Below are 115,343 nucleotides of genomic sequence, written 5' to 3'. Positions count from 1 at the left end.
GCATAGCGCGATTTGATCGGGCGGGACAATGGACGGGAGCAACGCCTGCCGCGCCGCTGTATCTCCCTCGCCCCGTCCTTACGGAGAGAGGGAGAAGAAATCACCGATGCGGATCGGGATAGACCAGGCTGCGCCAGCCGCTGCGATCAAAAGGCTGCCACACGCCTTCCTTCAGGGCGAGCCGGTCGGCCACCGCATAGACCGCGGCGGGGTGATGCCCCATGCCGCAATGACTGCTCTCGACCTCGATGCTCTCGGTCTCGGCGCCGGTCTTCTCCATGCAGCCCTGCCAGGCGCAGACGCCGTCGGTGCGGCTGAAGATCGCCGTGGTCGGGACGGGCGGTGGAACGGCGAGTTCGCCGCCGAACTGCGGATCGACCTCGTCGGACTTCCGCCCGCTCGCCCATTCATAGACACGCCAGGCATTGGTCGAATGGGGATCGCCCGCAAAGGGGCTGCCAAGCGTAATCACCTGACGGACGCGCTCCGGCATCATCTTGGCGAGCTGGCGGGCATAGAGGCCACCGAGGCTCCAGCCGACGAGGCTGATCTTGCGGCCATGGGTGTCGTTGAGCTCTCGGACCAGATCGACCATCGCATGCTGCACGCCCTGACGCAGGCCGTAGTTGCGGCCCTGGCGCCAGCCGCTCACCGCATAGCCCTTGGACGTGAGGAACGCGCGCAGCGGCCGCGTGGACGCGTCGGATGCCACCAAGCCCGGCAGCACCAGCACCGGGTGTCCATCGCCGCGCGGCGCGAGGCTCAAGAGCGGCAGCGCGCCGAGGAATGCACCGAGCTCATGGATCGCGCGCCCCTCCAGAAACATCAGGGTACGGGACGGCGGACGCAGCGTCTGGGCAGTAGCGGTCATCAATGTTTCCCCTGAGAAGGTGCCGGGCGCGATGCCGGCAAATGGGCATGAATTCCAATACGCCGGCTTCTTGAATGTTCCGCAGCGCAACATGAATCAGCTAGGCGGCCGGTTCCCGATATTCAAGCCGGTGGAGCACCGGGCCACAATAGGCCCAGGCATTAATGCTAACGGCCGTGACGCAAAAGTCACAACAAACGAAGCAGGAATTCTACGGAGTAAAGCGCGAGACCGGCGAGACCGCCGATCAGCGAGCCGTTGAAACGGATGTATTGCAGGTCGCGGCCGATGTTGATTTCGATCAGCGAAATCAGCTGCGTCATATTCCACGATTTCACCTGGTCGGAGATGAAGGTGGAAACGCCGCTCTTCTGGTCGGCGACGAAGCTGCGCAGCACCGTCACCAGACCCTTGTTGATCTCGCCGCGCAGCTCGGCATCGCCGGCGAGCGCTTCGCCGGCGGCAACGCACATGCCGGCAAGATGATGCTGCAACACCTGCGTCTCGCCGCTTGCGCTGCGCTCGATAAAGGACCGCGCGTTGGCCCAGACAGTGCGGGCGAGATCGGCAAGCTCGGGCCGCGCCAGGAGATCGCGCTTCAGCCCGTCGATGCGATCGATGTAAGCCTGGTCGGAGCCGAGCCGGTCGACGAAGGTCAGCAGCATGCGGTCGAACTCACCGCGGAACGGATGTTTTGGATCGCCGCGCACTTCATCGAAGAAGGCGGTGGCAGACGCCACGATCTTGTTCACCAGGAACTTGTCGGCGCGGTAGAGCCTGAGAAGGGTCGGCAATTCCGCGCGCACCTTCTCGCGGATCATCGCCATGGTTTCCTTCTGATTCAGCGTCTCGTGCATCACGCGCAGGAGATCGTCGAACAGGATCTGGTGCCGCCCCTCGGCCACGAAACCGCGCAGCGTGCCGGCGGCGAGCGGCGCAAGATCGATCGCCTGGAGCTGCGAGGACATGCGGCGGATGATGAAAGTCATCAGACCGGAGTTTTCCGTCGCCGAGAACGCCTCAGGCAATAAGCGCAGCGCAAAGCGCGCGAGATCATCGCTGCGTTTGCGGTCGCGCAGCCAGTCGGCGACGAAGGAGCCGAAATCGATCTCATTCAGCTTGGCCTCGACAGGACCTGCCTCGAGGAAGTGCACCTGGATGAATTCGCCAAGCTTGTCGGCGATGCGGGCCTGGTTGCTCTGGATAATCGCGGTATGCGGGATCGGCAGGCCGAGCGGCCGCTTGAACAGCGCGACCACGGCATACCAATCCGCGAGCCCGCCGATGGTCGCGGCTTCCGCGAAGGCGGCGATGAAGCCGAACACGGGGTGCACGTTCAGCAGCAACTTCGCGACGACGAACAGTGCGAGCGTCGAAGCCAGCACCAGCGTCGCCAGCGCTTTCACGCGGCGCAACTCGGCCGCGCGTTCGGCGTCACCGGGAGTGTCGAAGGAGAAGCTGGCGGGTGGAGTCATGACTGCATCACAATACTCCGTCATTGCAAGCGAAGCGAAGCAATCCAGACCGCCTCCGCGGAAAGACCCTGGATCGCTTCGCGCGCAATGATGGACGCAGCGCAAAAAACAAGGCCCGCCGAAGCGGGCCTTAAAATTCAGTTTTTCACTCAAGCGCCGGATCAGGCGGTCTTGGTGTAGACCTTGGCAAAGTTGTCCTGAGCGGACTTCGCACCGTTGGCGGCGAGCTTGCCGAGATAGTCGGTGGTCGCCTTGGCACGCGAGACGAAGGCTTCGCCGCGAGCGCGGAGCAGGCCGGACTGGATCTCGACGGCTTCGCTGAACGACTTGGCGGACGCGAGCTTGTCGATGCTCGAGAAGAATGCCTCGGCGTCCTCATAGATCGCCTGCTGGATGTTGCGGCTGATCTTGCCGGCCTCGGCGACGGATTCGGTCACCGCGCTCTCGACGGCGGCGGTCACCCGCTCGGAGCCGGCGAAAGCCTCGGCAGCGCGGTCCTTGGCGGTGCTGGCGGACTTCTTGACGAACTCGCGAGCAGCCTCGGGAACTTCCAGGTTCTGGATGTTCTTGAACGCGTCCTTGAAGCCTTCGAAAGCGGTGTTGGTTTCGGTGGTCATTGGGGTCTCTCCATCCTCATTGGGTTGAGCTATGGGCTCACCCCGTCCTGTTTGGCCCGGGGCACGACTTATATGGCATAGTTAATTGTGCGATGCAATATTCATATTGCACTGCGATATCACGAGGCCGTGAATAGCCTTAATGGAAGGCAATATGGCGCCTCCCTAGCCATTAAAGTTCCCGGAGGTCTTCAATGCTGGCCGGCGCTTCTCTAATGCTGGACGGCACTCTTAGTGCTGGACGGCGCCTGGCAGCCCGTAGGCCTCCATCTGGGCCTGGACCTGCGCGATGTTGTGGCCGAGCACGACGATGTCGTGGGTCTTGCCGCCGACGTCCCGGACATGATCCCGCAGCAGCGCCTCAGCCTTGAAGCCAAGGCTCTCGAACAGGGCGATCGCCGCCTGCTGATCGACTGTCATCTGCACGGAGAGCTTCTCGAGGCCCGCCCCCAGTGCGAGCGCAAAGGTCTCCTGCGACAGCGCCTTCCCTACCCCCTTTCCGCGGACGTCGGGCGAGACCACCATGCGGATCTCGCCGACATGGGGCGACCAGGAATGCGGATCGCGCACCAGCGTGCCGCAGCCGACCACCTTGCCATCCCTCACCGCGAGCAGGCTCGTGATCGCGCCGCGCTCGATCTCCTTGACCCAGGCGGAGAGCACCTTTGGCTCGCTGATGTTGCGCGGCAGGAACAACAGGTCGTGGGTCGGCAGGCCCTTGCCGAAGACCAGCACCGCGGCTTCGTCGGCAGGCGACATCAGGCGGATCTCAATGTCGCCGGCTTCGGTCTTGACGTGACGCGGATAGGCACGCTGTTCACTCATGTCGATCTTGTCCCCAGCCAGGAATCCAGTTTCGGCCACAGCCGCTTCACCGCGTTGGCACCGGCGACCAGCGAGACGTGACCGCCCTTGAGCATCACCTCTTCCTTGTCGACAGACCCGATCTTCGTGATCAGATGCTTTGCGGCCTCATAGGGCACGATGTGATCGTGCTCGGCGACCGCGTGCAGGAATGGCACCTTGATGTTCTCGAGCTTCGCCGCACGGCCGCCGACCGACATGGTGTCGTTGTAGAGCTTGTTGTCCCACATCAGATCCTTGGTGATGGTGCGGAAATACTCGCCGGCCAGCGGCAGCGTGTCGGTCGCCCAGCGGTCGAACATCCGGTACGACTTCACGAACTCGTCGTTCCAGATGTTCTCCCAGAGCTGGATCTGGCTCACCGTGCGCGAGGCCGGGCGCAGCATCTCGAAGGACGACAGGATCATTTCCGGCGGCACGTTGCCGACGCTGTCGACCAGACGGTCGACGTCGAAATAGCGCCGGTCCGAGAAGTTGGAGAACAGCTTCATCTCGCGGAAATCGACCGGCGTGGTGAAGCAGATCAAATTCTTCATCGGACCATCCGGGAAGATCGAGCCATAGAGCAGCGACAGCACGCCGCCGAAGCAATAGCCGATGACGGAGACGTCCTGCTCGCCGGAATCCTGCTGCACGCGACGGACGCAATCGGGGATGAAGTCGAGGACATAGTCCTCCATCCGCAGGCTCTTCTCCTCCGGCCGCGGCGCGCTCCAGTCGAGCATATAGACGTCGTAGCCGCGCTTGAGCAGGAACTCGATGAAGCTCTGGCCGGGCACGAGATCGAGGATATAGCCGCGGTTGGTGGTCGCCATCACGACCAGGACCGGCACGCGATAGATCTCGTCGGACATCGGCCGGTAGTGATAGAGGCTCATCGTGCCGCGCGAGTGCAGCACGTCCTTCGGCGTCGAGCCGAGCGTCGGACCGGAGGTCGAGAAATATTCGACGCCCTTGATGCTGCGCTGGATGGCGCGCTGCACCTCCGACTGGATGCGCTCCGGGATGGCCGCGAAATCAAGTCCCGTCGGCGCGTTCATTTTTGCTCTCCGCCTTCGGAGGGCGGACGTTTTGTGCGCGGCGGCCGCGGCGCGGCACCGATCTGCGCACCGCCCGAGTTGGCCGACATCTGGCTCAGCATCGACTTGATCTCGCCGATCTGGCCTTCCATCGCTTGCAGCCGCTCGGCGATGCCGGTCATCTGCTCGCGGCTCGGCAGGTTCATGGAGAGCAGGTATTTCTCCATGAGATCGCCGAACTGCTTCTGAGCACCCGCAGCAACGCCACCGGCGCGGTTCACGGCCTGCGAGAATTCGGGCGTCTCCATGGCTTTGGTGGCAAAGGAGTTGAAGCCCTTCTCCATTTCGCCAACCATCTTCTGCCACAAGGCGACCGGATCAGTGATCTTGTCGGTCATCAGCGTCCTCCCAATGTGGAGGGCTTGTGCCCTTCTTTTCCGCCATACCACACCGTTGCGAGGTGCCGGTCAACCGGTGTCGCGCAGACGGCTTCTTCGCGGAACAAAACCGTGCAATACAGCAGATCAAAGAATTCGAGGGAACGGGCCCGTGAACACCTCCGCCCATCAGCCGCCCCAGACTGTCCGCGCCAACGGCATCGACATTTGCTACGAGATCTTCGGCAACGATAATGCCGAGCCTCTGCTGCTGATCATGGGGCTCGCGGCGCAGATGATCCACTGGGACGATGGGTTCTGCGAGCAACTCGCTGCGCGCGGCTTTCGCGTGATCCGCTTCGACAATCGCGATATCGGCAAGTCCAGCCATCTGACCGGCGGCAAGCGCCTAACGCCGCTCGAGCTGTTGAAGCTGCGGTTTCTGAAGATCCCGGTCGCGGCGACCTACAAGCTGATCGACATGGCGAAAGACACGGTCAGCCTGATGGACGCGCTCGGCATCAAGTCCGCACACCTCGTCGGCGCGTCCATGGGCGGCATGATCGCGCAGGAAGTAACCCTGTCGTTTCCACAGCGCGTGCGTTCGCTGACCTCGATCATGTCGACAACGGGCAATCCCCGCCTGCCGCCGCCGAGCCGAGAAGCGGTCGCGGTGCTGATGGCGCCGCCGCCGCGCAGCAAGGAAGAGTACATCGCACGCTTCTGCCGAAACTGGACGGTGCTGCGCGCCGGCTCTTTCCCCGAAGAGGAAGCACTCGATCCCGGCCGGGCCGAACGCACATTTGCGCGCGGCCTCAATCCGGCCGGCGTCGGCCGCCAGATGCGCGCTGTGCTCGCGTCCGGCAGCCGCAAGGAACGGCTGCACGCCGTCAAGACACCGTCACTCGTGATCCACGGCACCGTCGATCCACTGGTACCGCCCGAAGGCGGTAAGGACACGGCCGCCTCGATCCCGGGCGCAAAGCTCTTGATGATTGACGGCATGGGCCACGCACTGCCAGCACGGTTCTGGCCTCAAATCATCGACGCCATCGACAAGCATGCGCATGGCGCGGCGGCAAAGGCGGCGTAGCGCGAGGCGACTGGTTTCCTCGCGGTGACCATGTGAGCTGCCCGTTACTATCTTACGGCCGGCCGGCGCGGACGCTATATCAACGCTCCGCAATCACAAGCAGGCTATGGCCTCTCGGAGTAATCATGGATTTCATCTTCCGGTCGGGCGCGATGATCGCCGCCTCGGCTCTTTTTGTGCTCTCCGCTCACGTCAGCGCCAGTGCCGGCGACACGCAAGAGGAGGCCAACCGCAAGACCGTGCTTGCCTTCTACGAAAAGGGCCTCAATCAGAAGGATGCCGACGCAGCGCTCGCCTATGTCGGCGATCGCTATGTTCAGCACAACCCGAACGCACCCGATGGTCCCGACGGCTTTCGTAAATTCATCGGCTTTCTCCGTGAAAAATTTCCGAACTCGCACAGCGAGATCAAGCGCTCTTTCGTGGACGGCGACTATGTCATTCTCCACGTTCACGCGGTTCGCGAAGCCGGTACAAAAGGCAGTGCGATCGTCGACATCTTCAAGCTGGAGAACGGCAAGATCGTCGAGCACTGGGACGTGGTCCAGCCGATCACCGACAATCCGGCGAACAACAACACGATGTTCTAGCGCGTAGGGTGGGCAAAGGCGCGCTCTTCGCGCGCCGTGCCCACCATCCATCCGCAACGATGATGAAAAGGGTGGGCACGCTTCGCTTTGCCCACCCTACAAGTCCGATCCTGTGGAGCGCAGCGCAGAAACGCCGCCTAACTCTTCCTCGCCATCCAGATCACATGGCGCGCGCCACCGCCTCTTCCGGTGGCGCGGATATTGACTTCGTTGACCTCGAAGCCCGCGGTACGAAGATGTCGTGAGAATTTCGGATGCGGCCCGGACGACCAGACCGCGAGCACGCCGCCTCGCCGCAGCGCAGTGTGAGCTATCCTTAAGCCCGCAGCATCGTACAAGGCGTCGTTGGCCTTGCGGGTGAGTCCTTCCGGACCATTATCGACATCAAGCAGGATGGCATCAAACCTGAGCGGATGTCTCTCGATCAACTGCGCGACATCCATCTCGCGGATCTCGACTCGGGGGTCATTGAGACTGTCGCCGAAAATTTCAGCCATCGGACCTCGTGCCCACGCCACCACGGCCGGGACCAGTTCCGCCACAACGATCTCGGCCTTGTCTCCGAGCACGGCCAGCGCCGCACGCAGCGTGAAGCCCATGCCCAACCCGCCGATGAGGACGACCGGCTTCTTGACCTTCTCGATCTGCTTCGCCGCGAGCGTTGCGAGCGCGGCTTCCGAACCCGACAGACGGTTGTTCATCAGCTCGTTGGTGCCGAGCTTGATGGAGAACTCCTTGCCGCGCCGCATCAGGCGGAGTTCCTCGTCGGAGCCGGGGATTTTGGCGGTGTCGATCTTTTCCCAGGGAATCATCCGAGAGCTTTAGCACGATTGGGCCGGCGGTCACCCGCCCGCCCAGACGTCGAGCACATAGCGATTCTTCGCGCCCAACTCCTCGATCCACCGCGCGCCGGCGGCCGCATCGCTGCCGCTCTTGTCGCGATGGATTGCGACGAGTGCGGCCTTCACGTCGGGCTCCATCTTGCCGCCATCGCCGCAGACATAAATGATGGCACCCTGCTCGATCAGCGGCCAGACCTTGTCCTTCTGCGCGGCAAGGAGGTGCTGCACATAGGTCTTCGGTCCATCCGCGCGCGAGAACGCGGTGAAGAGTTCGGTGATGCCGCTGGCGGCCAACGCCTTCAACTCATCCGCATAGAGATAGTCCTGGTCGGGATGGCGGCAGCCGAAGAACAACATGGCCGGACCGAGGGCCGCACCCTTCGCCTTGCGCGCTGCGCGCTCCTGGAGGAAGCCGCGGAATGGCGCGAGCCCTGTGCCCGGCCCAATCATGATGATCGGCACGGATGAATCGTCCGGCAGGCGGAAGCCAGCCTTGGTCTCGCGCACGGTGGCGTAGACCGTATCGCCCGCACGGCGATCGCTGAGATAGTTCGAACAGATGCCCTTGTAGAGGCCACGACCGGATGCGGCCGGCCCGCCAACCACGCCGACGGTGACGCTGCAACGCCCGGGGTCCACCGACGGCGAAGACGAGATCGAGTAATAGCGCGGCGCGAGCAGCGAGAGCATTTCCAGATAGACGTGGAACGGCAGCTCGCAGGCAGGATGTTCCGACAGCAGATCGAACACCGATTTGCGCTTGGCCAGGATCTCGACGCGGTAGCGCTCCCCTGCCTCGGCATCGTCACCGACGAAGGCCAGCAGCTTCGGCTTGGTCACCGGGCAGCGCGTATGCTCCGCCATGATCTGGATCTGCTTTCGCGTCGTGACCTGCTGAAGCTCGACGAAATCGGTCAGCAACTGGCCGACCGAGACGCTATCGCCGACCGGCAGTTGCGCGCGACGCCCCTCGGCGACCTGCAATCTGATCTGGTCGGCCGGCAGGAAGCCGAAGCGGCGCGCGACGGCGTCGACCAGCGCCGGATCGTTGCGCGGCACCACGCTGAGATGGTCGCCGACGCGGTAGCTCGCGCCTTGCGGCAACTGCACCTCGATGTGCCGTGTAGAGCGCTCGGATGGATTTGGCCCGCTCTTGGTCTGAAGCTCGTCGTTGACGAGCACCTTCATCGCGACGGCGCCACCGAGCGCCGCGATCGCATTGACCGCGCCCGGCGCCACCGGCTCGACCTTGTAGAGCGGCTGGTCGTCGGTGCTGCGGCTGAAGTCCGAGGTGAGGCCCCACTCCTTCATGGCCGCAGGGGCGGCGGCCGCGAACCATTTCTCGAACTGGCCGTCGAGATCGCTCCGCGCATCACCCTCGCCGCGCGCATAGAGGCTGCGCGCGCCGCGGGCCGCAAGCTGCTCATCGACGAAGCGCGGCACGGACTGATAGGTCGCGGCCCAGTCGCTGTTGCCGCATCCGAACACGGCGTAGCGCACCTTGGCGAGCCCGTCCTTCGATACATCGCCATGGAGCCATTTGACGAATTCCGTGGCGTTGTCCGGCGGCGCACCATTGTAGGAGGCGCAGAAAATCAGCACGCCGCCCTCTTCCGGCAGCTTGCCGGCATAGTCATCGAGCGGCGCGAGCTTGGTGGCAAAGCCATTCACTTCCGCAAGATCTGCAACGCGGGTTGCCAGCTCTTCCGCCGTGCCGAGATTGGAACCGTAGAGCACGAGCAGCGGGGTGTTGTGTCCGGGCCGCGTGGTGGCGCGCGGCGCGGTGGTGACGGCAGTCGTTGCCGCCACCGCAGGCCCGCCATAGGCACCCCGTTCGCGATCGGCGCGCGGACGAACCTTGATCCTAAAGCCTTCCGGCTTCATCGTCAGCGTCTCCTTCAGATGCATCTGGTAGCGCTGATGGTCGATCAGCCTGAAGCGCTGAAGGATCATGCCGAGCGCGAGCGCCGCCTCGTGCATGGCGAAGCCACGGCCAATGCAGGCGCGCTGGCCGTTGCCGAACGGCTTCCAGGCATTGACCGGCCGCTTGGCCTCCGCCTCGCGGCTGAAATTCTCGGGATCGAAGGCGTCCGGATTCGGCCCCCAGACGCTGGGGTCGCGATGCAGCGCCGTCACCAGGATCGTGATGAAGGTGCCCTTCCTGAGCTTGTACTTGCCGCCGCCGATAGTTTCGTCCTTGAGCGGCGAGATACCGTAGGCCGGCGCCGGCGGCCACAGCCGCAGCGCCTCTTTCAGGATCTGCGTGATGTAGGTGAGCTGCGTCACCTGCTGATAGGTCGGCCTGACATCGACGTCGGGGCCGAATACACGGTCGACCTCGTCATAGGCCTTTTTCAAGATATCCGGGTGCTTGAGCAGCGCACAGAGCGTGGTGGACAAAAGGCCACTGGTGGTCTCGTGGCCGGCAATCAGGAAGGTGTTGATCTGGTAGCGGATGTTGACGTCGTCGAGCTGCTCGCCGGTCGAGCGATCGACGCCGGTCATCATCGCGGCGAGCATATCCTTCTTGTCGTCGACGGCCTCCACGCCCTTGCGGCGCTCGGCGATGATCTCGTCGACCATCCTGTTCATGAAGTCGACGTCCTCGCCCATAGTCTTGCGCCGCTTCTGCATCCAGAGTTGCTCGAACGGCAGGCCGCGGGTCATCATGATGGTTTCGAGCGAGCGCACCAGCGACTCGACGAAAGGATGGTAGTCGCGGCGGTAGAACGAGTTGAAGCGATAGTCGAAGCCGCACAGGCCGATCGTATCAAGCGTCAGCGCCGTCATATCGTGGACGACGTCGATCTCGTCGTCGGCATTGAGGCGATCCCATTTCTTGACGAGCTGCTCGGCGATGTCGACCATGCTCGGGTGGTAGGATTGCATGGCGCGGTTGCCGAAGGGCTGGAGCAGGATGTTGTGCGCCTTGCTCCAGTTCGGCTCGCGGGTATCGGCCGTGAACAGGCCATCGCCGCCGACCGCGCGCACACGCCGCAACGCGCCGCGCACGGCCTTGTCGAAACGCTTCTCGTCGGAGAGCTCGTCAACGAGGTCGTGGCCGGAGACGACCACGATCGGCGAGCCCATCATGTCGAGCCAGAAGATCGGGCCGAGCTCCTTGGCAAGCCGCGTCAGGTGCTGAACGGGAGCCGCCGAATCCAGCGACAGCATGTTGCCGACCACCGGCTTGGTCGGCGGCTGCGGAATCGGGTCCAGTCGGTTCTTGGATGACATTTAAAAGCGCTTCCCCCTGCCTTGGTCGTTAACGCTAGCCAAACCGCCTTCTACGCCATTCGATCAGCTTGGCGCTGACCTCTTCCGGCTTCTCCTGCTGCGTCCAATGGCCGCTGTCCTTCACCAGGTACTTCTCCAGATCGGCTATGAGCTTCTCCATGCCGTCGGCCGCCGACGGCGGCAGCACCGCGTCGTTCTCTGCCATGATCATCAGCGACGGCACATGGATGTGGTGGTCCAGCCCCTTCGACCGTTCCCAGTTGCGGGTGAAGTTGCGATACCAATTGATGCCGCCGGTGAAGCCGGTTGTCGTAAAGGTATCGACAAAGACCTTCTTCTCGTCGGCCGACAGGATCGGCGTGCGCGGATCGTGTCTTGCATCATAGGCGGCGACCATCTGCGGGAAAGCCAGGTTCGTCTTCGACGAGGCACCGACGCCCGCAACCGGCGGCTCAGTGGTCTTCGCCTCCGGCCGGGCAAGCGGCTTGCGCATGAAAGCGTCAAAGGTCTGCTCGACGCGGCTGCCAAAAATTCTGTCGGGTTCGCGCGCGGGATTCTGAAACTGGACGATATACATCTGGTCGCCGAAGCGCTGGCGGAACAGCGCGATCGGATCCATCGGCGCGCGGTCCCAATGCGGTGTGTTGACCCCGACCACGCCGGCAACGCGCGTGGGATGGCGCAGCGGCATCTGCCAGACGACGAATCCGCCCCAGTCGTGGCCGACGAAGATCGCCTTGTCGATGTTCAGATGATCGAGCAGACCGACGAGATCGCCGGTCAAATGTTCCATGTCATAGGCCTCGACCGGCTCGGGCCGATCGGTCGCGCCATAGCCGCGCTGGTCCGGCGCGATCACCCGGATGCCGGCTTCGCTCAGAGCCTTGATCTGGTGGCGCCAGGAGAAGGCCAGCTCGGGCCAGCCGTGACACAGCACGATCGGCGGCTTGTCGGTGACCGGGCCCGCCTCGTAATAGCCCATGCGGATTCCGTTCGTCTGCGCGAACTTGAGCGGCGGCATTTCAATCATCATAAAATCCTACTCGGCGGCGCCCTTGATGTCGGCCGCCGGTGGCGTATAGGCCGCCTCCAACGCGGCAAACTCCGCCGGCAGCATGTCGCACATCACCTGCACATGCGGAATGACGTTGGCGCCGACGATGAAGCCGAAATCGAGCTGGTCGCGATAGCTCTGCACGGTGATATTGAGCGCCTGCCCATGCGTCGCGATCGACACCGGGAAGATGTGCAGCAGCTCCGCGCCGGCGGCGTAGAGCGTCTGCCGCGGCCCCGGCACGTTCGACACCGTGATGTTCGCAGCCGGCGGCAGCACGTCCGACAGGTCGGAGCGGCTGTAGAGCAGCGCCAGGATCTGGACGATGATCGGCGTACCCAGCATCGAGATGTTGGAAACCTGCGGCATCAGCGCCCGCAGCGGATGCGACATCTCCTTGGACTTGGTCGATTGCGCGATGATGGCTTCGAGCCGCGCCTTGGGGTCCTCGATGTTGGTCGCGATCGAGCAGATCATCCCGAACACCTGGTTGTTGGCCTCGGTGTTGCCCTCCTCGCGCAGCGAGATCGGCACGGCAGCGGTCAGCGATTTTGCCGGCAGCGTACTGTATTGCTTGAGATAGCGCCGGACCACACCGGAGGCGAGCGCCAGCACCACGTCGTTGAGCTTGCCGCCGGCCTGCTTGGCCAGCGCCTTGGATCGCGACAGCGAGATCGACACGCCGGCAAAGCTGCGCTCCGAGGAAATCGACTTGTTGAGCATGGTCGGCGGCGACATCATGCTGGCGAGGCTCTCGCGCGACTTCGGATCGGAAATCTTGCCGAGCACGTCGGAGACGCTTTTGACCATGGTCGGGATATTGCCGGCAAAGCGGACCGCGCTCTCGATCTGGTACATCGCATTGTCGAACAGAATCGAGCCGATGTCGCTCTTGCCGGTTCGCGGCAGTTGCAGGTTCTTGGCGGCGGCCGACGCATCGAGCGGCTGGGTGAAGAGCTGCTGGTATGAATCGAGCAGGGTCGCGGCGATATCGCGCGGCTCCTGTCCGGGCTTCACGCCGCCCGTCGGCGGATCGACCTTCCGCGGGACCGGCGAGATGTCGTAGATCATGTTGGTCAAGGCAGCACCGGCGCCGCCGTCGATGGCGGCATGGTGCATCTTGGAATAGAGACCGACCTCGTTGTCCTTCATGCCTTCGAACACGTAGAACTCCCAGAGCGGGCGAGCGCGGTTCAGAAGCTTGGCGTGCATCCAGCCGACGATGCGCTCGAGCGTAGCGCGGTCGCGCGGTGCCGGCAGGCTGGCGCGGAAGATGTGGCGGTCAATGTCGAATTGGTCGTCTTCGACCCAGGAGGGATGGTCGATGTCGAGCGGCGCTTTCTCCAGGCGTGCTTTCAGGATCGGCGCGATATGCAGGCGCGAGACGATCATCGCCTTGAAGTCTTCGAAGAAGTCACCCTTGTAGTCGTCGGGCAGGCGGAAGATCGCCATGCTCCCGACATGCATCGGCATTTCCGGCGTTTCCAGATAGAGAAATGATGCGTCCAGCGACGACAGCTTCTTACCGTCAGCCATAGTTCCCTCCCGAATATTTGACGGGCGCCTTGGTTGGCGCTTCTCGTCAGGTCGATATTGCCCGTTCCGGCGGGGCATATGCAATGGCAAACGGCCCTGCCCGGTCAAATGGCCAGAACTCCCCCTCCGGTTGTGCCAGGCGATCCGCCACGGCCCACAACGCAGCCGGGTTCACCCCGAGCCCGATATGGCTCGCCAGGTGCACCTCGATGTTCTCGGCACGATCCGAGGGGCGCAGCAGGCAGGTCCGCCAGTTCACGACGCCGTCGGTGCGCGAATAGATCGACGTCGCCGGCACTGGAAGATCGCCGGCGATCGCTTCACGCGCTTCCGCAAAATCCTCGACGCGCTCGCCGGACAACATCTCGTAGAGCGCGGTCGCATTGGTTGCCCGCACATCGTTGGCGAAGGGGCTGCCGAGCGTAACGACATTGCGGACCATGTCGGGCGCCTGAAGCGCGAGATCGCGCGCATAGACACCGCCGAGGCTCCATCCGACCAGACTGACCTTGCGTCCGCTCGCGGCATGGATTTCCGTGAGACGGGCGCGCAGGGCTTCCCGCATCCGGCCCAGCCCACCGAGATTGCGGCCCATCCGCCAGGCTTGCGCCTCATAGCCGAGTGCGCCGAGATAGCGTCGCATCGGCGCCATCGAGAGGTCGCTGGCGAGAAAGCCCGGCAGCGCCAGCACCGGATGGCCGTCGCCTTTGGGCGCGCGCATCAGGACAGGCGACAGCAAAAGGCTGGCGTTGAATTCGAACACGCTGCGCGCTTCCGCAAGCAGCAGACCAAGGCCCGGCGGACGTAGCCGGCCTGACGCCTGCGACCCGTCCGGCTCGGACGGCATTATTTCTTCTTGTCGGCGCCGCGCGGGCTGCCGAGCCCCGCCATGGTGACGAACATGTCCTGAAACCGCTCGGCGAGCTTTGGATCGAAGGTGAACCAGCTTTGGATCAGCGATTCCGGCGAGACCTTGTCGATGTTGCTCAACACCTGCTGCTGTAGCTTGTCCATCACCGCCGTCTGCATCGGAGCCAGGTCGGGCAATCCGATGAACTGGCGGGCCTCAAGGGGGGTGCAGTCGATTTCGATGTTAACTTTCATGTCCCCTCCAGATGAGATTCGAGCGGCGCGGCACAGTATCGCCGCGACATGGTATGCGACGCAAGCGACCTGAGACGGACGGCCGGACAATGGCTCCTGCAATCGCCGGATATGGTCAATCAAATCGCGCCCACGAACACGCTCGCCTGGCGGCCGGTGAGGCAATTTCCGCTCCTGTTCCGGAATCTCGCAGGTCGAAAGTCGAATGGCGCCCACGCGCCTCTCGTCCCACAAATTGTTGGTCAGCATTGCTGCACAGCGGTGCAACTTGGCGCGTTCCTTGCTGGAATGGCGCTTGCACGGGTCGAGAACTCTGGGCAACATGGATCGATCGGCCCCGCCGAACAATAAAAATGACGGTGCGGGCGAGTGAAGAGGGTCAAGAATGTCAGTCGGACGAAGTCTGTTTGCGGCGACGCTCGCCGGTGTGCTTGCGATGGCGGTCTCGCCGGCGTCGAGCCAGACGCTGCGCTACGCCAACCAGGGTGAGCTGAAGTCGCTCGACCCCTACACACTGAACGAGTCGACCACCAGTGCGCATCTCGGTCATGTCTATGAGGGCTTGGTCGCCCGCGACAAGGACCTGAAGATCATCCCGGGGCTTGCCGAGAGCTGGGAGACACCGGAGCCGACACGTTGGCGCTTTCACCTGCGCAAGGACGTGAAATTCCACAATGGCGACCCCTTCACCGCTGACGACGTCGTGTTCTCGGCCGAGCGCGTGCGGGCGAAAGGCTCGAATTTCCAGAGCCGCGTTCCCGCCGACGCCAAGGCGGTCAAGATCGACGATTACACCGTCGATTTCGTCCTGACCTCGCCCAATCCCATCCTGACGGCGCTCTGGGCGACCTGGTACATCATGGACAAGAAATGGGCAGAGGCGAACGATGCGGTGGCGCCGACACCGGCCGCCGCCACGACCCCGAGCTACGCCTCGCTCCATGAAAACGGCACCGGCCCCTTCATGATCGAGAGCCATCAGCCGGGCGTGAAGACCGTCTTCAAGGCCAATCCGAACTGGTGGCGCAAGCCGGAACATAATCTGAAGGAGATCATCTTCACGCCGATCGCATCCCCGGCCACGCGTGTCGCGGCCCTGCTGTCGGGCGAGGTCGACGTGATCGAGCCGGTTCCGGTCCAGGATATTCAACGTGTCAATTCGAGCCCCAATGCCACCGTGCTGACGGGACCCGAACTCCGCACCATCTTCGTCGGCATGGATCAGCAGCGCGACGAGCTGTTGTACTCCAACGTCAAGGGCAAGAACCCATTCAAGGACGTTCGCGTCCGCGAGGCCGTCTACCGGGCGATCGACATCGAGCTGATCAAGAACCGCGTCATGCGCGGCCTCTCGACACCGTCCGCGCTGATGGTTGCGCCGGAGCTCTATTCGCTGTCGAAGGACTTCACCCGGCCGAAGTTCGACCCCGACGCCGCCAAGAAGCTCCTGGCGGACGCCGGCTATCCCGAGGGTTTCGAAGTCACGATGGACTGCCCGAACGATCGCTACGTCAATGACGCCGCGATCTGTCAGGCCGTCGTCGGAATGCTCGCCCGTATCGGCATCAAAGTGGAGCTGCTGGCGCAACCCAAGGCGCTGTATTTCGCCAAGGTGCTGAAGCCCGGCGGCTACAAAACTTCGCTGTTCATGCTCGGCTGGACCCCGGATACACTCGACGCCCATAACGTGCTGCACGACATCATGGGCTGCCGGGACGATCCCAAGGATCCGAACCGCGGCGAGGCCAATCTCGCCGGCTATTGCAACAAGCAGTTCGACGAGATCGCCGACAAGGTCCTCGTGGAATCCGATCCGGCCAAGCGCGATCAGCTGATCAAGCAGGCCTGGGACATCTCGATCAAGGACTGGGCCTATGTCCCGCTGCATCAGCAAGCGCTCGCTTGGGGCGTGTCGAAGAAGGTGAAACTGACTCAGCGCGCGGACAACCAGGTCCTGCTCTATTGGGCGACCAAGCAGGACGAGTAGGTGTCGACGAGTTGTGAAGTCCCGGAAGCCTCGGCTTCCGGGACTTGCTGTTTAAGGATTTGCCGTTTCGGGCGAACGCGATGATGCGCGCCCCTGAAGATATGTGAAAGGAACAGATGCTCGCTTTCACACTGCGCCGGGCCATCCAGGCCATCGGTGTCATGATCGCCGTCGGAATCATCTCGTTCTCGATGTTCCGCTTCGCCGGCGATCCAGTGAACCAGATGGTCGGGATGGATACGTCGGGCGCCGAACGCGCCGCAATCCGCAAGTCGCTCGGCCTCGACGATCCCGTGATCGTGCAGTTCGGCCACTACCTCGGCAACGCCGCGCAGTTCAAGTTCGGCATCTCCTACCAGTTCCGTCTGCCCGTCAGCAATCTCCTGATGGAGCGGATGCCGGCAACGCTGGAGCTCGCCATCTGCGCCACCATCTTCGCGATGGTCAGCGGCATCCTGATGGGGGTCTATTCGGCGCTTCGCCGTGACAGCTGGCTCGCGCATGTATTCCAGGCCGTCTCGCTGATCGGCATCTCGCTGCCGACCTTCCTGATCGGGATCCTCATGATCTACCTGTTCTCGGTGACACTCGGCTGGCTGCCCTCGTTCGGGCGGGGCGATGTGGTGCATATCGGCTGGTGGACGACTGGGCTCCTGACTTGGTCAGGGTTGAAAGCGCTGATCATGCCCTCGATCACGCTCGGCCTGTTCCAGATGACTCTGATCATGCGGCTCGTCCGCGCGGAGATGCTCGAGGTCATGCGGACCGACTATATCCGCTTCGCCCGCGCCCGCGGGCTCACCACACGGGCGATCCATTTCGGCCACGCGCTGCGCAACACGCTGGTTCCCGTGATTACTGTGGCGGGCCTGCAATTTGGCTCGGTCATTGCTTTCGCAATCATCACCGAGACCGTATTCCAGTGGCCGGGCATGGGGCTGCTGTTCGTGCAGGCCGTTCAGAACGTCGATATCCCGATCATGGCGGCCTATCTGATGATGGTGTCCCTGATCTTCGTCACCATCAATCTCGTGGTTGATATCCTCTACACCATCGTCGATCCGCGGCTGCGCTCGACGGTCAGCGGGGCGCACTGAGATGAGCGAAGCCGTCGTCCCGCACAAGGTCGAAGACCGCGGCTCGCGCGCCGCTCCACCGGGCTGGTTCAAACGCGCGCTCGACAGCGACCTGTTCTATTCCTTCCGCCGCTCCAAAATCACCATGATCGCGGCTGCGGTGACGCTGCTGTTCTTCCTGATCGCGATCTTCGCCTCGGTGTTGTCGGTACAAAATCCGTTCGATCCGGCGCAGCTCCAGCTGATGAATTCGCGCATCTCCCCGCTCTGGACCGCCGACGGCCAGAGCCCGTTTCTGCTCGGCACCGACGAGCAGGGCCGCGACGTGCTGTCGGCTATCCTCTACGGCCTGCGCATCTCGCTGCTTGTCGGCGTCCTCGGCGTCGTCTTGTCTGGCGCGCTCGGCATCATGCTTGGGTTGACGGCCGGCTATTTCGGCGGCGCCGTCGACGGGCTGATCATGCGTATCGCCGACGTGCAGCTTTCCTTTCCAGCCATCCTGATTGCGCTCTTGATCAACGGCATCGCCAAATCGGTCTTCGGCAACAAGCTCGACGAGATGAGCATGTTGGCGGTCCTGGTCTTCGCCATCGGGCTGAGTTTTTGGGTGCAGTACGCGCGCACGGTGCGTGGTTCGGTGCTGGTCGAGAAGAACAAGGATTACGTCGCAGCCGCGCAATTGATCGGCCTGCCCGCCCCCGTGATCATGCTGCGCCACGTGCTGCCGAACACGATGGGGCCAATCCTCGTGATCGCTACCATCAACCTCGCGCTCGCGATCATCACCGAGGCGACGCTATCCTTCCTCGGCTCGGGCATGCCCGAGACCATGCCCTCGCTCGGCACGCTGATCCGCATCGGCAACGGCTATCTGTTCGCAGGCGAATGGTGGATCGTCGCATTCCCCGGAATCGCGCTCGCGGCCCTGATCCTGTCGATCAACCTGCTTGGCGATTGGCTGCGCGACGCGCTCAACCCGAAACTCCGATGAGTATCCAGCGTTCATGACCGAACCCGTTCTCTCCGTCCGCAATCTTCAGGTCGAGTTCGCCTCGCGCCGCGGCACACTGCGCGCCATCGACGGCGTCTCCTTCGACATCGCCAAGGGCGAGGTGCTCGGCGTAGTCGGTGAATCCGGCGCCGGCAAATCCGTCACCGGGCTCGCGGTGATCGGCCTGATCGATCCGCCCGGCCGCATCTCCGGCGGCGAGATCCGCCTGTCGGGTCTGCGCATCGACAATCTGCCGCCGGAGGAGATGCGCCGCGTCCGCGGCAAGCGCATCGGCATGATCTTCCAGGATCCCCTCACCTCGCTCAATCCGCTGTACAAGATCGGTGACCAGATCGTGGAGACGATCAGAACCCACCTGAACCTCTCCGAAACCGCCGCGCGCCGCCGCGCCATCGACCTTCTTGCCGAAGTCGGCATCCCCGCGCCCGAAAAGCGCATCGACGGCTATCCCCACGAATTCTCCGGCGGCATGCGCCAGCGCGTGGTGATTGCGCTGGCGATCTGCGCCGAGCCCGAGCTGATCATCGCGGACGAGCCGACCACCGCGCTCGACGTCTCCGTGCAGGCGCAGATCATCACGCTGATCAAGCGGCTCGGCCGCGACCACGGCACTGCAGTGATGCTGGTGACCCACGACATGGGCGTGATCGCCGAGACCTCCGACCGCGTCGCGGTGATGTATGCCGGCCGCGTCGCCGAGATCGGACCGGTGCAGGACGTCGTCAAGAACCCGCTGCACCCCTATGCGAAGGGATTAATGGGCGCCATCCCAACGCTTGCAGGTGAGGACAAGCGGCTGGTGCAAATCCCGGGCTCCATGCCGCGCCTGTCGGCAATCCCGCGCGGCTGCTCGTTCAATCCGCGCTGTGCCTCCGCGTTCGATCGTTGCCGTGTCGACCGGCCCGAGCCGCAGCCGCGCGGCGCGCAATCGGTCGCCTGCCATCTCTATGACGGCGTGCCGGCGGAGAGCGCGGCATGAGCGCGCCCTTCGTCGAGGCCAAGAACCTGCGCCGCGTCTTCGACGTCTCGAAGCCATGGCTCAACCGCGTGCTCGAAGGCGGCCAGCTCGAATACCTCAAGGCGGTCGACACCGTCACCTTCGACATCAGGAAGGGCGAGACTTTTGCGCTGGTCGGCGAATCCGGTTCGGGCAAGACCACAGTGGCGCGGATGGTCGTCGGCCTGCTGCCGCCAAGCTCCGGCAGCGTATTGATTGACGGCGTTTCGATGACCGACCCGCGGCAGGCCCAAGCGCGCCGAAAACTACGCCGCCGCATCCAGATGATCTTCCAGGATCCCTATGCGAGCCTGAACCCGCATTTCCGCGTCGACGCCATCATCGCCGAGCCGATCCGTGCCTTCGACCTGATCCAGGGCGAGCGCGACATCCGGGCCCGCGTCGGCGAACTGCTCAGCCTCGTCGGCCTGCATCCCGACGACCGGTTGAAGTTTCCGCATGAATTCTCCGGCGGCCAGCGCCAGCGCATCGCGATTGCGCGGGCGCTTGCCTCCGACGCCGAATTCATCGTCTGCGACGAGCCGACCTCGGCGCTCGACGTCTCCGTGCAGGCGCAGATCCTCAATCTGATGCGCGACCTCCAGGACAAGTTCGGCCTGACCTACATGTTCATCAGCCACAACCTCGCCGTGGTCCGCCACATGGCGAGCCGTGTCGGCGTGATGTATCTCGGCCGCATTGTCGAGATCGCGGAAGGACGCGAGCTGTTCTCCCATCCGCGTATGCCCTACACCAAGATGCTGCTAGGCGCCGTGCCAGATCTGGCCATGAGTGGCCGCCAGCGCATTCCGGTGAAGGGCGAGATTCCGAACCCGATCAACCCACCGCCCGGCTGCGCCTTCAATCCGCGTTGCCCGCTGGCGTTCGATCTCTGCCGCAAGGAGGCTCCGGAACTGATTGACGGCGTCGCCTGCCACGCGGTTAACACCGCGCCGGTCCCGGCGTGACGCGCGCGTGCCATGCGGCCCACGCATTGGCAGCCAGGCATTGCCTGTGATCAATTGCGCGCGCGACAAATAAGGTAGCGAATTTCCATGGCCAGCAAAGTCAATCCCGATCCCTTCACGACGCGCCCCGAAATCGAAGGCACGTTCGGCGTGGTCGCCACCACGCACTGGATCGCGACCGCCGTCGGCATGGCCACGCTGGAAAAAGGCGGCAATGCCTTCGACGCCGGCGTCGCCACCGCCTTCACGCTCCAGGTGGTCGAGCCGCACCTCAACGGCCCCGGCGGCGATGTTCCCATCATCGTCCATGACGTCAAGCGCGGTCGCACCGAGGTGATCTGCGGCCAGGGCCCGGCGCCGGCGCGCGCCACCATCGCCCACTACAGGAGCGAAGGCCTCGACATGGTGCCCGGCACCGGCCTGCTCGCGGCCTGCGTCCCTGGTACATTCGAATCCTGGATGATGCTGCTGCGCGACTACGGTACGCTGCGCCTGCGCGACGTGCTGGAGCCCGCGATCTCCTATGCGCGCGACGGCCATCCGCTGGTCGAGCGTGCCTGCGCGACGATCCAGACCGTCGAGCAACTGTTCCGCAAGCACTGGCCGACCTCGGCCGCAGTCTACCTGCCGAATGGCGAAGTGCCGCGGCCCGGCACGCTCTTCACCAACAAGACGCTGGCGGCGACCTACGCTCGTATCCTGAGCGAGGCCGAGAGCGGCGGCGGCGGCCGCGATGCCGAGATCGAGCGCGCGCGGAAGGCCTGGTCGCACGGTTTCGTCGCCGAAGCGATCGACAAGTTCTGCCGCACTCAGGAGGTGATGGACGTCAGCGGCTCGCCGCATCGCGGCGTGCTCTCTGCCGACGACATGGCGCGCTGGCAACCGACCATCGAAGCGCCGCTCACCTACGATTATGGCCGCTACACCGTCTGCAAGGCGGGCGTCTGGAGCCAGGGCCCGGTGACGTTGCAGCAGCTCGCTTTGCTGAAGGGCTTTGCGCTCGACGGGCTCGACCCGACCGGGCCTGAGTTCATCCATCTCCAGATCGAATGCGCCAAGCTCGCCTTCGCCGATCGCGAGAAATTCTACGGCGATCCCAAATTCAGCGAGATCCCGATCGCGACGTTGCTGTCGGATGCTTACAACGACGAACGCCGCAAGCTCGTCACCGACAAGGCCTCGCTCGATCTCCGGCCCGGCGCGATCGAGGGCTTTGGCGGCGTGGTCAAGCTGCGCCGCGCCGAAGGCCAGCGCGAGGCCGTTGGCGCGCTCGGTGCCGGTGAACCGACGGTGGGCCGCTTCGGCGAAGTACGCGGCGACACCGTGCATTTCGACATCATCGACAAGGCCGGCAACATGATCTCGTCGACACCGTCCGGCGGCTGGTTGCAATCCTCGCCTGTCATTCCCGAGCTCGGCTTCTGCCTCGGCAGCCGCGCGCAGATGTTCGATCTGGAGGAGAACCAACCGAGCTCGCTCGCGCCCGGCAAGCGGCCGCGCACCACGCTGTCGCCGACCATGGCGCTGCGCGACGGCGAGCCGTACCTCGCCTGGGGTTCGCCCGGCGGCGACCAGCAGGATCAGTGGATCACGCAATTCTTCCTGCGCCACGTCCACTGCAACCTCAATCTCCAGGAGGCGATCGACGCGCCGGCCTGGCATTCCGAGCATTTCCCGATCTCGTTCTGGCCGCGCACCTCGCGCCCCGGCGTGCTCGTGATCGAGAACCGCGTGCCGGAGGCGACGATCGAGAACCTTCGCGAGCGCGGGCATATCGTCGAGGTCGGACCGGACTGGTCCGAAGGCCGCCTCACCGCGGCCTCGCGTGTCGGCGTGCGCCGCCGTGCCGCCGCCAATCCGCGCGGCATGCAGGGCTACGCCGCGGGGCGCTGATGGACAACATATGACCTGGTCGATCATCGCCCGCGATCCTGCCACCGGCCAGTTCGGCATCGCCGTTGCGACCCGCTTCTTCGCCGTCGGAGCACGCGTGCCTTACATCGCCGCTGGCCTCGGCGCGATCGCCACGCAAGCCTTCGTCAATCCCTATTACGGCATCGACGGCATCAAGCTGTTGCGCGAGGGCCTCAACGCGCACGACGTGCTCGCCACACTGCTCGCGACCGACGACGGGCGCGAAAACCGGCAGATCCACATCATGGATGCAAATGGCGCGATCGCAGCGCATACGGGCCGCGATTGCGTCGACTGGTGCGGGCACATCGCAGGCAGCGGCTTCTCGATCGCCGGCAATATGCTCGCAGGCTCGGACGTCCTCGACGAGACGGCAAAGACCTACCTCGCCAATGACAGCCTGCCCTTCCCGCGCCGCCTGCTCGCGGCCATGCGCGCCGGCGAAGCCGCCGGCGGCGACAAGCGCGGCAAGCAGTCGGCGGCGCTCCTGATCCACGGCGAGGAGGAGTGGCCCGCGCTGGACGTTCGCGCCGATGATCATCCCGATCCGCTCGGCGAACTCGAGCGGCTCGAGCGGGTCAGTCACGAGCTCTGGGTGCACTTCCGCGGCTCGCTTCCGACGCGGCGCAATCCCGCCGGCAATACCGATCGCGGCGTCATCGACGCCAGCATCGCCGCGGCGCGTGCAAGGCAGTCATGAGCGCTAGCCCCCTCATCGAGATCAGGGATCTCCGCATTCGCTTCCACGGCGATGACGGCCGCATCACGCATGCGGTCGACAGCGTCGATCTCAGCGTCGCCAATGGCGCAACGCTCGGGCTCGTTGGCGAATCCGGTTGCGGCAAGAGCGTGACGTCACTCGCGATCATGGGATTGCTGCCGAAGCAGAGCGCGGAAATATCCGGCGCAATCCGCTTCGACGGTTTCGACCTGTTGAAGACGTCGGACCAGACGCTGCGCGACTTGCGCGGCAACCGCCTGGCAATGATCTTCCAGGAACCGATGACGTCGCTCAATCCGAGCCTCACCATCGGCGACCAGATCACCGAGACGATCCTGCGTCACCGCGGCGGCTCCCGGCGCAGCGCGCGGGACCGTGCGATCGACCTGCTGCGCCGCGTTCACATTCCCTCGCCCGAGCGGCGGATCGACGAATATCCGCACAAGCTCTCCGGCGGCATGCGCCAGCGTGTGATGATCGCGATGGCGCTCGCCTGCGACCCACGCCTCCTGATCGCCGACGAACCGACCACCGCGCTCGACGTCACCTTGCAGGCGCAGATACTGGAGCTGATGCGGGAATTGAAGGCGGCGAGCGGTGCCGCCATCATCCTGATCACCCACGATCTCGGCGTGGTTGCCGAGGTCTGCGACGAAGTCGCTGTGATGTACGCGGGCGAAATCGTCGAGCGCGCGCCTGTGGATGAATTGTTCTCCATGCCGCAGCATCCCTATACGGTCGGCCTGCTCGGATCGATCCCACGGCTCGACCATCGCGCCGATCAGCTCGCGACGATCGAGGGCATGGTCCCGAACATGATGCAGCCGCCCGCCGGCTGCCGCTTCGCCGCGCGCTGCCCGTTCGTGCTGGACGCCTGCACCAAGGCGCCGCCGCCGCTCGTGGAAGTCAGCCCCGGCCACCTCTCGCGCTGCATCCGCGCGCCGCTCGAACTTCTGGTGTCGTGATGGCGCTGCTCGAGGTCGAAGGCCTAGTCAAGCATTTCGTCGCCGAGCGCTCGATCTTCGGTCGCGCGCTCGCACATGTCAAAGCAGTCGATGGCGTCTCCTTCTCGCTCGACGCCGGCAAGACGCTGGCGCTGGTCGGCGAATCCGGCTGCGGCAAATCCACCGTCAGCCGCCTGGTGCTACGGTTGATCGAGCCGGATGCAGGCGCAATCCGCTTCGAAGGCCGCGACCTTCTCGCTCTCGACGCCGCCGCGCTGCGCGGCTTCCGCCGCGAGGCGCAGATTATCTTCCAGGATCCCTACGCTTCGCTCAATCCGCGCATGACCGTCGGCCAGATCCTGACCGAGCCGCTGGCGCTGCACAATCTCGTGCCGCCTGCCCGGCGACGCGAGCGCGTCGAGGAGATATTGCGGCTGGTTGGGCTGGAGCCGCGGCTGGCGCGGCGCTATCCGCACGAATTCTCCGGCGGCCAGCGCCAGCGCATCGCAATTGCCCGCGCGCTCGCGGTCGAGCCGAAGCTGATTATCTGCGACGAGCCGGTCTCCGCGCTCGACGTCTCGATCCGCTCGCAAATCCTCAACCTGCTGCGCGAGCTTCAGGACCGGCTCGGCCTCGCCTACATTTTCGTCTCGCATGATCTGGCCGTGGTCAAGCACATCGCCGACCACGTCGCGGTGATGAATCTCGGCCAGATCGTCGAGACGGCGGAAGCGGATGCGCTTTTCGCCGCCCCGCGCCACCCCTATAGCCGCGCGCTGCTGTCCGCGATCCCGGTGCCTAAACCACGGGCAAAGCGCAGCCGGATTGTGCTTCAGGGCGAGATCCCCAGCGCGCTGAACCCGCCGCCGGGATGCCGCTTCCACACCCGCTGCCCCTACGTCGTCGACCGCTGCCGCAGCGAAATGCCACAGCTCGTGCCGGATGGCATCGGACATGCAACGGCCTGCCACCGAACATCGGAACTGCCGTCGTCCGAGGCGATCGTCCCAATGGACGGCGGCTTCTCGCCGGTCCTTGAAAAATTGGTCGCCGCCTTCAGCGGCAGCCTGGAAGCAGCGAGCGGCGGCGGGGTTAGTTCATTGAGGCCCGACCCGGTCTAGCCGTCAAACAGAGGTTGAGAACGATGAGTTTTGTGCGTTTGGCATTTCTGGCGTCGGCATTGCTGACGTCGCTCGCGGGCACAGCCCAAGCCCAGACCACGCTACGCATCGGCATCGCCGAGGACCCAGACATCCTCGATCCCAGCATCGGCCGCACCTATGTCGGCCGCATCGTGTTCTCCGCCTTCTGCGACAAGCTGTTCGACATCGACGAGAAGCTCAACGTCGTGCCGCAGCTCGCGCTGTCCTACCAGACCTCGGCCGACGGCAAGGAGATGACGATCAAGCTGCGGCCGAACGTCAAATTCCATGACGGCGAACCACTGGATGCGGAGGCCGCAAAATTCTCGATCGAGCGTCACATGACGCTGCCGACCTCGTTCCGGAAGTCGGAGCTCGCCAGCGTCGATCATGTCGAGGTTGTCGATCCCCTGACCATCAAGCTGGTGCTGAAGACGCCCTACTCGCCGCTGATCGCCCAGCTTACCGACCGCTCCGGCATGATGGTGTCGCCGAAGGCCGCCAAGGAAGCCGGCGACAAGTTCGGCCTCCATCCGGTCTGCGCCGGCCCGTATAAATTCGTCGAGCGCATCCAGCAGGACCGCATGGTCTTCGAGAAATTCGCCGATTACTGGAACAAGGACAACGTCCATATCGACCGCGTCGTGTTCCTGCCGATCGTTGACTCGACGGTGCGACTGGCGAATCTCAAGTCCGGCGGCCTCGACCTGATCGAGCGCGTGCTCGCCACCGACATCAAGGACGTCCGCGCCGATCCCAAGCTGGTGCTGTCGACAGCCCCCGAGCTCGGCTATCTCGGCCTGACCATCAACATCGGCAACGACAAGGCCAAGGGGCCGCTGAGCCAGTCGGCGAAGGTGCGCCAGGCGCTTGACCTCTCCATCGATCGCGAAGCCATCAACCAGGTCGTGTTCAACGGCGAGTTCACGGCCGGCAATCAGTGGGTCAGCCCGACGCATCCCTATTATCAGAAGTCCTTCCCCGTTCAGGGTCGCGACATCGCCAAGGCCAAGGCGCTTTTGAAGGAAGCCGGCGTCAGCCTTCCCGTGACCGTCGACTACATGGTCCCGAAGGGCACCGAGTACGAGGCCGTCGCCCAGGTCGTGCAGTCCATGGCCGCGGAGGCCGGCTTCGACATCAAGATTCGCGCCGTCGAATTCGCGACTACCTTCAAGCAGTCCCAGGCCGGCGAGTTCCAGGTGTTCCAGATCAACTGGAGCGGCCGCATCGATCCCGACGGCAATTCCTACATCTTCATGCGCAGCAAGGCGCCGCAGAACGATGGCGGCTACGCGAACCCGGAAGCCGACAAGCTGATGGAAGAAGCGAGGGCGGTCGCGGGCTTTGATGAGCGCAAGGCGATCTACGAAAAGCTGACCAAGATCCTGCTCGCCGACCTGCCGATCATCTACATCTATCACCGCACGCTGCTGATCGCGCACACGACCAAGCTGGAGGGCTACAAGCAGATGCCCGACGGGCTGGTGCGCGTGGTCGGGTTGAAGTTCAAGTGATCGCGGCTGCGCCCAGGACGCGAGCTGCGCCATGCTGAACTTCCTCGCTCGCCGCATCGCGCAGATCATACCGACGCTGTTCTTCGTGTCGGTGCTGATCTTTTCGCTCCAGCAATTGCTGCCGGGAGATCCCGCGCTGGTCATGGCCGGAGAGGAACGCGATCCCGCCGTGATCGAACAGATCCGTCAGCAGTACAAGCTCGATCAGCCGATCCCCGTGCAATACGTCTATTGGCTCAAGGGGGTCCTGACCGGCAATTTCGGGGAGTCACTGCGCAGCAAGATGCCGGTGCGCGAGCTGATCGCACAGAAGCTGCCGGTGACGCTCCAGCTCGGCTCGATGGCGATCCTGATCGCCTTCCTGATCGGCATTCCCGCCGGCATCGTTTCCGCGGTGAAGAGGGGCACGGTCTGGGACTATGGCGCTAATCTGTTCGCGCTATGGGGCATCTCGACGCCGAACTTCTGGCTCGGGATCCTGATGATCTTCCTGTTCTCGATCGAGCTCGGCTGGCTGCCGGCCTCAGGCTATGTGCCGCTCAGCGAGAACTGGCGCGCGAGCCTGGCTGCCACCATCATGCCGGCCTTCGTGCTCGGCAACGCGATTTCCGCGATCCTGATGCGGCATACGCGCAGCGCCATGCTGCAAGTGCTGGAGAGCGATTACGTCCGCACGGCGCGCGCGAAGGGCCTCTCCGAGCGTTCCGTGATCCTCAAGCATGCCATGCGCAATGCGCTGACACCCATCATCACGCTCGGCGCGCTCGAGCTCGGCACGCTGCTGTCGGGCGCGGTGCTGACCGAGCAGATCTTCTCCATTCCCGGCTTCGGCAAGCTGATCGTGGACGCCGTCTTCAACCGCGACTACGCGGTCGTGCAAGGCGTCGTGCTGGTGACCGCCACCGTCTACATCACCCTGAATCTCGTTGCAGACGTCGCCTATATCCTCGTCAATCCGCGACTGCGGGGGTAGCGCCATGACCGACGCCGCGCTACCCGTAAGCCCCGTCACGCAAGCCTACGAGCTCGACAGCCCGGCACGCCGCGCGCGGCGGCGGTTGTTCAAGCGCAAGGCTGCTGTGTTCGGCCTTGTCGCAATCACGACGTTCATCGCTCTTGCGCTGCTGGCCCCGCTCATCGTGCCCTACGACCCCATTGCGACGAGCTGGAGCCTGGTGCGCAAGCCGCCAACCATGTCGCACTGGTTCGGCACCGACGAGCTCGGCCGCGACATCCTCAGCCGCGTCATCTACGGCGCTCGGGCCTCGCTGCTTGCGGGCCTGATCTCGGTCGCGATCGCGCTCGGCATCGGCGTGCCGCTCGGCCTGCTCGCCGGCTATCGCGGCGGATTCACCGACGCGCTGATCAGCCGGATCACCGATGCGATGCTGGCCTGCCCGTTCCTGATCCTGGCGATTGCACTGGCGGCGTTCCTCGGCCCGAGCCTTACCAACGCGATGATCGCGATCGGCATCTCGGCCACGCCGATCTTCATTCGCCTGACCCGCGGCCAGGTGCTGAACGTCAAGTCCGAAGACTATGTCGAGGCCGCGCGCGCGCTTGGCAACCCCGGCTGGCGGATCGCGTTTTCGCACATCCTGCCGAACATCATGCCCGCGCTGCTGGTGCAGGCCACGCTGTCGATTGCGGCCGCCATCATCGCCGAAGCCGCGCTGTCGTTCCTCGGCCTCGGCCAGCAGCCGCCGGCGCCGTCCTGGGGCAGCATGCTCAACGCGGCGCAACGCTTCCTGACCCAGGCGCCGTGGATGGCGATCTGGCCGGGGCTCGCGATCTTCCTCGTCGTGCTCTCGTTGAACCTGCTCGGCGACGGCCTGCGCGACGCCCTCGACCCGCGCCAGCGCTAGAGCCGCGTTCCGGGGCTCTAATTCCTTTTTTGACGCGTTTTCTTGACGCGAACCGGTACCCACTTCGCTTGAAAACGCTTTAGATCACCGTCTCGCGCATCACGCGGCGGCAATCCATCTCATATTCGAGATCGACCACCGGCGGCCGCGCAAAGTGCCAGGTCAGGCCGGAGCGTAGCGCGCCGTGACGAACCAGCTCTTCGACAAGCGCATGGTGGAAATCGTGCACGGAATAGGCCTGCACGCCCGTGGTGTCCTTCCAGCCGAAGCCGAAAGCGGTCATCCGGTTCTCCATCTGGGACGTCGTCGTGAAGCGCACCTTCTCGCGCAGGCCCTCCGGACTGAGGTCGCGGTAGCGCACGGTGCGCTCGACATAGGTGCCGCTACCCTCGCGCGCCTCGGCGCCGCCCGCGATCACGAAGCTTGGCGTCTTCGATCCCGTCGGGCGTGTGAACGAGAAGGCGTAGAACGACGGCTCGGACGGCGGATCGAGCTCGGGACAGACATTGCTGCGCGCCACCGGATTGGTGGTGCCGTCGAAGATGCTCCATTCCGACAGCGTCTTGACATAGTGCAGATTGAAGGCGCGAAAGCCTTCTTCGCTGAAGGCCGCCGGCGAGCGCAGCTCGCAAGCGCAGAACGCCGTCAGCGGGCGCCCGGCCTCCTTGATGTACTTCGCCGCGAGTGCAAAGCCTTCGGCGAGCGGCACGAGCCGGTCGAACCGGACGCGCTCGATCTCATAGCCGGCATCTGCCGCTGCACCGGCCGAATACTGGAACACGGACGGAATGAAACGATAATTTCCGGCGGCGAATTCACGCGTCATGTCAAACTCCTATTCCAGTTGCATGCGGATGCCCTTGGCACCGTTGAGCAGGCGCTTCAGGTGAAAGCCGGCCAGGGGATCGTCGGCATGCATGCCGATCAGCGCGGCGAAGGCCGGCATGGCGGCGACGTCGCCGGTTTCCATCTTGGCGAAAGCCTCGGAATATTGCGCCGTCTCCGGCGCTTCGAATCTGACCTGCGGCAGCGGCTCGTACGCGCGCAGGGGCTCACTGCGTCCACGCAGCATCAGCTCACCCACAGGGCGGCCCTGAAAATTCTCAGCTCCGTCCGCAATGCTGGCACTGACACAGATGCGCGTGCCGAGATGCTTGTTGGCCGCCTCCAACCGCGCCGCGATGTTGATGCTGTCGCCATAGGCGGTGTAGTCGAAGAAGCGATTGCCGCCGAAATTGCCGACCAGTGCCGGCCCGGCATGGGCGCCGATGCGGGTGGCGCCGAAGCTCACACCCCTCGCCTTCCAGCGCGCGCAAAAATCCTGCGCCCAGGCGTCGAGATCGTGGACGCAAGCGACCGCACGCGTCGCATAGTCCGGCTGGTCGCCGGGCGCGTTGAAGAGCACCTGGATCGCGTCGCCGATGATCTTGGCAACGGTGCCTTCATGCTCGAAGACGATCTCGGTCATGCCGCCGACATATTCGTTGAGGAGCTCGCCGAGCGTCTCCGGCGCCGCGCTCTCCACCAAGGACGTGAAGCCGGTGATATCCGTGAAGATGGTGGCGACGTTCCGCCACTGCACCTCCATGCCGTTGCCCTCGGCATCCACGGCCAAGCGCCTCGCGATCTCCGGCGAAAAATAGCGCGACAGCGAGGCATGGGCCCGCTCGGCCTCTAGCTGGCGACGCCGCACCTCGCGCAGCATCTCGATGTGACGGATGGTCTTCTGGATGGTGGTTTCCAGGTCGACGAAGTCGATCGGCTTGGTCAGAAAGTCGAACGCGCCGCGGTTCATGGCGGTTCGGATGTTGCTCATATCACCATAGGCCGAGACGATGATGGTCGACTTCTTGTCCTCGGCCTCCTGGAGCTTCGCAAGCAGCGACAGCCCGTCCATCCGCGGCATGTTGATATCCGCGACGACAAGGTCGACGTGCGGATGCCGCTCGATCGATTCCAGCGCGTCGAGGCCGTCGCGCGCGAACATGATGTTCACCAGCCCGTCGCGGATCTGCTTGCGGAACTTCTGCAAGATCAGCGCTTCCAGATCCGGCTCGTCGTCGACGAAGAGGATGGTCGGGGTCGTCATGCCGCCTGCTCGAGCCTGGTATCGATCTCCTGGCGCAATTGCGCAAAGTCGATCGGCTTGGTGAGGAGCCCCGTGGCGCCGCGCTCGATCGCGGTCCGGCGCGTCTCGGCGTCACCATAGGCCGTGATCATGATGACGGGAACGTGCGGGTAATCGGCGCGCACCTTGGGCAGCATGTCGAGCCCGCTCATGCCGGGCATGTTGATGTCTGACAGAATCATCATCAGCGAGGGATCGCGAACCTCCGCCGCGCGCCTGAGCGCATCGGGCGCGGAGGGCGCAAACTCCATCTGGAAGCGGCCGGCACGCAGGTCGCGCCGGAACTGCTGCCGGAACAGCGCCTCGACGTCGGGCTCGTCATCGACGACCAGGATATAAACGCTCAAGTCCTGCCTCCGGATGTGCGCCCCGCTGCCATCGTGCGCGGCAGCGTGATGATGAATTCGGTGAATACACCGGGCTCGGTGTTCACGTCGATCGTGCCGCCATGCTGTTTCACGACGATGTCATGGCTCATGGACAGGCCAAGCCCGGTCCCCTCGCCGGCCGGCTTGGTGGTGAAGAAGGGATTGAACATCTTCTCCTTCACCTCCGGCGGAATCCCGGTGCCGTTGTCGCGGATCCGGATTTCGACCCTGCTGCCGAGACTCTTCGTCGCTGCGCTCAGGGTCGGCTCGAAACCGTCAGCCGCACTTTCCTTGCGCTTGGCAGCCGCGTAGAAGCCGTTCGAAATCAAATTGAGGAAGACGCGCGCAATCTCCTGCGGATAGATGTCGGCCATGCCGGCCGCTGCATCGAAGTCGCGCTCAAGCGTGACATTGAATCCGGGCCGCTCGGCGCGGGCGCCGTGATAGGCCAGATTGAGACCTTCCTCCACGATCGCGTTGATATCGGCAGCGCGATGCTCGCCGGAGCCTTCACGCGAGTGCAGCAGCATGTTCCTGACAATGGAATCGGCGCGCTTGCCGTGCTGTACCACCTTATCGAGATTTCCCCTGAGCATGCCGGTCAGCTCGTCGACCTCTTCCCTCGTCTTGTCGCCGAGCGAAGCCGATTTCAGGACATCGTTGAGCTCGTCGATCAGCTCTGTCGACACCGACGAGAAATTGTTGATGAAGTTGAGCGGGTTCTTGATCTCATGGGCGATGCCCGCCGTGAGCTGGCCAAGCGAGGCGAGCTTCTCGGTCTGGACCAGGCGATCCTGCGCAGTGCGCAATTCGTCAAGCGACTGCGAGAGCTCCATCGTACGCTTGCGCAACTCATTCAGCAGCCGCGTGTTCTCGATGGCGATGACGGCTTGCTTGGTGAAATTCTCGACCACCCCAATCTGCTTGTCGGTGAACGGCCGGACTTCCTTGCGATAGACTGCGATCGTGCCGATCAGATCGCCTTCCCTCAGCATCGGCACGATGACGATCGTGCGGGCGCCGGCGACGTCGGAGATTCCTCGAATGGATGAACCTCCAGCAAGATAGGCGGGCGTGTTTTGCACATCGTGAACGTGAACAACCTGACGTGTCCCGACGACGGCGGCGAGCGCACTCTCCGGATGAGGACGGATCGCCACATCTCTACGTGAAGCGGCGAACGCAGGCGGTACGTTGTAGTCAGCCGCAATGGTGAAACCTTCACCGTCCCACAGATTCATGATTCCGAAACTCGCGCCACAGACTCGCGTGGCATTCTCGAGCATCTTGTGGAACACGGGCGTGAGTTCGCCCGGAGACGAACTAGTGACCTGCAGCACCTCCGAAGTCGCTGTCTGCTGCTCCAGCGACTCGCTCAATTCAGCCGTTCGCACCTCGACCTTCTTTTCCAAATCCGCGTAGGATTCCTGCAACCGCGCGCCCATGTCGTTGAACTGGTCGGCGAGCCCTTCGAGCTCGTCGCCGGTCCTGATTGAGATACGCTGGGAGAAATCGCCGCCGCCGATGCGCTCGGCGCCGCTGCGCAGCGCCTGGATCGGACCGACCATCCGCCGCGCCAGGAAGATTCCCGCAAGCACCGCGAAGATCGACGCGGCGAGCAGTACGATTGCGAGCCGCTGCAGCGACGCATAGAGCGCGGCATAAGCCTCCTCCACTGGCAGCTCCACGAACATGGTCCAGCCGAGCGGCGCGATCGGTGCCGATGCTGTCAGGACCTTCTGTCCCTGGATATTGGTCGCCTCCTGCAATGCATCGGGCATCGTTCCGCCGCTGGCTTGCACGGCCTTCACCTGCGCCAACCCCGACATGTCGGTGTTGCGCAGCACCAGGCTGATGTCGGGATGCGCGATCAGGCGCCCCTGCTGACCGACCACATAGGCGTGTCCATGCTCGCCGACCTTGATCTGGGAGACCACGTCCCAGATCAGCTTGAGGTTCACCTCAGCTATGCTGACGCCGGCATCCTTGCGTGTGCCGGCCAGCGCCAGCGTCATGTAGGGCTCGGATTCCCGGCGGAAATAGACCGGCCCATAATAGACCTTGTGCGCGACGGCTTCGGTGAATTTCGGATCGCTCGACAGGTCGATGCCGCTGTCTATCGCGTCCATGGCCAGCCGCGAGACGCGCAAGCGCTCCTTGCCGGTCGAATCCACCTGGGCGAGCTCGGTGATCGCCGGCACCTGACGCAGCAGCCGCAACGCGTCAAACCGGCGCTGCTCGATTGAGCCCGCCGTCCATGGCAGTTGCGTGGTCCAGCCGAGCTGGCTCTCGATCTCTTTGACGAACTGGCTGATCTTGGCGGCCGCTGCCTCGGCCTGCTCATGCTGGACCCGGATCAGCGAGGCCTTATGTTCGCGATAATAGAAAAAGACCTCGAATAGGCCGTTGGCCAGCAGTGCTACGGCGACGACGGCGACGAACAGCGCGACATATTTGGTGAACAGCCGGGTCCTGATCCCGCGCCCCGCCTCGCCGGACGCGACGCCATCCCCGGTCGCACGCGGCAGGGTCCTGGTTTGCGGGGTGTCGGGATGGACGGAAATGCTCATTCCGCGAAACCTAGCAAGAAGGCCGGAGGTTGTCTCTCACCGCAGCGCACAGGGTTACTCGATGACCTCATCGGCAAGTGCCAGCAGGGTGGGCGGAATTTCAAGTCCGGTTGCCTTGGCCGTCTTGAGATTGATCACCAGGGGATAGCGGGTCGGCAGCTCGAACGGCAGATCACCGGGGTTTGCCCCGTTGAAGATGCGGGCGACCAGTGCGGCTGCCCGCTCGAAGGATTCCGAGGAGTCGGCGCCATAAGACATCAGACCGCCGTCGCGGGCGAATTGGTCAAATTCGTAGATCGCCGGCAGCTTCCGGGTGGCGGCGAACTCGAAGACGCGCTCGCGGTTGAGAATGGTGAGCGCGTCCGCCACCATCAGGATGCCGTCGGGCAAATCGTCATTCATTGCCGAAAAAGCTTCGTTGAAATCGTCGGGTTCGCGGACGCCCAACGCCTGCACGGTCAGTCCAAGCGCCTGGGCAGCCTTCGCCGACGCCTGATAGCGCGTCGTCATGCCGAGGTCGTCCTTGTTCCAGAGCATCGCGACCTTGGTCAGTTTCGGCGACATCTCCTTGAGCAGCGACAGCCGCTTGGCGCTGAGGGTCGCTGCGACGTCCGAAATCCCGGTGATCTTGCCGCCCGGATGCGCCAGGCTCTCGATCAACCTGGTTTCGACGGGATCACCGATGCCGCTGGCCGCGACGGTGGCAATGCCGGCCGCTTTGGCGGCCATTGCCGTCGGGTAGCCAATGATCACGATGGCATCGACGTTCTTGGCCTTCAGCTCCGCGATCAGCGCGGGAAGCATCGTAACATCGCCCAGCGCGCCCCGCGCTTCAAAGGTCAAGTTCTGACCAAGCTTGAAACCACGCTCGTCGAGCACCTTGGTCAGGATCTTGCCGCCTCGACTCTCCGCCGTAATCGGCGCGATCGGCGTTAGCGTGCCCAGATGATAGACCTTGCCGCTCTGAGCCACGGCAGAGCACGGCACCAACAACGAAGCACAGCCGAGCCCGCCCAGGAATTCGCGCCGCCTCATCATACTTTCCCTGCCCTGATACTTTCCCTGCCTTGGCGCAACGCACGCCGAGCAAGTCTAGCACGGGACAAGAAAAAAGCGGCAATGGCGATGGCCATTGCCGCTTTGCACTCTTCGATCGAACGGCCTCAGGTCGGCCGCAGCGCTTTGGAATCGAGGTCGAGCTCGTTGACCTGCTTGTTCCGCTCAGAATCGGCTGCCGCGCGATGGTCGGTCGCCAGCACGACATAAACCGCCGGCAGGACAAACAGCGTGAACAGCGTGCCGATCGACATGCCGGCCACGACCACGAGGCCAATCGAGAAGCGGCTGGCCGCGCCCGCACCGGTCGCGGTCAGGAGCGGGATCAGGCCGGTGACCATCGCGGCCGTGGTCATCAGGATCGGTCGCAGGCGGATACGGGCCGACATCTCGATGGCCGAGCGGCGGTCGAGCCGTTCGTTGACCTGAAGCTCGTTGGCGAACTCCACCATCAGGATGCCGTGCTTGGTGATCAGCCCGACCAGCGTCAGCAGACCGACCTGGGTGTAGATGTTCATCGTGGCAAGGCCGAAGAACAGCGGGATCAGCGCGCCGACGATCGCCATCGGCACCGAGATCATGATGACAAACGGGTCACGCAAGCTCTCGAATTGCGCTGCCAGCACCAGGAAGATGATGACCAGCGCGAAGCCGAACGTGATCGCGAGCTGGTTGCCTTCCTGCACATACTGCCGGGAGTCCGCGAGATAGTCGTGGCTGAAGCCCTGCGGCAAATTCTTGGCCTCGCCTTCGAGGAAGTCGACCGCCGCACCGACGGTCACGCCGGGCATCGGCACGGCGGAGAACGTCGCCGAATTGAGCTGATTGTAGTGGGTTAGCGAATTCGGGTCGGTCCTGGTCTGGATCGACACTACCGTCGACAGCGGAAGCTGCTGACCGGAGTTGGTCGTAACGTAGTAGCTGCCGAGCGATTCCGGCGAGAGCCGCTGGCTGCGCGGCACCTGCGGAATCACCTGGTAGGACCGGCCCTCGAGATTGAAGCGGTTGATGTAGTTTCCGCCTAGTAGTACCGCGAGCGAACTGCCGAGATTCTGCATGTTGACGCCGAGATCCTGCGCCTTGCTGCGATCAATCTTCACCGTCACCGTCGGCTGGTTATAAGCAAGATCGCTGTCGGAGACGATGAACATGCCACTCTTGCGCGCAGCGGCCTTCAACTTCTCCATCTGCTCATAGACAGCCTGGAAGCCCGCGGTCGAGTTGATCACCATCTGCACCGGCAGGCCGCCCGGCCCGCCCGGCAGCGGCGGCAGGTTGAATGCAAAGGCCTGCACGCCCTCGATCTTGGAGAGCTCGGCCTGGACCAGCGGCTTCAGAGCGATCGACGAGCGCTTGCGCTCATCCCACGACTTCAGCAGCATGCCGGCGATGCCGCCCTGCGGGCCGTTGATGCCGTTCAGGACGAAACGCAGATCAGTCTCGGAGAATTTCTGGAATTCCTTGTCGAGCTTGTCACCATAGAAATCGACATAGTCGATGTTGGCGTATTTTGGCGCCTTGGTCACCGCGAAGACGATGCCCTGGTCTTCTTCCGGCGCCAGTTCCTTCGACGTGTGCATGTAGAGGAAGCCGACGAGCCCGAGGATCGTCACCGCGAACAGGCCGGTGATGGCCTTGTAGTCAAGCGAGCGGTCGAGCCTGCGGCCGTACCAGCGCGTCAAGGCGCCAAACACCCCGTTCACCAGCTTTGCAAACCGGCCCTCCTCGGTGTTCTTCAGCAACACCGAGCACATCATCGGCGACAGCGTCAGCGCGATCACGCCGGACACGATCACTGAGCCCGCGAGCGTGAAGGCGAATTCGCGAAATAGTGAGCCGGTGAGGCCGCCGAGGAAGCCGATCGGGGCGTACACGGCGGCGAGTGTAATCGTCATCGAGACGACGGGACCGACGATTTCCCGCGCGCCCTCCAATGAGGCCTGTACCGGTGTCTTCCCTTCTTCCAGATGCCGATGGATGTTCTCCACCACCACGATAGCGTCGTCGACCACGAGGCCGATTGCGAGCACCATCGCGAGCAGTGTCAGCAGGTTAAAGCTGAAGCCCAACATCAGCATCAGCGTGCAGACGCCGATCATCGACAGCGGAATGGTGACAACCGGAATGATGACGGAGCGGAACGAGGCCAGGAACAGGAAGATCACCACGATGACGATCACGATGGCTTCGCCCAGCGTCTTCTCGACCTCGTCGATCGACGACTGAATGAACTTGGTCGAATCGTAGGCGACCTTCATCTTCATCGACGGTGGCAAATTACGCTCGAGCTCAGGGAACAGCGCACGCACGCCTTTCACCAGCGTCAGCGGGTTGCCCTGCGGTGTCGCGTTCACGCCGATGAAGATCGCGTGCTCGCCGTTGAAGGCGACGCTCGCATCCGTGCTCTGCGCGGCAAGCTCGACGCTCGCGATGTCCTCCATCCGCACGAAGCCGCCGTCCTTGGCCTTGACGATCATCTTCTTGAACTGTTCGACGTTACCGAGGTCGGTATTCGTCGAGATATTCGAGACGATCAAATAACCCTTGGTCTGGCCCGCCGCGGACTGGAAGTTGTTGGCGGCGATCGCTGAGGCGACGTCGGCCGGCGAGATGTTGCGGCCTGCCATTTTCACGGGATCAAGCCACAGCCGCATCGCAAAGTTCTGGGCACCGAGGATGTCGGCGGATGCGACGCCATCGACGGTCGACAGCACCGGCTGCACCACGCGCGTGAGATAGTCCGAGATCGCCGAACCCGACAACTCCTCGGACGAGAATCCGAGATACATTACGGCCGTGGTCTGGCCAGTCGTCTTGGTGACGATCGGGTCGTTGGATTCCTTCGGAATCAGATATTTGACCGAGTTCGTCTTGGCCAACACTTCGGTGAGCGCCTGGTTCGGATCGAAGTTCAGCTTGATGTAGACCTGGATCGTCGAGGTGCCGAGCACCGAGGACGAGGTCATGTAGTCGACGCCTTCGGCGGAAGCGACCGCCTGCTCGATCGGCGTGGTGATGAAGCCCTGGATCAGTTCCGCGGACGCGCCGGGATAGACGGTCGTGATGTTGATGACCGTGTTCGACAGTTTTGGATATTGCCGGATCGGCAGTGTCGTCGCCGCGCGAAGGCCGATCAAAAGGATCAGCAGGCTGACGACGACCGACAGGACCGGGCGTTTGATGAAAATATCGGTAAAGCGCATCGCGGCGATCTCGATTCGATCTCGATTTCTTGGGCTTATGAAGCATGATCCGGCATTGCCGGATCATGCGAGCGCATTGTCAGTAGCGTGGCGGCTGCGCCGGAATTGTCGGAGCCGGGTCCGTTGAAATCGACACGGCAGAGCCCGATTGCAGCTTGAGCTGGCCGACGGCAACAACCTTGTCGCCCGGCTTCAAGCCCTTGATGATTTCAGCACGGCCATCGACCCGGTTGCCGGTCTGCACGAATGTGCGCACCGCGCTCAGGCTGGTCTTGCCGTCCTCTTCCTTCTTCTCGGTGATCACGAACACAGAGTCGCCGTACAGCGTGTAGTCGACCGAGGTCTCTGGCACGGTGACCACCGCCGGCTTGTCCGGCAGCACCACCGTGGTGGTCACGAACATGCCGGGCTTCAGGATCTTTTCCGGGTTGGAGACGGTTGCCTGCACGCGGATATTGCGGGTGTCGGTCGCGATCTGCGGCTCGATCGTGGTGACCTTGGCGTCGAAGGTGCGGCCAGGATAGGCGTCGACCTTCAGCCGGACCGACTGGCCAACCTTGAGGTTGCCCGAGTCCTTTTCCGTCACCGTGAAGTTCGCCCACAGCTCCGATAGATCAGTCAGCGAGACAATGGCCGTGCCGGCAGTGAGATACTGGCCGACCTCGACCTTGCGGACGCCGAGATCGCCGGAGAACGGCGCGCGGACCAGCTTCTGCGAGATCAGCGCTTCGGTCTTGGCAATGCCGGCCAGCGCCTGATCGTAGGCGGCCTGCGCGGAATCGACGGTCGACTGCGGACCGAACTGGCGCGACGCCAGCTGCTTGGCGCGGTCGAGCGAAAGCTGCCCGACGGTTGCCTGCGCCTTGAAGCTCGCGAGGTCGCCCTGCTCCGGCGCGTCGAACAATTGCACCAGCGGCATACCGGCCTCGACGTGCGCGCCGGGTTCGAACTTGATCTCGGTGACGCGGCCGTTGACGTCGGCAGTGACGTCGACCTGGTGCACGGCAGCGAGGCCGCCGACCGCGGTCAACAGGTTCGGGATCACCTCGGACTTCGCCTCGGCCGCACTGACCGCGGTCGGCGGCGGCTTGTTGTTGGCGAAGAACTGCTTGATCATCTGGCCGCGGAAATAATTGAACCAGACCAGGCCACCGACGAGCGCGCCCAGCAGCGTGCCAACGATGATGAACCAGAGCACCGGCCGGACCGGTCGCTTGGGAGCCTTGCTGTCGATCGGTTCGCCCGAAATCTTGTGTTCGGTTACGATGTTCATGTCATGCGCTTTCTGCAATCGCCGTCTTGCCGGCATCCGCGGCCTGATCGCGGCCCAAATGCGAAGCAATTGCGGCGTCGTTAAGTCCGATACCCCTCAGAAGAAACTCACACAGCTGCCGTTCCAGATCGATCGCCTTGCCGTAAGCGAGGCAGGGCACGGCCGGCAGCCTGGTCAGCGCAGCGGTCATCACCGTGTGATGCGCAAACCAGAACAGGTTGAGCGGTTCGCTGCTGCTTGGCCGCGCATCGCCGGCGGCGACCGCGCGTTCGAGCGAGGCGACGAAGACTGCTCCGATCAGCATCTCGATCTTGGCATATAGCAGACGGGCGAATTCGCCATCATCCAAATGGCTCGTGGCCATCAGTCGCAGGCGCTGCGCCTCCTCCTGATCGGGGCCGTCGGCGATCTGGAGGAAGTGCTGGACCATGCCACGCATCAATTCGACCAGGGTCGCCGTCGACGGCTCTCGCTCCAGAAGATCCATCAGCGCCGGATCGGCTTCGCATTCATCGCTGAGAATTTCAGCGTAGAGCGCCGCCTTGGAGGGGAAATGCTTGAACAGCAGCGCCTCGGAAATGGCAGCGGCGGCCGCCACGCTCTTGGTCGTGGTGCCGTTATAGCCGTGCCGGGCAAAGCAGCGTTTCGCGGCTCCGAGGATCAATTGACGCCTCAGGTCGCTCGTCATGCGCAATGAGCTCATGGCTAGTGAGTAAGCACTCACCCACGCAAAAGTCAAGCCAAATGGTGCGCCGCAACCTAAATGGGTGCAGATTCAGGGCAATTTTGCCACGTATCAGGGTCAGATCGGCTGGAACCCGAGATCACCGCGGATCCGGTTGACGATGTAAGTTCCGTCCCGGCTCGGCAGGATCCGCTCCACGTTGGCGCTGTCGATCTTCACATTGGCAAATCGCGGGCCTGCCGAGACGTCGTGGACGGCCTTGGCGAAGGCCTCGACCTCGGCCATGGTCGAGATCGCGCAGGCGTCCCCGATGCCGCAGGCCCTGGCGACACCGACGAGGTCGGCGGTGGCCGAGGTGTGACTGGTCTGGCCGCCGGTCTCGCCATAGGCCTCGTTGTCGAGCACGACGATCGAGAGGTTGGACGGCTTCTGAAGCCCGATGGTGGCGAGGCTGCCCATGCCCATCAGCATCTCGCCGTCGCCGGTGATGACCAGCACCGGCAACTTTGGCTGCGCCAGCGCCAAGCCCAGCCCGATCATCGCCGCACCGCCCATGCCGCCCCAGAGATAGAAATTGCGGGCGTGGTCGCCGGCGGCGGTGATGTCGTTGGTCGATGCACCGAGGCCGCCGATCGCAACGACGTCCTTCCGGTTCGCAAGCAGCGCGGACACCACCTGGCGGCGATCGAGGAGATTGGCCTTGCTCATTTGGTGAAAACCTTGGCGCCGATCAGGCGCTGCGACAACAGGACGGCGGTGGGTGTGAGCGCATTATAGGCCTGCCCGGCAGCCGCCTCTAACACCGCCGGCACCTCGGCTGCGTTCGAGGCGCGCAGCACCTTGATGCCGGAAAGCTCGAACACGCCTTGCGTGGTCGATCCCATCGGCACCTGCCACGGATTGAACTCGCCCCACTCGCCACGCATGGTCACGAGCGTCAGGAACGGAAAGCGCAGGATCGGGATCAGCGAGAGCATGTTGATGCAATTGCCGACCCCGCTCGACTGCATCAGAAGCACGCCGCGCTGCCCACCGGTCCAGGCGCCGGCGAGAAGCGCCACGCCCTCCTCCTCCGTCGTGAGCGGAATGCCGCGCATCGTGGATGAGCCCAGCACGTGCTGGATCAGCCTCGAATGACCGGCGTCCGGCACGTAAGGCACCTGCCGGACGTCGAAGCGTTGCAATGTCGCGAAAATATCGTCGGGCCAATTCGGGGCCGTGTCGGCAGCATCAGCGCGGGCGTGCATTTTCCTGTCCGGTCGGCTAGCTAATCACGGCACGACTGTAGACGGTGATCCGCATCGCTCGATAGAGCGAAAACGGCATATCGGTCTCAACCGGCGAGTATGGCGGCAATGAACGCAGATGCGAAAGAACTGGCGGCCAGGTTCGATCTGGAGAAGCTGACGGGCGAATTCTACGCCGATCCCTATCCGACTTATCGTGCACTGCGGGAGAACGAACCTGTCAAGCGCCTGCCGAACGGCACCGTGTTCCTGACCCGCTACGACGACCTCGTCACCACCTACAAGAACACAAAATCGTTCAGCTCGGACAAGAAGCGCGAGTTCGCGCCGAAATACGGCGACACCCCGCTTTACGAGCACCACACCACGAGCCTCGTGTTCAACGATCCGCCGGCGCATACCCGCGTGCGGCGGCTGATCATGGGCGCGCTGTCGCCGCGCGCGATCGCCGGCATGGAGGGCGACCTCATCAAGCTGATCGACGGCCTGCTCGACGCCATCGCCGCCAAAGGCGATTGCGAACTGATCGAAGATTTCGCCGCCTCCATTCCCATCGAGGTGATCGGCAATTTGCTCGACGTTCCCCATGACGAGCGTGGGCCATTGCGCGACTGGTCGCTGGCGATCCTCGGTGCACTCGAGCCCGTGGTATCGACTGAAGTCGCTGCGCGCGGCAACAAGGCGGTGACGGACTTTCTCGCCTATCTCTCGACGCTAGTGGCGCGCCGGCGCCAAAAGCCTGGCAATCCCGAGCGCGACGTGCTGACGCGCTTGATCCAGGGTGAGGAGAGCGGCGAGCGGCTGACCGAGAAGGAGTTGCTGCACAATTGCATCTTCCTGCTCAATGCCGGCCACGAGACCACCACCAATCTGATCGGCAATGGCCTCGTCACGCTCAACCGAAATCCGGACCAGAAGCAGCGGCTGATCGACAACCCGGACCTGATCAAGACTGCCGTGGAAGAGATGCTGCGCTACGAAAGCTCGAACCAGCTCGGCAACCGCATGACCACGGAAAAGGTCGAGCTCCGCGGAATCATGCTCGATGCCGGCACGTCGATCACGCTGTGCATCGGTGCTGCCAACCGCGATCCCGCGCAGTTTCCCGATCCCGAAGCCTTCGACGTCGCACGCGCGCCGAACCGGCATCTCGCTTTCGCCACTGGCGCGCATCAATGCGCCGGCATGGCGCTGGCGCGGCTGGAAGGTGCCATCGCGATCTCGCGCTTCCTGGCGCGCTTCCCGAACTATGCCGTGAGCGGCGAGCCGGTGCGCGGCGGCCGGGTGCGCTTCCGCGGCTTCCTGAGCGTGCCCTGCTCCATCGGCCGATGAGGATTTCATGAACATCAACGAGATCCGCGAGCGCTGGGCCGATCCGCTCCTGACCGGGCTAACCGCCTTGCTCATGATCATGATGTTCGTGGTCTCCCCGCTCCAGGCGCTGGGGATCTTTGCCTTTCAGGCCTCAGAGCTGGTGCTGGCGCTGCTGCTCGTCGTCGGCATCTTCGTGATCTCGGGCAGCCCGGTCGCGGTCGTGGCGATGCTGATCGCGCTCGGCATGATCACGGTCGGCGCGATCCTGCGGATCAGGTCGCCCTCCATCCTCGATCTCAATCTCTTTGCCGGCTCCTGGTTCATCGTCGGCACCACAATGGCCTGGGCGGTGGCCCGCGCGACCTTCGCGCCGGGGCGCGTGACCTATCATCGCGTGATCGGTGCGGTGCTGTTGTATATGACGATCGCGGTGATCTTCTCGGCGCTCTACACCTTCATGGGCTCGCTGGTGCCGACCGCGTTCGCCGGCATGAAGGTCGAGGACAGTCCGGCGCTGGCGAGCCAGGTGATCTATTTCAGCTTCGCGACGCTGACGACGACCGGTTATGGCGATGTCGCGCCGGTGCATCCGATCGTGCGCAGCCTGTGCAACATCGAGGCGGTGTTTGGCCAGCTTTACCCTGCGACGCTGCTCGCACGCTTGGTCACGCTGGAGATCGCGCATCGCGATCAGGACTCCTGAAAAGCACCGGCCAAACAAAAATGTCGAAAACAACCCCATGCACAGTAGGAGACGGGCCCGCCGAAAATGCCCGGTGGATGCGCAGAACCATTTGACACGCCGGAGCAAATCGGCAGCATCGCGCACGTCCCAGGCTGCCCAATGGGAGTGACGAAAAATGAGCGCGTCGGTCATTGATCTCCTCGCAACGGAAGCACGCTTTGGTGCCAACAATTACGCGCCGATCGGGGTCGTGCTGTCGCGCGGCGAAGGTGTCTGGGTCTGGGATACCGAAGGCAACCGTTACCTCGATTGCCTCTCCGCCTATTCCGCGGTCAGCCAGGGCCACTGCCACCCCAAGATCCTGGCGGCGATGGTGGAACAGGCCCACCGGCTGACGCTCACCTCGCGCGCCTTCCACAACGACCAGCTCGCCTTGTTCTATGAAGAGATCGCGGCGCTGACCGGCTCCCACAAGGTGCTGCCGATGAACAGCGGCGCCGAGGCGGTCGAAAGCGCGATCAAGTCGGTGCGCAAATGGGGCTATGAGGTGAAAGGCGTGCCGGACGGCGAAGCCGAGATCATCGTCTCCGCCGACAATTTCCATGGACGCACGCTGGGCGTCGTCGGCTTTTCAACGGACGCTGAGACACGCGGACACTTCGGGCCGTTCGCGCCGGGCTTCAGGATCATCCCGTTCGGCGACGCGGCGGCGCTGGAAGCAGCGATCACGCAAAACACCGTCGCCTTCCTGGTCGAGCCGATCCAGGGCGAAGCCGGTGTCATCATTCCTCCAGTCGGCTATTTCACCAAAGTGCGCGAGCTCTGCACCGCCCACAACGTGATGCTGGTGCTCGACGAGATCCAGACCGGGCTCGGCCGCACCGGCAAGCTGCTCGCCGAACAGCACGAGGGCATCGAGGCGGACGTGACGCTGCTCGGCAAGGCCTTGTCCGGCGGCTTCTATCCGGTGTCGGCCGTGCTCTCGAACAACGACGTGCTCGGGACATTGCGACCCGGGCAGCATGGCTCGACCTTCGGCGGCAACCCGCTGGCCTGCGCGGTGGCGCGCGCGGCGATGCGCGTGCTGGTCGAGGAAGGCATGATCGAGAACGCGGCCGCGCAGGGCGCGCGCTTTCTCGAAGGCTTGAAGGACATCCGTGCCAACACGATCCGCGAGGTGCGCGGGCGCGGCCTGATGCTGGCGGTCGAGCTGCATCCCGAGGCCGGCCGCGCCCGCCGCTACTGCGAGGCGCTCCAGGGCAAGGGCATCCTCGCCAAGGACACCCATGAGCACACGATCCGCATCGCCCCGCCGCTGGTGATCACCAGCGACCAGGTCGACTGGGCACTGGAGCAGTTCGCGACGGTCCTGACGCAGGATTTTTCTTGATGCTGCAGCCTCATTCGATCACCTCGTCGGCGCGTGCGATCAACGCCGCCGGCACCTCAAGTCCAAGCGTCTTGGCAGCCTTGAGATTGATGACCAATTCCAATTTGCTCGGCAGCTCGACCGGGATCTCAGCTGGAGCCGTCCCGTTGAGTATCCTATCGACCAGATCGGCCGCGTGGCGCCAGTTGGCAAGCAGGTCGATCCCGTAGCTGATCAAACCTCCGACTTCGGCGTGTTCGCGTAGGCCGTACACAGCTGGCAAGCGCAACGCTGCCAGGAGGGCAGCGATCCGTTGGCGCTCGGTCAAGAAAAGTGGATCGGTAGGTATAATCGCAATATCGATCTCGTTGCGTGCAAGCTGTCGAATTGCCGGCTCGACTTGATCCTTTGTCGCGACATCGATGACCACGAGTTCTAAGCGCAGGGCGGCGGCGACCCTCTCGGCGTCCGGCCGTTGAACTGCACTGGAAGCCGAATGAGCATTAACGAGTAAGCCGGCCTTCTTGGCACCAGGAAGCAACTCAGTTGCAATCTGGAGCGGCTTGCCCAGCAGCGTGTCGAGCGAGATCAATATTCCCGTCAAGTTTCCGCCCGGATGGGCGTGGCTTGCGACTAACCCTCTCTCTATGGGCTCAATCAAGGCTATCGAAACAATCGGGATGGTTGAGGTTGCCTTCTTCGCGGCGACGGCAGCTGTGGTGTTTGCGGCGACGACGATATCTGGCTTAAGGCCCACGACTTCGCTCGCTAGTCCTGGAAAGCGATCTAAATCGCCGTCCGCAAACCGTACCGCAGTATCGTAGTCCCGACCTTCGACGCGCCCGAGGGCTTCCATCTGCTGCGCGAACCCCTTGAGAAATGGCGATGCGCCCACCGGCGAGATTCCCACCAGGATGGCGATCAGCGGGCGTGACGCACGTGATTGGGGCCACGCGGAAAACGGCCATGTTACCGTTCCGCCAAGGAGCACCATGAAAGCACGTCGTCGCATCTGGCCTCACCGGAAAGCCCTGCGTGCAAGCGAACGACTATAGCAGACTCAGAGCGTCACGCGAGCGGCAACGCGCTGCAACAGCTCGTAGGATGGGTTGAGCTCTTGCGAAACCCATCAAACTTCATCCTCGCAGTTGGATCGGACAAGAGGGACTAGACACTACGTTGGTTGTCAGGGCGATGGGTTTCGCAAGAGCTCAACCCATCCTACGGGCCTGCGAGGCGCTAAGGGGCAAGGGCATCCTCGCCAAGGACACCCATGAGCACACCATCCGCATCGCCCCGCCGCTGGTGATCACCAGCGACCAGGTCGACTGGGCGCTGGAGCAGTTCGCGACGATACTGACGCAGGATTTCTCGTGAGGGGGCCTGTGTCGGAAGATCGCGATGCTGGCCGCGGCCAATACGAGCCCGTCCGTCACCTGTGCGTTGAGAGTTGTGGGCAATTGCCAGGCCGGCGCGTACTAATAAACCGAGCTTGATTGCTGCAGGCTTGCCCAATCTCCGTTATGCCCCGGTAGCGATCAAATTCCGCATAGCCGCGAAACGACGCGATGGGCCACTTGAATACATCGGGGCAGGCTCTGGGTCACCGTCTCTAAAAGCAAGGAAGGATCATCACCCAGAGAGGCATTGAGCAAAACAGGCTCCACATCCCGATGACGACTACGAACACCGAGTTCAAAGGAAAGGTGTAAGCGGAAGGTTTGCTTTGGTAATCCCAACCCTTCGACGCTAGAAAGCGCTTATAGCTATCCGCGCCGCTATCGTAGATTTTTCGGGTGAAGCCCTTCCATCGCAGGACAATGAAGCAAAGCCAGATCGTGGGAAAGCCTGTAAAGAAGCCCACCATCACCCACAACGAAGTAGCCCCACCGTTCTTGTCGTAGATGGTCCAGGCCGGACATTGGCTACCAGGATGGACTAGAGCGAGAATGCAAATAGCGATCCCCAACCATGCTAAGCAGATGACTGCTCCCCACTTAGCAATCTTGCGGCAAAAGTCGGAATCGAAATCAAGAAGAGGCTGGCTCTCGTTCATAAAATGCATTTTTTCAATGGCTCACCGGCCGAGTCAACGCCTATGTCGGTTGCGGCAGCAGGTCGAATTGTTAGGGAGCCAATGACGGCTCCGGGCCATTCGCAACCGGCTCGCAGGCCATGAGGGCCGTGCTTGTGGGACCTACACCACCGTCCTATGCCGCTCGCAGGATGGGAGCTCTTGCGAAACCCATCAAACTTCATCCTAGCAGTTGATCGAACAAGAGGGACTGTTGGCCTGACGCGCTCTGAAATCATCGCCCCACCAATATGCAGTCGATGTTCCCGCCCGCGTAACATATTCGCGCTCAGCTTCGCTCAACAATCGATAAGGTCGCCCTGTCTTGCGCGATAGCCACGCCACGTATTCTTTGGCGTCATCCCAACGAATATTTATGACTGGTTGTTTTCCGCGCCCCCAATTTTGATCGGAGGGTCGATAGCTGCAACCCTTTGCAGCTGTGCAAGCGTCCCATTCATCGAATGTCACCGCGAAGCGACCTGCGGCGAACGTTTTTGCGAAAATGACCAGATGCTGTGGTCTTTCATCTGGTGTGCTCCCGACCTCGTTCTCGCTCGCTCCCATCCTGAACTGTCCCAAGGGAACGACGATCATCTCCGGACAGGATTCGCATTCCTTGAAATGGTCCATTGGTCTCAGAGAATTATTTTCGTTGTGCGACAGCGGTTGCGGAAAACGTGCTTCCAGCAACAGGCTGTCCCTCGTACCTGGAGCTGGTGGCAACGATGGTTGAGCACTCGGGCCACTCTGGCCATTTTCGGCAAGCCCAACTTGAACAAGCGTCAAGACAGCTATCGTCCCAATCGCCGAAATCGCTCCAAACCTGACCATCCGGAAACGATGCGCGCCATAAGCCGCAAAGCACAGCGACTTGATGTTGCACATGGGTCAATCTCGTCGCTTTGCCATTCAGCCGGTGACTTCCAGTTCGCGCCGGAATCCAGACTGTCGCTGCGCCAACTGACACGATGGGCCACAACCCGACTCTCTCCCCGTAGTAGAGGCTACTGAAACGGCCCCGGGAAAGTAGCGCGGCGCCGCAGACTTGCGCAAGAAAGGCACCCACGCTGACCTATGTTGAGCTTGTCATCCGACGTCACCCTCGCTGAACCTTTGCGGGATTTCCGGGACCAACCTCTATAGGCTGCGAGAATGACGGCTTTTTGCCGTGAACCGGCCCGAACATATTGAAGTCTGATTTTATTGGCGCTGCATTTGCGCAAGAGGGGTCCGTTATGGGCCGCACAGCTGGCAAGAAAGTCAGTTGCCATGCCATCCAGCGTCATTCGCCAGGATGGCGCCACTGTCGCGTTCTCGTTGTTGCGATGCTCTGTACCACATGCGCTCTCCTGTTTGCGAGCGAAGCCAGAGCTCAATGCACGGCGCGAAATGTCCTGCAGAACCAGCTAAGGCTCAAGAAAGGTCCGTCAGTTGACAGGCCGCAAATTCTGATCAAATCCGCCGTCGATGTTCCCGTGTGGAAGACGATCACAATCGGGACCTTTGCAAATTTCTTTGCCCTCAGTAACGCATTGGATGCGGCAGGTTGCGGCATTGGAAACTCGGCTGGCGAGATTCTCGCACGGCCGATCTTTACCCTTCGCGACACGAAAACAGACATAGAGCTATTCACGGTGTCGGCGGCCGAACTCGGCTTTCAGACCGATACTGCGTTGCTGGCGGACATTTATGCGCGCGCCAAACAGCTGGGTTTCGGACTTGCGGCGGCAGAAGTCGGGCCACAGCTGAGGCTTCAATATTTTGACCAGCCGATCGGTGAATTTCTTATCGTCGGAATGGAGCCAATCAGGACGTGGAAGGGCGCCCCCGTCATCCTGAATGTAGCTAATGGCGGAGCGGGACTAATTCTCATCGGCCAAGATGGCGGCGCCGACACACAGATCTCCGTGGCATCCCGTTTTGTATTTATGCGGACCAACGAAGCCGCGCCTGCCGAAGCGCCGGAGGCCGTAGCACTTGTCGGCCGCTGAATTTCCAAGTGTACGCGGCGGCACAGCCAGGATCGTGCGTTGTTCCTCGACGGCAGATCGAAATCGACCGCTCAGAGTCATTCGCGGCCGGGGCGAGCCAGCTGCGAACCGACCAATCACCGTTCTGCCGCAGAAAGCGGACGTCAATTCAGAGGGACCATGCTGACGGCCGCCAAGCTGGTTGAACCTGCCCTGGACCAGTTCCATGCCACGCTGAGCAGCGAGCAGAAGGCGACTTCAACACTCCGACCAGGTCGCAAGCCTGTGAGCTCGTAGGACGGGTAAAGCGCCGCGAAACCCATCAAACTTCATCCTAGCAGTTGGGTCGAACAAGAGGGACTAGACACTGCATTGGCTGTCAGGAGGATGGGTTTCGCAAGAGCTCAACCCATCCTACGGGCTGCGAGTGCTATGGAGCCATGAAAGCTCCAGAAGCGAGTGAATTAGCCAGTTGCAATTCAGATGAAGCCGCCTGGTAGCGGCGACCATCGAGCATGCGATCATAGAATTGAGGCAACCAACTCAATCGCTTTTCAATACCCGTCGTCAACGGTTCGCCCGCAAAATGGCCTGAGCTAAGCGGCCAACTGTCGGTAGCGACTATTTCCAGTTCGGCGCGAACCAACTTTGAGCCCGGACCGAAACGCTCTGCAAGATTGTGAGGATGGACTCGCTCCACCGTCTTCGGATCATTCATATCGCGAAATCGAACCAGCATCGGCAAACTGTCCAATTGCAGCTCGCGCTTTCCCGACAGTTGCCGAATTCTCCTAAATCCGTCTTCGACAGAACCTTGCGGGAATATGCCACCGGGAAACCCAAATGCCCTGAATACGATGGTTTCGGGGGCCGACCGGATATCGTCGCCGGCTACTAAGAGCGCAAACAGCGTCCCGCGCTCGCCGAGTTCAACAGCAACCGCTTCGCCTCGATGGCCGAAAACAAGGTTGCGGCCGCTCCCCACTTCGGGCTGCTCGTTGTATGTGACCTCAACGACGCTCGTGCCCATCTTGGGTTGGTCATCGACCTCAGCCACGAGGGTCAGGCGATAGCGCAGTGTTAGGCTAGGATAGGCCACATGATACGCAAGAATCACCACCCCAATGCAGATGGTGGTCACCGCGACAGCGATTCCAAGCCGTTTCATAGGGTTATAACACCGCCTGATTGACTTGTGCCATCAACACAATCGAAGGTTAAGCCTAAGTTTCGCAAGCCCACGAGGTCAGCCCGTAGGATGGGTAGAGCGAAAGCGAAACCCATCAACTTCATCCTTGCAGGTGGTCGAACAAGACGGACTAGACACTGCGTTGGTTGTCTGCGCGATGGGTTTCGCAAGAGCTCAACCCATCCTGCGGGCTAAGAGCCTCATGTTGAGAATGCTCTCTCCGACAATTTCATACGAACGGCGCGAAGATATCGTGCCGCTTGGGTAGAAGCCGCCGAAAATAGCGCCGTCCTTCTTCCGAAACGGTATTGCTGCCGACAAGGAAATCGTCGGGCATATGGCGTGTTTTGCCAGCCACGCGATCGAGCGGCACAAGCCGAGGTTCGATACACTCGCCGTCATAATGCAGCACCACCGAGCCGCTGCCGGTCAAGGCGCTTTGCGCGGCAAATGCGCCGGCGTCGAAAGCCTCCTTGCGGTCGGTTTCGTCGATCACGCCGATATATCCGCGCGGCAGATAGCCCAGTGTGTCGACACGCGCCCTGGCCTTGGGAAAACGCGATTTCAGCGCTTTCTGGATCTCGATGCCGAGATCACCGCCGGTCAATTGCAGATTGCCATGGGCGTCGCGCTCGATCGCCTCGCCCGCCAGCGCCTCGGCGAGGGGCCGGCCGGCTTCGTCCTGCACGCCCTCGGACATCGAGACGATGCAGCGGCCGAGCCGCGTGTAAACCGCATCGACGTCGTCGAGGAACTGGACAACCGAGAACGGCTTTTCCGGCGTGTAGATCAGATGCGGAGCATCGTCGGGCGATTGCTGCCAGCCCGCAGCCGCAGCGGAGAGAAAACCGGCATGGCGGCCCATGACGATGGCCACATAGATGCCGGGCATGGCGCGAAAATCGAGATCGACGCTGACAAGGGCATTGGCGACGAAGGCGGCTGCCGAGATGAAGCCGGGGACGTGGTCGTTCTCCATCAGGTCGTTATCGATGGTCTTGGGGGCATGCACGAAATGGCAGGGACCACTCGACTGTTGCCGCAGCAGTTCGAGCGTTCCGGCGGTGTCGTTGCCGCCAATATAAACAAAGGCGCGGGCGCCGAGCCGGTCCAGAGCCGCGAGGATATCAGAGCATGCGCCAGCATCTGGTTTGTCGCGGGTCGAGCCGAGCGCCGAATTGGGCGTGTTGCCGAGGCGGTGGAGTTCGGCCTCGGGCATGGTGGTCAGGTCGACGATGTTCCCCGCCGTGAGGCCTCGTACGCCATAGCGCGCGCCCAGAATGCGCGCGGACGGATCATGCCTGCGCGCGGCAAGGATGGCGCCACACAGGGTCTGGTTGATCACGGCGGTGGGGCCGCCGCCCTGGGCGATGACGATTGATGCCATGGATCCTCTATGACTTTGTTTCCGGCTATGCCGCCCGTGGACCGTGAGAGACGATTGAAGCGAAGATTGGCCAATGCTGCAACAGCTCGCAAGCCCGAGAGGGCCGTGCTCGCGGTCCCTACACCACCGTCCGGTGCCGCGCGATGCAGGTGCGCAGCACCTCGTCCATCGGCTTGCCCCACCAGTCATTGGAGAAGATCTCGATCTCCGAATAGCCGGCAAAACCCTCCGCTTCGACCGCTTTGCGCACGGATTTGATGTCGATGACGCCGTCGCCCATCATGCCGCGGTCGTTGAGGATGTCTTTGGTCGGCACCAGCCAGTCGCAGACATGGAAGGCGAGCAGGCGGTCTTTGCCGGCGCGCGCGATCTGGTCCATCAGATCCGGGTCCCACCAGATGTGATAGACGTCGAGCGCGACGCCGAGCAAGCCGGTGCGGCTGGGGTCGAGCCGGTCGCAGATGTCGAGCGCTTGTTTTGTCGTGTTCACGCAGGCGCGGTCCGCCGCATAGGCCGGATGCAGCGGCTCGATCGCCAGCGGCAGGTTTGCCTGTTTGGCGTAGTCGAGCATCTCGGCCAGGGCTTCCTCGACCTGCGTCCGTGCGCCGGCGATGTCCTTCGAGGCCTCGCTGCCCGGCCGTGAATATTGCGGCAAGCCGCCGACCACGAGCACGATACAGGGCGCGCCCAAGGCCTTGGCTTCGTCCACGCAGCGCCGGTTGTCGTCACGGACCTCGCCTCGGCGCGACGCATCGGACGTGAACATGCCGCCGCGGCAATAGCCGGAGAGATCAAGGCCGGCGTCGCGCACGGCGCGCACGGCGCGGTCGAGACCGACGGCGGCGACCTGGTCGCGCCAGGGATCGATGGCGCGGATGCCGTGCCTGGCGCAGGCCTCAATGATCTCGACGAGGTCACCCTGCTTGCGGACCGTCGCCGTGTTCAGCGACAGCCAGCGATGATCGGACGAAAAATCACGCATCAGGAGTCGATCCCGTGCGAGGCCAGCACGGTCTTCATCCGCCGCGTCGCGAGCTCTGGATTGGCGAGCAGTCCGGCCTGATCGGCCAAGCGGAACAGCTCGGCCAGATGCAGCATCGAGCGTGTGCTCTCCTGGCCGCCCACCATGGTGAAATGATCCTGGTGGCCGTTGAGGTAAGCCATGAACACCACGCCGGTCTTGTAGAAGCGCGTCGGCGCCTTGAAGATATGGCGCGACAGCGGCACCGTCGGCCCCAACACATCGTGGAAGCCGGCCTCGTCACCGGCAGCTAGCCGCGACAGCGCGTAGGACGCCGCCGGCGCGATGGCATCGAAGATGCCGAGCAGCGCGTGCGAAAAGCCCTGTTCGTCGCCGGCGATCAGCTCCGCATAGTTGAAGTCGTCGCCGGTGTACATCTTGATGCGCTTGTCCAGGCGGCGGCGCATGTCGATCTCGCGCTGCTTGTCGAGCAGCGAGACCTTGACGCCGTCGACCTTGGCAGCGTTGCCGTTGATGATGGCTACCGCCGTGTCCATCGCCTTGTCGAGATCCTTGGTGCCCCAATAGCCCGTCAAGGCCGGGTCGAACATGTCCCCGAGCCAGTGAATGATAACGGGTTCGCGGACCTGCGACAGCACGCGGTCATAAACCTTGGCGTAGTCGTCGGCGTTGCGGCCAAGCTTGGCCAGCGCACGCGACGCCATCAGGATGATGCGGCCACCAACCTTCTCGACCGCCGAGATCTGCTCCTCATAGGCGCGGATCACGTCGTCGAGACTCTTGGCATCCTCCACGGCGAGATGGTCGGTGCCAGCCCCTGAGAACACCAGCGCATTGCGCCGTTTGGCGGCAGCGACCGAGCGCGTGATCAATTCCAGCGAGGTCGGCCAGTCCAGCCCCATGCCGCGTTGCGCCGTGTCCATGGCTTCGGCAACGCCGAGCCCGAGGTCCCAGACGTGTTCGCGGAAGGCGATGGTCTTGTCCCAGTCGACGGCGGCGGCGAGCCAGGGATCGTTGTCGGCGAAGGGATCGACGACGGTGTGCACGGCCGAGAACGCGATGCGGCTGAGCGTGCCTTCAAGTTTGGCCGGAAAAATTCGCGACGCCGCGAGCCGGTAGGTCTCGATCAAGCGATCGGCCTTCGGCAGTTTTAGCGACAATGACGACATCTGCAGGACGGGCTTGTTCATGTGTCCCTCCTCAGACCTTGATCGGGGCGACGTCGATCCAGCGCCGCTCCTTCCAGCTCTTCAGCGCGCATTCGGCGAGCTGCACGCCCTTGACGCCTTCGAGCAGCGTGAACTTGTAGGGTGCATCCTCGTAGACGTGACGGATGAACATCTCCCATTGCTCCCTAAAGCCGTTGTCGTAGGTGACGTTATCCGGCAGTTTCTGCCAGTCGCCGTAGAAATCGTGCAGCCGCTTCTCGTCGGGATTCCACACCGGCCGGGGCGTCGCCTGCCGGGCCTGGATCATGCAGTCGGACAGGCCGGCGACCGCCGAGCCGAGCGTGCCGTCGACCTGGAAGGTGACGAGATCGTCGCGATAGACGCGCGTCACCCAGGACATGTTGATGTGCGCGATGGCGCCGCCCTTGAGCTGGAACGTCGCGTAAGCCGAGTCATCGGCGGTCGCTTTGTACTTCTTGCCCTGCTCGTCGTAGCGCTCGGGAATGTCGGTGTTGCCGATGCAGACCACGCTCTCGACTTCGCCGAAGAGATTGTCGAGCACGTAGCGCCAGTGGCAGACCATGTCGAGAATGATGCCGCCGCCGTCCTCGTCGCGATAATTCCAGGACGGCCGCTGCGCCTCCTGCCAGCCACCTTCGAACACCCAATAGCCGAACTCACCGCGCACCGAGAGGATGCGGCCGAAGAAGCCGGAATCGCGCAGGAAGGCGATCTTCTTCAGGCCGGGCAGGAACAGCTTGTCCTGCACCGTGCCGTGCTTGACGCCCTTGGCATTCGCAAGCTTGACGACCTCCAGCGCTTCTTCAAAATTCGTCGCAATCGGCTTCTCGCAATAGACGTGCTTGCCGGCGTTGATGGCCTGGGTCAGCAGGCCGGGCCGGGCCTGCGTGGTCGCGGCGTCGAAGAACATCGTGTCGTTCTTGTCGGCGAGCGCGGCGTCGAGATCGGTGGTCCAGCGCGTGATGTTGTACTGTTTCGCAAGCCCCTCCACCTTCTCGGCGCTGCGGCCCACCAGAATCGGATCGGGCATCACGCGGTCGCCGTTCTTCAAGCGAACGCCGCCCTGGTCGCGGATCGCGACGATCGAGCGGATCAGATGCTGGTTGAGCCCCATGCGGCCGGTGACGCCGTTCATGATGAGGCCGAGGCGTTGGGTGGTCATGCCAATTGCTCCTGAAGTGGTTTTGGCTGTTCGAGCGGGGCCAGCGCCGACCAGTCCGGATGGACCGACGTCGCAAAGCCCGTTGCGTTGAGCGATCCCGTCAGGAGATCGCCGTTGTGGATTTTGAGCCGAATGCCATGGCCGGCATCGGCGTAGAGATCGGGATGCGCCGCCGCGAAGGCTTGCGCTTCAGCGGCGGGCGTCTCGCCAAAACCATCGACATAGTGATGGCCGTTGCGCTCGGCATGGGTGATACCGATGAAGGCGCCGAGCGCGAGATCCTGCTGCACGGCAAGGCCAGCCTGGCACGTCAGATCCTCGCCCGTCACAAAGAACCTCGCTCCGCCTGCGCTCCATTTCGCAGCGCGCGTCGCGTTGACGATGGACTTGTAGAGCCCCTTGCATGATTTCGACGAAATGCCGCAATAGCCGAGCGCTCGCGCCGACGGGAACGCATCGTAGGAATCATCGGCTTCATCGATGATGAAGCCATGTGCGGCCAGGGAGCCGAGCGGAGATTGCCGGGTGATGTCGCGCGGCATCGGTTGCTCGACATAGAGCAGGCGCGACGAGATCGGTCTCAAAGCGGAGTCATGATCGAGCCGATCCATCAGCGCACGCAGCACGGCAAGATCGGCGTACTGCTCGTTCGCATCGAGCGTGACCTTGTAGTCCCGTCCGAGCGTATCGAGCTCCTTGCCGATGCGCGCCAGCCGCGCCGCATCCGCCGTGGAGTCGCCGGACAGCTTCAGCTTGAAATAGCGTGCGCTGGCATTCTCGCTGATATCGGCAACGCCGCCTTCGCCTTCAACCGTGTCGTCAAGACCAACGGTATGCCTGATCGCGACGCGCGGCAGCGGCTTTCGGCTTGCGAGAAATTGCGCGATGTCAGTGGCTTTCAGATCGGGCGAAAGCCGCGCATCGATGCCGGGGATGTTGCCGGCCATCCCGTCGAAGAAATTGGTCTCGACGGCACGCAGCACCGCATCGAGCACCGCCTTGTCGATCTCCGCCGGGCCGTAGGCCGCAGCCAGCGCCGGCATGTTCTTTTTCGCGCAGGTTGCGACCTGGGCACCGATGCACGACGCGTGCAGATCGAACGCCGTCAGGAATTCAGTCCGCGCCAAATAGAGCCCGCGCGCGATTACGAGCGAGCGGCGCAACTCGTCGACCGTCTGCGCCGGCGACAGCTCCGCCCGCTTGTCGAACCATTTTGGCACCAGCAGCTCGGCGCTGGCACCGACGGCGGTTCCCCTGCCCTCGAGCTCGATCTCGACCCGCACGAACAGCTGCGGCGTCGCTTTGATCGTGATCGCGCCAAAGCGGAACGGCCGCGCGAACTGCACGGGACGTTCGAAGAACGCGATGTCTCGCAGTTTCAGGCGCGGTGCCATGGTCGTTAGTCCAGTGAACCCTGCGAGAAGAAATGCTTGCGGATGCGCTGCACGAGCTCGGTGAAGACCGGATCGGCCATCACGTCGAGCGAGCGCGGGCGCGGCAGCGGCACGTCGTAGATCGCGGCGATCGCACCGGGACGCTCGGTCATGACCAGCACGCGGTCAGCGAGGAACACGGCCTCCGGAATCGAATGCGTGATCAGGAGCACGGTCTTCCTGGTCTCGCGCTGGATCCGCATCAGCTCGACATTCATGCGCTCGCGCGTCAGCGCATCGAGCGCACCGAACGGCTCGTCCATCAGCATGATCTTGGGATCATGCACCAGCGCGCGGCAGATCGAGGCGCGCTGCTGCATGCCGCCGGAGAGCTGCCAGGGCAGCTTACTCTCAAAACCCTCCAGCCCGACCATCTTCAACAGCGCCTTGGCGCGTTCGAGATATTTTTGCCGCGGCAGCCGCTTCATGTCGATCGGCAGCATCACGTTGGAGAGGATGTTGCGCCAGGGCAGCAGCAGTGCGTTCTGAAAGACGATGCCGACATTGCCGTGCGGCGTCGTCACCTTCTCGCCCTCGACCAGGATCTCGCCGGATGTCGGCGGCAGCAATCCCGAGATCAGCTTGAGCAGCGTGGACTTGCCGCAGCCGCTTGGCCCGACCACGACGAAGAACTCACCGTCGTTGATGTGGAAATCCAGCGGCCGCAGCGACGGCACATCGCCGTCGCGCGTCCGGTAGGTCTTCGACACGCCGGCCAGCTTGATGCCCGACGCATCGTTGCCGGCCCGGTCGCTCACCAGTCTCAGATGCGCGGCCGGTTGCACGGCGTTGTCAGGTCTTGCAGGTTGGTTCACGAGTCGCCCTTCGGCAGATAGTCGTTGGTGTAGAACGCCTTCGGGTTGTCCTTGGCCTTGGCATCGAGCCCGCCATATTCGACCATCAGATTGACGCTGTCGGTCATGTTCTGGTCGGTGACCTGGAACGGCCGCTTGCTCTTGGTCTCGGGCGTCCGGTAGAGCGGAATGGTCAGCTCAAAGCCTTGCGTCAACGTATCGATCTTGCCGCCCTTCGGGTTGGCATCGAGGATCGACTGTGCCGCCGCCTTCGGCTCCTTCTCGGCGGCTTCGACCGCCTTGGTCGTCGCAGCCATGAAGCGGCGAACGAGATCGGCATTGGCCTTCACATAGTCGGAGTTGGCGATGATGCCGGATGAGACCATGTTGATGCCGTAGTCGGCGAACTTGATCGGATAGACGTCCTTGCCGGTGGCGTCCTTGATCTTCATCGACTGGTCCATGACGTAGCCGAGCAGGAGATCCGCCTGGCCGTTGATGACGGCGTTGAGCTTGGTCTGGCCGTCGCCGGCAACGGTGGTGAAGTCACTCTCCTTCAGGCCGGTCTTCTTCAGGAACAGCGGCCAGATCTGGGTCATGGAATCGGCCGGCGTGATCGCGACCGTCTTGCCTTTGATATCTTCGGGCTTCTTGATGTTCTTGTCGGCAAAACCCATGGCGGACATCGGGCTGGTCTGGAGCAGCACACCGGTCGCGATGACAGGCGCGCCCTTGATCGCGGCGCGCATCATGGTGGGCACGTCGACATAGCCGAAATCGGCGGTCTTGGCCGCAACGGCCTGCGTGGTCGCAGCCGAGCCGCGGCCTTCCTGGATCTCGAGATCGATGCCCTCGGCCGCATAGATGCCCTTGGCCTTGCCGTAATAGAACGGCGCATGCTCACCATAGACGTACCAGTTCAGCATCAGCACGACCTTGTCGGCCGCCTGCGCCGGTGCGACCGCGAACATCATCAGCGCCGTCGAGACAGCCCCTATCCACCGCTTCATTGTCACTCTCCCTTGTCGTTATGTTTCGGCCGTTGGTGGCCGTTGCTTAAACTAAGAGGCGAAAATCACGTCCTCGCGCTGGCTGACATGCCAGGGAATGACCAGCTTCTCGATCCGGTCGACGATCCAGAACAGGATCACGCCGAGCAGCGCCAGGATCACCAGCGCTGCGAACATCGTCGGCAAATCGAATGTGCCGATCGAGCGCTGCATCACATAACCGATGCCGGAGTTGGAGCCGACGAACTCGCCGACGACGGCACCGACCACGGCGAGCGTCACTGACACCTTGAGGCCGGAGAAGATCGCCGGCAGCGCATGCGGCAGGTTCACCGCGCAAAACACCTGGAAGCGGCTGCCCTGCATGGCGCGGGCGAGATCCACCATATCGGGGTCGACCGACTTGAAGCCCTGCACGGCGGAGACCACCACCGGGAAAAATCCGAGCAGGAAGGCCGAGATCACTTTTGGAATGATGCCGAAGCCGAACCAGACCACGAACAGCGGCGCAATCGCGATCTTCGGCACGGATTGGGAGAACACCAGCAGCGGATAGACGTAGCTCTCGACCGTCTTCGAGCCCGCGATCAGCATCGCCACGGGAATGCCGAACAGCGCCGACAGCGCGAAGCCGCAGACGGTCGCATAGGTGGTCGGCCATGACTGGCGCAGCAATTCCGGCCAGTCGGTCCACAGGACCGCGACGACATCGGCCGGCGACGGAATCTGGTAGGCGGGAATCCTGAACAGCCGGATCGCGAGATCCCAGGCCACGACGATGAAGACCAGGAACAAAAACGGCCGGATCCAGGCCGCATTCAGCATCTTGGACACCGCACTCTGCGGCTTCAACTCAGCCACGTCTCACTCCCGGTCGTCTTCTTCGTTCGGGGGAGAAATTAACCCGTTGGATAAATACTGTCCAGTGGTTTCCCTGTGACGTTTTGCGCGCGGTTCCGACGCTCGTGGGGGTCGTGCACCTCTTAAGCGACCAGCCAATCGCGCGGCACCCTCGGTGTCATTCCCCGCGAAAGCGGGGAATCCAGTACGCCGCGGCTTCTCCGGATCCCCTCACCGCCTCTGGAATACTGGATCGTCCGCTTTCGCGGGCGATGACAGCTGAGGTTGAGGAAACAGCAGACGATACGTCCGCCCTTCACGAGTACGCGGGCTTCGCCGCTAAACCGTCTGCGCCACCTTGGCCCGCGACTTCGGCGCCTTGACGATCTCCAGCAGCTCCGCCGACTGCCCGGTCAGCGCCGCCAGCACCAGGCCGGCCATATGCGCCAGCCGTTCGTCCTTGGCTTTCTTGTCCAGCAGATCGCGGCCGAAGATCACGCTCAGCGTCGCCGAGTTCGACAGATAGAAAAAGCTCAGCGCCGCGATCGAGATGTAGAGCTGCACCGGATCGACCGCGACCTGGAAATCGCCAGAGTCCACGCCGCGCCGCACCACGGTGCGGATCATCTCGACGAAGGGCGAGTGCATCGACTTGACCTTGGCCGAGCGCTTCAAATGTTTTGCGCGCGCGAGGTTCTCGGTCTGAAGCAGCGACAGGAATTCGGGATTGCGCAGAAAATAATTCCAGGTGAACTCGATCAGCCGCCTGATGGCCTGGGGCGGATCGAGATGTTCGAGATCGAGCCCGCGCTCCTCGCTGCGGATCTTGTCATAGGCGCCTTCCAGTACCGCGAGATAGAGCTCGTCCTTGTTTCCGACGTGGTAGTAGAGCATGCGCTTGTTGGCGCCGGCCTTGGCCGCGATGCGATCGACGCGCGCGCCGGCGAGCCCGTGGGTCGAAAACTCCTGCTTGGCGGCTTCGAGAATCCGCAGCCGCATCCCTTCGGGGTCGCGCTGCCATCTCAGAGTTTGCTTTGCCTTCGCCAAACCGGTGCTCGCTGGGTACTCTCGGTATGCCATGTACCACGCGCCCAGCCCGCCGCATAGTTTCGCAACAGTGAAAGCCAAGCAAGCCGGTTTCGTAGGGTGGGCAAAGGCGCCCTTGCGCCGTGCCCACGTCTTCGCATCAATTGGGCAAAGACGTGGGCACGCTTCGCTTTGCCCACCCTACGGGAGTCTTCGAAAAGAGAGAGCCGACCTCAATCCACCGGCTTCGGCGAGCGCTCCAGCAGCACCGTCTGGATGCCGCAGGTGCCGTTCCGCACCGTCATGATCCGCGTGCCCGGCTTGCGGCCGTTGCGCACTTCGGTGACGTCGAGGCCGGCGGCGAGCAGGCGGGCGCGCGTGGCGTCGATGTCGGCGACCCGCCAGCTCAAGCCCCAGAGACGGTCGTGCAGGGAGTCGCCGCCCGCCACGGGACGGCGCACCACCTCGACGATGAGATCGCCGCAGCGGAAGAACATCAGCTGGCCCCAATCCTGGTGCGAACGATCCAGCGCCAGGTCGAGCCCGAGCCGTGCGCCATAGAGCGCCGCGGCGCGGTCGGAATCCTCGGTGGTGATCACGACGTGGTCGAGTGCGTCGATCGGCGCGATGTCGGTCGCAGCCGACAGTGGACGCTCCTCGGCGAGTTCGAGAAAGAACATGCGCACGCCACGGGTGAGTTCGGTCGCGGCCCGCGTGCGCTTCCAGTGCAGGACCGCGCTCGTCGCGACGTCGCTGCTTGCGACCTCGGCGACCGGATCCGGCTTGAGCGCTACCCGGTCGAGCCGCCGGTGCATCTTGCCCATGTCTGCGACGCGAAAGCACAGGCTGGCGAGCACGCCCTCGCGGTCGTCGAGCAGTGCGCGCATCCGGTCGGCGGTCAAGCTGAACCCGCTCGGCGCCATCAGCTCGATGGTCATGTTCGCAAGCGTGAACAGCACCCGGTCGGCGCCCTCGCCGGAATTCTGCCAGGCCGGCGCCCGCCCCAACAACGTCTGATAGGCCGCCTTTGCCGCACCGATATCCTGGACCAGAGCGACGACGTGATCGAGGCCGGTGATCATATTCCCCCCTTTTTTATGGACCGGGAACAACCGGCCGAGACACGGCATTTGTCCGGGCTTGGCATGGCCCTGTCATGGTCGTATTCCGGCCCCGTGCCGACCTCAAGCGCCTATGGCCATGGCATTGCGAATAATTTTGGCGTTTCTCCCGCGGAAGCGGTGCTAAGGTAAGCAGGCCGGCCGGGACCACCCAGCGCATCACGGACAACCAATGCAGGCTCTCTTTATCGGACAGACTTATATCGACGTCGTCTTCATCACCGACCACATGCCGACCGGCGACGAGAAGCACGTGGCGACGGACTACGCGGTCTCTTTCGGCGGCAACGCGGTCACGGCGGCGTTCTGCTGCGCCAAGCTCGGCATCGTGCCTGATCTCATCGCCACCGCGGCCAATGACTGGCTCGGCCGCATGTTCATGGACATGTGCGCGAAGTACGGAATCTCGCTGCATGGGCGGAAGGTGAATCAGTCCTCGCTGTCCTTCATCATGCCGAAGGACGGCAAGCGCGCCATCGTCCGCTGCCGCGACGACGATCACATCCACCCCTTCCCGATGCTCAACCTCGGCGGCTGCCGCGTGCTGCATGTCGACGGCCATCAACCGGACGCCGCGCTGCACTACGCTAAAGTCTGCCGCGAGGCCGGCATCCTGACCTCGCTCGACGGCGGCGGCCTGCGCACCAACACGCATGAGCTCCTGGAATTCATCGACGTCGCGATCGTGGCCGAGCGCCTGTGCGAACAGATGGACCTGACGCCGGAGAAGATGCTCGATTATCTCAAGGGCCGCGGCTGCAAGATCGGCGGCATCACCATGGGTGAGAAGGGACTGCTCTGGTACAACGAGACCGGCGCCGTCGAGACCATGCCGGCGATGCCGATCCCGCGCGAGCGCGTGATCGACACCAACGGCGCCGGCGACGTGTTCCACGGCGCCTATGTCTATTCTTATCTGGCCCATCCCGGCAAAAGCTGGCGTGAGCATTTTGATTTTGCCCGGGCGGCCTCGACCTACAAGATCCAGCGTCTCGGCAACGAGGCGGGACTTCCGACCCTTGTCGACATCGCCAAAGTCAGGCACGAGTTCGAAGTCAGGGTTTAGGCTTCGAAAGGGTTGTTTATGGGACGCGTCTTCGTCGCCGGCAGCATCAACATGGATGTGGTGGCGACTGCCGATCGCCACCCGAAGGTCGGCGAGACCGTCGCCGGCCGACAGGTGCTGTATTTTCCGGGCGGCAAGGGTGCGAACCAGGCGGTCGCGGCGTCACGGCTTGGCGTGCGGACCACGCTGATCGGGCGGTTGGGCAAGGATTCCTTCGGTGACGAGCTGAAGGCTTTTCTCGGCGCACAGGGCATCGATCTCGGCTCGCTCAGGGAGACGGCGGAGGCACACACCGGCACCGCCATCATCACGGTCGCGGCCTCCGACAACACCATCGTCGTCATTCCCGGCACCAATGCGCTGGTCAGCGCTGATGATGTCGCGGCCGTCCCGCTGGCGAAGGGTGACGTCGCCGTCAGTCAGTTCGAAATCCCGCTGCCGACCATTGCCGCATTCTTTCAACGCGCTCGCGCAGCTGGCGCCACGACGCTGCTCAACCCGGCACCGGCGCAGAAGATGTCGCGCGAGATGCTCGCGCTGGTCGACATCCTCGTGCTGAACGAGACTGAGCTCGGCTTCCTCGCCGGCGCAGAACTGTCAGACAACGACGAGGCCGCGCGGATCATCACTGTGGCGCGCGGGCTTCAGGCGCGCGCGGACCAGACCATCTGCGTCACGCTCGGCAAGCGCGGCGTGCTCGCGCTCGCCGGCCGCGAGGAATTTTCGGTGCAGGGACGCACGGTGAAGGCCGTCGACACTACCGGCGCCGGCGATTGTTTTGTCGGCGCGCTCGCCGCGCAATTGGCGGAAGGCGTGGCCTTGCGCGCAGCCCTCGCCTTCGCCAACGCCGCAGCGTCGATCAGCGTGCAGCGCATGGGCGCGGGGCCGTCGATGCCGACGGCCGCGGAGGTTGCCGCAGTTCTCAACGCCGGCTGATGCCGTTCTTACCTCGCCCCGCTTGCGGGGAGAGGTCGGATTGCGAAGCAATCCGGGTGAGGGGGTACAGGTCTCGCGATCATCTCATCTGTGGAGAGAGGCCCCTCACCCCAACCCTCTCCCCGTAAGAACGGGGAGAGGGAGAAGACTCAAGCCAGCGCGCCCTTCAGATCAAAGCTTTCATCCACGGCTTGCTCCGGCGTGATCGAGCGGTCCATGCCGAACAGGCGGCGGCCGAACATATGATCGCCCGCGCGGTTGATCGACTCGATGCCGAGCAGCTTGTCGCCCTTATAGCAGAACGCCGAGAACGCCTTCCTGGCGGGATCGCCACGCAGCACGACGCGGTCGTAGCCGGTGGTGAGGCCTGCGATCTGGAGCTTGTCGTCGCCCTGATCGCTCCAGAACCAGGGATGGCTGTCATAGACCTTGCTGTCGCCGGTCAGCCGCGCCGCCAGGCAACGGGCGTGATCGGTAGCGTTCTGCACCGACTCCACCCGCAACGATCCGCCGAAACGCGGGCTTGCGAACAGCGCGCAATCGCCGATCGCCGAAATGTAGGGATCAGCGGTCGAGAGATATTCGTCGACGATGATGCCGGCGGCGACCGGCAGCCCTGCCTCCGCCGCGAGCTCGATGTTCGGCAGCACGCCGACGCCGACCACGACGAGGTCGGCGGGCAGATGCCGGCCGTCGCTGAGGCTGACGCCGGTGACCTTGCCGCCCTCGGCCTCGATGGAAGTGGCCTGCACACCGAGATGAATGCGGATGCCGGCCTCGCGATGCCGCGCCTGAAAATACTCCGAGACCTCCGCCGTCACCGCGCGCGCCATCACGCGCGGGGCGAGCTCGAGCACGTCGACCTCGAGGCCCTTGATCCGCGCCGTCGCCGCGAACTCCAGGCCGATGAAGCCGGCGCCGATGATCACGGCGCGCTTCTTCGAGGGAATAATCGCGCGCAGCGCCTCGCTCTCGTCGAGGATGCGCAGATATTTCACGTCAGGCAGATTCGCGTTGGGCAGATCGAGCAGCCGGTTGCGCGCGCCCGTCGCCAGCACGAGGTGGCCGTAGGCAAGCGTCTCGCCCGAGGCGAGCAGCACCTTGCGCCCGGCGCGATCGATCGACACGGCGCGGCCCGCGATCAGCTCGATGGTCTGGTCCTGGTAAAATTTCTCCGGCCGGAACATCAGGCTGTCCGGCCCGGCGGAACCCTTGATGTAGGCTTTTGACAAAGGCGGCCGCTGATACGGCAGATGCGCCTCGTCATTGATCAGGCAGATGCGCCCGGCAAAGCCCGCCTGACGCAGGGATGCCGCGACCTGGTAGCCGCCATGGCCGGCACCGACAATGATCACCGGACCATCCATCATTGGAACAGCCCGACTTTCTGGACACCGACCTTCTGGACACAGGTATACCCCACGTCGTCCCCTCTCTTGCTGATTTGGCTTGTCAGCCTCGTCGATTGAGGAGCCGGCGCTCGTGTCCGTCCCTAAACGATGGCAGGCCCATTTGAGCCTATCGTTCCGGCTTTCGCAAGGGTGGTCCACGGGGCACTGGCGGCCGGGGATTGTCACCCCTCGCCTTCTGCGATTTAGTTGCAGCAACCACCTCCTGCCGGGGATTTCTCAGATGCCAGCTCCCGTCTCCCATCCCGACGATCCCGCGCTGCTGCGGATCGACGGCCCGATCGCGACCATCACGCTGAACCGCCCCACGGCGTTCAACTCGATCAACCTCGCAATCGCGCAAAAGCTCGAACAGCTCGCGGCCACTATCGAAGGCGACGACACCATCAGGGTTTTGGTGATCGAGGGCGAAGGCCGCGCCTTCTCGGCCGGCGGCGATTTGCAGACGATCGGCGCTGCGGCTGAAGCCAACACCGTGACGCCGGTCGTAGGCCAACTGCTGAAGCACTATCATTCCTTCATCGAGATCATCCGGCGCATGCCGAAGATCTCGCTGTCGAGCGTCCACGGGTCGGCCGCAGGTGCCGGAATGGGGCTCGCCTTCGTCACCGATCTCTGCATCGCCGCGGAGGACGCCAAATTCACGCCGGCCTATGCCAAGATCGGCGTCTCGCCGGATGGCGGCTCTACGGTCGGCATCGTCGGCACGGTCGGCTCCCGCCGCGCGCTTCAGATATTCCTGTCCGAAGACAATTTTACCGCGCAGCAGGCCCATGAATGGGGACTGGTCGCGAAGATCGTTCCCGCGACCGAGCTGAAGGCGGCCACGCGGCAGCTTGCCGAGCGGCTCGCGCAAAATCCGCCCGCCGCGATCGCCGGCACAAAGTCGCTGGTCTACCAGGCTGCCGCCACGCCGGTGAAGCAGCAGCTCGACGCCGAGGAGCACAAGATCATCATGGCGATGAACACGGACGATTTTCGCGTCGCCGTGAAGAAGTTCACGAGCAAGGGCAAGTGAGCGGGCCTACACCATCACGTTCGTTCTGCAGCCTGCGTCACGGCGCGACCGATTGGAATCGGCAGGGACTTTTTCAGGGACGAACGGATAATCCGCTGAACGAGGATGGTCTGCGGCAAGCGCACGAGGCCGCCGATCTGTTGCGCGGTGTCGGCGTCAGCCGCATCGTCGCAAGCCCGCTGGTGCGCGCGGCAAAAACCGCCGAGATCATCGCCGACGCGATCGCGGTGCCGCTCACGATCGATGACGGCATCATCGAATTCGATTTCGGAAGTTTTGAGGGCCTCCCCGTCCGCGACCTCATGATCAAGCATGGCGTCAACTCGGCGACGGGCCTCGTCTCGATCCTGCCCGCCGACGGCGAGAACTGGGACGCCATGACCGAGCGCGCGCTGCGCTGCGTTTCCACGTGGCTCGACCGCTGTCCCGGCGACCATCTGCTGTTCGTCTGCCATGACGCGGTGATGCAGGGCATGGCAAAATCGCTCTCGGGCAGCTACTTCAAGAACAGCCACGGCACGCCGTTTCGCTATGTCCGCGACGATTCCGGCTGGCGCATCGAGCAGATCGTCACTTAGGACAGATATAGCCCGTCCCTGCCGGCGACTTGAAGCAGCCGACCGATTCCGGCAGCACGTGCTGCGGCAGCCACAGCACTACGCTCGGGAAGTAGATCACGAACGCAATGGTGGCGAAGAACACGACATAGATCGGCAATGCCGCGCGCAGCGCTTTTGCAAAACTGACGCCAACGAATTTTGAAGCCATCAACAGCACCAACCCATAAGGCGGCGTGATCAGGCCGAAGGCGAGCGTGGCGATCAGCACCACGCCCATGTGGACGCCGTTGATGTCGCCCGCCTCGGTGAGCGTGTTCACCAGCGGCATGAAGATGATGATGGTCGGGACCGGCTCGATGAAGTCGCCGACCACGGTGAACAGCAGCACCATCAGCAGCATGATCAAATGCGGATCGTTGCCGGCGATCGAGGTGATCATGTCGGCGATGTAGCTCGCGCCGCGCAAGTAAGCGAGCATCCAGCCGAAAGCGTTGGCGGCACCGATCGTGATCAGCGGCAGCGAGAAGATCAGGCCCGCGAGACAGAAGTCGTAAGGGATCTTCCTGATATGCCCACGGTTGAGTGCGGGGATCACGACCAGGATGATCCAGACCACGGCGACAACACCCGCTTCCGTCGGCGTGAACCAGCCGGTCAAAATGCCGCCGAGCAGGATGACAGGGATCATCAGCGGCAACGCCGCGTCACCGGCCGCGAACATCACCTGCCGCAATGGCGCGCGCGGCTTGCGCAGGCCGGAGGGGCCGAAGAAATAGCAATAGATCATCAGCCCGAAGCCGATCATCAGGCCGGGCACCACGCCCGCCATGAACAGGCCGGCGATCGAGACGTTGCCGACCGCGCCATAAACCACGGCCGTGATGCTCGGCGGCACCAGGGCCGCGATGGTCGAGGCAGACGCGATGATCGCGGCGATGAAGGCGGGCTCGTAGCCCTCGCGTTTCATCGGGCCGCCCAGCGCGCGGCTCATCACCGCGACGTCGGCGGTGGTCGAGCCCGACATTTCCGAGAAGAACATGCTGAAGACGACCACGACCTGCGACAGCCCGCCCCTGATATGCCCGACCAGCGACACCGAGAGATTTGCTATTCGCACCACCACGTTGGCCGAGCTCATGAGCTCGCCGACCAGCAGGAAGAACGGGATAGCCAGCAGCGCCTCGGAATCCATCCCGTCAAAGATCTTCTGGATGATGGCCGCGAGCGAGACATCCGACAGGATCGCGCCGATGAAGACGCCCGCCATCAGCGAGAACGGCACGGGCACGCCGAGATAGCCGAAGGACAGGAAGCAGATCGACATCAACGCCAGGACAACAGGTGCGCTCACAGTTGCGCCCTCGTCGGTGCGTCGGTGACGACGGGCGCAACATCCTCGTCCGGCGGCTCGGGATGGTCAAAACCGTTGCGCAGGCCGTTGACGAGCTGCTCGATGGTGAACAGTCCGATCAGGACGCCCGACAATGGGATGATCGCATAGAGCGAGGCGATCGGGGTGCCTGACGGCAGGCGGAAACTCCCGAAGCCGCGGAGATAGTTCTGGTAGCCGTACCAGATCAGGCAGAAGGCGACGCCGAGCACGACGAGGCGGATGATGATCTCGACGATGATCCGCGGCACGCCATGCATCGCTTCGGAGATCGCGGTGAGATAGAGGTGGTCGTTGCGCCGGGTCGCGGCCGCGGCGCCAACGAAGATCGCATAGATGAACAGCGTCGAGGTGACCTCCTGCAACCACAGCCAGGGATGGCCGATGGTGCGGGTGACGATGTCGGCGGTGACCGACAGCGAGAAGCCGAAGCACAGCAGGCCACAGAGGATCATCAGCGCGAGCTCGAGCCAGTCGAGCCAGCGCCACTTCAGGTGACGCTGGCGTTGCAACACGAGCTTGTCGGCGATGGCCATTACTGTTCCCGGCGAAGGCCGGGACCCATAGCCCCAAGCCGTTGTGATGAAAGCAAGCTGACAGCCACCGTGCCCCAAGCACCGCTGCGGAGTATGGGTCCCGGCCTTCGCCGGGACGACTCGCGGGGGTGACGGAAATCGCGGCCTTAATTGATCGACCGGATCAGGTCCTTGATCTTCACGGCGTGCGGGCCGAGCTCCTTGGCGAGCTTGTCGAGATAGGGGTCGGCGATCGCCGCAAAGCTCTTCTTGTCGACGTTGTCGACGATCTTGACGCCCATCTTCTTCAGCTTCTCGGCTGCGGCCCGCTCGAGATCGAACGCCTTCGCCGGCTCTTTCGAGCTGATCTCGTTGGCCGCGGTCTGCACCCACCCCTTCTGTTCCGCCGACAGGCTCTGCCAGAGCTTGTCCGAGATGAACACCAACGCGTTGTTGGCTTCGTGCTCGGTGATGTTCAACACCGGCGCGACCTCGTAGTGCTTGTTGACGAGGTAGACGTTGATGCTGTTCTCGGCGACGTCCATCACGCCGGTTTGCAAGCTTGTGTAGACGCTGCCGAACGGCATGTGCACGGTCTGGGCGCCGTAGGCCGGGAACATGGTGTCCTCGGTTGCGGTCGCCTGCACGCGGATCTTCAGGCCCTTGATGTCGCCGACGTTGTGAATCTCCCTCTTGGAGTACATGTGGCGGACGCCCTGCGAACCGGTCGCGATCACATGCAGGCCCTGCGTGGTCTCGTCGATCATGGTCTTGAGGGCTTCGAATACGCGGGGATCGGCGAGCCCCTTGACCACGTGGTTCTCGTCACGGAACAAATAATGCAGCGACATCACGCCCGCTTGCGGCGAGATCGTCGCGGTGTTGGCCGAGGAGATGATCGAGAACTCAATATCCCCGGCCTTGACGAGCTGAAGAACCTGCGGCTCCTGGCCGAGCTGCGCACCGGGATACTGATCGATGATCATGGTGCCCTTGCTCAATTCCTTGAGCTTGTCGGCAAAGAGGTCGCCCGCAATCGAATAGCCGGTGTTGCGTGGCTGGTCATAGGCGAAGCGATAATGCTTCACCTCCTGCGCCGATGCGCCCGTGACGACGAGAACAGCGGCCGTTGCTGCCAGCCGATATAAGAATCTTGGCATGGATCGTGCGATCATCGTCTCCCCCTGTTTTATCGCTCGCCGCTTGTGCGGTCTGAGCGTTCGTTCGAGTGGTTGTCAGCCCTTTTCAGTCTTTGGTCCAGTCCTCTGCATGAAATCGAAGTCGCAGCCTTCGTCGGCCTGCATGATAGTCTCGTTGAACAGCCAGGCGTAACCGCGCCGCGCCTCGTCCGGCGCAGCTGCCGGCTTCAAGGCGGCGCGCCGGCGCTCCAGCTCGGCAGCATCGACCAGCAGCTCGATGCTGCGTTTTGCAACATTCAGCTGGATCATATCGCCGTTCTTGACCAGCGCCAGCGGGCCGCCGACGGCGGATTCCGGCGTGATGTGCAGCACGATGGTGCCGAACGCCGTGCCGCTCATGCGCGCGTCTGAAATGCGCACCATGTCCTTGGTACCATTGCGCGCAAGCTTCTTCGGGATCGGGAGGTAACCCGCCTCGGGCATGCCGGGCGCGCCCTTGGGGCCGGCATTGCGCAGCACCAGCACGTCGTCGGCGGTGACATCGAGATCGGGATCATCGACCCGCAGGGTCATGTCCTCGACGGATTCGAACACCACCGCGCGCCCGGTGTGCTGCAACAGTTTTGCGCTCGCGGCCGATTGTTTGATCACCGCGCCGCGGGGCGCAAGATTGCCGTGCAGGACGGCGAGGCCGCCTTCCTTCTTGATCGGATTGCTGCGCGGGCGGATTGCGTCCTGGCCGGGCACGTCTTCCGCATTCGCGACGACATCGCGCAGGCTCTCGCCCGTGATCGTCTTCGCATCGAGATCGACGAGATCGCCAAGCTGCGCCAGCAATTTCGGCACGCCGCCCGCGTGATGGAAATGCTCCATGTAATGCTCGCCGGACGGCTTGAGATCGACCAGCACCGGCACCTCGCGGCCGATCTGGTCGAACACTTCGAGATCGAGCCGGTGCGGCGAGCGATGCGCCATCGCCGTCAGATGGATCAGGCCATTGGTCGAACCGCCGATCGCTTGCAGCACGACCTGCGCATTCCTGAAGGAGGCCAGCGTCAGAAATTCACTCGGCTTCGGCCCCTTGGTCTTGGCCATCTCCGCCGCAACCCGGCCGCTGGCTTCCGCAAGACGAAAGCGCTCGGCATGCGGCGCCGGGATCGTCGCGCTCATCGGCAGCGAAAGACCCATCGCTTCAATCATGCAGGCCATGGTCGAGGCCGTGCCCATCACCATGCAGGTGCCGACCGACGGCGCCAGGCGGCCGTTTACTGCCTCGATCTCGACATCGTCAATCTCGCCGGCGCGATACTTGCCCCACAGCCTACGGCAGTCGGTGCAGGCGCCCAGCACCTCGCCCTTGTGATGGCCGACAACCATGGGACCCACGGGAATGACCACGGTCGGCAGGTCGGCGCTGATCGCGGCCATGACCTGCGCCGGCAGCGTCTTGTCGCAGCCGCCGATCACGATCACCGAATCCATCGGCTGGGCCCGGATCATCTCCTCGGTGTCCATCGCCATCAGGTTGCGCAGATACATCGAGGTCGGATGCGCGAAGCTCTCGGCGATCGAGATGGTGGGGAACACGAACGGCATCGCGCCCGACAGCATCACGCCGCGCTTCACGGCCTCGATGATCTGCGGGACGTTGCCGTGACAGGGATTGTAGTCGCTATAGGTGTTGGTGATGCCGACGATCGGGCGCTCCAGCGCGTCGTCGGAATAGCCCATGGCCTTGATGAACGCCTTGCGCAGGAACAGCGAGAAGCCGGCATCGCCATAGCTCGTCAGACCCTTGCGCAACCCACTCGTCATCATGCCGCTCCTTCCAAGCTGCCATTGTGGTACAGCCTGCCCCCCGATTGTCAATAACGTAGCTGCTCACGGGGCTCATTTCTGGCCCCTGGCGCCGCTGGCGACACAAATTATTGACAATCCGGGCCGTCCCTGCTTCACAGAACAGACCGGCCGGAGCCTGAGGCTGAGGGGATGTCCGACATTCACACCGCAGACAGCATGACGGTCCGGCGCGACGATCCGGACGACGTCGTCGCGCGGCTCGAAGAGGACATCATCTTCGGCCGCCTCGCGCCGGGCGCGCGCCTGACCGAGGACGCGCTGATGTCGGCTTACGGCACCTCGCGGCACTTCGTGCGTCAGGCGCTGGTGGATGCCGAGCGCCGCGGCATCGTCCGCCGCGAGAAGAATGTCGGCGCCACCGTGCGGTTCTATTCGGCCGAGGAGGTCCGGCAGATCTATGAGGTCCGGGAAATGCTGACGCGGCAGGCCGCGCTGATGATCCCCCTGCCCGCACCGCAGGCCCTGATCGACGAGTTGACCGCATTGCAAAGGCAATATTGCGCGAAGGCCGATGTGCGGGACCTCCGCGGCATTCACGAAGCCAACGACGCCTTTCACGTCGCGCTGTTCGCGGCCTGCGGCAATCCCTATCTGGTGCGCTCGCTCCAGGACTACATGAGCCTGACGCTACCGATGCGCGCCAAGAACCTCGCCGACCGCGAGGGGCTCGCGCAATCGCGGCGCCAGCACGAGCTGATGATCGAGCTGTTGAAGGGCCGTGATAGTTGGGCACTGGCGCAGTTGTGTGTGGATCACATGCAGTTCAGCAAGTCGGATTATCTGGCAAGGATTGCGGGGGAGGAGGCTGAGCGCTAGCGTGTGCGTGCCAGGACACACGCACGTTCAGTACCGTCTCAAAACGCCGCGATCCACGCTGGCATCGCCGTAATTGGCACAGGCGCCTTTCGGGTCTCTGATCAGGTCCGTCCGGACGCGCCTGAACGTTTTGCCGGCCGCGTCGGACACCTCGGGACGGAATTTAGCTGGATCGTAGTTCTCGCCATCGCGGGCCTTGATGGCTGCAGCATAGGCGTCGATCATGGCCATCGCCGCATTGGTGCTGCCGAGAAGCCGGGCGCCGAGCTGGACGCCGCCGGCTCCGTCGACCTCGTAACCGTCGCATCGTTGCTCAAGCACTACCGATGCGGTAACGATCTGGTCGAGGAACGTCGCCTCGGCGTCGCTGAGCGTTGCGGCTCTCGCCGGTTCTGACACGATCATCGCGAGCATTGCGACGACTGACAATTTGATTTTCATTGTCTTGGCTCTCGCCGCCCCTTGGGCTGTGATCGGAGCAACGGTTGCTGAATTGCGATCGTAGAGATCGAGAGCCACGATGTCCGGAGGGACGTTGACCTAGATCAATGGGAAAGCTCCGCGAGTCATGTGCTCGCTGGCGAGTGATGCTCCCTCAAGGCGTCATTGCGAGCGCAGCGAAGCAATCCAGAGTCTTTCCGCGGAAGGATTCTGGATTGCTTCGCCACGCTCGCAATGACGGGCGGCGAGTGGTTGCGGGCTCAAACCACCATTTCGTCCCTGCGGAGACTCCCCCTCACCCCAACCCTCTCCCCGCAAGCGGGGCGAGGGAGCGCACCTACGCTGGGGCGAAGGCTTGAGCTACACGCATCAACCACTACCGCTTATTCCAATCGATGATCCGGCTCGTGTCGCCATCGAACTCCACGCTGGCAAACGCGCCACCCTGGTAGTGATCGCCGATCGGATCGGGCTTCAGCTTGGCCTGCTCGGCCATCGCGTGCGCCACGTGATCTTCCGAGCGGCCGGTGGGGCGATAGCCGAATTCGTAGGCGCGGTGGTTGTCCCACCAGGTACGCTCGTTCAGCGACACGCCGTAGAACACCTCGAAATGAATGTCGGGATGATCGAGCCCGATCTGGCAGAGCTGCACCAGGTCTTCCGGCTTCAGCCACATCGCGATCCGGCGATGATCGAGCGGCCGCTCGTCGCAATTGCCGATCCGGATGCAGGTGACCTTCAGCCCGTGCTTGTCGGCGTAGAGCGAGCCCACGGCTTCGCCGAACACCTTGCTGACGCCGTAGCGCCCGTCGGGGCGCACGGTGACGTCGGTGCCGATCTTGTGGTGGCGCGGATAGAAGCCGACCGTGTGGTTGGACGAAGCGAACACCACGCGCTTGACGCCCTTCCGGTACGCCGCCTCGAACAGATTGTAGCCGCCGATGATGTTGGCCTGGAGGATATCGTCCCAGGGGCCTTCGACCGAGTAGCCGCCGAAATGGATGATGCCGTCGACGCCCTCGCAGATCGCCTCGACCTGAGCCATGTCGGACAGGTCCGCCGCCTTGAACTGCTCGTTCGCCCCGAGGTCGGCCGGCGGACGGATGTCGGAGAGCAGCAGGTCCGGATAGATCGGCGGCAGCAGTTTCCGCAGGCGCGTTCCGATCCCGCCCGAAGCTCCCGTCATCAAGATGCGCGGCATTTCTTCCCTCGTATTTGGCGACCGATTTGCGGTCATAGGTCTCTAATGATAGCAGACTTGGTGAGAGGGAACGCAACAACGAGAATTGCACATGAACGATGCATCGTCCCAATACCAAGAACGGCCTAAAGGCTGGCAGCCGGCGACCTATTACCCCGATCCGGCAATAAAAGCACTGGACCCCCGCTTCGAAAAATACTGGCTAAAACTTTCAGCCGTGGAGCGGCTGGCGACCGGCCTGCGCTGGGCCGAGGGTCCGGTCTGGTTCGGCGACGGTCGTTATCTCCTGTGCAGCGACATCCCGAACCAGCGCATCATCAAATGGGAGGAAGAGACCGGCGCGGTCTCGGTTTTCCGAAAACCCTCCAATTTCGCCAATGGCAACACCCGCGACCGCCAGGGCCGGCTCGTTACCTGCGAGCATGGCGGCCGTCGCGTCACCCGCACCGAATATGACGGCACCATCACCGTGCTGATGGATTCCTTCGGCAGCAAGAAGCTCAACTCGCCGAACGACGTCGTGGTGAAATCCGACGGCGCGGTCTGGTTCACCGATCCGACCTTCGGCCTGCTCGGCAATTACGAGGGCTACAAGGCCGAGCCCGAAATCGAACCCAACGTCTACCGGCTCGATCCCGCAACCGGCAAGGCGACCATCGTCGCCGAGGGCGTGCTCGGTCCGAACGGGCTGTGCTTCTCGCCGGACGAGAAGATCCTCTACGTGGTGGAATCGCGCGGCGTACCGAACCGCAAGATCCTCGCCTATGACGTGTCGGCCGACGGCACCACGATCTCCAACAAGCGCATCTTCATCGATGCAGGTCCCGGCACGCCGGACGGCATGCGCTGCGACATCGACGGCAATCTCTGGTGCGGCTGGGGCATGGGCGATCCCGAGCTCGACGGCGTCGTGGTGTTCGCGCCCGACGGCGTCATGATCGGCCGCATCGCACTGCCCGAGCGCTGCGCCAATCTCTGCTTCGGCGGCGTCAAGCGCAACCGCCTGTTCATGGCGGCGAGCCAGTCGATCTACGCACTGTATGTGAACACGCAGGGCGCGGTCGGGGGATAGTGTTGCGCTCGTAGGGTGGGCAAAGCGAAGCGTGCCCACCATCGCTCGTTCGTCGTGGAATGGTGGGCACGTCGCTACGCGCCTTTGCCCACCCTACGGCGCCTCGCATTGCCGAGACGCTTCAGCAAAACAAAAACGCCGGAGCGGTTTCCCGCTCCGGCGTCGTATTGGTTCAGGCGCTAACGCTTACGCCGCGTTGAAGCCGGCGACGGCCTTCACTTCGAGGAAGTCCTCGAGGCCGTATTTGCCCCACTCACGGCCGTTGCCCGACTGCTTGTAGCCGCCGAACGGCGCGGTGCGGTCGTTGGGCACGCCCTGGAGGTTGACGTTGCCGGCGCGGATCTGGCGACCGACGCGCTTGGCGTTCTCGACCGTGTCGGCCGTGACGTAACCGGCCAGCCCATAGGGCGTGTCGTTGGCGATGTGCACGGCTTCGGCTTCGTCCTTGGCACCGATGATGGTCAGCACCGGTCCGAAGATTTCTTCGCGGGCGATCGTCATGTCAGGGGTGACGTCGGCGAAGATGGTCGGGCGGACATAGAAGCCCTTGTTGACGCCTTCGGGCAGGCCCGGGCCGCCGGAGACGAGCGTTGCGCCCTCGTCGATGCCCTTCTTGATCAGGCCCTGTATCTTGTCCCACTGGCCACGGTTGACGACCGGGCCGATGGTGGTGCCTTCGGCGCGGGGATCACCGGCCTTGGTCTTGTCGGCGACAGCCTTCGCGATCGCGGCGACTTCCTTCATCTTCGACAGCGGCACGATCATGCGCGAGGGCGCGTTGCAGGACTGGCCGGAGTTGTTGAACATGTGCATCACGCCGCCGGTCACCGCCTTCTGGAGGTCGGCACCTTCGAGGATAACGTTTGGCGACTTGCCGCCGAGCTCCTGGCTGACGCGCTTCACGGTCGGCGCTGCTCGCTTGGCCACGTCGATGCCGGCGCGGGTCGAGCCGGTGAAGGAGATCATGTCGATGTCGGGGTGCTCGCTCATGACGGCGCCGACCTCGGGGCCGAGACCGTTGACGAGGTTGAACACGCCCTTCGGCACGCCGGCTTCATGGAGAATTTCCGCGAAGATCAGCGCCGAAGTCGGGGTGAACTCCGACGGCTTCAGGATCATGGTACAGCCAGCAGCAAGCGCAGGCGCGACCTTGCAGGCGATCTGGTTGAGCGGCCAGTTCCAGGGCGTGATCATGCCGACCACACCGACCGGCTCGCGCAGCACCATGGCGGTGCCGATCGGCTCTTCGAAGTGGTAGTTCTTGAGCACGTCGAGCGTGGTCATGAGATGGCCGAGCCCGGCGCCGGCCTGGAGCTTTTCGGCCATCGGGAGGGGCGCGCCCATCTCGTCGGAGACGGAGGCACCGATCTCCTTGAGACGGCCCTTGTAGACCTCGATGACTTTCGTGAGCAGCGCGACGCGCTCATCGCGGCTGGTCTGGGAGAAAGTTGCAAAGGCGCGCTTGGCAGCAGTGACGGCCTTGTCCACGTCAGCCTTGGAGCCCAGCGCAACCTCGTACATCGCCTCTTCCGTCGCCGGATTGACGACCGGGGTGGACTTCTTGACGGCGGGATCGACCCAGGCGCCGTCGATGTAGAATTGCATGCGATTGACCATCGTTAACCTCTTTTTGGGGCTTGGAGGGGGCGTTTCGGCAGGCATCCTTGCACGAAAGCGCCGGCAATTGAACCCGCCATATGCGGGGCCAGCGTTGCGGCAGACGGGGAGTATATGAGCGGACAGCAGTGGGGTGGCAAGGTCTCAATTGCCGTCGTCCTGGCGAAGGCCAGGACCCATTACCACCGGGTTCAGTTGGTTTGCTCAGGCGTCTACCGTCTGTCTCCTACAACAACCGCCGCGGAGTATGGGTCCTGGCTTTCGCCAGGACGACGACGGAGATTTACACCGCCATCTTGCGATGGAGCACCGGGGCGCCGGTGGTGAGGCTTTCGGCCGCATCGATGATGGCGTTGGCATCAAGGCCGTAGTGGCGATAGAGGTCGGCGAGCGTGCCGGTCTGACCGAACTGCTCGACGCCGAGCGCCTCGACGCGATGGCCGCGCACGCTGCCGAGCCAGCCGAGTGCTGCCGGATGACCGTCGATCACGGTCACGATGCCGCAGTCGCGCGGCAGCGGCGCCAACAGTTTTTCGATGTGGCTGAGATGCTGGACGCCGCGGCGATCACGGCGCAATTTCCGTGCAGCGGTCCAACCGGCATGGAGACGGTCCGCCGAGGTGATCGCGAGCAGGCCGATGTCGCGGCGGCTCTCGCCCATGAGACCGGTCGCCTCGATTGCTTCGGGCGCGATCGCGCCGGTATAGGCGATCACGACTTCGGCATTGGGCCCTGGCTTGCGCAGCCAATAGGCGCCGTCGGTGATGCCCTTCTCCAGTTCCGGCGTCATGATCCGCTGCGCCTGCTCGATGCTGCGCGTCGAGAGTCGCAGATAGACGGAACCGCCCTCGCCCGGATCGCGCTGCATGTGGTCAAAGCCCCAGCCCATGATCACGGCGAGCTCGTCGACGAAGGCGGGCTCGAACGAGGCGAGCCCGTCCTGCGCCATGCCGATCAGCGGCGTCGCGATCGACTGATGCGCGCCACCTTCGGGCGCAAGGGTAATGCCGGACGGCGTCGCCGCCACCATGAAACGCGCATCCTGGTAGCAGGCATAGTTCAGCGCATCGAGGCCGCGCTCGATGAAGGGATCGTAGAGCGTGCCGACCGGCAAAAGCCGCTCGCCATTGATCTGGTGCGACAGACCGAGCGCCGAGAGCATGATGAACAGGTTCATCTCGGCAATGCCGAGCTCGAGGTGCTGGCCTTTTGGCGAGGCGTCCCAATTGAACGTGGACGGAATTTTCTCGCTGCGGAATAAGTCCGCCTTCTCGGCATTCGCAAACAGGCCGCGCCGGTTCACCCATGGTCCGAGATTGGTCGAGACCGTGACATCAGGAGATGTCGTCACGATGCGTTTTGCAAGCTCGCTGTCGCTGCGCGCGATCTCGTTCAGCACGAGGCCAAAGCCCTGCTGGGTCGACATTTGCGGCGATGGCTTGAACGCGAGCGGCTGGGGCACCTCGACGACGGGCGCTGTCAGCCGGCGGCCGTCCTGGTTGAACGGCACGCGCGCGAGGAAGGCGTCGAGCTCGGCGGCGCCTTGCGCGAGGCCCTCGTACTTGTCCCATTCGTGGCCCGGGCGGATGTCCTGGCTCTCGCGATATTTCTCCATCTGCGCGACGGTCATCAGGCCGGCATGGTTGTCCTTGTGGCCCTGGAACGGCAGGCCGACGCCCTTGATGGTGTAGGCGATGAAGCAGACCGGGCGATCGTGATCGATGGATTCGAAGGCGTCCAGCATGCTCGCCATGTCGTGACCGCCGAGATTCGACATCAGCGCCAGCAACTCGTCATCGCTGCGGCGATCGATCAGCTTGGTGATCGGCCCCTGGTCGCCGATCTCGTCATGCAGATGCTTGCGGAAGGCCGCGCCACCCTGGAAGCACAGCGCCGCATAGAGCGCGTTCGGGCAATTGTCGATCCAGCGCTTCAGCGCCTCGCCGCCGGGCTCGGCAAACGCCTCGCGCATCAGCCGGCCGTATTTCACGATCACCACGTCCCAGCCGAAATTGCGGAACACGGTCTCGAACTTTTCCCACAAACCTTCGCGCACGACGGCGTCGAGCGACTGGCGGTTATAGTCGACCACCCACCAGGTGTTGCGCAGGCCGTGCTTCCAGCCCTCCGCCAGCGCCTCGAAGATGTTGCCCTCGTCCATCTCGGCATCGCCGACCAGCGCGATCATCCGCCCTTCGCGGCGATCCTTCATCCAGCCATGCGCCTTGACGTAATCCTGCACCAGCGAGGCGAACAGCGTCTGCGCGACGCCGAGGCCGACCGAGCCGGTCGAGAAATCGACGTCGTCGACATCCTTGGTCCGCGAGGGATAGGACTGCGCACCCTTGAAGCCGCGGAAGTTCTCCAGCTTCTCGCGGCTCTGCCGGCCGAACAGATACTGGATGGCGTGGAACACCGGGCTCGCATGCGGCTTCACCGCGACGCGATCCTCAGGCCGCAGCACCGAGAAATACAGCGCCGACATGATGGTCGCGAGCGAGGCGGACGAGGCCTGATGGCCGCCGACCTTCAGGCCGTCCGTGCTGGATCGGATATGGTTGGCGTGATGGATGGTCCATGACGACAGCCACAGCGCCTTGCGGGCAAGTGCGGTCAGGGTTTCGAGGCGAGCGGAATCGGCGGGCATGGCGATGCTCCGGAAAATAACGCCGATCATACCCCTGCCGGCGCCGCCAGATTTCTCAATTTTTCGCGTCATACCCATCAATATTGGGATACCATACCAATGACTGGCCATAAAATGCAGGTTTCATCCCAATGCCCGAGCTCGACGCCATTGACCGAAAAATCCTCAGCTCTCTCCAGAACGACAGCCGGCTGACCATGCAGGAACTCGCCGACAAGGTCGGGCTCTCGGTCTCGCCCTGCCATCGCCGGGTCAAGCTCCTGGAGGAGCGCGGCGTCATCTCGCGCTACATCGCGACCGTCGACCAGAAGGCGCTGGGGCTGCATGTCAGCGTGTTCATCTCGATCAAGCTGGCGCGGCAGAAGGAGGAGGACCTCAATCGCTTTGCCCGGGCAATCTCGAAATGGGACGAGGTGCTGGAATGTTATCTGATGACCGGCAATCGCGACTATCTGCTGCGCGTCGTCGCGGCCGACCTCGCCTCCTACGAGACCTTCCTGAAGACCAAGCTGACCCGGCTCGACGGCATCGCCTCGATCGAGTCGAGCTTCGCGCTGAGCCAGGTGAAATATTCGATCGCGCTGCCGGTGTGACGGCTTCGGCAAGCCATTTCGGAACCGCCGGGGCGCCGGTGTCACATGGGCGCAATAAACCCCGTCGATGGTCGGGAACGACAGGCATCCCCGCCGAGTGAGAGACCCATGACCGCATCCGACCGCACTCCTGAAATGGCCAAGCGCGAACGCATCATCCGGGAAATGACCGACGATCTCGACGAGGAGCTGGAACTCGAGCTCGACGACTCCAGGCTCGACGAGCTCCTGGACGAGACTGGCACGCTGCACACGGCAGTGGATCGCAGGCTCTATTTCAGGGAACTGCTCCGGCTCCAGGGCGAGTTGGTCAAGCTCCAGGACTGGGTGCAGAGCGAGCGGAAGAAGGTCGTCGTGCTGTTCGAGGGCCGCGACTCCGCCGGCAAGGGCGGCGTCATCAAGCGCATCACCCAGCGCCTCAATCCCCGCATCTGCCGGGTCGCCGCGTTGCCGGCGCCGAGCGAGCGCGAGCGTACCCAATGGTATTTCCAGCGCTATGTGTCGCATCTGCCCGCCGGCGGCGAGATGGTGCTGTTCGACCGCAGCTGGTACAATCGCGCCGGCGTCGAGCGCGTGATGGGCTTCTGCACCGACGAGCAATACCAGGAGTTCTTCCAGTCGGTGCCGGAATTCGAGCGGATGCTGATCCGCTCGGGAACCATTCTGATCAAGTACTGGTTCTCCATCACCGACGATGAGCAGCAGTTCCGCTTCACCATGCGGATCAAGGATCCGTTGAAGCAGTGGAAGCTGAGCCCGATGGATGTCGAGGCGCGCAGCCGCTGGGAGGCGTACACCAAGGCCAAGGAGACCATGCTGGAGCACACCCATCTGCCGGACTCGCCGTGGTGGATCGTCGACGCCGTCGACAAGAAGCGCGCGCGGCTCAATTGCATCGCGCATCTGCTGAGCCAGATGCCGTACCAGGAGGTGGCGCACGCCCCTGTCATGCTGCCGCCGCGCGTTCGCAACCCCGACTATCACCGCGGCCCGATTCCGCCGGAGATGTACGTGCCGGCGAAATACTGACGGCGCCCGCCGTGTCTTCCGGCGGGCCAGCTTGCCGATGAGGAAAGCGAGATGCCCGTGCCGAGCGATCTCAGCGTGACCAGGGACACAACGTCTCGCCGCCGCTACCGCTTCGGCCCGTGGCTCGCGCTGGCAAGCCTGCTCTCGATGCTGACGGTCGCGCTGGCGCTCGCCCATTGGTTCTGGCAGCCGGCGACGCTGCGCATCGCCGTCGGGCCGGGTGGAAGCGACGACCAGACGCTCGTGCTGGCAATCGCGAAGGCGTTCGACACCAAAAGCGGCGCGGTGCGGCTCGTGCCGGTCGAGAGCGACGGCACGTTGCAGAGCCTCAATCTGCTCGGCGCCGGCAAGGCCGACCTCGCGGTCGCGCGCGGCGACCTCGCTATGCCGCCCGACGCGAATTCGGTCGCGATCCTGCGCCGGAATTTCGTGGTGCTGTGGGCGCCGACGGGCCGCAAGGGCGCGCCCAGATCGAAGGTGACGGACATCGCCTCGCTCAGCGGGCGCCGGATCGGCATCGTCGGCCTCGGCGATGCCAATCCCAATCTGCTGCGCGTCGTCCTCGGCGAGTCAGGCGTCAATCCGCAGAAGGTGACGATCACCCAGTTCGGCATCGACCACATCGCCGAGATGACTCAGGACACCACGCTCGACGCCTTCATGATGGTGGGCGCACTCGACGACAAGGTCATCGCGGAGACGATTGCCACGACCACGCGCCTGCGCGGCGATCCGAAATTCCTGCCCGTCGATGTCTCCGAGGCCATCGCCGAGCGGCACCCGCTGTACGAATCCGAGGAAATTCTGGCCGGCGCATTTGCCGCCACGCCGCAGCGGCCCGACGACAAGATCGAGACCATCGCCGTCAATCATTTGATCGTCGCGCCCAGCTCGCTGTCCGAGGACGCGGTTGCGGCCTTCACGCGCGAGTTGTTCGCGGTCCGGCCATCGCTGGTGAAGGATTTACCCGGCGCCAGCCACATCCAGAAGCCCGATACCGACAAGGATGCCGCGCTGCCGGCCCATCCCGGTGCTGCCGCCTATATCGACGGCAACGAGCGCAGCTTCATGGACAAGTACAGCGACTACATCTGGGGCGTGGTGCTGCTGCTCTCCGGCCTCGGCTCGGTCGCCGCGTGGCTGCGGCACTATCTGCGCCGCGAGGAGCGCAGCCAGAATGCGCTGCATCGCGACCGCCTGCTCACCGCGATTACCAGCGTGCGCGAAGCGACGTCGCTCGACGATCTCGCTTCCATGCAGAGCGCGGCTGACGACATCCTGCGCGAGACGCTGGCCTGTCACGAAGACGGCGCCATCGAGGACGGCGACCTCGCCGCCTTCGGCCTGGTGCTGGCGCAATTCCACCAGGCGATCGTCGACCGCCGGGCGGTGATGGCCCAGACGGCTGAGGTCGACGTGTCCGCGAAGCCGAACGGCGCGGCCCTTCAACCCGTCGTTATCTCCACGGCTGCACGATAATCTTGGTGTGCGCCTCGGGATTGGCGAGATCGGCGAAGGCTTTTGCAACGCCGTCGATGCCGACTTCCGCAGTGACCATCGCGGCGGCATCCACCTGCCCTTCCGCGATCAGGCGCAGTGACGCCGCGAACTCTTCCGGCGTGTAGCCGAGCACATACTGAACGTTGAGCTCCTTCATGATGCCGAGCATGGGTTCGCTTTTGTCGGTCTCCATGCAGACGCCAACCACGACGATCCTCGCATCGCGCGGCGCGCCCTCGAACACCTGCTGCAACAGGCCGGGCACGCCGACGCATTCGAAGATGATCGCGGGCTTCAGTGCCGGCAGCATCGCCTGCAACGGCGGCCGCGCCGCCTTCTCGGCCTCCGACATCTGTGCGTGCTCGGCCCAGGTCGCATAGGGTTGCGACACCTTCGGATCGACCACGATGTCGGCGCCGAGTTTTGCTGCGAGCGCACGCCGCGTCGGTGAATAATCCGCTGCGACGATCGGATGCAGGCCCTTGATCTTCAGCGCGGCAATGACCGCGAGCCCGACCGGGCCGCAGCCGATCACGAGCGGCACCTCGCCGCCACGAATATTGGCCTTGGCCACGGCGTGAACGCCGACAGCGAGCGGCTCGGTGAGCGCGGCGTGTTCGGGCGCGAGACCATTCGGCACCTCGAGCAGCAGCGGCTCGCTCAGCAGCATCGCTTCCGCATAGCCGCCGATATTCTCGTTGGAATAACCGATCCCCTCGATGCCTTGCGGCGTCAGCAACGCCGGCAGCGAGCAGACATGCGTACCTGGCTTAAGCTTGCGCGCAGTGCCGGGACCGTAGTCGACAATCTCGCAGCAGAATTCGTGGCCGAACACGACATCGCGAGTGAGGTCCATCGGCTTGCGTCCGACCTTCCGCGACATCTCCACCATGCGGTGGGCATGCTGGCGTGCGTGCAGGTCGGAGCCGCAAATGCCGCAGGCGAGCGTCTTGACCAGGACCTGGCCGGGGCCCGGCTTCGGCTCGAGCATCCGGTCGACGACAATCTCACCATTCCTGAAAATCGCAGCGCGCATCCGGCTCCTCCCATATTGTTGGAGCCATAGATAGCACGACGCGGGACGCGAATATTGCGTCAGGGGTTCGGGGAACGCTCTGCCTGCACCAGAAGCTGGGCGCGGCGGACACGCTCGCGATGGGCGATGTAGAGACCGCTGGCGACGATGAAGGCCGCGCCGACGATGGTCCACAGATCCGGCAGCTCGCCGAACAGGAAGAAGCCCAAAATGCTGACCCACAGCAATTGCGTGTAGGAGAACGGCGCCAACACCGAGGCATCGCCATAGCGATAGGCCAGCACGACGATCCATTGGCCGACGGTGGAGGCAACGCCGATCACGATGCCAAGCCCGATCGCGGTCCAGCTCGGCGTCACCCAGACGAACGGCACCATCACCGTGAGGATCGCAAGACCGGTGAGCGCAGAATAGGCCATCGTCGTGACGACCGCTTCCCGCCCGCTGATCATGCGGGTCAGGATCAGCGCAGCGGCCCAGCAGAACGCCGAGACGATCGGGAAAAATGCGGCGACATGAAACGCGCTCGAGCCCGGCCGCAGGATGATCATCACACCCACCAAGCCGATCGCGGTCGCGATCCAGCGGCGCATGCCGACCTTCTCGCTCAGGAAGATGATCGACAATGCGGTGACGAACAGCGGCGAGACGAAGCCGGTGGCGGAGGCTTCCGCAATCGGCAGAAAGCGCAGGCTGGTGATGAAGAACAGCGACGAGCCGAGCAGCGCAGCGCCGCGCATCAGTTGCAAACCGAGGCGCTCGGTGCGCATCGCATAAAGCGGCGAGACCGGCAGCATCACCGGCGTGAACATCAGCGCGAAGGTGACGAAGCGGATCCAGGTGATCTCGATCGAGGGCAGGCTCGTCGACAGATATTTCGCGGTAACGTCGGAGCAGCCGAGAAACACCGTCGACAGCAGCACCAGTGCAATGCCCTTGAAGGGATGATCGACGCGCGCAGGCGCGCGGCGCGCCTGCTGCTTCTTTTCCGGCATGTGCATGGGAATACTGTCGAGCCTTGCGGCTGCGGCGGGCGGCGGAGTCACGGCTGAAACCTGGAAAAATACGATTCGGGATGACTCTAAAAACGACAAATGCGCCGCTTTCACAACTTCCGAAAACAGGATGCCGATATGCGCTGAGGTCCGCGCGCGTCAATGCTTCATTAAGAATGCGAACAAAGCGCGTTTGCTGCACTACAGCATAGGAAGACCGCGCGGCTTCGGACCGCGTGGAAACGCCGCATCCAGCGCCGAAATCTCGTCCTTCGTCAGCATGAGATCGCCTGCTGCCGCATTTTCGCCGGCATGTTCCGCGGACGACGCCTTCGGGATCGCGAATACCGTAGTCGCACGGGTGAGGAAGCTCAGTGCGACCTGACGCGGTGTCGCGCGACGCGCCTCTGCGATGCGCGCAAGCACGGCACCGCCCCTGCTGTTGCTTGCGGGAAAATCGTCGTGGCCGAACGGCGAGTAAGCGACGACAGCGACGCCGTGCTGCTCGCACCACGGGATCACCGCATGCTCGATCGCGCGCTCCTTGAGATGATAGAGAACCTGATTGCAGGCGATCCTGCCTTCATCTGCGACGTCCAAGATTTCGTCGAGATCGTCGGCATCGAAATTAGAAACGCCCCAGGATTTGATCTTGCCGGCCTTCACCAGCTCTTCGAATGCAGCGACGGTGTCTCCCAGCGGATAGGAGCCGCGCCAGTGCAGCAGATAGCAATCGAGACGATCGGTCTTCAGCCGCTTCAGCGAGCGCTCGCAGGCCGTGATGGTGCCGCGGCGCGACGCGTTGCTCGGCAGCACCTTTGAGACCAGGAACACCTCATCGCGCCGACCTGCGATCGCATCCGCAATGACAAGCTCAGCATCGCCATACATCTCCGCGGTGTCGACATGAGTCATGCCGAGATCGAGCCCGCGCTGAAGAGCGGCAATCGCACGTTTGCGATCGCTGTGGTCGAGATACCAGGTGCCCTGCCCGATGACGGAGACGTTGACGCCGGTCTGGCCGAAGAAGTTTTTATTCATGTCGTGCTCCGATGTCGTCCTGGCGAAAGCCAGGATCCATTACCACAGGGAGATGTTGTTGCAGTAGATGGTGGACGCGGTGCAATTCGACAACACTGACCGGGGTCATGCGCTCGCAATGACGATGGAGAGAACCCGTAGCCCGGATGGAGCGAAGCGAAATCCGGGGTTCGTGCCAAGCGGCGCGGACGTCCCGGATTTCGCTTCGCTCCATCCGGGCTACAAGAGAGCTGACCTACCCCGCCGCGCCCGCGAGCTTCGCTTGCTTCGCCGGGGCCACCTCGGTCGTCGCAATCAGCCGCTTCAGCTCGGGGATGCAGGAGCCGCAGTTGGTGCCGGCCTTGAGCTTTGCGCCGATCTCGGCCGCGGTGCAGGCGCCGCTCGCGATGGTGTCGCAGATGGTGCCGCGGCCGATGCCGAAGCAGCCGCAGACGATGGGGCCGGTCGCGGCGGCGCCTTCGCTGGACTTGCCGGACAGGAGCATCCGGCGCTGATCGTCGCTGACGTGATCGGCAGCGAACACGCTCTTCACCACTTCCCAATCACCGGCATCATGCGCGGGGCCGACGAACAGGCAGGCCTCGATGCGATCGCCGGCGAACGAGGCCGCGCGATAGACGCCGCCGCCAAAATCGCGGTACTCGGCGACATCCTCGCCAGCGAGGCCGTCGAGCCAGGCCGGCCAGCGTGCGAGGTCGGCATTGTCGGCGAAGAGATAACCGAAGCCGCCGGCGACGGTCGCGCGGGTCCACAACAGGTTTGGCGGCAGATCGAGCTGCTTGCGCGACAGCACAAAGCCGCGAAAGACGTATTCATACGGCGCGATCGCGGCCGGCGTGGCCTTCATCTCCGGCTGTCCCGAGAACGGATCGGTGAACGGTGCGGACAGTGCGCCGACGCGACCGTGCGAAGCATTCATCGCACTCCAGTGGATCGGCGCGAACAGCATCCCGCGCTGCTGCCGATCGCTGACGACGACCTTCAGGATGCACTGGCCGTAATCGGTGGTGAGGCGGGCGAAGCCGTCATGGGCGATGCTGTATTTGTTGGCGTCGTCGGGATGGATCTCGACGAACGGCTCGGGCAGATGCGCACCCAGCCGCTTGCTGAGGCCCGTGCGCGTCATGGTGTGCCACTGGTCGCGGATGCGCCCGGTGTTGAGCCGCAGCGGTCGCGACGGACCGGTCTCGCCGCGCAGCGCCGGCACCTCCGGCGCGACGAAGCGGCCCTTGCCATCATTGGTGAAGAAACCGCCTTCCGCGAAGAAACGCTCGCCCGGCGCCTCGCCCTCACGCGCCGGCCACTGCACGGGCTTCAAGGCATCGAAGGCTTCGTCGGACAGCGAAGTGAGCGCGCCGATGTCGAAATCGCGGCTGCCATTGTTCTCGAAGGCCGAGAGCGCGGCATGCTCGCGGAAAATATCGGCGGCGGATTTGTAGTTGAAGCTGGCACCGAAGCCCAGACGCTTGGCGGTCTCGCTCAGGATCCACCAGTCCGGTCGCGCCTCTCCGGGCGCCGGCAGGAACGAGCGCTGGCGCGAGATGCGGCGCTCGGAATTGGTCACCGTGCCCGACTTCTCGCCCCAGGCCAGCGCCGGCAACAGCACATGCGGGCCGGCATCGACGGTGTCGTTGGACAGCACGTTCTCGGAAACGACAAACAGCTCGAGCTTCTTCAGCGCCTCGCGCACGAAGTCGGCATCGGGCAGCGACACCGCCGGGTTAGTGCCCATCACCCACAGCGCCTTGACCTCGCCGCGGTTGATCGCCTCGAACAGCTGCACCGCTTTCAACCCTTCATGGGTCGCGATGCGCGGCGCCTTCCAGAACCGCCGCACGCGGTCGATGTCGGGCGGCGTGAAGTTCATATGCGCGGCGAGCTGATTGGCGAGGCCGCCGACCTCGCGGCCGCCCATCGCGTTGGGCTGGCCGGTGAGCGAGAACGGCGAAGCGCCCGGCTTGCCGATGCGCCCCGTGGCGAGATGGCAGTTCAGGATGGCGTTGACCTTGTCGGTGCCCTGCGCCGACTGGTTCACGCCTTGCGAATAGAGCGTGACGACCCGCTCGGTGTCGCGGAACATCTTGAAGAAGGTCGCAACGTCCTGCTCGGTCAGACCCGTGGCAAGCGCGGTCGCGGTAACGCTGCCGGCGATGTTGCGGGCACGCGCCAGCGCATCCTCGAAGCCCGAGGTGTTGCTTGCGATGTAGTCCTGGTCCAACGCACCGCTGTCGACGAGATGGACGAACAGGCCCGAGAACAATGCGGTGTCGGTGCCGGGCTTGAGGCCGAGGAACAGATCGACGTCGCTCGCGGTGTCGGTGCGGCGCGGATCGATCACGATCATGCGCGCACCGCGCTCCTGTCGGTTCTTCACCATGCGCTGGAACAGCACGGGGTGGCACCAGGCCGCGTTCGAGCCGACGAAGACCAGCAGATCGGCCTGGTCGAGATCCTCGTAACAACCGGGCACGGTGTCGGCGCCGAAGGCGCGGCGGTGGCCGGCGACCGAGGACGACATACAGAGCCGAGAATTGGTGTCCACATTGGCGGTGCCGACAAAGCCCTTCATCAGCTTGTTGGCGACGTAATAATCCTCGGTCAGCAGCTGGCCGGAGAGATAGAACGCGACCGCGTCGGCGCCATCGCGCGCAACGATGTGCTGCATGCGGTGGGCGACGTGGTCGAGCGCATCGCTCCAGGCGACGCGTTCCAGCACGCCCTTGCAGCGGATCATCGGGTAGAGCAGCCGGCTCTCGAGCCCGACGGTTTCGCCAAGCGCGGAGCCCTTCGAGCACAGCCGGCCGAAATTGGCGGGATGATCCGGGTCGCCCGCGATCGCGGCGCCGCCCGCGCCGTCAGGCGTTGCCAGCACGCCGCAGCCGACGCCGCAATAGGGGCAGGTCGTCTTGGTGGCGCGGAGGGTGGGATCGATCGCCGTCATCTCAAGCCGCCTTTGGCGGTAGCGCGAGCGTGCGGCCGAACATCATGTCGGTGCGGAACGCCGTGATCTTCTCGCGGGTGCGGATCAGCTCGAGATACCAGAGCGCGTCAGCGGTATCGCCGATCAGCACCGCGCCAGTCAGGCAGCCGTCGGCGATCACGAGCTTCTTGTAGGTGCCGCGCCTGGGGTCGCTGAGCACCAGGCTCTCGCTGCCCTCCCCGCCCATGAAGTCGCCGGCGGAGAACACGCTGACGCCGGACACTTTCAGATTGGTCGAGACCACGCTGCCCGGGTAGGACGCAGGCTTGCCGCCGAGATGCCGCGCCAAGACGCGCGCCTGCTCATAGGCCGGCTCGACCAGGCCATAACAGGTGCCGCGATGCTCGGCGCATTCGCCGAGCGCGTAGATGTCGGACGACGCGGTCTGCATCACATCGTTGACGACGACGCCGCGATTGACCGCGATGCCGGCGTCCTTGGCCAAAGCGATGTTGGGCCTGATGCCCGCCGCGAAGATCACGGCATCGGCCTCGATGCGGCTGCCGTCGGCGAGCTCGATGGCTTCGACCTGGCTCTCGCCGTGGATACACTTCGTGCTGGCGTTGAGCAGGATACGGATGCCCTTGCGCTCGACCAGTGTCTTGAGCAGGTCGGCCGCGGGCGCATCGAGCTGGCGCTCCATCAGCCGGTCCATCAGATGCAGCAGCGTCACCGGCGCGCCGGCCTTGGCAAGACCGTAGGCCGCTTCGAGCCCGAGCAGGCCGCCGCCGACCACGACGACGCGCTTCTTGGCCGCCGCGAGCGTCAGCAGCAGATCGACGTCGCGGGTGTCGCGAAAGGTGTGCACGCCGGCGAGGTCAGCACCGGGCACGTTGAGCCGCAGCGGCGTCGAGCCGGTGGCGAGCACAAGTTTTGAATATTCCATGCTCTCTTCGCCGGCGATCTTGAGCTCGCGGCGGCCGGTGTCGATCCCAGTGACGCGGTAGCCGTAGCGCACCGTGACGCCGCGATGGCGCCACCAGTCGGCAGGCTTCAGCTCGATCTCGTGCGAGCCGGTTTCGCCGGCGAGCACCGAGGAGAGCAGCACGCGGTTGTAAGCGAGCCGCGGTTCATCGCCGACAACGGCAACCGCGTAGCGGCCGAGCGCAGTCTCGGCGAGTTCATCGACCAGACGCGCGGCCGCCATACCGTTACCGACGATGACGAGCGGTTCACTCACAAGGCATCTCCTATTCAGCGGCCTGCGACTGTGCGCCGTAGGCCTCGGAAATCATGAAGCCGGACAGCACGCCATAGGCGTCGGTCCAGGCCGCGGCGAGTTCGGGTGTCCAGGCCTCGCCGAGACCCTTCTCCAGCGTCCACAGCAGGGTCGCGCCGACCACGGGGTAGTGCTCGGCCTTGGCGCCGTAGCCGACGTGACGCTTGGCGAGCGCGGAGGCCGCGGGAAGAATCGTCTCCAGGTTCGACAGGCCGCCGACGACGGCAGCGAGCATGCCCATCAGCTTCTTGCGCTGTTCGGTCATATCCTCGGGAAACATCGCGCGCACCGACGGCGCCACCTCGAACAAGCGGTCGTAGAACAGCCCAGAGGCTGCTTCGGAAATCGGCGCGACCTTGGAAAAGCTCTGCTGGACGAGGGTGATCTGCTCGGGCGTCATGATGTTCTCCTGCCTGTTTCGGTTTGCCTTGGTCCGCGCCGTTGCGAACAAGGTTCATGGGTCAAACGTCATCAGCGAGACCTCTCCCCGCGTACGGGGAGAAGCGACATTTATGCCAAGTGATCACACCCGTGCTTCGGCGAGGCTTGGCGCGCCTTCGCCCTGCGGGCTGCGACGCAGGTAGAACCACCAGGTCAGCGCGAGGCAGGAGGCGTAGAAGCCGAGATAGATCGCGAGCGCGAGCTGCGGACCACCGGTCATGGCGATCGACTTGCCGAAACCACTCGGGATCAGATAGCCGCCGACGGCACCGACCGCGCCGATGAAGCCGACCGCCGCACCGCTCTCGATGCTCGCCGTCTTCAGCGCGACCACACGGGCCGCATCGCCCTTGCCGCGCACCTTGAACAGGTTCTGCTCGCGGAAGATCGAGGGGATCATGCGGTAGGTCGAGCCGTTGCCGATACCCGTCGTGACGAACAGGATCAGGAACATCGACAGGAAGCCGATGAAATCCTTCTGCCCGACGAAGTAGAGCACCCCGACCGTCGCCGCCGCCATCGCCATGAAATTCCAGAAGGTGAGGATAGAGCCGCCGATCTTGTCGGCGAGCAAGCCGCCGAGCGGCCGCGACAGCGAGCCGACCAGAGGCCCGAGGAAGGCGATCGCGATCGTCACCGTCGGAAACTGCGTCTTGATCAGCAGCGGGAATGCCGCCGAGTAGCCGATGAAGGAGCCGAACGTGCCGATATAGAGATACGCCATGATCCAGGTGTGCTTGCGCTTGACCACCGCGAGCTGGTTCTTGATCGACGACTTGGCCGTGGTGAGGTTGTTCATGAAGAAGACCGCACCGAACACCGCGATCGCGATCGGCAGCACCCACATCAAGCCGGCGTTTTGCAGGAACACGCCGCCGACGGGGCTCGCCTGGAACAGGTTGATCACGCCGAGCGTCATCAGGATCGGCGTCAGCAACTGCACGCTGGAGACACCGATATTGCCGCCGGCCGCATTCAGGCCGAGCGCCCAACCCTTCATCCGGTCCGGGAAGAAGAAGGAGATGTTGGTCATGCTGGAGGCAAAATTGCCGCCGCCGAGACCTGCAGTCGAGGCGATCAGCAGCATCAGCCAGAACGGCGTGTCGGGCTGGCTAACGAAATAAGCCAGCGACAGCGTCGGAATGAACAGGATCGCCGCACTGAAGATGGTCCAGTTGCGACCGCCAAAGGTCGTGACTGCGAACGTATAGGGGAAGCGCATCAGCGCGCCGATCAACCCGGGAACAGCCACGAGCTGGAACAGCTCGTCGGTCGTGTAGTGGAAGCCCGCCTGCGGCAGCTTGGTGGTGACGATGCTCCAGATCAGCCACACCGAGAAGCCGATATGCTCGGCGACGATCGACCAAATCAGGTTACGCCGGGCGATCGTTTTACCGCCCGCATTCCAGAACGCCTCGTCTTCGGGGCGCCAGTCAGAAATCCACGTTGGATCCTTAGTCATTGAATATCCCTTCCAGGCTCACCGCTGCGTCGTTGCAGGCTCAGCCTCCGGCCACGGAGGCGCGCTCCGAGGCCAAGCCCCGGTGGCGAGATCACGATGCTGATTGATGATGTTGAGGGACGTCGTCGTTGGCGTCGGATTTAGTATTTCAATTTCCGTGCCAATTGCGCGCAGTCGGGAAATATAGGGAATTCAGGGGCTTGTTCGAATTGCCCGAAATTTTTGCAAGGCCATTTCGCACGCAAATTTTGCGATTCGCTCAATCCTTGTGCGGCGCATAAGGATTGAGCGCGGTGACTCCAAAATAGGCGCGCAACGCATCGCGCATTAACGCCGCGTTTACGCGGCCTCAACGAAGCGGTGCCGCTCGTAGAGGAATTCGAGCACGCGCTGCCGGCACTTCAGATAGGTGGTGTTGGTGGCGAGCTCGAGCCGCTTGCGCGGACGCACGAGCGGCACCTCCAGCACCTCGCCGATGCGCGCCGACGGCCCGTTGGTCATCATCACGATGCGGTCGGACAACAGCACGGCCTCATCGACGTCGTGGGTGATCATCAAAATGGTGTTGCCGAGCTTCTGATGCAGCGCCATCACCGAGTCCTGGAGATGTGCACGCGTCAGCGCATCGAGCGCACCGAAGGGTTCGTCGAGGAGCAGCACTTTCGGCTCCATCGCCAGCGCACGCGCAATGCCGACGCGCTGCTTCATGCCGCCGGAGATTTCGGCAGGCCGCTTGTCCCTGGCATGCGCCATCTGCACCAGGTTGAGATTGTGCATCACCCAGGCGTCGCGCTCGGCACGGGACTTGGTCCTGGCAAACACCTTGTCGACGCCGAGCTTGACGTTCTCGTAGACCGTGAGCCACGGTAGCAGGCTGTGGTTCTGGAACACCACGGCGCGATCGGGCCCCGGCGAATTGACCTCGCGGTTTTCCAGCAGCACGCCGCCGGTGGTGGCGTTGGTGAGGCCTGCGATGATGTTGAGCAGGGTCGACTTGCCGCAACCGGAATGGCCGATGATCGAGACGTATTCGCCCTTCTCGATCGTCAGATTGATGTCCTTCAGCACCTCCGTGCTGGCAGCGCCGCGGGTGAAAACCTTGTCGATGTGGTCGAGCTTCAGGTAGGCGGTCATGTGTTTGCTCCTCAGCCCTGCGCAGTGCCGCGGGTGACGATCTTGCCGAGGCCCGCGATCAGGCGATCGAGCACGAAGCCGATAATGCCGACATAGAACAGCGCCAGAATGATCTCGCTGATATGCGATGAATTCCACGCGTCCCAGATGAAGAAGCCGATGCCGACGCCCCCGATCAGCATTTCCGCCGCGACGATCGCGAGCCAGGACAGGCCGATGCCGATGCGCAGGCCGGTGAAAATGTAGGGCGCGGCGGCCGGGATCATGATCTTGGCGAAGAACTCGAGCGGATTGAGCTGCACCACGGCTGCGACGTTGCGATAGTCCTGCGGGATGTTGCGGATGCCGACCGCGGTATTGATGATGATCGGCCAGATCGAGGTGATGAAGATGACGAAGATCGCAGACGGCTGGCCGTCGCGGAACGCTGCGAGCGAGAGCGGCAGCCAGGCCAGCGGCGGAATGGTGCGCAACACCTGGAACAGCGGATCGAGCCCGCGCATCGCCCAAACCGACTGTCCGACCAGCACGCCGAGCGCGATGCCGGCGATGGCAGAGAGGGAGTAACCGAGCGCGACGCGCTGAAGACTTGCGGAGAGATGCCAGAACAGGCCCTTGTCGATGCCGCCATGGTCGAAGAACGGATCAAGAATAAGCTCCTTGGTATCCCTAAACACTTTTGACGGCGGCGGCAGCGCCGAGCCGGCGCGGCGACAGACGAGCTCCCACATCAGCGCCAACAGCGCGACCACGACGAGCGGCGGGACGACGCGCACCGCGGTCTCGCGCGCCATTCGCGCGTAGGTCTCGCTGCGCGGCGGCCGCTTCGGTGTCAGCGCGACGACCGGCGCGGCAGCACCCGCGAGCGTTGCGGTCTCAACATCCATCTTCGTGGCAGGCATGTTCATCGCAGTATCTCTCCGGCTCCCAAGACGATGCGGCCGCCCTGGGGCGGCCGCTGGCTGCATCAGACTTCGACGCGCTTGATCGCAAGCGACTTCAGATAGGCAGCCGGATTTTCGGGATCGAACACCTTGCCGTCGAAGAAGGTCTCCTTGCCGCGCGAGGTTGAGGTCGGGATGTCGGAACTGGCGACGCCGAGCGTCTTGGCCGCGTCCTTCCAGAGGTCCTCGCGGTTGACCTTGGCGATCAGCGCCTTGGTGTCGAAGCCGGCTTCGTATTTGCCCCAGCGAATGTCCTCGGTGAGGAACCAGAGGTCGTGGCTTTGGAACGGATAGGACGCCTGGTCCTTCCAGAAGCGCATCTGCTGCGGCGAGTTCTCGACCACGCGGCCGGTGCCATAGTCGAACTTGCCCTTCATGCGGTCGGTGATGTCCTCGACCGGGCAGTTGATCCACTGCCGCTTGGCGCAGATCGCGGCGGCTTCCTCGCGGTTCTCGACCTTTTCGGACCATTGCTGGGCTTCCATCACCGCCATCAGCAGCGCCTTCGCGGCCTTCGGATATTTGTCGACCCAGGCCGCGCGCATGCCGAATGATTTTTCGGGATGCTTGTCCCAGAGCTCACCGGTGGTGATTGCGGTGTAGCCGATCTCCTGGTGGATGAGCTGGAGATTCCAGGGCTCGCAGACGCAGAAGCAGTCCATGGTGCCAACCTTCATGTTGGCGACCATCTGCGGCGGCGGCACCACGATGGTTTCAATGTCCTTGTCCGGATCGATGCCGCCGGCGGCGAGCCAGTAGCGTATCCAGAGATCATGCGTGCCGCCGGGGAAGGTCATCGCGGCCTTCACGGACTTGCCGCCAGCCTTCTTCTTGTCCAGCGCCGCTTTGAACGGCGCGGTGTCGATTCCGACCTTGAGATCGGCATATTCCTTGGCGACCGATATGCACTGACCGTTCAGGTTCAGGCGCGCCAGAATATACATCGGCGTCGGCTGATTGTTCTGCGTCACCTTGCCGGCCGAGATCAGATACGGCATCGGGGTCAGGATGTGCGCACCGTCGATGCCGTTACCCTCGGAGCCGAGCACGAGGTTGTCGCGCGTGGTGCCCCACGAGGCCTGCTTCTGCACCTCGACATCGGGCATGCCGTATTTGGCGAAGATGCCCTTTTCCTTCGCGACGAACAGCGGGGTCGCGTCGGTGAGCGCGATGAAGCCGAGCTTGGCGCCCTTGACCTCGGGACCTGCGTCCTGCGCGAATGCGCCGGCGGGGAAATTCAGCTTGGCGGCGGCGAGAAGGGCGGCGGTGCCGCCTGCGGCCTTCAACAATTGACGGCGGCTAAGGCCCGAGGGCCGGCGGATGCGCTTGGTCATGTTTGGTGTCGTCCTTTGCGTCGTTGCGAATGATTGCGTCAGTACGCACGAGCGGCCCGTCCGTCCGGTGGCGCCTGGAAACAGACGCAAGCGAACGCGCGACGGGGAGACCCCCGTCTGGGTGGCGTCAGCAATTCGGATGAGAAGTCTCGCGGGACGGCGTCAATGGCGTCGGCTTGAATGATTCAAGCTTCATGCCAATCCAGCGAACCAGAAAACCCCTTTAAAATTAATTAGTTAGACCTACCGCGCCGGGTTGTCGCAGCTCCCGGCGCGCACGCCAAACTTGCGATTCGCTCAAATCTTGTGCGGCGCACATGAAGTAGGCAGACGTGATTCACACCATACTAGGCCGGCTTCGCCGCCCTCGTTCCCAGCGGCTTCGGCGCCATGCCGCCGCCCGGCTTGAGGTGGAATTCGTAGGTCATCAGATGCCACTGCCCGCCGGCCTTGCTGCCGTCGGGCATCGCCGGATCGTTGCGCGGCTCGACCTTGGCAATGAGGTCGTCCTTGACGCCGAACACCACGTCGGAATCGAGATATTTGTCGCCGTCCATGAAGACGTGCGTGATCAGCGGCTCATAGCCCTTGGCATTGACCAAGAAGTGCACATGCGCGGGGCGCATCGGATGGCGCTTGGTCTGCACGATCATCTCGCCGACCGGACCGTCGGTCGGGATCGGGTAGCTGCACGGCAGGATGGTGCGGAAGAAGAATTTGCCGTCGCTATCGGTCACAAAGCGCGCACGTGCGGACGCGCCGACCTCGTCATAGTTCGGCTTCTGTGAATCGTAGAAGCCGTCATCATCGGCATGCCAGACGTCGACGGGCACATTCGCGAGCGGCTTGCCCTGAAGATCAGTGACGCGGCTCTGCACGAACATCCGTTCGCCAGTGAGATTGTTCGGCGAGATGTCGGTGCCGTGGGCCGTGACCTTGTGCTCACCGACGTAGAACGGGCCGAGCACCGTGGTCTGGGTGGCGCCGTCGCGGTCGCGGTGATTGACGGCATCGACCAGCATGGAGACGCCGAGCACGTCGGACAGCAGGATGAATTCCTGGCGCGTGTCGGTACATTTCTGGCCGGTGCGGGTCAGGAAGTCGATGGCGTATTCCCACTCCTCGAAGGTCAGACCGGTCTTGCTCACGTAATCGTGCAGCGACTTCACCAATTCCTGGAGCAGGAACTTTGCACGCGGGTTTGGTGTCTGGTCGAAGCTCCGGACGACGGCTTCGGTGAGTTCGGTCTCGTTGAACTGGGTCATGATGCGCTGCCTTGAGTTTTTCTCGTTGGCCCCGTTAGAGGTCCTTAGGGGAGTCCTTGGGGCTCCCTGGAGGCGTTCCAGACTGGAGCCTACACCAGTCGGCGGCCTCGCGTTAAGCGCGTCCCGCTTGGAATAAGGTCGTCATTTCGGCTATCACCTTCCCGAGAAACTGCCCGGAGGAACTGATGCTCGCCCCTACCCCCGCCTCGCCCGAATCCGTCGGCATGTCCAGGGCCGCGCTCGACCGCGTCGATGCGCATCTGAAGAACCGCTATATCGATGCCGGCCGCTTCCCGGGCACGCATCTGCTGGTCTACCGCCGCGGCAAGGTCGCCCACAGCTCCATGCAGGGCTTTGCCGATGTCGAGCGCAAGGCACCGGTCAAGGACGACACCATCTACCGCATCTATTCCATGACCAAGCCGCTCACCAGCGTCGCGTTCATGATGCTGGTCGAGCAGGGCCTGGTCGCGATCGACGAACCCGTCGCCAAATATATTCCAGAATGGAAGGATCTCGGCGTGTTCGTCGCCGGCACCTCGCCGGCGTTCCTGACCCGGCCGCCGACCCGGCCGATGCTGATCGTCGACCTGTTGCGCCACACCTCCGGGCTGACTTACGGCTTCCAGCAGCGCTCCAATGTCGATGCCGCCTACCGCGCCGAGAAAATCGGCGAGGTCGAGAAATCCGGCACGCTCCAGACCATGGTCGAGAGCCTGGCAAAAATTCCGCTGGAGTTCTCGCCGGGAGAGGCCTGGAACTATTCAGTCGCGACCGATGTGCTCGGTTATCTCATCGGCAAGATTTCCGGGATCCCGTTCGAGCAGTTCCTGAAACAACGCATCCTCGATCCGCTCGGCATGACCGACACCGATTTCCACGTGCCGGCCTCCAAGGCCCATCGTTTCGCCGCCTGCTACTCGGCGGACCCGGGTGGCGGCATGACCTTCCATGCCGGCCAGCGCCGCGAGGGCCTGACGCTCCAGGACGACCCGACCAAGAGCTCGTTCCTGTCGCCGCCGTCCCTCATTTCCGGCGGCGGCGGCCTGTGCTCGACGGTCGCCGACTATCTCACCTTCTGCCGCGCGCTGCTCAATGGCGGCGAGCTCGGCGGCGTCAGGCTGATCGGGCCGAAGACACTGGCGCTGATGACGACCAACCACATTCCGGGTGGCCGCTTCCTTCCCGAGGTATCGCGCTCGCTGTTCTCCGAGGCCAGCTATAACGGCATTGGTTTCGGCCTCGGCTTCGCCGTGACCATGCGGCCGGCGGAGACGCTGATCGCCGGCAGCCCCGGTGAGTATAATTGGGGCGGCGCGGCCACGACCTCGTTCTGGATCGATCCAGCCGAGGAGTTGATCACGATCTTCATGACACAGGTGCTGCCGTCGAGCGCCTATCCGATCCGGCGCGAGCTGCGCAGCATGGTGTATGCCGCGATCACGGAGAGCAATCTGTAAGCGGCTTTTGCACTGCAACTTGCGCGCCGTGCAGAAGCCGGCGCGCAAGCCCTCCGAAAAGCGCAGTGGCGCAATACCGGCGCGGCATTATGCTTCGCCTGTCCGGTGCCGTCGCGCTGGAACCAGGATATCCGCGTTTGCCAAAGCTCACCCTGCCGGTCCGGCTCGCTCTCCTGGTGGCGGGAACGACGCTGCCAATGATCGTGTTTGCGGTCGGCATCGCCTTCTACAATTACAAGCAGGACCGCAGCGACGCGACCCGTCGCGTGCTGGAGAACGTGCGCAGCATGCGCCTGGTGCTGGATTCCGAGGTGCAGCGGATGACCGGCAGCCTGCAGGTGCTCGCGCTGACGAATTCGCTGCGAAACGACGACTTCCCGAATTTTCGCCGCATCGCGCTCGGCTTCCTCGACCAATACGGCAAGGGCGGCCTGGTGCTGATCTCCGACCGCAAGGGCCGGATCCTGTTCTCCTCCGCGACGGAAGACATCGCGAGCCTGCCGCCGCGCGGCAATCTCGAGATCGTCGAGAGGATGTTTGCGGCCAAGGCGCCGCAATATTCCGACCTGTTCACCGGCGCGCTCAATCGGCGACAGGTTCTCACCGTCGAAGTTCCCGTCTTCCGCGACGGCGAAGTGATCTACGACCTCTGCTTCGATCCGCCGATCAGCATCTTTCAGGACCTGGTGGAGAAGCAGCGGCCCGACCGGCAGTGGACGGTATCCCTGCTCGACGCTAAGGGCACCGTGTTCGCGCGCGTGCCGAACCCGAGTGAAACATTCGGCAAGCGCGCTTCGCCCTCGCTCTATGAGGAAATGTTCCGCGCACCCGAGGCGTCGCTCTCGTCGATCTCGCTCGACGGCATTGCGCTCGCGTCGGCCTATACGAGATCGCAGCTGACCAGGTGGACGGTCGCCGCAGGCGTCCCGGAAAGCTCGTTGATCGCGCCGCTCTGGCACAACATCGCGATCACCAGCCTGATCGGCGGCGTGCTGCTGCTGATCGGCTTGACCTTTGCCGTCAGAATGGCGACCACGATCGCGCGCGGCGAGATGCTGCACAATCTGCTGATCGACGAGCTCAATCACCGCGTCAAGAACACGCTGGCGCTGATGCAGGCGATCGCGGTGCAGACCTTCCGCAGCGCAAGCCGCGACGAGCGGGCCAAGTTCGAGGGCCGTCTCGGCGCGCTCGCCGAAGCGCATAATCTCCTGAGCCAGGAGAAGTGGCAGGGCTCGGAGCTGAAGGACGTGGTGACGCGCGTGCTCCAGCCCTTTCTGCTCTCCGGTCCCGAACGCATCCGCATGACCGGCCCTGCGGTGCCGCTGTCGCCGCGGCTTGCCGTGGTGCTGTCGATGATCGTGCACGAGATCGCCACCAATGCCGCCAAATACGGCGCGCTATCCAACGAGACCGGCCGGGTGACGCTGGAGTGGGAAGTCATCGCCGACACGCCGAAGCCGCGGCTGCGGCTGATCTGGAGCGAGATTGGCGGGCCGCCGGTGACGGCGCCGGTGCAGCGCGGTTTCGGCTCGCGCCTGATCGAGCGCAGCGCGCGCGACCAGCTCGGCGGCGAGGCAACGGTGGACTTCCTGCCGCGCGGCGTGGTCTGCACGGTCATTTGCGCGCTGGATGAGACGCGCTGAACGGTCCGAAAGGGAAAATGGCGATGAAGATCACCAATGTCCGCGCGCACGTTCTGGACACGAAGCACGTGTTCACACAAAATTGCTGGCGTGACGCGATGAGCTCAGAGCACACATGGCTCAACGACGAAAAAACGGCGCAATCCAATCCCCAACAATCGCGATCCATCCCGTAGTCACACCGAGGACTGCAGATGGACGAAACCGTTTGGCCCGTGCAAGCATCACGATCCAGTTTTGCAATTCGTCGCGGGAGAAGCAGAGATGAACACGAGGGATAGGACATTGCGAGAGCATCACGCGTGCTCTGCTTGCTGCGACCACACGTGGTCGCGCCGCGGCTTGCTCGCAGGAATCGGCGCACTTGGCCTGGCCTCGACCATCCCGTCCGTTGCGACATTCGGGCAAACCAGGCCAACGTTGATCGATACCCATCTTCATTTCTATCCGCCCGAATATCAGAAGCTCTGGCTTGGCTACGAAGACGCGCGCAAGCAGCCGCACTTCCCCGGTCAGGTCGCATGGACCCGCGAGAAGATGGTGGAAGACATGGACCGCAATGGGGTCCGTACCGGCATCCTGTCAGTCGCCTCCACGCCTGGCGTGTGGTTCGATCTTGGGCCGGTGGAGGCCTGCCGGCTGGCGCGGAGCTGCAACGACTACGCGGCGGAGATGATGCGCGACCACCCGGGCCGCTTCGGCCTGTTCGCGACCCTGTCGATGCTCGACATCGATGCCACCCTCAAGGAGATCGAATACGCACTCGACACGCTGAAGGCGGACGGGATTGGATTGCAGACCAGCTACGGCGACAAATGGCTCGGCAATGTCGCCTACAGGCCCGTGCTCGATGAGCTCAACCGCCGCAAGGCGGTCGTCTATGTGCATCCGCTGGTCGCGAACTGTTGCAGTGCCCTCAGCATCGGCACGTTTCCGGCGGTGATCGAAGTCCCGCACGACACCACGCGCACGGTAACGAGCCTGCTGCTCAGCGGCTCATTTGCCCGCTATCGCGACATCAAATGGCTGTTCTCGCACGCCGGCGGCACGATCCCGATGATGGCTGGGCGGATCAATTCGTTCTATGGAGCGCGGCCCGATCTGAAGGAATTTGCGCCGGAGGGAATCGAAGGCGAGCTGCGCCGGCTTCATTACGACACCGCCAACGCGACGTTCGCGCCGTCCATGGCGGCGCTGCTCAAGCTCGTGCCGGCCTCGCAGATTATCTACGGCACCGACTATCCCTATTTCGGCTTTGGCCAGTTCACACAATTGCAGAAGCTTGACCTGTCGGCGGAGGATCTCGATGCCATTGGCCATGAGAACGCGACGCGCCTGATTCCGAGGTTGCGGGCCTAGTCGCGGACGCTCTACCCGATCGTCTGCAACGCCGGAAACGTCTCGAGCAGCCAGATGCTCACATTCGAGACCGCGCCGGTGAGGAAGCCGATTCCGGTGATCACCATCAGCACACCCATGGCACGCTCGACGTTGACGAGCTGACCTTTCATGCGCGCGAACAGTCTTGAGAACTGCTTGATCATCAACGCCGCGATCAGGAAGGGAATGCCGAGGCCCGCCGAATAGACCGCGAGCAGGCCGGCGCCCTTGGTCACCGTCGCCTCGGCCGCCGCGATCGAGAGGATCGCGGCGAGGATCGGGCCGATGCAGGGGGTCCAGCCGAAGGCGAAGGCGAGCCCCATGATGTAGGCGCCCCAGAGTCCGACGGGTTTGGGCGCAGTCAAGCGCCCCTCCCGCATCAACAGGCCGATCCGCGTCAGCCCGAGGAAGTGCAGGCCCATGATGATGATGACGATGCCGGCGAGGATCGACAGCTCGGCCGACCAGGCGCGGATCAGCCCGCCGATCAGCGAGGCGCTTGCGCCGAGCGCCACGAACACGGTGGAGAAGCCGAGCACGAACAGCAGCGCCGCCATCATGATCGCGCGCTTGGAGGCGGCAGCCGGCTCGTCGCTCTCGACATGCTCGATCGTGGCGCCGGTGAGATAGATCAGATAGGGCGGAACCAGGGGCAGGACGCAAGGCGAGAGGAAGCTGACGAGGCCGGCAATCAGCGCCGCGGGAATCGAAACATTTTGCATGATGCAGTCGGAGCCATCCCCGGCTCTCGGCCAGCACGCCGGGAATGCGTGCCGGGGCCGGAGCCGAACCGGCTCAGGTGTAGCCGATGCCGGAGAATGCGCAACAGAGGCGCGATCAAACCAGGGCTCCTCCCGATGCCGCCTGCGATCACAGATGCGGCATCGGGACGCGCACGAATCTCGCCAAAAAGCGAGATTCGGCGGCGCGGCTACTTCACCACGCGGAGCAGCGGACGCCGGGGCTGGTCCTGCGTCTGCTTGGAGGGGGGCTGCGGTTCGCTACCAGCGCTCCGCAGCATTTCGTCGCACAATGCCTTGAGATCGGCACTGTCAATTCCTTTGAGTTTCATCCGCACGTCGAGGATGACGATCGAGAGCAGTTCGGCCGACTCACGGCTGTTGCTTTCGTTGAGAACCCTGCGGCACTCCTCAAGCGTCTCGAGCACCGACTGCAACTGTTCGTCTGAATGCGACACGGCGTTCTTTCCGTTAATTCGGCCTGCGAGACGTGCTTGCAACGATCCCCTCGGCCCCTCTGCGGAGCAAAGGATAGCACGAGGACTCCGTGCTCTTGAATACGATTTCAGTGTGTTTCTGCGTGGAAACCGCAGATCCAATCGACATCGCCCCGCGGCGCGAACAGCGAAAATCGAAGTGGTCATAAGTGAAACGCTTAAAGATGAAACGTCTGGCGGGGCGCGATTGATCCATTCTGCGAAGCCGCGCGACATCTCGCGCTCCGCCCTCCGGTCCAGACAGACCCGGCAATCCCGCAGCCATTTCAAGGCTCGCAACGGAACGCACGCGCACCCCTCTTCCGGGCGATAATTCACCCGATTCCAGCCCCCAAGCACACTCCAATACCAATTGTAGCACGGTAAGGATGGCGCTCAAAACCTGCCGTTCCTCAACCCGCCGAGGTTGTGGTTTGCGCCAGAGTCTGCCACTTTAGCGGCTCGAAGGGACTTGTATGCACTCCTTGGCGGAAAGGGGCGTTCCACTGGAGGAACGCCCAAAAACAAATCTCAGCGGCCTCTCGGATTGGGATGCGGCTCGGATATTCCTGGAAGTGGTCCGCTGCGGCAGTTTCCGTTCGGCGGCCGAACGCCTGTCGCTGTCGATCAACGCCGTCCGCCGGCGAATTGATGATTTCGAGCGTCAGACCGGCACCACCCTGTTCACCCGCGATGTCCACGGCACTCACCTGACCGATGAAGGCGCGCTGGTGGTCTCCGCCGTCGAGCGGATGGAAGCGGCTGCCTACGACGTGCTGCGCACCAGCGATTCGACGGCCAACGTCCTGTCCGGCGAGGTCCGCGTCGCCGTGACCGAGGGTCTCGGGACATTCTGGCTCGCCCCCCGGCTGGTTGAATTCCAGCAGGCCTATCCAAAGATCCTTGTCGATTTACATTGCGCGATGCGCTCGGCCGACGTCTCCCGCCACGAGGCCGACGTCGCCATTCATCTGTCGCGCCCCTCCGCGCTCGACGTCAAGCTGGTGCGGCTCGGCCGCATGCACCTGATGTTCTGGGCTTCCAAACAATATATCGAGAAACATGGCGCACCACGATCCGCGTTGGAATTGATCAAGCACCGCCTGGTGCTGCAATTCGCCGACCAGATCGCCGCCAAGGAAACATTCGAGAGCTTTTTCCCGGGCGTTCCGGAACGTGACCTTCTGGTCATGAAGACCAACGTCTCGAGCGCCAACTACTGGGCTGTCGCGAATGGCGCCGGAATCGGCGTATTCCCGAGCTACGCCATTGCGCTTGGCGGGAAGTTGATTCCACTGGAGGTCGAGCTGAACAGACCGCTGGATATCTGGTTGTCCTACCATCCCGGTAGCGGCCGGATTCCGAGAGTGCGGCACATGATTGACTGGCTGATCGAAGCTTTCAATCCGGCGCGATTCCCGTGGTTTAAGGAAGAGTTCGTGCACCCGCATGAATTCAAGGACTCGTATATGGGCGAACCCCTGACCCAGCTCTTCGGGGGATTTTCAACCGAAGAACAACGGTGAGAACTAGTATGAAAACAGCGGCGAAAAGAATGAAGCAGCGCAGTGCCGGCAAGCCGGACATTGAGCTGGGCAAACGGATCCGTCTGCGGCGCGTCGAGATGAAGATCTCGCAGGCTGAGCTCGGCGACAAGCTCGGCGTCAGCTTCCAGCAGGTCCAGAAATACGAGAAGGGCGTCAATCGTGTCGGCGCGGCTCGTCTTCAGCAGATCGCCACCGCCCTCGATGTGCCCGTGACCTTCTTCTATGACGGCGACAACAAGGCCCGCGAAGTCGAGAGCCTGCTCTTCCTCGACAGCGCCTTCAGCCTCCGGCTGCTGCGCGCCTACAGCAAGATCAAGGATCAGACGGTGCAGCGTCAGCTCGTCTCGCTGATGGAATCGATCGCGGCGAACGAAGCCTGATCGAGCGACGGTCTGGCCTCTCAGATCGATGTTCAATCCGCCGCGTCGGGGGGCGCGGCCGGATTGGGCGAGACCGACTGGATCGGGCCTGGTGGATCAGAGTTGGGCCCGCGCGCGCTATCGGCGCGCGGCGCAAGGTTCTCGGGGCGGCCTCGCCGCCCCTTTTTCTTGGCTCTTGTTGCCATTCGTCGCGGTTTTTCGCGAACCCGTCTTGACCTCGTTGCGACCTACTCGAGAGCCTCCGCGTTGGATGCGCGAGGGCCTCGATGCGCCGTGCTTAATGGGACCGCAACCCTGATGCCCTAGCTTCCCGCCGATTTTGCGAATCGGCGCACGCAGCACGGCGGCCGGGAATTGCCTGATGGGGAAGACAAGACACATGCTGAAGCGCCATGCCGTGATCATTGCCATGGGCCTGTTTGCGAGCGCCTCGGCGCTCGCGCAAACCGAGACCACGGGCCAGGCCGGCCCCAAGCAGGCAGCCCCGGCCGCGCCAAAAGCAGCCGTCGCGACACCGGCTTCGACGGCGGAGAGCCGCACGGCCGCGGCACTGGCGCTGACGCATGAACCGACCTATGACGAGGGCACCGCCCAGCGCATCAAGGACGCGGCGCTCAGCTATTCCGATCTCGCGGTGCGCGGCGGCTGGCCGGCGATCCCTGCGGACGCAAAGTTCACCCTCGGCGTCCAGGGCGCCAATGACGAGTTGTTGCGCAAGCGGCTGATCCTCACCAGTGACCTTGCCGCGGACAAGGCGAGCGGCGCCTTCGACCAGGATATCGCAGACGCCGTGAAGCGCTTCCAGGCGCGCCACAGCCTTGCGCCGACCGGCATGATGACGCCGCGCACGCTCGCGGCGATGAACGTGACGGTGCAGAAGCGCATCCGTCAGCTCGAGGCCTCGCTCGAGCGGCTCGAGAACACCAATTTCAGCTTCGGCCAGCGCTATGTCGTGGTCAACATCCCAGCCGCCTTTGCCGAAGCGGTCGAGAACGACGTTGTGGTGCGGCGCTATCGCGTGATCGTCGGCAAGACCGAAAAGCCGTCGCCGACGCTGACGGCGCAGATCACCGGTGTCGTCCTCAATCCGACCTGGACGGTGCCGTCCTCGATCGCCAAGACCGAAATCTCCGCGCATATGCGCAAGGATCCGACCTATTTGTCGCGCATGCACATGGAGGTGCTCGACGGCCACGACAATCCGATCGATCCACATTCGGTCGACTGGTCGGGCACGCATACGCCGAACTTTACCGTGCGCCAGCAGAACGGCACGTTCAACGCACTCGGCGCCGTGAAGATCGACATGCCGAATTCCTATTCGGTCTACATGCACGACACCAACCAGCGCAATCTGTTCAGCGACGACTACCGCTTCGATTCCCACGGCTGCTCGCGCGTCGACAATGTGCGAGATCTCGCCGCCTGGCTGCTCAAGGACCAGCCGAAATGGACCCGCGCTGCGATCGACACGGAGATTGCCACCGGGCAGCATCTGGAGGTCGCCATGGCCAAGAAGGTGCCGGTGGCCTGGATCTATCTCACGGCCTGGATGACCAAGGACCAGACCATCCAGTTCCGCAACGACGTCTATAACCAGGACGAGCAATTGCTGGAGGCCACCGCCGAGGAGGCTGCGTTCTTCAGCAATGCCGGCAACCATCCGCTGACCGCGCATATGGCGCAGTAGGCGCGAGCGCGCCATGCAATCGCGGCACAGGCGGGTGCGGACCCCCTCGCCCCGCCGCGGTTGACCCCGGCCGCGCCAAAGTCGCACATTACGCCTCGCCAAATATGAGCGAGCGCGCGATGCCTGATCTCTCCCATGAAATCTCCTACGCCGACGGCAAGATCATCACACACACCGCTGACGGCGTCGGCGTGATCACCTTCAACAATCCCGACAAGCGCAATGCGATGTCGCTGGAGATGTGGGAGGGATTTGGCGAGGCGCTGACCAGCCTGCGCGACGACGATGCGGTGCGCGTCGTGATCCTGCGTGGCGCCGGCGGCAAGGCGTTCGTCTCGGGCGCCGACATCAGCCAGTTCGAGAAGACCCGCCACAACGCCGCCGCGTCAGAGGAATATGGCAAACGCAGCGCCGCCCAGCGCGCCCTGCTCGCCGACTACCCCAAGCCGACGATCGCCTGCATCCAGGGTTTTTGTCTTGGCGGTGGCATGCAGGTCGCGATGCTCGCAGATATCCGCATCGCCGCGCAGAGCAGCCAGTTCGGCATTCCCGCGGCCAGGCTCGGCATCGCCTATGGCTTTGACGGATTGCGGCACCTGGTGTCGCTGGTCGGACCGTCCTGGGCGCGGCTGTTGATGTACACGGGCATACGCATCGACGCGGCGGAGGCACTGCGCATCGGCCTGATCGAGCGGATGGTCCCGGACGATCAGCTCTGGGGCGAGACGATGCTGATTGCGGAAACGATCTCTACCAATGCACCGCTCGCGATCAAGGCGGCCAAGATCACCATCGCGCAAGTGCTGAAGGACGAAAGCGGGCGCGACATGGACGCGATCAAGACGATCGGCACCGCCTGCATGGACTCAGCGGATTTCCGCGAGGGCCGGCAAGCCTTCATGGAGAAGCGCAAGCCGCAGTTTTCAGGGAAATAACCTCGGCGTCCGGCCGCGCCAGCAAAAAACTCGAAAACAACCCCATGCAAAGTAGAAATTGCTCAACAATTTCGCCCGGCATGACTTGAGCGGTTGCGACAACGAAGTTTGACTCGTCGGGCAAAACACGGGCAGAATTCGATGATGGCGCCGACCGCGCGAAGGTCGAGTTGATAGCCGATCTCAAGTCGAGCCTCTCGCAACGTGCCGACGCATTGCGGGCGCGCGTTTCGGAGAGACGCGCTAGGCAGATCTCGAGAACCCGATGTCATCGTCGATCACCGCGCCGGGCCCAACCGGAACCTTTCCAGGTCTTGACTGATTGAGATTGTGGAAGACGATCTTGTCGCGCCATACCTTGCGGAGAAAATCTCCGAACACGTCGATTGTCAGCTGCTCGCCGGGACAACGTCGATAACCGAAGCCGAACGGGGCGAATCCAGCATAATCGCAAACTGGTGCCGGCTTTCCTTCCGACACGGCAAACACTGTGCCGAAGCCGCTGTTGGTGATGCCGGTTTTCCGCCCGTCACTTACCGGAAGCGTCGTAATGTCGAAGGGGCAACGCGGCAGACCGATCTGCTTGCATTTTGCCTCATCGATCTGGGCGCTGGTCGGCACGCCCAGGTACCGCTGAGGGTCGAACCGCTCAGGCTCCTTCCACAGACGCGGGTCGAAGCTCGTCTCGGTATGGGGCGTATTCATGTATGAGTGCCGCTCGTAGGGCACACCGAACTGGGCGAATGGAGAGCCGCCGTAGAAGGACGAGGCGCGCGTGTCCGTGACCGCCGAAATACTGCCGCCGTTCGGCGAGATAGTGCGGAAGAACTCCATCACCAGAAGCTCGAGGGGCGTATAAGGCGCTCCGCTCGCATTGTCGAAGTTCCCGCTCATCGTCTTTTGGAAGGCCGCTCGCACCGCTTGATCCCCTCCGTTCTGGTTCAGGCGCGTCATGATGCCGAAGATGGAGTTTCCCCATTGGCTCAGCGCTACGAAATTGTGGAAGCATTCAAAGACAACGTCTTTCTTGGCAAAATGCTTTCCGTCGCCCGCATTCCTGAGCCAGTAATAGGCGATGGTCTTGTCGGGATTGGAAACCCTTTCGTTCGCGATGTCGTCCAGCCTCGCATCAATCCATTTTGCAAGGAACGGCCGAAGCGCCCTCACGGTCATATAGTTTTCGTATACGATCTCCTGCAATGGATTGCGAAAGGCGAGCACCGTGTTGAAGGCTTCTCCGATCGCGCGGACTTGAGGCGGTACGGCCTCGCCCTTCACGCCGAGGTGCAGATCCCAATAGATATCCCAAAAATGGTCGAGGTAGTGGCGCATGAAAGGCTTGTCGGCATACTTGGGGTCAAGAAGCGTGTCGAAAAACGCGACGACCTTGGCCTGATACTTCGGAACATAAAGGTCGGGAGTGACGCCGGTGAAATAGATACGCTTGCGCAGGTTGTTGGCGCCGCGATTCTCGAGCCCCTCGAGGAAAACTGTCACGCCGTCCGAAGGGGTCGGCTTCCAATCTTGGTAGAGCATTCCCCAAAAGTCCCAAGGGATCGCGTCCTGTTTGGTGAGAGGAAGGTCGATCATGGGAAGGATCGGTCGCTCGCCGGCGAAGATGCTGCCGAGAAAGAACGGGACCACTGCGTTGTCGACGTAGTCGCGGTCGAAGTGACTTGGGATCGTAGCGCGGAATTTCGCCAAGGCCGCGGAGAGGTCAGGAGCCTGAGGCGCAGCAGACGCCTGAGTGGAGAGCCCGCCTGCAGCAAGAGCCGCGGTGCCCATGAGGAGCATTCGTCTTTCTATGGAGAGAGGAGAAAGATGATCCGCCGAGCCTTCCAAGGACTTTGAGCTTGCAGAGGCGCCATCTTCGAACGGCTGGGGCATAGGCCTAAACTCCCTGGTGGCAACTCCTCGCCCGGGTATGACGGTTCTTTACAGACTTGCTCGCCCGGAACGAGGCGCGCATGAAGATGCCGATTCAATCGAACTTCGGAAGGTGCGGACATCAGCAAAAACCCTGGGCTGCTTGCGATGAAGCACCTCTGAGATTCTGAATGACGCGGTCAAAACCCAAGTCTGAGCGCGCGTCTGCCGTGGCTGTCTTTACTGCCCTCTGACTGCCAACCGGGAGCCCTGCAAGATCTCCTTCAAGGCCTGAACGTTCGCCGAGCCCGCTCCCCTGCGCCAGATGAGCACTGTCCACGCCCGGTTCTCCGTTCGTCCCAAGGGGTGGACGCTCAAAAGCCTTCTGTCTGGAAAAGTGGTGAGAACGCTTTTGGGAATCAGGGCGACGCCCATGCCCGCAACGACGCAGCCCAGCATGGCGTGATACGACGCCAGTTCGATCATGCGTTCCGGCATTTCGTTGCGCCTTGCGTACCAGTCTTCAAGACGCTTGCGATGCGGGCATCCGTGTTCGAAGACGATGATGGTACGTGGCAGGTTGCTGCCCTTCTTACCGATCGGCGGATGATTGGCGGCCGCAATAATCACCAACTCCTCCTCGAAGGCGAGCACCTTCTCAAATGGCTCATCGGCGATGGGTTCGGCAACAAGCGCTGCATCGAGATCGCCGGCGAGAATGGCGCTCGCGAGAAACTGTGGATTGCCGGTGCGAAGCTCCAGAACGACGCCTGGATGCCGTTGGTGGTATTCGCTGAGCAGTCCCGGCAGCCTGACAGCCGCCGTGCTTTCCATCGCGCCGAGGCGGAACGTGCCGCGTGGTTTTGCGTCTTGCAGGGCATCGCGTGTTTCGTCCGCAAGCGCGAGCAGGCGATTGGCGTAGCCAAACAGCACCTGCCCCTGGGGGGCCAGATGAAAACGCTTACCCTCTCGAATGAAGAGGGCTACGCCGAGATCCTCTTCCAGCTGCCGGATACGGGTTGTCACATTGGACTGAACGCGATGCAGCCGTTCAGCCGCGCGGGTCACACCGCCTTCGCGCACAACAGCGACGAATATCCGCAGATCCGACAGATCCATATATCTCTCAACGTGATCAACTAGATCATAATTATTCATTATATGTGATGATACGCCTCACGTAAAGATCGCGGCACGGACGATGGCGCTGCCGACCAGGCGATGACTGCCGCAAAGGCGGTGAACAAAGTTCGTCACACACAGGAGCTTGTCTGATGATCGTCACTGTCTTTCGCACGCGGCTGAATCCCGGCGTGCAGGATGAATATGCGCCGATGGCAAAGCGCATGAGTGAACTGGCGCAAGCAATACCTGGCTACATCTCGCACAAGGGCTTTGTTGCGGACGATGGAGAGCGAGTGACGATCGTCGAATTCGAGACCGAGGAAGCGCTTCATCAATGGCGGATCGATCCCGAGCACGCCAAGGCAAAGCGGCGCGGGGTCGAGGCCTTTTTCAACGAATTCAAGTTCCAGATTTGCAGCGTCATTCGGGAGCGAGTGTGGACTGCAAAGGCAACCCGCGGCGTTTGAATTGACCATCGGTCGAAAGGCAGCCAAGTCGCTCGGCCTGACATTGCCCCTGTCACTGCTCGGCCATGCCGACCAGATCATCGAATAGGACTGCGGCTTGGATGAGTCTGCTCGTGGGCCCGTAATGGAGGTCGCCACCACTTTGACGGATCTCGGCTTTTGGCCCAAAGCTGAGCAACACTCGCTGCCGGGATGTGCTAGGCTGCAAAAGTCTCAAAAAGGGAAGCGATTGATGTCGGCTTCGGTTCTTCAGCCAAAACGCCGCTTCCAGCTGGTGATGATCAAACCGTCACATTACGGCGAAGACGGATATGTGATCCGATGGTGGCGGGCGACTATTCCCTCCAATTCGCTTGCCAGCATCTATGGAATTGCGCAGGAAAGCGACGCACGTCGCGTGCTGGGGCCCGATGTTGAGATCGATATCGAGGCGATCGACGAATTCAGCGCCCGCGTTGACATTTCAAAGCTGGTGGCGCGTTTTTCGCGGCACGACAATTTCGGCGTGGTCATGCTCGTCGGCGTGCAGTCGAACCAGTATCCTCGCGCTCTCGATATCGCCCGTCCGCTGCGCGAAGCCGGTATTCAGGTCGTCATCGGCGGCTTTCACGTCTCGGGTTGCCTGTCGATGCTCGACGGCAGCGCGGTCGATTTGGACGCCTGCCGCGCAATGAAGGTTTCTGTGTTCGCTGGCGAAGCGGAAGGTCGCCTCGATATCGTCCTGCAGGATGCCGCTGCCCAACGGCTGGAGCCCACTTACAATTTTCTCAAAGACTTGCCCGGCATTGAAGGTACGCCTGCGCCCTTCCTGCCGATCGAGAACGTGAGACGAACTTTAGGTCTGAGTACCAGCTTCGATGCCGGACGCGGGTGCCCCTACCAATGCTCCTTCTGCACGATCATCAACGTGCAGGGACGCAAGTCGCGCTTCCGGACACCGGACGATGTCGAGGCGCTGGTCCGCAGCAACTGGAAGCAAGGTGTCTCCAAATATTTCATCACCGACGATAACTTTGCGCGCAACAAGCACTGGGAAGAAATCCTTGATCGCTTGATCTGGCTGCGGGAATCCCAAGGCATCCCCCTTGGGCTTCTGATCCAGGTGGACACACTTTGTCACAAAATTCCAAATTTTATCGAGAAAGCAAAACGCGCGGGCGTGACTCGCGTATTCATCGGGCTCGAGAACATCAATCCTGACAATCTCCTGGCGGCGAAGAAGCGACAAAACAAGATCACCGAGTATCGCAAGATGCTGCTGGCCTGGAAAGATCAGGGCATTCTCACACTTGCCGGGTACATCCTGGGTTTTCCGGCCGACACACCTGAATCGATCCGCAATGATATTGCAATTATCAAGCGCGAGCTGCCGATCGACATACTCGAGTTCTTTTGTCTGACCCCGTTGCCGGGTTCCGAGGATCACAAGAACCTCTGGACCGCCCAAGTTCCGATGGATCCCGATCTTAACAATTACGACCTCGAGCATGTCTGCGCCGCACATTCCCGCATGTCGGAAGACGAGTGGAAAGCGATCTATTGGGAGGCCTGGGCACTATATTATACGCCAGAGCACATGAAGACGCTGCTGCTCCGGGGCGCGGCGACCGGCGTCAATTTAAGTAGCCTGGTGAAGCTGCTCGCTACGTTCTCGTTGAGCCAGAGGCTTGAGAATGTCCATCCGCTGCAATGGGGGATCATTCGCTTGCGCCATCCCACCGAGCGACGTCCAGGTCTTTCAGCCGAGAGCGCTCTCTGGTTTTGGCCAAAGCTGACAATTGAGATCGCATACAAGACGGCAATTGCAATTGCTGCACTGTCACGTCTTGCTGTCCAGGGTCTTAAAATCTCCCGTGATCCAAATCGTCTGAAATACACGGATCAAGCCTTGTCGCGCGCCAGCGACGAGGACGATGAATCGCTCGAGTTGCTGACGCAAACTTCAAGCGCAAAGCAATCCGCAGCTCATCAGAAGAAGGTCTTCAATCTCACGCATGGCGCGGGGTAATTTCATCCGCCAGGACATCGGCGCGCCCTGCATGGGCACACCTTCTACAGCGCGGCAAGCACCGCCTTGGCAATATCCGCGGTGCCGTTGCTGCCGCCGAATTCCATCGGCTTGAGGCCGCCGGCATAGACCTGATCCACCGCGCGCTCGATTTGCTCGCCGGCCTCAGTCGCGCTCTCGACGCCATGTTCTCCATCACCATCACGTCGAAATCCCAGGGCCGCTTCACCAGCATCGCCGATCAGGCATCGACATAGAGCCGATCGGTCTTCACTTCGGGATGATTTTTCGCGATCTCGTCGAAGATGCCGCGGAAGAACGCAAAGGCCTTGAACACGTTCGCCTTGTCGACGCAGGCAAGGTTGCCCTGCTTCTCGCGCGCTTTGCGCCGCTCGGCGAGGCGGAACGAGAACTCGAACAAGCGTTCGGAGGTCCTGCGCGTGATCACCAGCGTCTCGCGCGCATCGTGCGGCGTTCCGAGAGGCGCGCCAGAAGGCAGGGGCGATACTGCTTGAGCCGATCATGAAGATGGAGATGATGATCCCCGACGACTGTGTCGGACCTGTCATCACGGATCTGAATTTGCGGCGCGGACAGGTGCAGGGTCAAGACGCGCGCGGCGACGTCACCGTCATCAATGCGATGGTGCTGCTCATGAACATGTTCGGTTACGTAAGTGACCTGCGCTCGATGAGCCAAGCTCGCGCAACCTTCACAATGGAATTCGATCACTATGCCTCGGCAGCCTCGCTCGAGAATGATCCACCATCTCGGCCTGCGATCGGGATGCGTGCTTGAACGACGCCCCGCGGACTAGGATAGCAACGACGTCGCTCCTGTGAACACTGCTCACGGTGTTGCGCTGCGATAGCAGGCAATTGATCTGCCGGAGCAGAAACATGGCGAGCGCGACCTCTTTCCCACATCTATCGTCATCGGGCACCTTGACAACCTTTGCGGGCGTGACGCCAGATATCTACTTTAATTTGTTTATTTGGGGGGCGATTGTGAGGAAGCTAGCTTTGTTTCTGGTGGCCATTGTGAGCTGCGGGCTGATTGCAAGTGAAGTCGATGCCAAGCCGAAACAGCAGAAACGCCCCGTTGCGGTAACGACGCCCAAACCACCGGCTCCCGCGCAGCCAAAAACGGCTCAGCAGCTCTTTACAGATCCTATCGTCATCCTTGACTCGGACGCCGGCAACAGCAGCGGCGTGAGCATCAAGACGGCGCCGTGGTCTCTCGCCGACAATGACAAGACGCCGAAGCACGTCGACGCGACTTACTACGCCTTCGCGCAGGCACATAAGGAGCCCTTGAACCGCTACGATTTCTACTATCGGCTGGAGATCGTCCCGCAGTTCCGGCAAGGGTTCAGGAACTGCACAAAGGATGCCGACATCGCCGGCTTCTTTCAAAAGTTATTCAAGACCGAAACCGGGGCTCTGGTGACGGTCAAAGCCAATATCCAACACAGATGGTCGAGCAGCAGTGCGACCGACCTTTTCAAGGGTGACGCAGCTCTCGTCCTCGCTGCCAAAGGCGGTGGCATCGATGGCAAACCGGGAGCAGGCTGCTTCTTTGATTTCACGACGCGACCGAGTTTCCCGTGGATCACCTGGAATGGTGGCCGCGCCGATCGCATTCAGGACATGTTCGACGACTTCCAGATCAAGTTCACCGTGGCGGGAGGCAAGACAAAGGATATCGGCGCCGTCAACGCGGTCGTCACCCTATTCTCCAGCTTCAGCGCGGCCGCCAGATGGTTTTCGGTGGCCGATCCGCTCGCGTCGCCCGTTTCCACCGGTACCCAGGCGTTCGCCAACTCGCTCCAAGACGCATTCAAGGGAGCGGGAACAGTCCAGAACCAGGTAACGGTGAGCCACTTCCTGAACGCCTATTTCCCAGATCGAGATGCACAGCATGGGAAAATCCTGGTCGAGATTCCGGACCTGTTTCAGGACGAAAACGGCGGAAGCCGACAGAGCCCGGGAAACCTGGCGATCTATGTCAGGCGCCAGGCTTCGATTGCCTTGCAGGGTAGCGGCAACATCACCCCTGACACGATCTTCGATACGCCCGAGCTGGCCTACCGTCAGTGCGCTATCGGCAAGATAGCTTCAGGCACTTGCGAGGCCGACAACGTCTCGATTCGCAGCGCGATGACGACGGCGTTGAAGTCCGTCGACGGCAATCTTGACCCCAAGAATCCCGCGGCTGCGCTGTTTGATCTCCGGAGCCCGGAGACAAAGCCCAAAGCTATGAAAGCGACCAAGCCGGGCAATGGTGAGAAAGACAAGCAACCCGACGGAGCGACCGATGACCCGCCTGCCGACCGTCGCAAGCTCGTCTACGATATGTGCAAGGGTATGAGAGAAGTATCGCTGCTTCAGCTTCATCTTAGCACGCTCGACGAGATAGCGGTCCGGTGGGCTTTCACCAAGGAGGGTGGCGTTCAGGATGCGCTGGCCGAGGTCAAGAAGGACAAACAAAAAGAGGCGACGTTTCTGGCCGACTTCGGCCGTCCTTGGCAGGAGATCGAGGCTCAATGCTGGAATGAAGGCGACCAACTCTTGTTGGCCGACACAGCCAAGGCGCTCGGAAGGCCTCTCGACGGAAGCATCGAGAATAAGCAGGAGGTGGCGCGAAAGGGTCTCGATCTCATGACTTTGGCCGAGAAGGACAAGGTCTTGACCCAGCAACCAATCGCACCTGCGGCACCCGAAACCGCTTATGTTTTCGACGCTGCGCAACGGGCGAAGTTCGCCAACGGTACATTCGGCTTTGACCTTTCGCATTACGAGATCGATGTGGACGGCAGCCCTCCCGAATGCCGCACCGACCGGCAGCTCTATAACAGCAGCAGCAAGTGTTCCTGCACGGTCGATTGGCAAAAACTGGCGCAACAGGGACTGCGCTACGTCTATTACGAGCACACGGTGGGCGGTAAGCCGGCGGATTTTTCGGCGGGCAAGGTCTGGGCAGAGCTCGAGAGCCTCCATCGCTCAAGGAAGCTATTCCGCGGCGCCTACCATTTTCTGATGCCAAATCCGCCTGGGGTGCCCGCCGGCGATGCGACGGTTCAGGCGGAATATTTTCTCCAGAGCGTTGGCGCGATCGACGGTCACAAACCGGAGCAGCTTTCGCCCGTGTTGGACATGGAGGGGACGCACACGGCCGTGAAGGTCGACAGTGACGAGTTCAAGCAATGCCCGGAAGGCTATCTGCGCAAGTCTGATGACAATCCACCGAAATACACTTGCGATATGTGGTACAAGGTGAAGCGCGAAGACATTGCCGCGCTGGCGCGCGACTGGATCAGCCGGGTCGAGAAAGCGACCGGGAAGAAGGTGATCATCTACACCAACACGGATGATTGGTGGGATTTGGTCATGACCCCGACGAAGGCGGGTGAGGATCTGATCAAGAACCATCCCATCTGGATCGCCCGCTATACGAAGACAGGTCCGGAGCACAATTCGTCATGGGGCGGCTCGGGAGTCAAATGGGGCATGCCGCCACTGCCGGCAGACGCGACCTATCCCGACAAGGCTTACGATATTGCGCACTTCTGGCAATTCACAGAAAGCGGCAAGCTTCGCTTTGAGGACGGAAGCACTGGGAATGGCATCACCTGCAACCGTAATACGTCTTCCAAGACGATCGATTTTAGTTACGTACCTGTCGCGGGCGACGCGTTCGAGAAATTATTCGGCGTAGCCGAACAACCCAGAGAGGTCTCCGCAAACATCGCGGCTTCACCCGGAAAGCGCTAGCCCATTCGGCGCGAAGCGGTGCTCCTCTGACCACTACAGCGCCGCAATCACCGCTTTCGTAATATCCGCGGTGCCGTTGCTGCCGCCGAATTCCATCGGCTTGAGGCCGCCGGCATAGACCTGATCCACCGCACGCTCGATTTGCTCGCCGGCCTCAGTCGCGCTCTCGACGCCATGCTTGTCGGCGAGCCAGTCCAGCATCATCGCGGCCGACAGGATCATGCCGGTGGGGTTGGCCTTGCCCTGCCCCATGATATCGGGCGCGGTGCCGTGACAGGGCTGGAATACGGCG

Annotated in this window: 99 protein-coding genes and 3 pseudogenes (1 of these 102 only partly in view); 40 read left to right on the top strand and 62 right to left on the bottom strand. The window is 63.0% G+C overall.

All coding sequences use genetic code 11. The annotated features are described in order from the left end of the window. Positions 1 to 100: 100 nt before the first annotated feature. The 6 genes from UB31_RS05245 to UB31_RS05220 all read right to left on the bottom strand — a co-directional run bounded on the left by UB31_RS05245 (position 101) and on the right by UB31_RS05220 (position 5,244). Positions 101 to 871 carry an esterase/lipase family protein gene (locus UB31_RS05245; RefSeq protein WP_045010187.1) on the bottom strand — a complete coding sequence of 257 codons (771 nt, stop codon included), beginning with the start codon at positions 869 to 871 and terminating at the stop codon, positions 101 to 103. Positions 872 to 1,059: 188 nt separating this feature from the next. After that, complete coding sequence (locus UB31_RS05240) at positions 1,060 to 2,346, bottom strand: DUF445 domain-containing protein (RefSeq protein ID WP_045010063.1); 1,287 nt, start codon at positions 2,344 to 2,346, stop codon at positions 1,060 to 1,062. Between the two features lie 161 nt (positions 2,347 to 2,507). Then, complete coding sequence (locus tag UB31_RS05235) at positions 2,508 to 2,963, bottom strand: phasin (protein ID WP_045008963.1); 456 nt, start codon at positions 2,961 to 2,963, stop codon at positions 2,508 to 2,510. 231 nt (positions 2,964 to 3,194) lie between these two features. Then, positions 3,195 to 3,788: a GNAT family N-acetyltransferase gene (locus UB31_RS05230; RefSeq protein ID WP_045010062.1), complete on the bottom strand. Its 594-nt coding sequence runs from the start codon at positions 3,786 to 3,788 to the stop codon at positions 3,195 to 3,197. Next, on the bottom strand, positions 3,785 to 4,867 hold the full coding sequence (locus UB31_RS05225; RefSeq protein WP_045008961.1) for an alpha/beta fold hydrolase: 1,083 nt from the start codon (positions 4,865 to 4,867) through the stop codon (positions 3,785 to 3,787). The genes UB31_RS05230 and UB31_RS05225 overlap by 4 nt, the downstream gene beginning before the upstream one ends. Then, complete coding sequence (locus UB31_RS05220) at positions 4,864 to 5,244, bottom strand: hypothetical protein (RefSeq protein ID WP_045008960.1); 381 nt, start codon at positions 5,242 to 5,244, stop codon at positions 4,864 to 4,866. Before UB31_RS05220 ends, UB31_RS05225 begins: the two co-directional genes overlap by 4 nt. 151 nt (positions 5,245 to 5,395) lie before the next feature. Here UB31_RS05220 and UB31_RS05215 point away from each other — a divergent pair, with 151 nt between their 5' ends. Both UB31_RS05215 and UB31_RS05210 read left to right on the top strand, forming a co-directional pair. After that, positions 5,396 to 6,316 carry an alpha/beta fold hydrolase gene (locus UB31_RS05215; protein WP_045010061.1) on the top strand — a complete coding sequence of 307 codons (921 nt, stop codon included), beginning with the start codon at positions 5,396 to 5,398 and terminating at the stop codon, positions 6,314 to 6,316. 125 nt (positions 6,317 to 6,441) lie between these two features. Continuing rightward, a complete protein-coding gene (locus UB31_RS05210; RefSeq protein WP_045010060.1) occupies positions 6,442 to 6,906 on the top strand; it encodes a nuclear transport factor 2 family protein in 465 nt (154 codons plus the stop codon). 137 nt (positions 6,907 to 7,043) lie between these two features. Here UB31_RS05210 and UB31_RS05205 read toward each other — a convergent pair whose 3' ends face one another. From UB31_RS05205 to UB31_RS05180, 6 genes are read right to left on the bottom strand one after another with little or no spacing between them, the layout of a single operon-like run. Then, positions 7,044 to 7,718: a spermidine synthase gene (locus UB31_RS05205; protein WP_045008957.1), complete on the bottom strand. Its 675-nt coding sequence runs from the start codon at positions 7,716 to 7,718 to the stop codon at positions 7,044 to 7,046. A gap of 30 nt (positions 7,719 to 7,748) precedes the next feature. After that, positions 7,749 to 10,985, bottom strand: coding sequence for a bifunctional cytochrome P450/NADPH--P450 reductase (locus UB31_RS05200; protein WP_045010059.1), 3,237 nt, complete (start codon positions 10,983 to 10,985; stop codon positions 7,749 to 7,751). A 34-nt stretch (positions 10,986 to 11,019) separates the two neighbouring features. Continuing rightward, positions 11,020 to 12,015, bottom strand: a complete 996-nt coding sequence (locus tag UB31_RS05195) for an alpha/beta fold hydrolase (RefSeq protein WP_045010186.1) — start codon at positions 12,013 to 12,015, stop codon at positions 11,020 to 11,022. A 9-nt stretch (positions 12,016 to 12,024) separates the two neighbouring features. Further along, positions 12,025 to 13,575, bottom strand: coding sequence for a wax ester/triacylglycerol synthase family O-acyltransferase (locus UB31_RS05190; protein ID WP_045008955.1), 1,551 nt, complete (start codon positions 13,573 to 13,575; stop codon positions 12,025 to 12,027). 46 nt (positions 13,576 to 13,621) lie between these two features. Next, entirely contained in the window at positions 13,622 to 14,422 is an 801-nt protein-coding gene (locus UB31_RS05185; RefSeq protein ID WP_045008954.1) for a lipase family protein, read from the bottom strand. Then, on the bottom strand, positions 14,422 to 14,679 hold the full coding sequence (locus tag UB31_RS05180) for a DUF6489 family protein (protein WP_045008953.1): 258 nt from the start codon (positions 14,677 to 14,679) through the stop codon (positions 14,422 to 14,424). The genes UB31_RS05185 and UB31_RS05180 overlap by 1 nt, the downstream gene beginning before the upstream one ends. A 385-nt stretch (positions 14,680 to 15,064) precedes the next feature. Here UB31_RS05180 and UB31_RS05175 point away from each other — a divergent pair, with 385 nt between their 5' ends. From UB31_RS05175 to UB31_RS05120, 12 genes are all read left to right on the top strand, one after another. Beyond that, the gene (locus UB31_RS05175; RefSeq protein WP_045008952.1) at positions 15,065 to 16,666 is read left to right on the top strand and encodes an ABC transporter substrate-binding protein; all 1,602 of its coding nucleotides are present in this window, start codon (positions 15,065 to 15,067) and stop codon (positions 16,664 to 16,666) included. 116 nt (positions 16,667 to 16,782) lie between these two features. Beyond that, a complete protein-coding gene (locus UB31_RS05170) occupies positions 16,783 to 17,763 on the top strand; it encodes an ABC transporter permease (protein ID WP_045008951.1) in 981 nt (326 codons plus the stop codon). A gap of 1 nt (position 17,764) precedes the next feature. Further along, positions 17,765 to 18,733 (top strand): ABC transporter permease, encoded by a 969-nt coding sequence (locus UB31_RS05165; protein WP_045008950.1) that lies wholly within the window; start codon positions 17,765 to 17,767, stop codon positions 18,731 to 18,733. A gap of 13 nt (positions 18,734 to 18,746) precedes the next feature. Continuing rightward, positions 18,747 to 19,733, top strand: a complete 987-nt coding sequence (locus UB31_RS05160) for an ABC transporter ATP-binding protein (RefSeq protein ID WP_045008949.1) — start codon at positions 18,747 to 18,749, stop codon at positions 19,731 to 19,733. Continuing rightward, positions 19,730 to 20,719, top strand: a complete 990-nt coding sequence (locus UB31_RS05155) for an ABC transporter ATP-binding protein (RefSeq protein ID WP_045010058.1) — start codon at positions 19,730 to 19,732, stop codon at positions 20,717 to 20,719. The genes UB31_RS05160 and UB31_RS05155 overlap by 4 nt, the downstream gene beginning before the upstream one ends. A gap of 87 nt (positions 20,720 to 20,806) precedes the next feature. Next, a complete protein-coding gene (locus tag UB31_RS05150; protein ID WP_045010057.1) occupies positions 20,807 to 22,612 on the top strand; it encodes a gamma-glutamyltransferase family protein in 1,806 nt (601 codons plus the stop codon). Between the two features lie 10 nt (positions 22,613 to 22,622). After that, positions 22,623 to 23,333 (top strand): DUF1028 domain-containing protein, encoded by a 711-nt coding sequence (locus UB31_RS05145; protein ID WP_045010056.1) that lies wholly within the window; start codon positions 22,623 to 22,625, stop codon positions 23,331 to 23,333. Further along, positions 23,330 to 24,319 carry an ABC transporter ATP-binding protein gene (locus UB31_RS05140; RefSeq protein ID WP_045010055.1) on the top strand — a complete coding sequence of 330 codons (990 nt, stop codon included), beginning with the start codon at positions 23,330 to 23,332 and terminating at the stop codon, positions 24,317 to 24,319. Before UB31_RS05145 ends, UB31_RS05140 begins: the two co-directional genes overlap by 4 nt. After that, the gene (locus tag UB31_RS05135; protein WP_045010054.1) at positions 24,319 to 25,419 is read left to right on the top strand and encodes an ABC transporter ATP-binding protein; all 1,101 of its coding nucleotides are present in this window, start codon (positions 24,319 to 24,321) and stop codon (positions 25,417 to 25,419) included. Before UB31_RS05140 ends, UB31_RS05135 begins: the two co-directional genes overlap by 1 nt. Before the next feature lie 23 nt (positions 25,420 to 25,442). After that, positions 25,443 to 26,954 (top strand): ABC transporter substrate-binding protein, encoded by a 1,512-nt coding sequence (locus UB31_RS05130; protein WP_045010053.1) that lies wholly within the window; start codon positions 25,443 to 25,445, stop codon positions 26,952 to 26,954. Between the two features lie 31 nt (positions 26,955 to 26,985). Beyond that, positions 26,986 to 27,927 (top strand): ABC transporter permease, encoded by a 942-nt coding sequence (locus UB31_RS05125; RefSeq protein ID WP_045008942.1) that lies wholly within the window; start codon positions 26,986 to 26,988, stop codon positions 27,925 to 27,927. 4 nt (positions 27,928 to 27,931) lie between these two features. Beyond that, positions 27,932 to 28,819, top strand: coding sequence for an ABC transporter permease (locus UB31_RS05120; RefSeq protein ID WP_045010052.1), 888 nt, complete (start codon positions 27,932 to 27,934; stop codon positions 28,817 to 28,819). A 79-nt stretch (positions 28,820 to 28,898) separates the two neighbouring features. Here UB31_RS05120 and cnbZ read toward each other — a convergent pair whose 3' ends face one another. The 10 genes from cnbZ to UB31_RS05070 form a co-directional block, all read right to left on the bottom strand. Continuing rightward, positions 28,899 to 29,645 (bottom strand): 2-amino-5-chloromuconate deaminase CnbZ, encoded by a 747-nt coding sequence (gene cnbZ, locus UB31_RS05115; RefSeq protein WP_045010051.1) that lies wholly within the window; start codon positions 29,643 to 29,645, stop codon positions 28,899 to 28,901. Positions 29,646 to 29,654: 9 nt separating this feature from the next. After that, positions 29,655 to 30,908, bottom strand: coding sequence for an adenylate/guanylate cyclase domain-containing protein (locus UB31_RS05110; protein WP_045010050.1), 1,254 nt, complete (start codon positions 30,906 to 30,908; stop codon positions 29,655 to 29,657). Next, positions 30,905 to 31,294, bottom strand: coding sequence for a response regulator (locus tag UB31_RS05105; protein WP_045008938.1), 390 nt, complete (start codon positions 31,292 to 31,294; stop codon positions 30,905 to 30,907). Before UB31_RS05105 ends, UB31_RS05110 begins: the two co-directional genes overlap by 4 nt. After that, a complete protein-coding gene (locus tag UB31_RS05100) occupies positions 31,291 to 33,885 on the bottom strand; it encodes an ATP-binding protein (protein WP_045010049.1) in 2,595 nt (864 codons plus the stop codon). The genes UB31_RS05105 and UB31_RS05100 overlap by 4 nt, the downstream gene beginning before the upstream one ends. A 54-nt stretch (positions 33,886 to 33,939) precedes the next feature. Then, positions 33,940 to 34,923, bottom strand: a complete 984-nt coding sequence (locus tag UB31_RS05095; RefSeq protein WP_045010048.1) for an ABC transporter substrate-binding protein — start codon at positions 34,921 to 34,923, stop codon at positions 33,940 to 33,942. A 125-nt stretch (positions 34,924 to 35,048) separates the two neighbouring features. After that, on the bottom strand, positions 35,049 to 38,144 hold the full coding sequence (locus UB31_RS05090; protein WP_045010047.1) for a MexW/MexI family multidrug efflux RND transporter permease subunit: 3,096 nt from the start codon (positions 38,142 to 38,144) through the stop codon (positions 35,049 to 35,051). Positions 38,145 to 38,223: 79 nt separating this feature from the next. Next, positions 38,224 to 39,417: an efflux RND transporter periplasmic adaptor subunit gene (locus UB31_RS05085; RefSeq protein WP_045010046.1), complete on the bottom strand. Its 1,194-nt coding sequence runs from the start codon at positions 39,415 to 39,417 to the stop codon at positions 38,224 to 38,226. A 1-nt stretch (position 39,418) separates the two neighbouring features. Then, complete coding sequence (locus UB31_RS05080; RefSeq protein WP_082078410.1) at positions 39,419 to 40,120, bottom strand: TetR/AcrR family transcriptional regulator; 702 nt, start codon at positions 40,118 to 40,120, stop codon at positions 39,419 to 39,421. A 99-nt stretch (positions 40,121 to 40,219) separates the two neighbouring features. After that, positions 40,220 to 40,810: a thiamine pyrophosphate-dependent enzyme gene (locus UB31_RS05075; RefSeq protein WP_045010044.1), complete on the bottom strand. Its 591-nt coding sequence runs from the start codon at positions 40,808 to 40,810 to the stop codon at positions 40,220 to 40,222. After that, positions 40,807 to 41,349: a phosphonopyruvate decarboxylase gene (locus tag UB31_RS05070; protein ID WP_045008931.1), complete on the bottom strand. Its 543-nt coding sequence runs from the start codon at positions 41,347 to 41,349 to the stop codon at positions 40,807 to 40,809. Before UB31_RS05070 ends, UB31_RS05075 begins: the two co-directional genes overlap by 4 nt. Positions 41,350 to 41,457: 108 nt before the next feature. Here UB31_RS05070 and UB31_RS05065 point away from each other — a divergent pair, with 108 nt between their 5' ends. The 3 genes from UB31_RS05065 (at position 41,458) to rocD (ending at position 44,738) form a co-directional block, all read left to right on the top strand. Continuing rightward, complete coding sequence (locus tag UB31_RS05065) at positions 41,458 to 42,681, top strand: cytochrome P450 (protein WP_045010185.1); 1,224 nt, start codon at positions 41,458 to 41,460, stop codon at positions 42,679 to 42,681. A gap of 7 nt (positions 42,682 to 42,688) precedes the next feature. Continuing rightward, the gene (locus UB31_RS05060) at positions 42,689 to 43,366 is read left to right on the top strand and encodes a potassium channel family protein (RefSeq protein ID WP_045010043.1); all 678 of its coding nucleotides are present in this window, start codon (positions 42,689 to 42,691) and stop codon (positions 43,364 to 43,366) included. 157 nt (positions 43,367 to 43,523) lie between these two features. After that, complete coding sequence (rocD, locus tag UB31_RS05055) at positions 43,524 to 44,738, top strand: ornithine--oxo-acid transaminase (RefSeq protein ID WP_045010042.1); 1,215 nt, start codon at positions 43,524 to 43,526, stop codon at positions 44,736 to 44,738. A 10-nt stretch (positions 44,739 to 44,748) separates the two neighbouring features. On the opposite strand, the gene UB31_RS05050 is transcribed toward rocD, so the two are convergent. Next, on the bottom strand, positions 44,749 to 45,711 hold the full coding sequence (locus tag UB31_RS05050) for an ABC transporter substrate-binding protein (protein ID WP_197090767.1): 963 nt from the start codon (positions 45,709 to 45,711) through the stop codon (positions 44,749 to 44,751). A gap of 230 nt (positions 45,712 to 45,941) precedes the next feature. Here UB31_RS05050 and UB31_RS05045 point away from each other — a divergent pair. Then, positions 45,942 to 46,094 (top strand): annotated as a pseudogene (locus tag UB31_RS05045) (aminotransferase class III-fold pyridoxal phosphate-dependent enzyme); the annotation flags it as partial. A gap of 235 nt (positions 46,095 to 46,329) precedes the next feature. On the opposite strand, the gene UB31_RS05040 reads toward UB31_RS05045, so the two are convergent. Beyond that, on the bottom strand, positions 46,330 to 46,773 hold the full coding sequence (locus UB31_RS05040; RefSeq protein WP_156175183.1) for a hypothetical protein: 444 nt from the start codon (positions 46,771 to 46,773) through the stop codon (positions 46,330 to 46,332). A gap of 204 nt (positions 46,774 to 46,977) precedes the next feature. After that, entirely contained in the window at positions 46,978 to 47,679 is a 702-nt protein-coding gene (locus UB31_RS42465; protein WP_245305948.1) for a formylglycine-generating enzyme family protein, read from the bottom strand. 350 nt (positions 47,680 to 48,029) lie between these two features. On the opposite strand from UB31_RS42465, the gene UB31_RS05035 reads away from it, so the two are divergent. Beyond that, positions 48,030 to 48,785, top strand: coding sequence for a hypothetical protein (locus UB31_RS05035; RefSeq protein ID WP_045010183.1), 756 nt, complete (start codon positions 48,030 to 48,032; stop codon positions 48,783 to 48,785). Between the two features lie 409 nt (positions 48,786 to 49,194). Here the strand turns inward: UB31_RS05035 and UB31_RS05030 are convergent, their stop codons facing one another. The 11 genes from UB31_RS05030 to UB31_RS04980 form a co-directional block, all read right to left on the bottom strand. Beyond that, positions 49,195 to 49,905, bottom strand: coding sequence for a hypothetical protein (locus tag UB31_RS05030; RefSeq protein WP_197090766.1), 711 nt, complete (start codon positions 49,903 to 49,905; stop codon positions 49,195 to 49,197). A gap of 277 nt (positions 49,906 to 50,182) precedes the next feature. Continuing rightward, positions 50,183 to 51,340, bottom strand: a complete 1,158-nt coding sequence (locus UB31_RS05025) for a diphosphate--fructose-6-phosphate 1-phosphotransferase (protein WP_045010038.1) — start codon at positions 51,338 to 51,340, stop codon at positions 50,183 to 50,185. A gap of 118 nt (positions 51,341 to 51,458) precedes the next feature. Beyond that, entirely contained in the window at positions 51,459 to 52,322 is an 864-nt protein-coding gene (locus UB31_RS05020) for a sugar phosphate isomerase/epimerase family protein (RefSeq protein ID WP_045010037.1), read from the bottom strand. After that, on the bottom strand, positions 52,322 to 53,512 hold the full coding sequence (locus tag UB31_RS05015) for a dihydrodipicolinate synthase family protein (protein WP_045010036.1): 1,191 nt from the start codon (positions 53,510 to 53,512) through the stop codon (positions 52,322 to 52,324). Before UB31_RS05015 ends, UB31_RS05020 begins: the two co-directional genes overlap by 1 nt. A 10-nt stretch (positions 53,513 to 53,522) precedes the next feature. Next, positions 53,523 to 54,674 (bottom strand): Gfo/Idh/MocA family protein, encoded by a 1,152-nt coding sequence (locus UB31_RS05010; protein ID WP_045010035.1) that lies wholly within the window; start codon positions 54,672 to 54,674, stop codon positions 53,523 to 53,525. Then, positions 54,671 to 56,068 (bottom strand): enolase-like domain-containing protein, encoded by a 1,398-nt coding sequence (locus UB31_RS05005; protein ID WP_045010034.1) that lies wholly within the window; start codon positions 56,066 to 56,068, stop codon positions 54,671 to 54,673. The genes UB31_RS05010 and UB31_RS05005 overlap by 4 nt, the downstream gene beginning before the upstream one ends. A 5-nt stretch (positions 56,069 to 56,073) precedes the next feature. Beyond that, positions 56,074 to 56,922, bottom strand: a complete 849-nt coding sequence (locus UB31_RS05000; protein WP_045010033.1) for an ABC transporter ATP-binding protein — start codon at positions 56,920 to 56,922, stop codon at positions 56,074 to 56,076. Continuing rightward, positions 56,919 to 57,911 (bottom strand): ABC transporter substrate-binding protein, encoded by a 993-nt coding sequence (locus UB31_RS04995; RefSeq protein WP_045008919.1) that lies wholly within the window; start codon positions 57,909 to 57,911, stop codon positions 56,919 to 56,921. Before UB31_RS04995 ends, UB31_RS05000 begins: the two co-directional genes overlap by 4 nt. Before the next feature lie 51 nt (positions 57,912 to 57,962). Further along, positions 57,963 to 58,772 (bottom strand): ABC transporter permease, encoded by an 810-nt coding sequence (locus UB31_RS04990; protein ID WP_045008918.1) that lies wholly within the window; start codon positions 58,770 to 58,772, stop codon positions 57,963 to 57,965. 318 nt (positions 58,773 to 59,090) lie between these two features. Beyond that, positions 59,091 to 59,798 carry a TetR/AcrR family transcriptional regulator gene (locus tag UB31_RS04985; protein WP_197090765.1) on the bottom strand — a complete coding sequence of 236 codons (708 nt, stop codon included), beginning with the start codon at positions 59,796 to 59,798 and terminating at the stop codon, positions 59,091 to 59,093. A gap of 212 nt (positions 59,799 to 60,010) precedes the next feature. Continuing rightward, complete coding sequence (locus UB31_RS04980) at positions 60,011 to 60,859, bottom strand: VOC family protein (protein ID WP_045010031.1); 849 nt, start codon at positions 60,857 to 60,859, stop codon at positions 60,011 to 60,013. A gap of 211 nt (positions 60,860 to 61,070) precedes the next feature. On the opposite strand from UB31_RS04980, the gene UB31_RS04975 reads away from it, so the two are divergent. Further along, positions 61,071 to 61,964, top strand: a complete 894-nt coding sequence (locus UB31_RS04975; RefSeq protein ID WP_045008915.1) for a sugar kinase — start codon at positions 61,071 to 61,073, stop codon at positions 61,962 to 61,964. 18 nt (positions 61,965 to 61,982) lie between these two features. After that, positions 61,983 to 62,900, top strand: a complete 918-nt coding sequence (gene rbsK / locus UB31_RS04970; protein WP_045010030.1) for a ribokinase — start codon at positions 61,983 to 61,985, stop codon at positions 62,898 to 62,900. Between the two features lie 149 nt (positions 62,901 to 63,049). Here rbsK and UB31_RS04965 read toward each other — a convergent pair whose 3' ends face one another. Beyond that, complete coding sequence (locus UB31_RS04965; protein WP_045010029.1) at positions 63,050 to 64,270, bottom strand: NAD(P)/FAD-dependent oxidoreductase; 1,221 nt, start codon at positions 64,268 to 64,270, stop codon at positions 63,050 to 63,052. Between the two features lie 262 nt (positions 64,271 to 64,532). Here UB31_RS04965 and UB31_RS04960 point away from each other — a divergent pair, with 262 nt between their 5' ends. Then, complete coding sequence (locus UB31_RS04960) at positions 64,533 to 65,327, top strand: enoyl-CoA hydratase/isomerase family protein (protein ID WP_045010028.1); 795 nt, start codon at positions 64,533 to 64,535, stop codon at positions 65,325 to 65,327. Beyond that, positions 65,324 to 65,905 carry a histidine phosphatase family protein gene (locus UB31_RS04955; protein ID WP_045010027.1) on the top strand — a complete coding sequence of 194 codons (582 nt, stop codon included), beginning with the start codon at positions 65,324 to 65,326 and terminating at the stop codon, positions 65,903 to 65,905. Before UB31_RS04960 ends, UB31_RS04955 begins: the two co-directional genes overlap by 4 nt. On the opposite strand, the gene UB31_RS04950 is transcribed toward UB31_RS04955, so the two are convergent. From UB31_RS04950 to UB31_RS04935, 4 genes are all read right to left on the bottom strand, one after another. Beyond that, on the bottom strand, positions 65,898 to 67,238 hold the full coding sequence (locus tag UB31_RS04950) for a TRAP transporter large permease (RefSeq protein WP_045008910.1): 1,341 nt from the start codon (positions 67,236 to 67,238) through the stop codon (positions 65,898 to 65,900). The genes UB31_RS04955 and UB31_RS04950 overlap by 8 nt on opposite strands. Further along, the gene (locus tag UB31_RS04945) at positions 67,235 to 67,813 is read right to left on the bottom strand and encodes a TRAP transporter small permease (protein WP_045010026.1); all 579 of its coding nucleotides are present in this window, start codon (positions 67,811 to 67,813) and stop codon (positions 67,235 to 67,237) included. Before UB31_RS04945 ends, UB31_RS04950 begins: the two co-directional genes overlap by 4 nt. A 146-nt stretch (positions 67,814 to 67,959) precedes the next feature. Further along, positions 67,960 to 68,967, bottom strand: coding sequence for a TRAP transporter substrate-binding protein (locus tag UB31_RS04940; protein ID WP_045010025.1), 1,008 nt, complete (start codon positions 68,965 to 68,967; stop codon positions 67,960 to 67,962). A gap of 60 nt (positions 68,968 to 69,027) precedes the next feature. Then, positions 69,028 to 70,746 (bottom strand): IlvD/Edd family dehydratase, encoded by a 1,719-nt coding sequence (locus UB31_RS04935; protein ID WP_045010182.1) that lies wholly within the window; start codon positions 70,744 to 70,746, stop codon positions 69,028 to 69,030. Positions 70,747 to 70,920: 174 nt separating this feature from the next. On the opposite strand from UB31_RS04935, the gene UB31_RS04930 reads away from it, so the two are divergent. Continuing rightward, the gene (locus UB31_RS04930; protein ID WP_045010024.1) at positions 70,921 to 71,607 is read left to right on the top strand and encodes a GntR family transcriptional regulator; all 687 of its coding nucleotides are present in this window, start codon (positions 70,921 to 70,923) and stop codon (positions 71,605 to 71,607) included. Positions 71,608 to 71,634: 27 nt separating this feature from the next. Here UB31_RS04930 and UB31_RS04925 read toward each other — a convergent pair whose 3' ends face one another. Both UB31_RS04925 and UB31_RS04920 read right to left on the bottom strand, forming a co-directional pair. Next, the gene (locus UB31_RS04925; protein ID WP_045010023.1) at positions 71,635 to 72,048 is read right to left on the bottom strand and encodes a hypothetical protein; all 414 of its coding nucleotides are present in this window, start codon (positions 72,046 to 72,048) and stop codon (positions 71,635 to 71,637) included. Positions 72,049 to 72,424: 376 nt separating this feature from the next. Then, positions 72,425 to 73,249, bottom strand: a complete 825-nt coding sequence (locus UB31_RS04920) for an NAD-dependent epimerase/dehydratase family protein (RefSeq protein WP_045010022.1) — start codon at positions 73,247 to 73,249, stop codon at positions 72,425 to 72,427. A 91-nt stretch (positions 73,250 to 73,340) separates the two neighbouring features. Here UB31_RS04920 and UB31_RS04915 point away from each other — a divergent pair, with 91 nt between their 5' ends. Then, complete coding sequence (locus UB31_RS04915) at positions 73,341 to 74,321, top strand: SMP-30/gluconolactonase/LRE family protein (RefSeq protein WP_045010021.1); 981 nt, start codon at positions 73,341 to 73,343, stop codon at positions 74,319 to 74,321. Positions 74,322 to 74,507: 186 nt separating this feature from the next. On the opposite strand, the gene UB31_RS04910 is transcribed toward UB31_RS04915, so the two are convergent. Next, complete coding sequence (locus UB31_RS04910) at positions 74,508 to 75,938, bottom strand: aldehyde dehydrogenase family protein (RefSeq protein ID WP_045010020.1); 1,431 nt, start codon at positions 75,936 to 75,938, stop codon at positions 74,508 to 74,510. A 283-nt stretch (positions 75,939 to 76,221) separates the two neighbouring features. After that, positions 76,222 to 78,585 (bottom strand): thiamine pyrophosphate-binding protein, encoded by a 2,364-nt coding sequence (locus tag UB31_RS04905; RefSeq protein ID WP_045010181.1) that lies wholly within the window; start codon positions 78,583 to 78,585, stop codon positions 76,222 to 76,224. Positions 78,586 to 78,716: 131 nt separating this feature from the next. Between UB31_RS04905 and UB31_RS04900 the strand changes: the two genes are divergently transcribed. The 3 genes from UB31_RS04900 (at position 78,717) to UB31_RS04890 (ending at position 81,686) form a co-directional block, all read left to right on the top strand. Next, positions 78,717 to 79,178, top strand: a complete 462-nt coding sequence (locus tag UB31_RS04900; RefSeq protein WP_045010019.1) for an Lrp/AsnC family transcriptional regulator — start codon at positions 78,717 to 78,719, stop codon at positions 79,176 to 79,178. Positions 79,179 to 79,286: 108 nt separating this feature from the next. After that, on the top strand, positions 79,287 to 80,207 hold the full coding sequence (gene ppk2 / locus UB31_RS04895) for a polyphosphate kinase 2 (RefSeq protein WP_045010018.1): 921 nt from the start codon (positions 79,287 to 79,289) through the stop codon (positions 80,205 to 80,207). 51 nt (positions 80,208 to 80,258) lie between these two features. Continuing rightward, positions 80,259 to 81,686, top strand: coding sequence for a TAXI family TRAP transporter solute-binding subunit (locus tag UB31_RS04890; protein WP_045010017.1), 1,428 nt, complete (start codon positions 80,259 to 80,261; stop codon positions 81,684 to 81,686). On the opposite strand, the gene UB31_RS04885 is transcribed toward UB31_RS04890, so the two are convergent. The 11 genes from UB31_RS04885 to UB31_RS04835 all read right to left on the bottom strand — a co-directional run bounded on the left by UB31_RS04885 (position 81,664) and on the right by UB31_RS04835 (position 95,558). Further along, on the bottom strand, positions 81,664 to 82,743 hold the full coding sequence (locus UB31_RS04885; protein ID WP_045010016.1) for a zinc-binding dehydrogenase: 1,080 nt from the start codon (positions 82,741 to 82,743) through the stop codon (positions 81,664 to 81,666). The two genes, UB31_RS04890 and UB31_RS04885, sit on opposite strands and share 23 nt — an antisense overlap. 59 nt (positions 82,744 to 82,802) lie before the next feature. Then, entirely contained in the window at positions 82,803 to 83,744 is a 942-nt protein-coding gene (locus tag UB31_RS04880) for a DMT family transporter (protein WP_197090771.1), read from the bottom strand. 195 nt (positions 83,745 to 83,939) lie between these two features. Beyond that, entirely contained in the window at positions 83,940 to 84,779 is an 840-nt protein-coding gene (locus UB31_RS04875; RefSeq protein WP_045010015.1) for an aldo/keto reductase, read from the bottom strand. 235 nt (positions 84,780 to 85,014) lie between these two features. Further along, complete coding sequence (locus tag UB31_RS04870; RefSeq protein ID WP_045010014.1) at positions 85,015 to 87,720, bottom strand: nitrate reductase; 2,706 nt, start codon at positions 87,718 to 87,720, stop codon at positions 85,015 to 85,017. Between the two features lies 1 nt (position 87,721). Beyond that, positions 87,722 to 88,939, bottom strand: coding sequence for an NAD(P)/FAD-dependent oxidoreductase (locus tag UB31_RS04865; protein WP_082078407.1), 1,218 nt, complete (start codon positions 88,937 to 88,939; stop codon positions 87,722 to 87,724). Between the two features lie 10 nt (positions 88,940 to 88,949). After that, positions 88,950 to 89,378, bottom strand: a complete 429-nt coding sequence (locus UB31_RS04860) for a globin family protein (protein WP_045010178.1) — start codon at positions 89,376 to 89,378, stop codon at positions 88,950 to 88,952. Between the two features lie 123 nt (positions 89,379 to 89,501). Continuing rightward, positions 89,502 to 90,881 (bottom strand): MFS transporter, encoded by a 1,380-nt coding sequence (locus UB31_RS04855; RefSeq protein ID WP_045010013.1) that lies wholly within the window; start codon positions 90,879 to 90,881, stop codon positions 89,502 to 89,504. A 339-nt stretch (positions 90,882 to 91,220) separates the two neighbouring features. Continuing rightward, positions 91,221 to 92,015 (bottom strand): ABC transporter ATP-binding protein, encoded by a 795-nt coding sequence (locus UB31_RS04850; RefSeq protein ID WP_045010012.1) that lies wholly within the window; start codon positions 92,013 to 92,015, stop codon positions 91,221 to 91,223. Between the two features lie 11 nt (positions 92,016 to 92,026). Then, positions 92,027 to 92,923: a nitrate ABC transporter permease gene (gene ntrB / locus UB31_RS04845; RefSeq protein WP_045010011.1), complete on the bottom strand. Its 897-nt coding sequence runs from the start codon at positions 92,921 to 92,923 to the stop codon at positions 92,027 to 92,029. A gap of 59 nt (positions 92,924 to 92,982) precedes the next feature. Beyond that, complete coding sequence (locus UB31_RS04840; protein ID WP_045010010.1) at positions 92,983 to 94,293, bottom strand: CmpA/NrtA family ABC transporter substrate-binding protein; 1,311 nt, start codon at positions 94,291 to 94,293, stop codon at positions 92,983 to 92,985. Between the two features lie 347 nt (positions 94,294 to 94,640). Beyond that, positions 94,641 to 95,558, bottom strand: a complete 918-nt coding sequence (locus UB31_RS04835; RefSeq protein ID WP_045010009.1) for an intradiol ring-cleavage dioxygenase — start codon at positions 95,556 to 95,558, stop codon at positions 94,641 to 94,643. Between the two features lie 185 nt (positions 95,559 to 95,743). On the opposite strand from UB31_RS04835, the gene UB31_RS04830 reads away from it, so the two are divergent. The 4 genes from UB31_RS04830 (at position 95,744) to UB31_RS04820 (ending at position 100,023) form a co-directional block, all read left to right on the top strand. Continuing rightward, positions 95,744 to 97,018, top strand: coding sequence for a serine hydrolase domain-containing protein (locus tag UB31_RS04830; RefSeq protein WP_045008892.1), 1,275 nt, complete (start codon positions 95,744 to 95,746; stop codon positions 97,016 to 97,018). Between the two features lie 137 nt (positions 97,019 to 97,155). After that, positions 97,156 to 98,664 (top strand): sensor histidine kinase, encoded by a 1,509-nt coding sequence (locus tag UB31_RS04825; RefSeq protein WP_045010177.1) that lies wholly within the window; start codon positions 97,156 to 97,158, stop codon positions 98,662 to 98,664. 23 nt (positions 98,665 to 98,687) lie between these two features. Continuing rightward, positions 98,688 to 98,840 carry a hypothetical protein gene (locus tag UB31_RS41180; protein WP_156175178.1) on the top strand — a complete coding sequence of 51 codons (153 nt, stop codon included), beginning with the start codon at positions 98,688 to 98,690 and terminating at the stop codon, positions 98,838 to 98,840. A gap of 88 nt (positions 98,841 to 98,928) precedes the next feature. After that, positions 98,929 to 100,023, top strand: a complete 1,095-nt coding sequence (locus UB31_RS04820) for an amidohydrolase family protein (protein WP_045010008.1) — start codon at positions 98,929 to 98,931, stop codon at positions 100,021 to 100,023. An 11-nt stretch (positions 100,024 to 100,034) separates the two neighbouring features. Here UB31_RS04820 and UB31_RS04815 read toward each other — a convergent pair whose 3' ends face one another. After that, positions 100,035 to 100,766: a cytochrome c biogenesis CcdA family protein gene (locus UB31_RS04815; RefSeq protein ID WP_082078406.1), complete on the bottom strand. Its 732-nt coding sequence runs from the start codon at positions 100,764 to 100,766 to the stop codon at positions 100,035 to 100,037. 209 nt (positions 100,767 to 100,975) lie between these two features. Continuing rightward, positions 100,976 to 101,242 carry a hypothetical protein gene (locus tag UB31_RS04810; protein ID WP_045009065.1) on the bottom strand — a complete coding sequence of 89 codons (267 nt, stop codon included), beginning with the start codon at positions 101,240 to 101,242 and terminating at the stop codon, positions 100,976 to 100,978. 494 nt (positions 101,243 to 101,736) lie between these two features. On the opposite strand from UB31_RS04810, the gene UB31_RS04805 reads away from it, so the two are divergent. The 4 genes from UB31_RS04805 to UB31_RS04790 all read left to right on the top strand — a co-directional run bounded on the left by UB31_RS04805 (position 101,737) and on the right by UB31_RS04790 (position 105,812). Next, positions 101,737 to 102,786 carry a LysR family transcriptional regulator gene (locus UB31_RS04805; protein WP_045008889.1) on the top strand — a complete coding sequence of 350 codons (1,050 nt, stop codon included), beginning with the start codon at positions 101,737 to 101,739 and terminating at the stop codon, positions 102,784 to 102,786. Positions 102,787 to 102,815: 29 nt separating this feature from the next. Continuing rightward, entirely contained in the window at positions 102,816 to 103,187 is a 372-nt protein-coding gene (locus tag UB31_RS04800) for a helix-turn-helix domain-containing protein (protein ID WP_045008888.1), read from the top strand. Between the two features lie 361 nt (positions 103,188 to 103,548). Continuing rightward, positions 103,549 to 104,877, top strand: coding sequence for a L,D-transpeptidase family protein (locus UB31_RS04795; RefSeq protein WP_245305947.1), 1,329 nt, complete (start codon positions 103,549 to 103,551; stop codon positions 104,875 to 104,877). Positions 104,878 to 104,996: 119 nt separating this feature from the next. Further along, positions 104,997 to 105,812, top strand: coding sequence for an enoyl-CoA hydratase (locus tag UB31_RS04790; protein WP_045010176.1), 816 nt, complete (start codon positions 104,997 to 104,999; stop codon positions 105,810 to 105,812). 243 nt (positions 105,813 to 106,055) lie between these two features. On the opposite strand, the gene UB31_RS04785 is transcribed toward UB31_RS04790, so the two are convergent. Further along, positions 106,056 to 107,699, bottom strand: a complete 1,644-nt coding sequence (locus tag UB31_RS04785; protein WP_197087476.1) for a cytochrome P450 family protein — start codon at positions 107,697 to 107,699, stop codon at positions 106,056 to 106,058. A gap of 219 nt (positions 107,700 to 107,918) precedes the next feature. Further along, the gene (locus UB31_RS04780; RefSeq protein ID WP_045009063.1) at positions 107,919 to 108,797 is read right to left on the bottom strand and encodes a LysR family transcriptional regulator; all 879 of its coding nucleotides are present in this window, start codon (positions 108,795 to 108,797) and stop codon (positions 107,919 to 107,921) included. A 155-nt stretch (positions 108,798 to 108,952) separates the two neighbouring features. Here UB31_RS04780 and UB31_RS04775 point away from each other — a divergent pair, with 155 nt between their 5' ends. Continuing rightward, positions 108,953 to 109,270: an antibiotic biosynthesis monooxygenase family protein gene (locus UB31_RS04775; RefSeq protein WP_045008886.1), complete on the top strand. Its 318-nt coding sequence runs from the start codon at positions 108,953 to 108,955 to the stop codon at positions 109,268 to 109,270. A 232-nt stretch (positions 109,271 to 109,502) separates the two neighbouring features. After that, positions 109,503 to 111,278: a B12-binding domain-containing radical SAM protein gene (locus tag UB31_RS04770; protein WP_045010006.1), complete on the top strand. Its 1,776-nt coding sequence runs from the start codon at positions 109,503 to 109,505 to the stop codon at positions 111,276 to 111,278. Positions 111,279 to 111,322: 44 nt separating this feature from the next. On the opposite strand, the pseudogene UB31_RS40200 reads toward UB31_RS04770, so the two are convergent. After that, positions 111,323 to 111,768, bottom strand: a pseudogene (locus UB31_RS40200) (isocitrate/isopropylmalate family dehydrogenase); the annotation flags it as partial. Between UB31_RS40200 and fusA the strand changes: the two are divergent. Both fusA and UB31_RS04755 read left to right on the top strand, forming a co-directional pair. Beyond that, positions 111,738 to 112,076: pseudogene (gene fusA, locus UB31_RS04760) on the top strand (elongation factor G); the annotation flags it as partial. The pseudogenes UB31_RS40200 and fusA overlap by 31 nt on opposite strands. A 101-nt stretch (positions 112,077 to 112,177) precedes the next feature. Further along, positions 112,178 to 115,051, top strand: coding sequence for a glycoside hydrolase family 25 protein (locus tag UB31_RS04755; protein ID WP_082078405.1), 2,874 nt, complete (start codon positions 112,178 to 112,180; stop codon positions 115,049 to 115,051). Positions 115,052 to 115,084: 33 nt separating this feature from the next. Here UB31_RS04755 and UB31_RS04750 read toward each other — a convergent pair whose 3' ends face one another. Further along, positions 115,085 to 115,343, bottom strand: partial view of an isocitrate/isopropylmalate dehydrogenase family protein gene (locus UB31_RS04750; RefSeq protein ID WP_045010005.1) — the final stretch only. Its footprint extends 821 nt past the window's final position; only the last 259 of its 1,080 coding nucleotides appear in the window; its start codon lies off the right edge, out of view — the gene reads right to left on this strand; the stop codon is at positions 115,085 to 115,087.

It is taken from the genome of Bradyrhizobium sp. LTSP849, from assembly GCF_000938255.1.
Classification (GTDB): Bacteria; Pseudomonadota; Alphaproteobacteria; order Rhizobiales; family Xanthobacteraceae; genus Bradyrhizobium.
This window is presented reverse-complemented; position numbering and strand designations above follow the sequence as displayed.

Excerpts from the sequence above, each read along its gene's own strand:
- UB31_RS05245 (WP_045010187.1), bottom strand. The coding sequence starts at position 871 with ATGACCGCTACTGCCCAGACGCTGCGTCCGCCGTCCCGTACCCTGATG.
- UB31_RS05240 (WP_045010063.1), bottom strand. The coding sequence starts at position 2,346 with ATGACTCCACCCGCCAGCTTCTCCTTCGACACTCCCGGTGACGCCGAA.
- UB31_RS05235 (WP_045008963.1), bottom strand. The coding sequence starts at position 2,963 with ATGACCACCGAAACCAACACCGCTTTCGAAGGCTTCAAGGACGCGTTC.
- UB31_RS05230 (WP_045010062.1), bottom strand. The coding sequence starts at position 3,788 with ATGAGTGAACAGCGTGCCTATCCGCGTCACGTCAAGACCGAAGCCGGC.
- UB31_RS05225 (WP_045008961.1), bottom strand. The coding sequence starts at position 4,867 with ATGAACGCGCCGACGGGACTTGATTTCGCGGCCATCCCGGAGCGCATC.
- UB31_RS05220 (WP_045008960.1), bottom strand. The coding sequence starts at position 5,244 with ATGACCGACAAGATCACTGATCCGGTCGCCTTGTGGCAGAAGATGGTT.
- UB31_RS05210 (WP_045010060.1), top strand. The coding sequence starts at position 6,442 with ATGGATTTCATCTTCCGGTCGGGCGCGATGATCGCCGCCTCGGCTCTT.
- UB31_RS05205 (WP_045008957.1), bottom strand. The coding sequence starts at position 7,718 with ATGATTCCCTGGGAAAAGATCGACACCGCCAAAATCCCCGGCTCCGAC.
- UB31_RS05200 (WP_045010059.1), bottom strand. The coding sequence starts at position 10,985 with ATGTCATCCAAGAACCGACTGGACCCGATTCCGCAGCCGCCGACCAAG.
- UB31_RS05195 (WP_045010186.1), bottom strand. The coding sequence starts at position 12,015 with ATGATTGAAATGCCGCCGCTCAAGTTCGCGCAGACGAACGGAATCCGC.
- UB31_RS05190 (WP_045008955.1), bottom strand. The coding sequence starts at position 13,575 with ATGGCTGACGGTAAGAAGCTGTCGTCGCTGGACGCATCATTTCTCTAT.
- UB31_RS05185 (WP_045008954.1), bottom strand. The coding sequence starts at position 14,422 with ATGCCGTCCGAGCCGGACGGGTCGCAGGCGTCAGGCCGGCTACGTCCG.
- UB31_RS05180 (WP_045008953.1), bottom strand. The coding sequence starts at position 14,679 with ATGAAAGTTAACATCGAAATCGACTGCACCCCCCTTGAGGCCCGCCAG.
- UB31_RS05175 (WP_045008952.1), top strand. The coding sequence starts at position 15,065 with ATGTCAGTCGGACGAAGTCTGTTTGCGGCGACGCTCGCCGGTGTGCTT.
- UB31_RS05170 (WP_045008951.1), top strand. The coding sequence starts at position 16,783 with ATGCTCGCTTTCACACTGCGCCGGGCCATCCAGGCCATCGGTGTCATG.
- UB31_RS05165 (WP_045008950.1), top strand. The coding sequence starts at position 17,765 with ATGAGCGAAGCCGTCGTCCCGCACAAGGTCGAAGACCGCGGCTCGCGC.
- UB31_RS05160 (WP_045008949.1), top strand. The coding sequence starts at position 18,747 with ATGACCGAACCCGTTCTCTCCGTCCGCAATCTTCAGGTCGAGTTCGCC.
- UB31_RS05155 (WP_045010058.1), top strand. The coding sequence starts at position 19,730 with ATGAGCGCGCCCTTCGTCGAGGCCAAGAACCTGCGCCGCGTCTTCGAC.
- UB31_RS05150 (WP_045010057.1), top strand. The coding sequence starts at position 20,807 with ATGGCCAGCAAAGTCAATCCCGATCCCTTCACGACGCGCCCCGAAATC.
- UB31_RS05145 (WP_045010056.1), top strand. The coding sequence starts at position 22,623 with ATGACCTGGTCGATCATCGCCCGCGATCCTGCCACCGGCCAGTTCGGC.
- UB31_RS05140 (WP_045010055.1), top strand. The coding sequence starts at position 23,330 with ATGAGCGCTAGCCCCCTCATCGAGATCAGGGATCTCCGCATTCGCTTC.
- UB31_RS05135 (WP_045010054.1), top strand. The coding sequence starts at position 24,319 with ATGGCGCTGCTCGAGGTCGAAGGCCTAGTCAAGCATTTCGTCGCCGAG.
- UB31_RS05130 (WP_045010053.1), top strand. The coding sequence starts at position 25,443 with ATGAGTTTTGTGCGTTTGGCATTTCTGGCGTCGGCATTGCTGACGTCG.
- UB31_RS05125 (WP_045008942.1), top strand. The coding sequence starts at position 26,986 with ATGCTGAACTTCCTCGCTCGCCGCATCGCGCAGATCATACCGACGCTG.
- UB31_RS05120 (WP_045010052.1), top strand. The coding sequence starts at position 27,932 with ATGACCGACGCCGCGCTACCCGTAAGCCCCGTCACGCAAGCCTACGAG.
- cnbZ (WP_045010051.1), bottom strand. The coding sequence starts at position 29,645 with ATGACGCGTGAATTCGCCGCCGGAAATTATCGTTTCATTCCGTCCGTG.
- UB31_RS05110 (WP_045010050.1), bottom strand. The coding sequence starts at position 30,908 with ATGACGACCCCGACCATCCTCTTCGTCGACGACGAGCCGGATCTGGAA.
- UB31_RS05100 (WP_045010049.1), bottom strand. The coding sequence starts at position 33,885 with ATGAGCATTTCCGTCCATCCCGACACCCCGCAAACCAGGACCCTGCCG.
- UB31_RS05095 (WP_045010048.1), bottom strand. The coding sequence starts at position 34,923 with ATGATGAGGCGGCGCGAATTCCTGGGCGGGCTCGGCTGTGCTTCGTTG.
- UB31_RS05090 (WP_045010047.1), bottom strand. The coding sequence starts at position 38,144 with ATGCGCTTTACCGATATTTTCATCAAACGCCCGGTCCTGTCGGTCGTC.
- UB31_RS05085 (WP_045010046.1), bottom strand. The coding sequence starts at position 39,417 with ATGAACATCGTAACCGAACACAAGATTTCGGGCGAACCGATCGACAGC.
- UB31_RS05080 (WP_082078410.1), bottom strand. The coding sequence starts at position 40,120 with ATGAGCTCATTGCGCATGACGAGCGACCTGAGGCGTCAATTGATCCTC.
- UB31_RS05075 (WP_045010044.1), bottom strand. The coding sequence starts at position 40,810 with ATGAGCAAGGCCAATCTCCTCGATCGCCGCCAGGTGGTGTCCGCGCTG.
- UB31_RS05070 (WP_045008931.1), bottom strand. The coding sequence starts at position 41,349 with ATGCACGCCCGCGCTGATGCTGCCGACACGGCCCCGAATTGGCCCGAC.
- UB31_RS05065 (WP_045010185.1), top strand. The coding sequence starts at position 41,458 with ATGAACGCAGATGCGAAAGAACTGGCGGCCAGGTTCGATCTGGAGAAG.
- UB31_RS05060 (WP_045010043.1), top strand. The coding sequence starts at position 42,689 with ATGAACATCAACGAGATCCGCGAGCGCTGGGCCGATCCGCTCCTGACC.
- rocD (WP_045010042.1), top strand. The coding sequence starts at position 43,524 with ATGAGCGCGTCGGTCATTGATCTCCTCGCAACGGAAGCACGCTTTGGT.
- UB31_RS05050 (WP_197090767.1), bottom strand. The coding sequence starts at position 45,711 with ATGGTGCTCCTTGGCGGAACGGTAACATGGCCGTTTTCCGCGTGGCCC.
- UB31_RS05040 (WP_156175183.1), bottom strand. The coding sequence starts at position 46,773 with ATGAACGAGAGCCAGCCTCTTCTTGATTTCGATTCCGACTTTTGCCGC.
- UB31_RS42465 (WP_245305948.1), bottom strand. The coding sequence starts at position 47,679 with ATGTGCAACATCAAGTCGCTGTGCTTTGCGGCTTATGGCGCGCATCGT.
- UB31_RS05035 (WP_045010183.1), top strand. The coding sequence starts at position 48,030 with ATGGGCCGCACAGCTGGCAAGAAAGTCAGTTGCCATGCCATCCAGCGT.
- UB31_RS05025 (WP_045010038.1), bottom strand. The coding sequence starts at position 51,340 with ATGGCATCAATCGTCATCGCCCAGGGCGGCGGCCCCACCGCCGTGATC.
- UB31_RS05020 (WP_045010037.1), bottom strand. The coding sequence starts at position 52,322 with ATGCGTGATTTTTCGTCCGATCATCGCTGGCTGTCGCTGAACACGGCG.
- UB31_RS05015 (WP_045010036.1), bottom strand. The coding sequence starts at position 53,512 with ATGAACAAGCCCGTCCTGCAGATGTCGTCATTGTCGCTAAAACTGCCG.
- UB31_RS05010 (WP_045010035.1), bottom strand. The coding sequence starts at position 54,674 with ATGACCACCCAACGCCTCGGCCTCATCATGAACGGCGTCACCGGCCGC.
- UB31_RS05005 (WP_045010034.1), bottom strand. The coding sequence starts at position 56,068 with ATGGCACCGCGCCTGAAACTGCGAGACATCGCGTTCTTCGAACGTCCC.
- UB31_RS04995 (WP_045008919.1), bottom strand. The coding sequence starts at position 57,911 with ATGAAGCGGTGGATAGGGGCTGTCTCGACGGCGCTGATGATGTTCGCG.
- UB31_RS04980 (WP_045010031.1), bottom strand. The coding sequence starts at position 60,859 with ATGATCACCGGCCTCGATCACGTCGTCGCTCTGGTCCAGGATATCGGT.
- UB31_RS04975 (WP_045008915.1), top strand. The coding sequence starts at position 61,071 with ATGCAGGCTCTCTTTATCGGACAGACTTATATCGACGTCGTCTTCATC.
- rbsK (WP_045010030.1), top strand. The coding sequence starts at position 61,983 with ATGGGACGCGTCTTCGTCGCCGGCAGCATCAACATGGATGTGGTGGCG.
- UB31_RS04965 (WP_045010029.1), bottom strand. The coding sequence starts at position 64,270 with ATGATGGATGGTCCGGTGATCATTGTCGGTGCCGGCCATGGCGGCTAC.
- UB31_RS04960 (WP_045010028.1), top strand. The coding sequence starts at position 64,533 with ATGCCAGCTCCCGTCTCCCATCCCGACGATCCCGCGCTGCTGCGGATC.
- UB31_RS04945 (WP_045010026.1), bottom strand. The coding sequence starts at position 67,813 with ATGGCCATCGCCGACAAGCTCGTGTTGCAACGCCAGCGTCACCTGAAG.
- UB31_RS04940 (WP_045010025.1), bottom strand. The coding sequence starts at position 68,967 with ATGATCGCACGATCCATGCCAAGATTCTTATATCGGCTGGCAGCAACG.
- UB31_RS04935 (WP_045010182.1), bottom strand. The coding sequence starts at position 70,746 with ATGACGAGTGGGTTGCGCAAGGGTCTGACGAGCTATGGCGATGCCGGC.
- UB31_RS04930 (WP_045010024.1), top strand. The coding sequence starts at position 70,921 with ATGTCCGACATTCACACCGCAGACAGCATGACGGTCCGGCGCGACGAT.
- UB31_RS04925 (WP_045010023.1), bottom strand. The coding sequence starts at position 72,048 with ATGAAAATCAAATTGTCAGTCGTCGCAATGCTCGCGATGATCGTGTCA.
- UB31_RS04920 (WP_045010022.1), bottom strand. The coding sequence starts at position 73,249 with ATGCCGCGCATCTTGATGACGGGAGCTTCGGGCGGGATCGGAACGCGC.
- UB31_RS04915 (WP_045010021.1), top strand. The coding sequence starts at position 73,341 with ATGAACGATGCATCGTCCCAATACCAAGAACGGCCTAAAGGCTGGCAG.
- UB31_RS04910 (WP_045010020.1), bottom strand. The coding sequence starts at position 75,938 with ATGGTCAATCGCATGCAATTCTACATCGACGGCGCCTGGGTCGATCCC.
- UB31_RS04905 (WP_045010181.1), bottom strand. The coding sequence starts at position 78,585 with ATGCCCGCCGATTCCGCTCGCCTCGAAACCCTGACCGCACTTGCCCGC.
- UB31_RS04900 (WP_045010019.1), top strand. The coding sequence starts at position 78,717 with ATGCCCGAGCTCGACGCCATTGACCGAAAAATCCTCAGCTCTCTCCAG.
- ppk2 (WP_045010018.1), top strand. The coding sequence starts at position 79,287 with ATGACCGCATCCGACCGCACTCCTGAAATGGCCAAGCGCGAACGCATC.
- UB31_RS04890 (WP_045010017.1), top strand. The coding sequence starts at position 80,259 with ATGCCCGTGCCGAGCGATCTCAGCGTGACCAGGGACACAACGTCTCGC.
- UB31_RS04885 (WP_045010016.1), bottom strand. The coding sequence starts at position 82,743 with ATGCGCGCTGCGATTTTCAGGAATGGTGAGATTGTCGTCGACCGGATG.
- UB31_RS04880 (WP_197090771.1), bottom strand. The coding sequence starts at position 83,744 with ATGCACATGCCGGAAAAGAAGCAGCAGGCGCGCCGCGCGCCTGCGCGC.
- UB31_RS04875 (WP_045010015.1), bottom strand. The coding sequence starts at position 84,779 with ATGAATAAAAACTTCTTCGGCCAGACCGGCGTCAACGTCTCCGTCATC.
- UB31_RS04870 (WP_045010014.1), bottom strand. The coding sequence starts at position 87,720 with ATGACGGCGATCGATCCCACCCTCCGCGCCACCAAGACGACCTGCCCC.
- UB31_RS04860 (WP_045010178.1), bottom strand. The coding sequence starts at position 89,378 with ATGACGCCCGAGCAGATCACCCTCGTCCAGCAGAGCTTTTCCAAGGTC.
- UB31_RS04855 (WP_045010013.1), bottom strand. The coding sequence starts at position 90,881 with ATGACTAAGGATCCAACGTGGATTTCTGACTGGCGCCCCGAAGACGAG.
- UB31_RS04850 (WP_045010012.1), bottom strand. The coding sequence starts at position 92,015 with ATGACCGCCTACCTGAAGCTCGACCACATCGACAAGGTTTTCACCCGC.
- ntrB (WP_045010011.1), bottom strand. The coding sequence starts at position 92,923 with ATGAACATGCCTGCCACGAAGATGGATGTTGAGACCGCAACGCTCGCG.
- UB31_RS04840 (WP_045010010.1), bottom strand. The coding sequence starts at position 94,293 with ATGACCAAGCGCATCCGCCGGCCCTCGGGCCTTAGCCGCCGTCAATTG.
- UB31_RS04835 (WP_045010009.1), bottom strand. The coding sequence starts at position 95,558 with ATGACCCAGTTCAACGAGACCGAACTCACCGAAGCCGTCGTCCGGAGC.
- UB31_RS04830 (WP_045008892.1), top strand. The coding sequence starts at position 95,744 with ATGCTCGCCCCTACCCCCGCCTCGCCCGAATCCGTCGGCATGTCCAGG.
- UB31_RS41180 (WP_156175178.1), top strand. The coding sequence starts at position 98,688 with ATGAAGATCACCAATGTCCGCGCGCACGTTCTGGACACGAAGCACGTG.
- UB31_RS04820 (WP_045010008.1), top strand. The coding sequence starts at position 98,929 with ATGAACACGAGGGATAGGACATTGCGAGAGCATCACGCGTGCTCTGCT.
- UB31_RS04815 (WP_082078406.1), bottom strand. The coding sequence starts at position 100,766 with ATGCAAAATGTTTCGATTCCCGCGGCGCTGATTGCCGGCCTCGTCAGC.
- UB31_RS04805 (WP_045008889.1), top strand. The coding sequence starts at position 101,737 with ATGCACTCCTTGGCGGAAAGGGGCGTTCCACTGGAGGAACGCCCAAAA.
- UB31_RS04800 (WP_045008888.1), top strand. The coding sequence starts at position 102,816 with ATGAAGCAGCGCAGTGCCGGCAAGCCGGACATTGAGCTGGGCAAACGG.
- UB31_RS04795 (WP_245305947.1), top strand. The coding sequence starts at position 103,549 with ATGGGGAAGACAAGACACATGCTGAAGCGCCATGCCGTGATCATTGCC.
- UB31_RS04790 (WP_045010176.1), top strand. The coding sequence starts at position 104,997 with ATGCCTGATCTCTCCCATGAAATCTCCTACGCCGACGGCAAGATCATC.
- UB31_RS04785 (WP_197087476.1), bottom strand. The coding sequence starts at position 107,699 with ATGCCCCAGCCGTTCGAAGATGGCGCCTCTGCAAGCTCAAAGTCCTTG.
- UB31_RS04780 (WP_045009063.1), bottom strand. The coding sequence starts at position 108,797 with ATGGATCTGTCGGATCTGCGGATATTCGTCGCTGTTGTGCGCGAAGGC.
- UB31_RS04775 (WP_045008886.1), top strand. The coding sequence starts at position 108,953 with ATGATCGTCACTGTCTTTCGCACGCGGCTGAATCCCGGCGTGCAGGAT.
- UB31_RS04770 (WP_045010006.1), top strand. The coding sequence starts at position 109,503 with ATGTCGGCTTCGGTTCTTCAGCCAAAACGCCGCTTCCAGCTGGTGATG.
- UB31_RS04755 (WP_082078405.1), top strand. The coding sequence starts at position 112,178 with ATGGCGAGCGCGACCTCTTTCCCACATCTATCGTCATCGGGCACCTTG.